A 99,867-nucleotide genomic window follows, 5' to 3' on the forward strand; every position below is an offset into this window, starting at 1 on the left:
TTGATACTCGCCGGTGCCGCGGGGGCCATCGCCGGGGACCAGATCGCCTACAGGCTCGGTCGGCGCATCGGGACCGAGCGTTTCGCTTGGATGCGCAGGGAACGGACCCGACGGCTCTTCGACTTTGCCGGCCGCGAACTGAACGTGCGCGGGGCGATGCTCATTTTCACGGCACGTTACGTTCCCATCGGGCGGGTCGTGGTGAACCTCAGCTCGGGGGCCACGGGCTTTTCCTACAGGCGCTTCACCCTGTTGGACATCGCCGGATCCCTGACCTGGGCCAGTTACTCGGTGGCGATAGGAGTGGCTGCCGGGGCATGGTTCCATGAGAACAAGCTGCTGGGAATCGCCATCTCGGTCTGCCTGGCCATCGTCATGGGCTACCTCATTGACAAGGTGTCCCACGCGGTGCTGGTGCGCCTGGGGCGCAGGGGCACCAATCAACCGGACCCGTTTGCCACCGATCCGGCGGCCATGGTGGGGCTCCGGCGCACGGTGCGTGTTCCAGCCGTAGCCCAGGAGGGCGGCGTAACGCCGACGGGTGGCAGCTGAACAGCGCCGGTGCGTTGGGTGAACAATTGCTTCGAAACCACGGCCACCGGCTGTTGCAACCGGACACGCACCGTTAGGCTGGGCGGGTGACTGACGAGATGATCCACATTGCCTATGACCCATCCTTCGACTTCCGGGCGCTGCCCAAGGTTTCGCTGCACGACCACCTCGATGGGGGATTGCGCCCGCAAACCATCATTGAGCTGGCCGCCGAAGCGAACCACAAGTTGCCGACAACCGACCCCGAGGAACTGGGCGCATGGTTCCGGGCCTCGGCCGACTCCGGTTCCCTCGAACGCTACCTTGAAACCTTTGACCACACCATCGCCGTGATGCAGACCCGCGAGGCACTGATCCGCGTAGCCAGCGAGTTCGTCGAGGACCTCGTGGACGACGGCGTGGTCTACGGCGAGGTGCGCTGGGCACCGGAGCAACACCTGCGTGAGGGATTGTCCCTGGATGACGCCGTGGAGGCGGTCCAGGAGGGACTTGAGGAAGCCAGCAACAGGCTGACCGAGGCCGGGACCCCGATCCAGGTCGGCCAGCTGGTCACCGCCATGCGCCACACGGACCGCGGCACGGAGATCGCCGCCCTCGCCCTGCGCCACCGCAGCCGAGGCGTCGTCGGTTTCGACATTGCCGGTGCGGAGGTCGGCTTCCCGCCCTCGCGCATGAAAGAGGCCTTCGACCTGCTGGCCGAGAACTTCTTCCCCACCACCATCCACGCAGGAGAGGCAGCTGGCCTCGATTCCATCCGGGATGCTTTGATCACCGGCCGCGCCCAGCGCCTCGGCCATGGCGTGCGCATTGCCGAGGACATCGAAATCCAGTTCGGCGGACTCGACGACGACGGCGAGGAAGTCAGCGAGGACACCGGCCTGGTCAACCTGGGACCGATGGCCAACTGGGTCCGTGACCGCGGCATCGCCCTGGAAATCTGCCCGTCATCGAACCTGCAGACCGGAGCCACCGCCGAATTCGGCGAAGGCATCGAATCCCACCCGGTCGATCTGTTGGTGCAGACCGGTTTCAACGTCACCATCTCACCGGATAACCGGTTGATGAGCGGCACCACCCTCTCGGACGAGTTCGAACTGCTCGTCGAGGCCTTCGACTACGACCTCGAGGACATCCTGGACCTCACGCTGAACGCGGCCGAGGCCGCGTTCCTTCCGCTGGAGGAACGCGAAGCCCTGGTCGATTTCATCAACGAGGCCTATGAGCAGCTTGCCGATGAACAAAACGATGGCGGAGATTTCGAATTCGAGTCCTTCGACGACGACGACGACGAAGACTAAGCGGTTTCAGCCCTTGTGCCCGTGGACCGGTCCAACCCGGTCCACGGACCGTTTGGTCCGCCAAGACAGGAAGAAGCATCAGTGAGTGAGCCGGTCAACAGGCTTGTCGAGATCATTGCCCAGCTGCGCGAGCACTGCGCGTGGACGGCAGCCTTGAGCCATGAATCCCTGGTGCAGTATCTCCTGGAGGAGTCCTACGAACTCACCGAGGCCATCGAAACACACGCCCCGGATGCCGAGCTGGGAGGCGAACTCGGAGACATCCTGTTGCAGGTGGTGCTGCACGCGGCCATCGGGGCCGAACGCCACGGATTCGACCTTGACTCGATCGCGGAGGGCCTGGGCGCAAAAATGATCCGGCGCAACACCCACGTCTTTTATGCCGACGGCACCCTCAAGGAAAGCTTCCCGGATTCCATCGCCGAGATCATCGAGTCCTGGGACAGGGCCAAACGCGCGGAGAAGCCGCTAAATGAATCCGCTGCAGCGGGCATGCCCAACAACCTGCCGGCCCTTTTGTATGCGCAAACCTTTCTTTCCCGCACCGAGCGCCACGCGGCGATCTCAGGAGGCGGCGAAACGCCCGACACCGCTCTTTCGCCATCGGGGAATGAACCGGTCGGCGGCGATCCGCTGTGCGACCAGAACCGGTGGGACGAGCGGGAGCTGGGGGAGCAACTGCTTGCCCTGTGCCGGATCGCCCAGGCACGGGGCCTGGACGCCGAAAGGGCCCTGCGCCTGGTGGTGGCCCAACGCGTTGCGCAAGCCTCCGCATAGTCGCGGCGAAACAACTTCGTGAACTTGATGTGCCCCAAGCTAGGCTAGGGAGCAGGCAACGGCGCCTGCATGATGCAGTTCACGTTCGACCAACATCCACACCCCTTGAAGGAGTACCTTCCCATGGCATTGATTGAAGCCATCCACGCCCGCGAGATCCTTGATTCGCGTGGCAACCCAACCGTTGAGGTTGAAGTCCTGCTCTCCGACGGCTCAATGGGCCGGGCAGCAGTTCCTTCCGGCGCCTCCACCGGCGCCTTCGAAGCAGCCGAGCGCCGCGACGAAGACCCCAAGCGTTACCAGGGCAAGGGTGTTCTTGGCGCAGTCGGCGCCGTCATCGATGACATCGGTATTGCCATCGAAGGGATGGACGCCACCGACCAGCGCGCCATCGACATCGCTATGATCGACCTGGACGGCACGCCGAACAAGGCCAAGCTGGGCGCCAACGCCATCTTGGGCGTATCACTGGCCGTGGCCAACGCCGCAGCCGAGTCCTCGAACCTGCCGTTGTACAAGTACCTGGGCGGCCCGAACGCCCATGTGCTGCCGGTTCCGCTGATGAACATCCTCAATGGTGGCTCGCACGCCGACTCGGATGTCGACATCCAGGAATTCATGATCGCACCGATCGGCGCCTCGACCTTCTCCGAGGGCCTGCGCTGGGGCGTTGAGGTCTACCACAACCTCAAGGCAGTGCTGCAGGAAAAGGGCTTGTCCACAGGACTGGGTGACGAGGGCGGCTTCGCGCCGAACCTGCCATCCAACCGTGCGGCCCTTGAACTGATCACCGAAGCCATCATCCGCGCCGGCTACACCCCGGGTTCGGACATCGCCCTGGCCCTGGATGTTGCCTCGTCCGAGTTCTTCGAAAACGGCACCTACCAGTTCGAAGGCAAGTCGATCAACGCCCAACAGATGAGCGATTACTACGCAGCCCTGGTTGCCGATTTCCCGTTGGTCTCCATCGAGGACCCGTTGGACGAAGATGACTGGGAAGGCTGGAAGACCCTCACCGACGCCATCGGGGCCAAGGTCCAGCTGGTGGGCGACGACCTGTTTGTCACTAATCCGGAGCGTCTCTCGCGGGGCATCGCCTCGGCAACGGCCAACTCGCTGCTGGTGAAGGTCAACCAGATCGGCACGCTGACCGAGACCCTGGACGCCGTGTCCATGGCCCAGCGCGCCGGCTACACCACCATCACCTCGCACCGCTCGGGTGAGACCGAAGACACCGCGATCGCCGACATCTGCGTTGCCACCAACGCCGGCCAGATCAAGACCGGTGCCCCGGCCCGCTCGGAGCGCGTTGCCAAGTACAACCAGTTGCTGCGCATTGAGGAAGAACTCGGCGACGCGGCGGTTTACGCCGGCGCTGGTGCCTTCCCGCGTTTCAGTGCATAAACAGCCGTAATTACACGTAGGCTCGTGGGGGAACTATTCTTGGTTCCCCCACGAGTTTTTGTTTTCCCAACCGAAAACCCGAACCCCAGGAACAACTTTCCCGGAGCCACGCGCGATGGCACCGGCCCAAGACGGCAAGGAGTGCGATGGCCACGCGACGTCCTCCCATGCCACGCTCGGGGGACTCGGCCGCGGGCACGAAGCGTCCGGCCGAGACCGCTGCGCCGCGCGTTGCCGGGCTTTCCAAGGGCGTACCCGGTCCCGGGCAGGAGCCCAAGGTCGTCCCCATGGGCCAGATAAACGACGAGGGCAAGCCCGAAACCGTCACTCCAAGGCTGACTGCCAAAAAGCCGGCACCCAAGCCCAAGGCGCCCGCCGAACACGCGCCCGCTGCGAAGCTCCAGCCGCAGCCCAAACCGAAGGCGACGGCATCGCAGCGCCGCATCGAGGACAGGAACCTGCTCTCCGGGGCGGTGCGCAAGGACGAGAGATCCGCGCAAAAACCCATCCGTAAGAAAGCGGCGGGACCCAAGAAGCCCATTCCCGCACGAAGCTTCTCTGGCCGGCTGCTGGCACTGAGTATCGCGCTGTCCGTCTTCGCCGTTTTGCTGGTTCCAAGCATTGGCACCTATGCACGCCAGCGCGACGAGGTCGCCACCATGCGCACCTCAATCGAGGCGAAGCAGGCAGAGCAGGAAGCGCTCAAGGAGCAAATAGCGCGCTGGGATGATCCGCTGTACATCAAGCAGCAGGCCCGTGACCGGATAAACCTGGTCATGCCCGGCGAACGCAACTACATGGTCGTCGGCAACAAGCCGGAGGAAGAGAACCCCGGGGAAGCAAACCAAAGCCCCAAGGAAGTGCGTACGGACCTTCCCTGGGTCGATGCACTCTTCGATTCGGTGCAGCGCGCAGCCACCGACTGAGCCTTCGAAAAACATAGACACGACTTGCCCGCACCAACACCAGGAGATGCTTCCAACCGTGGACGCCGCGAACCAAAACCATGAAGCACTCGATGCAGCAGCCCGAGTGCCCAGCGCCGAGGATTTGGAGACCTTGTCCCGCCAGCTGAACCGCCCGGTACGCGATGTCGTGGAAATCGGTGCCCGCTGCATCTGCGGAAACCCGTTGGTGGCCACCACCGCACCCCGGCTCTCGTCGGGAATCCCGTTCCCGACCACCTACTACCTGACCCACCCCGGGATCACCGCCGCGGTCTCGCGTCTGGAGGCCGCCGGGCTGATGAACCAGATGAACACGGAGCTGGGACAGGACGAAGCACTGGCCACCCACTACGCCAGGGCCCATGAACAATACCTGGCCGTGCGCGATGCCATCGGCGAACGTTCGGGCACCGGCCCCGTTGCCGAAATCGCCGGGGTCTCCGCCGGCGGCATGCCCACCCGCGTCAAGTGCCTGCATGTGCTCGTGGGACACTCGCTGGCTGCTGGCCCGGGCGTGAACCCGCTGGGCGACCGTGCACTGGAAGCCATTGCCGAGTGGTGGACCCCGGCGAAATGCACATGCGCAGGAGCCTGGGACACCGTTGGCCCGGCACCGAGCCAGGACCGCTCGCGCCACGTGAAGACCCAGGCAGTGGACCCGGCCGTGAAGAAGGCCGAGCGTGCCGCGGCACGGGCTGCCCGCGAAGCGGCAGCAACACAGGACACCCAGGCACCGACCGAGGGGGCCTCCGGGCACAACAACCGGGTTGCCGCCATCGATTGCGGTACGAACTCGATCCGCCTGCTCATCGCGGACACCGATCAAAGCGCTGCGGGTCCGGTGCTCACCGACGTGGTGCGCGAGGTGCGTCTGGTGCGACTGGGCCAGGGAGTCGATGCCACCGGCGAGTTCGCCGACGAGGCCCTGGAACGCACCTTCGCGGCCATTGACGAATTCGCCGTGATGATCCGCGAACACGGAGCCACCAATATTCGCTTTGTTGCGACCTCGGCCACCCGCGATGCAAGGAACCGGGATAAGTTCGTTGCCGGGGTGCGCAAGCGCCTCGGCGTGGATCCGGAGGTCGTGCCCGGGGAAACCGAAGCGGCGCTCTCCTTTGCAGGGGCCACCTCGGTGGTGGAAACAACTCCAGGAAGCCACATCCTGGTCATCGACTTGGGCGGGGGATCCACCGAATTTGTGCTGGGCGACGGGAACGGGCCGGTGGCATCGCGCAGCATGGACATGGGCAGCGTCAGGCTCACCGAGCGTTTCTGGGGCAACGAGATGCCGACCTCCGAGGGCATTGAGGCAGCACGGGCCCAGGTCAACGCCGTGATCGACGAAGCCCAGCAGAGCGTTGACTTCACCCTCGTGGAGAGGATCGTGGGCGTCGCCGGAACCATCACCACGATTACCGCCGCGGCACTGGGCCTGGATCACTACGATTCGCAGCGCATCCACGGTGCCGAGGTGAAGATCAAGGACCTTGAATCCTCCGTTGGTTTCCTGCTCGGTGCGGATCGTGAAACCCGGACCGCACTTGGCTACATGCACCCCGGGAGAGTGGACGTGATTGCCGCCGGAGCGCTGATCTTCGGATGCATCCTGGAACGGGTGGCCCAGGCCACTGAGGGAAGGATCACCACGGCAACCGCTTCGGAGCACGATATTCTTGATGGGATCGCCTTGCGGCTTGGCCGGATTCACTAGTCACTGCAGCCCCAACCCGAACGCACAACGCAAGGAGAACACTTGAGCCACCGAGTGCGCCGCTACACCGCCACGCTCCTGTCCTTTCTCCTCTGCCTGTCGTTTTCCTTCGCCGTGGTTCCCGCCGCACATGCCGATCCGGCACGGGACGGGGAATGGTGGCTGAAATCCTCGGGAATCAAGAAGGCCTGGGAAACCTCCAAGGGCAAGGGCGTCAAGATCGCGGTTATCGACACCGGCATCGACACCAGCCACCCCGATCTTCGCGGGGCCGTCATCGGCGGCAAGGACGTCTCCGGTGCCGGAGCGGCGGACGGATCCAGGCCCCTGGGCACGCTGCCGGAGCACGGGACGTTGGTGGCGACGCTGCTTGCCGGGCGCGGAAACAACTCCGCGGCGATCGCCGAAGCCAAGGCGGATGCCGAAGCGCAGAAAATCGCCTATGAGCGTGCCGTGAAGACCGCCGAAGAAGAAGAGGAAGATCCGCCCGAGAAACCCAAGAAGATCGAGATCCCGAAACCGGGTCCTGGTCCTAACGGCGTGATCGGGGTGGCCCCGGAATCCGAGCTGCTCTCGGTCTCGTTGTGGATGGGTACGGAGAACCCCGCGGGGATCTCCGTCGAGCAGCAGGTGCCGGCGGCCGTGAAATGGTCGGTTGATCACGGCGCGAAGGTTATCAACATCTCGCTGGGATCCACGCAGCCTGACTGGCCCACGAGCTGGGACACGGCTTTCAAATACGCAGAGGACCACGACGTGGTCATTGTTGCAGCTGCCGGCAACCGCGCCGGTGGGATGAAGCAGGTCGGGGCACCGGCAACGATCCCCGGGGTGCTGACCGTCGCCGGAATCGACCGCAAGGGCAAGGCAAGCGTGGATTCCTCGACCGAAGGCATCAGCATCGGCGTCGCGGCCCCCGCGGACCCGTTGGTAGGCGGGTTGCCCGGTGGCAAGTATGCCGATTGGTCCGGGACTTCCGGGGCCGCCCCGCTTGTTGCCGGTGTTGCCGCGATGATCCGCTCCAAATACCCCCAGATGAAAGCGCCCCAGGTCATCAACAGGATCTTGGCGACGGCACGCGAGGCAGGCGGGCCCGGAGTCGACAACCTCTATGGACACGGCATCCTCGATGCGCACGCGGCTCTGACCGCCGATGTCCCCGAGGTCGAGGCAAACCCGTTGAACACCATCACCGAATGGATCCGGGTCCACCGTCGCGGGCAGCAGACCGACCCCAGCAAGACCGATGATCCCGGGATCTCGACGGAGAAGTCCGACATAAAGACCATTGCTGCCCCGGAGCCGCTGCCGCCGGATGATTCCGATGCATTCCTGCCTCCGCTGCTGGTGATGGGCTTTGGCGGAATGATACTGCTCACCCTGGCGGGTGGGGGCCTTCACTTTGCCCGCGCACGCCGCCGCGCCGAGGTTGCCGAAACCGCCAACAGCACACCCCTGTCGGAGCTGAAACTCAGTGACCGAACGGGGGGCAAGGACATATTCGACGAACTTCCCGAGTCCGGCGAAGGGTCCTAGCAAGGCGGACTGAAGGGCACCTCTCGACCCCGGTAGACCATTAGTGAAGACTTTCACAAACGTTGTTCTTGGGGCTAGGATGGGGAACATGCCTATCACCAAACATTTTTCCGATCGCCCGCGCATCCTTGTTGTTGGCGGTGGCTACGTTGGACTTTACGTCGCGATGAAGCTGCAGAAGAAGGTCAAGGACCACGGCGGGATCGTTACCGTTGTCGACCCTCTGCCATACATGACCTACCAGCCGTTCCTCCCCGAGGTTGCCGGTGGCCAGATCGAACCGCGCCACGTTGTCGTCTCGCACCGCCAGCACCTCAAGCACGCCGAACTGATCACCGGCCGCGTCTCGGCCATCGACCACAAAAACAATAAGGCCGTTGTCGTGCCGGTTGTCGGTGCGCCGTTTGAGATCGGGTACACCGATGTCGTCATGGCTGCGGGCTCCATCACCCGCACCTTCCCTATCCCCGGCTTGGCTGACGAGGGCATCGGCCTGAAGTCCATCGAGGAGGCAGTTGCCCTGCGCAACAAGATCCTTGAGCGCATCGAGTCGGCCTCGCTGATGGCCAATGCCGAAGCGCGCAAGCGAGCCTTGACCTTCGTCGTTGTCGGTGGAGGCTTTGCCGGCATCGAAACCATCACCGAAATCGAGGACATGGCCCGCCACGAGGCAGCCTTGAACGGCCGCATCGGCAAGGACGAGATGCGCTTCGTGATGGTCGAGGCCATGGGCCGCATCATGCCCGAGGTGACCGAGGATCAGGCACTGTGGGTGGTCGACCACTTGCGCAGCCGCGGCATCGAGGTCCTGTTGAACACCTCACTGGACAACGCCGAGGGTGGCGTGCTCAAACTGATCAACATGCCCGAGAAGACCCCTGCAGACCAGTTCGAGACCGACACCTTGATCTGGACCGCCGGTGTCATGGCCAACCCGATGGTTCGCTCCACCGACTTCCCGATCGAGGCGCGCGGCCGTGTCATGACCGGCACGGACCTGCGTATCACCGGTGAAGACGGAATCGCCATCGAGGGTGCTTGGGCAGCCGGCGATGTTTCGGCAGTGCCGGACGTTACCGGCGGCTTGCCCGACGGAACCTGCGTGCCCAACGCACAGCACGCCGTACGCCAGGCCAAATTGCTGGCACACAACCTGTACTCCACCCGTTACGGCGTGGGACAGGTCAAGAACTACAAGCACAAGAACCTCGGTGCCGTTGCCGGCTTCGGCCGTAACAAGGGCGTAGCTAAGGTCATGGGCCTCAAGCTCAAAGGCTGGCCCGCCTGGATGGCGCACCGCGGCTACCACGGCATGGCCATGCCGACCTTCGAGCGAAAGTTCCGCGTCCTGGGTGACTGGATGGTTGCATTCTTCTTCACTCGCGACACCCTGCAGCTGAATAACCTCGAAACCCCGCGCGCAACCTTCGTGGAGGCCGCAACCCCGAAGCCGCGCTCCTAGCGTTCGAGCCAGCAGGGCGGTTTAGCAGCGCCGCGGAACCGGGGCCCAGGGTGATAGGCCAGGGCCCCGGGAGAGCCGAACGGCGTTCGCACCGTCCCCCTTTTTCGGCGACAGTGTATTGGCTGGTTTCACCAGCACGGAAACGATCTTGTACGCTTAGTCGGGTAGGCCCCCATGGTGGAATTGGTATACACGGCTGACTTAAAATCAGCTGCCGAAAGGATTGTGGGTTCGAGTCCCACTGGGGGTACAAACCAACGGGTGCCCGTTGTCCTTGGGGAGCGGGCGGCGTTTGCCGCATCGGGCCCGTAGCGCTGAATTTGGCTGCCGTTACGGGTGCTGGGCAACAAAGTCGGCAATTGATTGTATTGACGGACCGCTCTCCATCCCCACGATATCTGGTCTGTAAAGTACATCCGAGCCGTCGACCAGAACGCTGTAGTTCACGCTTGCCGCGGGTTTGGCGCGATTGGTGAGCTTTGAGAAGCCCCGTAGCGATTCGAGCATAACGTCCTCGGGGCTTCGGCCCCCTGCCTCAATGACTGTCTGGACCATGCCGCTGCGGCTCATTCCGGGAACTAAGGTGTCGTGTGATCGAGCACTAACCACACCTGGAATCTCCATCAAGGCTTCATTCCATCCCGCTGAAACCCTTTCTGCGCGGCTGCTTGCGCTACATCCGGTGCTAGTGAGTAGGAACGCTATAGCCAGCAGTATGGCAAATGCATTCTTGGCCATGTGATGCTCCAATGGGTTCGTTGAACGGATGATCTCGACGTGGTATTGCAGACTTCTTGGATTAGCGTCTGTGACAGGCCGCGCCACCAAACGCCGGATGGCGTTCCTAGCCGGGTCGTACGCCGGTGGACCCGGGAGCCGTCAACAATGGGTGCGTTCCATAAGCGCCTAGTCGTTTGACAGCTTGTGCAGGGACGAGGTCATCGTTGCAGATCGCGATCCCCAGGGCGGCATCTAGGTTGTCAGGGGTTCCCCAACATCCGGGCCATATGTGAGCAGAGTTGGCAGGGCGTCGCGAAGGCACAGCAGAAACCTCCAGTGCTTGACCGGATTTCTCGGGGTTGCTTTTTCCTGTTCTGATCGGGCGCGACCCCTGCTCCCGCGGTTGGGTTGGGACTTGGAATGCGCTTGTAGCCTATGAGCCAGCGGCGACCAAGGGCCAACCCCAGATCCACTGGTGGTCGAAGCCATACGCGCTCTGCGGTGGTTGACGTGGATGGATAGGAGTCGTTTTCGGGCGCGCTGTGCCGGGAAGGATGAAGGTTTCTTGGAACACTTGTAAAATCTAGTCAGAACGGGATTTATTAGTCAACGCCGAACGTTGAACCAACGTAGGCTATTTACTTACAACCCTACCGAGGAGAAACACCATGGCCCTGGGCGGAAACCCGGTCTTCAGATCCAAGAATTACCGCGAGCAGACCCGTGCGGGCGGCGCCACAGGTGCCGCGACAACCACCACTGCTCAGCCGATGAGCGCTCAAGCCCTGCAGGACCTGTACTCGCAGCCCTCTGCGTCGCCGCAGCAGACCGGCCGCATGACCTACGCCGATGTCATCAACAAGACCATGCTGAGCCTTGGCCTGGTCCTGATTGGTGCTGCCATTGGCTGGCAGCTGCCGATGTTGATGATCGTTGGTGCTTTGGTCGGGCTGGTTCTGGGCTTGGTCAACGCCTTCAAGCGCGAGCCATCCCCGATACTCATCATGCTTTACGCCGGCTTTGAGGGACTGTTCCTCGGCGGCCTCTCCGGGGTCTTTGAAGGCATGTACCCCGGGATTGCCCTCCAGGCGGTCTTGGCGACCTTCTCGGTCTTTGCCGTGACACTGGTGCTCTACCGCTCCGGCAAGTACCGCGCGACACCCAAGATGACCCGCATGTTCATGATTGCGATGATCGGCTACGGGCTGTTCTCACTGTTGAACTTCGGCCTGATGATGTTCGGCGCCATCGACGGAATGTTCGGTCTGCGTTCCGGCTGGATCGGTCTTGCCATCGGCGCCTTCGCCGTGCTGCTTGCCACCTACTCGCTCGTGCTGGACTTCACCAACATCTCCGAGGGAGTGCGCCGCGGAGCGCCGGTCAAGGCTGCCTGGTCCGCGGCCTTCGGCCTAACAGTCACCCTCATCTGGCTGTACGTGGAGATTCTGCGCATTCTGGCCATCCTGCGTGGCGACGACTAGTCAATCTGCTGTGTGACCGCGGGCTAGTACCCATGAATTGGGTACTAGCCCGCGGTTTTTCTGCAATATGAGCGTCATGTATGTCGCGCGGGCAACTTACAAGGGATAGCGTATGTTCATGGCATTGACAGGCAGTACGGGATCGACGGGGAAGCGGGCGCGAATCGGCGTGACGTTCCGGTCCGTGTGCCCGGGGGCGGGAGCATGAAACTCCCGCGTTCCTTCAAGCGCCTGGCCGCCGCCACCGAGAGGGTGCAACAAACAGCCCAGGCCACCAAGCAGCGCCTGGCCACTGATCCCGAAATCGAAGAAACCCCGGCCAAGACGTACGCGAAGCATGCAGAGGCGGAGGACCTGCCCTATGGCATCAGGATCGCCGCGTCGTGGTCATGGCGCCTGACACTCATAGTGCTTGCCGTTGGCATCGCCGTCTGGCTGCTTTCCCACGTCACGTTGCTCGTGGTGCCGTTGATGATTGCCGCGCTGCTGGCTGGATTGCTGACCCCGGTCGTGAACTTCCTGCACCGGGACCTGCGCTTGCCCAAGGGCCTCGCGGTGGGCGTGACAATGCTCGGATTCCTCGGCGTTACCGTCGGAGGGCTCTCCATCGTCGGCCAACGCTTGGCCACCGGGTTCGCCTCGCTGTGGTCCCAGGCATTGACAGGCCTGAGCCAGATCCAGTATTGGCTCTCCAACGGCCCGCTGGCGCTGAGCAACCAAGACCTTGACGTCCTGTTCCAGGATGCGCTGAACCAACTCAAGAGCAATTCATCAACCATCCTTTCCGGCGCCCTTTCTTGGGGCACGACCTTGGGACACTTGGTCACCGGTCTGTTGCTGGTGCTTTTCTCCCTGATCTTCCTGCTCCTCGACGGCCCGCGGATCGGTTTGTTCCTGATCAACCTCCTGCCGCGCCGTGCCCGGGCCGCGGCCCACGGGGCAGGGTTCCGTGGTTGGGCCTCGATGATCATCTACGTACGCGTCCAGCTTTTCGTCGCTTTCATCGATGCCTTGGGCATCGGGGTCGGCGCACTGATCCTTGGGGTGCCGTTGGCCTTGCCGTTGGGCGTGCTGGTCTTCATCGGTTCGTTCATCCCGGTGGTGGGCGCGCTGTTCACCGGCGTGGTTGCCATTTTGTTGGCCTTGGTGGCCAACGGCCCGGTGAACGCTTTGATCATGATGCTGGTGGTGCTCTTTGTTCAGCAGGCCGAATCGCACATCCTGCAACCGCTGGTCATGGGCAAGGCAGTGAGCCTGCACCCGTTGGCCGTCGTGTTGGCCGTTACCGGCGGTTTGCTCGTAGCCGGGATCCCCGGGGCACTGTTTGCAGTCCCGATCCTGGCCGTTGCGAACACCGTGGTGAAGTACATCGCCAACAGGAGCTGGGAACACGACCCGCTCTTCAGTCCCGGAACCGGCGTCATGGCCGTGGTGGCCGGTTCACGAATTAGCAAGCCGGACCGCACCGCGGATCCGGCTCCCGCCGACCTTGACGGAGAGGAACCCGACCCCGGTTCCTGAGCCGGAGCGCACCGGGAACCCGGTCCACGGTCCTGGCGTCCATAGACTTCCACACCTGATGACACTCGCGTGTTCACACGCCCAGAAGAAAGCCGCTTCCATGATGCAGAAGACCACACTCCCGGTGAGCCTGTCCGACATCGAAGATGCCCGTGCCCTGCTCGAGGGCGTCAGCGTCTGTACCCCGATGGAGCACTCACGTGCTCTGTCGCTGGATGTAGGCTCCGAGGTATACCTGAAATGCGAGAACCTGCAGCGCGCTGGCTCCTTCAAGGTCCGCGGCGCCTATGTGCGGATGGCCAAGCTGTCCATGGAGGAACGTGCCCGCGGCGTCGTGGCAGCCTCGGCTGGCAACCACGCCCAGGGCGTTGCCCAGGCGGCCCGCCGGCTGGGGATCAAGGCCCGCATCTACATGCCGCTGGGTGTCGCGCTTCCCAAGCTGACGGCAACCCGTGACCACGGTGCCGAGGTTATCTTGCACGGGCACAACGTGGACGAGGCACTGGCAGAGGCCGAACGCTACGCTACTGCCACCGGTGCGGTCTTTGTGCACCCCTTCGACAACGCCGACATCATTGCCGGGCAAGGGACCATCGGGCTGGAGATCCTGGAACAGCTGCCCGACGTTGACACCGTGCTGATGGGCGTGGGCGGGGGCGGACTGCTTGCAGGTGTCGCCGTGGCGATCAAGTCACGTGCCGCCGAACTCGGCCGGGACATCAAGATCATCGGGGTGCAGGCGGAGAACGCCGCGGCGTACCCTCCCTCGTTGGCCGCTGATGCGCTGGTGCCGTTGCATAATGTGCGCACCATCGCAGACGGCATCGCCGTGGGCCGGCCGGGACAGCTGCCCTTCCAGATCATCCGCGAGCTCGTTGACGACGTGGTCACCGTCTCCGAGGACGGCTTGGCCCGCGCCCTGGTGTTCCTGCTGGAGCGATCCAAGCTTGTGGTCGAGCCGGCTGGGGCGGTAGGCGTGGCTGCGCTGCTAGAGGGAAAGCTTGAGGAGCTGGGGCTGAATCCCAAGAAGACGGCCGTCGTGCTCTCGGGCGGAAACATCGACCCGTTGTTGATGCTTAAGGTCATCCAGCGTGGGCTTTCGGCCGCAGGACGCTACCTAACGGTACGGATGATGCTCGATGACCGTCCGGGCGAACTCGCAACCATCTCGCGGGTCATTGCCGAATCCGATGCCAACGTGACGCGGCTGGACCACACCCGCATTGGCGGTTCGCTCTCCATGGGTGACGTGGCGATCACCATCGACATAGAAACCAAGGGCCACGTGCACTCGGAAACGGTGCTGAACAACCTGCGGGCCGAAGGTTTCCAGCCCATGATCATGAACTAGGTTGTCGCGTTAATGACCGATGGCCGCCAATGCGCTCATCCCTGGTCTTGCCCGTACGGGCAAGGATCCAGCAGGTATGAGGCATAGGCGGCCATGAAACCGGCTTCCGCGCCCGCGGCGCTTGGCGGAGGCCCTTAGGTCGTGTACGGCTTGCAGGAAACGATCTTGACGGTGATTTCCTTGCCGTTGGGTGCGGCGTAGGAGATCGTGTCGCCGGACTTGGAGCCGTGGACTGCAGCTCCGATCGGGGACTGCTCCGAGTAGACTTCCAGGTCCGTGTCCCCGGCAACCTCGCGGCTGCCAAAGAGGAACGTTGTCTTGTCCCCGGCGATGATCGCCTCGACGAGCATGCCCGGTTCGACTATTCCGTCATCAGCAGGTGACTCGCCAACGTGGGCGCGGCGCAGCAGGTCTTTGAGGTAGGAGATGCGGGCCTCGGCCTTGCCCTGCTCTTCCTTGGCCGCGTGGTAGCCACCGTTTTCCTTGAGGTCGCCCTCGGAACGTGCCTGCTCAATGCGGTCTACGATTTCGGCGCGGCCGGGCCCCGAAAGGTGCTCGAGCTCGCCGGCCAGACGGTCGTAGGCCTCTTGGGTCAGCCAATCAACGGGTTCGTGGTTGGTCGTGGTCACGTGCGTACTCCTTGTGTAATCAGGGCCGTTACTCCCTGGGGGAACAACCTGCCGAGACGGTCCTGCCCGGTGCTATGAAAACATCGTGCAAGCAAAGACCCCGCGCAGCAGGTGAAGAACTTTGTCCGTCACGTTCTGTAAGCGGGGCATTAACGTATTACAAAGATATTAGCCGCCATTTGGCTAATTACCCAAGGGTTTGAGCTTTTGGCGTAGCGGCGCGTCGCGCGGACTTAACAGTCATAGGAAACGACACGACTAGGAGGTTTTCAGGATCCTGCATTCCTCGATGCCTGCGGTGGTTGCCAGGGACTCGGTGCGAAGCCGCACATCGAAGCGTTGGGTCGTGATGCCGTTGCCCTCGGTGGGACCGACAACCAGCGTCTTCCAGCCCACGATCGCGTAGGACTCGTTCATGGCGCGGACCTCGCACTGGACGGTATCGCCGGCCTCCTTGGAGATGTCGACGACGGCGGTGGTGCTGGTGGGGGAGAGGACCTCGAAGGAGTTGTCCTTGAACTGCACGGTCGAATGGGTGGAGATCGCCAAATACAGTGCGGCCAAGATGCCCAGGCCCAGGAATACCAGGATTAGCGTCGCGCGGGTTCGCTTGGAGAAACGCCGCTTGGGCGAACCGTACCTATTCGTTAAGCTGGACAATGGCGCCTCTTTCGATTCGTGGGCGTCGTGGCCGGGAAATCATCCCTACCAGTCTAAGCCTTGGCGCGGGGGAACCCTGCACCGAGCACAGGAAGTTGGAGTTACCTAGGTGGCAGAACAAAACGTGGAGCAGATCGTGGATTCATCGGGTCTGCGTTTATTAGCGGTCCATGCACACCCCGACGACGAGTCCTCCAAGGGGTCGGCCACGATGGCCGCCTACGTCGCGGCCGGAGCAGAAGTGATGGTTGCAACCTGCACTGGCGGGGAACGCGGAGACATCCTCAACGCGGCAGTGGGCGAGCTCGCCCACGCGCACCGCGACCTGACCGGGGTGCGGCGTGGGGAAATGGCGCAGGCCGCGGCGGTCATGGGCATTGAACAGCGTTGGCTGGGATTCACCGACTCGGGCCTGCCCGAAGGCGATCCGTTGCCGGAGCTCGACTACGGTTGCTTCGCGCTGCAGCCCTTGGACCGTGCGTCCGCGCCGCTGGTGAAGCTGATCCGTGAATTCAAGCCCCACGTGGTCATCGCGTACGACGAAAACGGGGGGTACCCCCACCCGGACCACATCATGGCGCACAAGGTCGCCGTCCATGCCTTTGAGGAGGCGGGAAACCCAGAGAGCTTCCCTGAGCTGGGCGAGCCGTGGGAGACCTCCAAGCTTTACTACGACCGCGCCTTTGACCCCGAGCGTTTCAAGACGCTGCACTACGCCATGCTTGATGCCGGCGTCGACTCGCCCTACGCAGAACGCGTCGCAGCGTGGGAAAAGCATCCAGACGAGCAACTCTTCGGGTGGGTTTCGCCGCACGAGACCACCACACAGGTGTACTGCGCGGGCTTCTTCAAGGTGCGCGACCAGGCATTGCTTGCCCACAGGACGCAGATCGATCCGACGGGATTCTTCTTCGGGGTGCCCGAGTCGATCTACGCCAAGGCGTGGCCGTGGGAGGACTTCACCTTAATCAAGTCCTCGGTTCCCACCACACTCCCAGAGACCGATCTGTTTGCCGGTCTAAGATAGCTAGTGTGCCGGTGAAACCGGCCGCCAACTTTTTCAGAAAGAGCCCCGCGCGTGTATTCGTTCCTGCTGTACGCAGCCTCAGTTAGTCCTTCCCCGGTCCCCGGCGCACCCGTCGGCGACGCAGCCCAGTCCATCGGCCCGGGTTTCGTGGGCTTCGTGGCCACCGCAGCGGTCGTCATCGTCACCATATTCCTGATTCGCGACATGACCCGTCGTATCCGTCGGGTTCGCTACCAAGGCGAGGCCGAGGCACGCCAGCAGGCCCTTGTCGAAAAGGGCAAGGGCGTCCAGCCCGACGAGCCCGGGGACACGCCGGCGCGCTAGATTCGTCAGGCTCTCGGGCAGGCGGCCCCGGTGGATCCCGATCCCCCGGGGCCGCTTGCCGTTAAGCGCTTCGTCCCGTGGAGTAGGGTGCGTTCATGGGACAACGAATAGCCTCAAGCGCCTCCGCATACTTGCGACAGCATTCACACCAGGCCGTTGATTGGTGGCCCTACGGGGACGAAGCATTCGCCGAAGCCGCCGCGCGCGACATCCCCGTATTTCTCTCCATTGGATACGCCGCGTGCCACTGGTGCCACGTGATGTCCAAGGAGTCCTTTGACGATCCCTCACTGGCGGCGTACCTCAACGAGCACTTCGTGCCGATCAAGGTCGACCGTGAGGAGCACCCCGCGGTTGACGCCGCCTGCATGGCCGTCACACAGACGCTGACAGGAGCCGGAGGGTGGCCCATGAGCGTGTTCTCGCTCCCTGACGGTCGGGCGATCCACGCAGGAACCTACTTCCCCGCGGTTCCGCGAGCGGGCAGCGCGTCTTTCAGGCAAGTGCTCGAAGCGGTCCAAGATGCCTGGGAGAATCGCCGCGACGGCCTCGAACTCCAGGCAGCGACACTGGCCGAGCACCTGTGTTCGATGGCCGGTGGGCAAGCCAAGATGTTCTCACGTGCCTTGCCGCTGCCCACCGGCTCGAATGGTTCGCAGCTGGGGCAGCTACTCTCCGCTGCGGTCCGGAAGTTGGTGGAGATCGCCGACCCCACCGGCGGATTCTCCCCCGCACCGAAGTTCCCTCCAAGTTCCGTCCTGGACTTCCTGCTGCGCGCCGGTCTCGGCCTGGGTCCGGCGGCGACCCAGGCGACCTTGCTGGCTTCGAAGACCTTGGAAACCATGGCCTGTGGAGCACTTGCGGACCATGTGGGCGGAGGATTTGCCCGGTACTGCGTGGACCCCGGATGGAAGATTCCCCACTTCGAAAAGATGCTCTACGACAATGCCCAATTGCTCGGCATCCATGCCCGGGCAGCGGTGCAGTTGCCTGAAGGGCAAATCGCTGAGCTTTGCAGGGTCTCGGCGGTGGGCATCCATCAATGGCTGGCCGATGAGATGCTGCTTCCCAGTGGTGGATTCGCCTCATCGCTGGATGCGGACACTGTGATGCCAGATGGCTCCCACCACGAGGGTGCCACCTATACCTTCACCCCGGCCGAGGCCGAGCGGATCCTGGGTGGTCCGGCGCCCGACTCCGGCTTGGCTTCGCCGGGGCCTGCGCAGCGGAAGGCCGGCGTTTTCTGGGATTTGTGGGACGGCGCCCCTCTTCCGGAAAAAGCCCCGGGCCAAGCGGCGCTTGCCACGGATAAGGTGCCCCTGACGGTTGCGCTCTCACGTACGCCGACGCTGCTTCAATGGCCGGATCTTTCCAGAACCTTTACCAGGTTGGCCGCCGAGCGCGCCAAACGCGTGCAGCCAGGACGCGACGACAAGGTGGTTGTCGGGTGGAACGGGCTGGCGATTGCCTCGCTCGCCGAGGCCTCCGTGCTGCTGCACGAACCGCGCATGCTGGAACTCGCCCTCACGGTTGCCAGCTACCTGCACCGCGTGCACTGGGAACCAGGCAACGACGGCTCCGGTGGGGTGCTCCATCGGATCAGTCACGATGGCGTCGTCAACGCATCCATCGACGCGGTGCTTGAGGACTACGCGGGAGTCGCGTTGGGATTCCAGGCCCTGGGAGTGGCCTCCGGGGACAAGACATGGTTCGAACGGGCCGACAAGATCCTCTCGACCGCGCTGGAACTCTTCATGGACGACGGAATGCCGCGTGACAACACGGCCAGCGACCCCCGGGTGCGAGCCATGCGTGGTGGCGCCAGCAGCGCTGAGGCCTTGGATGACGCAGTTCCCGCGGCGACCTCGTTGCTGGCAGCTGCACTGCTGAACCGGGCGGGACGCCGGGAACTGGACACCGAGGTACGCGACCCCGCAGCGACCGGTAGCCAAGACGATCTGGATTTGGTTCGCATGCTCTTGGGTTTCGTGCCGGCGATTGTGCAGCGGGCGCCGCAAGCCGCAGGGGCGGCCTTGGCTGTAGCTTCCAGGTTCCTCCACGGTTCGGGTACCGAGTTGGCCATCGCGGGCGGAACCGAGGCTGACCGCCGGGCCGCCGTAGGCCTTGGTGTGCTGGCCGGTGTCGCCCAGCTTGGCGACTCGGGAGAAACCGGTACGAGGGGAAGCACATATCCGGCCGGCCCGCAGGGGCAATTGCGGCTCTATGTCTGTCGGGCGGGGATCTGCCATGCGCCGGTCAGTGACCTTCCCTCGCTTGCAGCGCTCATTGTGCCGGGCTTGGACCGTGGAGGAGCCTCGAGCTAGGCGGTGCCGAGTACTGCCATGGTGATCGCAACAAAGTGGCAAGCGAAGCCAAAGAGGGTGAAGAGGTGGAAGAGTTCGTGGAATCCAAGGACTCCAGGAAAGGGATTCGGCGCCTTGAGCGCGTAGAACACCGCGCCGGCGATATAGAAGGCGCCACCGAGGCAAATGAGGATCGCGGCTGCCGGACTGGCAGTAAAGAATTCCCCGAGATACAGCAGCGACGCCAGTCCCAGCACCACATAGACCGGGGTGTAGAGCCAGCGCGGTGCATCGGTGAAGAAGACCCGGAAGGCGACACCCGCCAGGGCGCCGATCCAGATGGAAACCAACAAGATCGCTGCCGACCTCTGTGGGAGCAACGCCCATGCCAGTGGGGTATAGGAGCCGGCGATAAGCAGCATGATGTTGGTGTGATCGATCCGCCTGAGCAGCCGCGTGGTTGCCGGCGACCAGTTCCCGCGGTGGTAGAACGCCGACACGCCAAAGAGCAAGACTGCCGTGAACACGAAGATCGCACTGGTGGCCTTGCCCGCACCAGCAGGGGCCAAAACGAGAAGCACGATGCCCGCGGCGAGGGCAAACGGGGCTGTCACCGCATGGATCCAACCGCGCAGCACTGGTTTGCCGGCCGTTCCCGGGGCCGCAGGAGCAGGTGTGTGCCCAAGGGGTTGGTTCATGTTCCCAGCCTATACCTACTCGTTAGTAGGTTCGGTGGTGCTTGACCGTGGATGGCCAAGGACCTGAACAGTTGCCGTAAACTCCGTGTGGTGTATTCACCGTGGCAATGCCCGCGCCTCGAGCCATCGATACAGCTGGAACCCGGTAGCGTTAAGCCAAGTAAGCGGCCGCAAGGACCGCCCGCATCAAGCCGCCCAAAACCAGCAGGAGTATCGCCGTGGAATTACCGGGATTTGTCTACCGGCTCTATGAGCGGCAATTGCGTGGTGTTCTGGCCCCGGAGAAGCTGCCGGCCCATATCGGCGTGCTGGTGGACGGCAACAGGCGTTGGGCCAAGCTCTCTGGGCAAACCACTGCCAGCGGACACCAAGCCGGTGCGGACAAGATCCTGGAATTCCTGGGATGGTGCCAAGAACTGGATATCAACCTAGTCACGCTCTACATGCTTTCCACCGACAACATGAATCGCTCCAGCCAGGAGCTCGATGACCTGATGGGCATCATTGCCAACACCCTGGACAGGCTCGGCGAAACCAAGACGGTGCGCGTCAAACCGGTCGGGACACTTGGGCTGCTTCCCAATTACCTGGCGGAAAAGCTTCGGGAGCTGGAACTGTCCACGGCGCACGTGACAGGTATCCACGTCAATGTCGCGGTGGGGTACGGGGGCCGGCAGGAGATTGTCGATGCCGTAAAGGCATTGCTTCTCCAAGGCCACGCCGAGGGGTTGGGCGCGGCGGAGATTGCCGAGAACCTCGACCCGGAACAGCTGGCGACCCACCTGTACACCAAGGGCCAGCCCGACCCGGACCTGGTCATCCGGACTTCGGGGGAGCAAAGACTTTCGGGATTCCTGACCTGGCAAAGCGCTTACAGCGAGTTCTATTTCTGCGAAGCGTTATGGCCTGATTTCAGGCGCGTGGATTTCCTGCGGGCCCTGCGCGACTTCGCCGACAGGAAACGCCGCTTCGGTTCCTAGCCCACCTCCCGGTCTGTTTGCCACCGCCCGTTGGACCAGTCTTCATCCTTTCTTAATCAAGGCACGCACCCGGATCAAGGACAGTCTCTCGGTTTACGCGTAGGTTGGTGAATAACGGGTGATGAAGCCGTCATTGCCCGCTGAACGGGGGAGCAACTCCCCGCGAGGAGCGAGACATGGCAGCGAACACGGAACTCCCGGAAACCCCTTCCACCGAGCCGGCAACCAGCGCGGAACCAGCGACCGAGGTGGAGGAAAAACGCACCTTCGTCCTGGACACCTCGGTGTTGATTGCCGATCCGCATGCAATGCTGCGCTTTGCAGAACACCACGTGGTCTTGCCGGTTACCGTGATCATCGAACTTGAGCGCAAGCGCAACGACCCGACGCTGGGTTTCTTCGCCCGCGAAGCGCTGCGGACCCTGGAAGACCTAGGGGGAAAGCACGGCGGGCTGGCCAACGACATGGTGGTCGGGGAGCACGGCGGGACCCTGCGGGTGGAACTGAACCACATGACTGCGGATGTCTTGCCCGTGGGATTCCGCAATACCGATAATGACACTAGGATCCTGGCGGTTGCCAAATCACTGATGGATGAGGGCCAAAAGGTCACGTTAGTCTCCAAGGACATGCCGATGCGAATCAAGGCATCGGCTATGGGCCTGGACGCCGAGGAATACCGCAACGAACTCATTGCCTCCTCCGGATGGACCGGCGTCCATGAAATGGACGTTACCGAGGAGCACATGTCGGCACTGTATTCCGAACAGTCCCTCGAGCTGCCCGAAGCAGCCGGGCAGCCGGTGAACACAGGCCTCATTCTGCATTCACCGCGGGGCTCCGCGTTGGGCCGGGTGGATCGAAACCAGCTGGTGCACCTGGTGCGCGGTGACCGTGAGGCCTTTGGCCTGCGAGGCCGCTCGGCCGAGCAACGCCTGGCCCTGGACATGCTGCTGGACAAGGAAATCGGCATCGTCTCGCTCGGTGGCCGGGCCGGCACCGGCAAGTCTGCCCTCGCCCTGTGTGCGGGGCTGGAAGCGGTGATGGAACGCCGCGAACACCGCAAGATCATGGTGTTCCGGCCGCTGTATCCGGTCGGCGGGCAGGACCTGGGATACCTGCCCGGCGCCGAGTCGGACAAGATGAATCCGTGGGCCCAAGCGGTGTTCGATACCTTGGGCTCGGTGGTGTCAAAGAATGCGATTGACGAAGTGATGAGCAGGGGCATGCTCGAGGTGTTGCCGCTGACCCACATTCGCGGGCGCTCACTGCACGATGCCTATGTGATCGTTGACGAGGCGCAGTCACTGGAACGCAACGTGTTGCTCACTGTCCTTTCGAGGATAGGCCAGAACTCCAAGGTGGTCCTTACCCACGACGTCGCCCAGCGCGACAACCTGCGCGTTGGCAGGCACGACGGCATCGCTGCCGTCGTCGAGCAGCTCAAGGGACATCATCTCTTCGGGCACATCACGCTGACACGATCGGAGCGCTCCGAGATAGCCGCGCTGGTCACCGAACTTCTTGAGGATCGATTCCACTAGGAGACAGCTCGCCCGGTTCGTGACCCGCAATCGGCGCGTAGGGAACCTCAGTGCCTGCTTGGTCTACGCCCCGGGCCGCTGGACCGTTCCGGGGATCGGCCACAACGGTGGATGGCGCACATCGCTCAGGGACGGAGTCGGCTGTGTGAAGAGCCCGTCAATCATGTATTCGTCCACCGCGGAAATTTCCACACGGTGCTCCAAGCCTGCGTCCGGTCCATCAAGCACCTTGCGTCGGACGCAGATGCCCGTGGCCCGGTCCAAGCGGATCCGGGTGCGCCGTGGGCAAAGCAGAGGTGCCTCCTCCATGACAGGTGCATAGGAATGGCCCCGGGAAAGAACCGCTTCAAGGCATGGGCGGCCGCGATCGTCGGTGATCTCCTGCAAGGTGTGGATGGTGCTGGGATGGGGGAATGCAATGTCAGCGGGTCCCGGGGCAAACCCGGCGATTTCCACCGGATCCAGAAAGGCCGTCCACAGGCCCACGGGCATCAGGTCGTTGACATAGGCGGCCTCCGGGCGTCTCGAAACCAACCCGTCATCCCCGTAGACGGGGGCCAGAAGATGCGGGGGCAACAACCAGCTCTTGCGGGTCGATGCCACGAAACTTGCATCGCGCGAGGCGTTGATGTCATCGGTGCGAAAGAGCACCTCTCCGTTGTCGTCTTCAACCCGGATGGCGTTCGGGCGCCTGATCAACACCGTGAGGTGCTCGGGCAGGTTCGGGGCGGCAAACGCGAGGGGATGCGCCTGGGCGTTGGTGACACCGATGGTGATCTGCACGCTGTCCCACAACCATGGGGAAGATCGGGCGAGCCGGCGGAAATGCCCCATGAGTTCCTTGCTTGGGGCCCGGTCCGGATCGGGGAATACTGCAGTGCCATTGACCTGTTCCATATCTTCAGTCTAGCGAGGGGCAAGGCAGGGAAGACTGCTTGGGGATAAGGGGGCATGTCTGGCGGGGTCCGCTTCGATGCGCGTATGGTGTGGCCCATGCCCCAACTCCTCGTGCAATGGATCGCCGGCGCCGACGCGCGCTCCTTGGTTGCAGGGATCCTTCTCGCCCTGGCCCTAGGGCTGTACCTTTACAACGCCGGGCGCTTGGCGGTCATCGATGTCCGCTCTCACCTGTTGCCCAACCGCATCCTGGCTCCGTGGTCCGGTGCGGCACTGGTGCTTCTGGGCGCGGCAGCGCTGCTGGCAGGTGAACCCCGGGTGCTGTTGCGTGCAGTGACGGGATCGGCGATCCTGTTCGGCGCCTACCTGCTGCTTCACCTGCTCGCACCCTCGGGCATGGGGCTCGGTGACGTGAAACTCGCTGCGGTGCTCGGGCTTTACCTGGGTTTCGTGTCCTACATGCACTTGTTGTGGGCCTCGGTTCTGGCCTTCGTCATCGGGGCCCTCTGGACCGCGGTGTTGCTGATCGCCCGCAGGCTCACGCTGCGCTCGTCGGTGGCTTTTGGGCCGTTCATGCTCGTTGGTGCGGCCACTGCCCTGGCCATTCCCGGGTAGCCTGCTCATGGATAACCATGCCCCGACCGGAAAGTTGGCTACCGCCTATGCCCACCCCAGAATTCATTGTCCAGATGCGCGAAAAGATCGGCAATGACCCTTTGTGGCTGCCAGGGGTGAAAGCGGTGGTGATCCACGAGGGCAAGGTGCTGCTGGTGCGCCGGGCTGACAACGGGCGGTGGACGTTGCCGGCCGGGATCCTGGAACCCGGAGAAGAACCCGCCATCGCGGCGGTTCGAGAGGTGTTTGAGGAAACCGCGGTGCACTGCGCCATCACTCACCTCGTCGGGGTGGCCACCACGGACGAGGCACTGTACCCCAACGGGGACCGCGCCCAATACTTGGACATCATCATGGCGGGGGAGTACTTGGGCGGGAATGCTAAGGTCAACGACGACGAGAACCTCGAGGTCGGCTGGTTCGAACTGGAGGACACACCGGATGTGCCGCCTAAGCATGCCCGGGCCATCGCGTGGACCCTTGAACCCAAGGTCGAGGGGCACTTCCTCACCGTTGGCCAGGACCTGGCGTAGCCCGGGCCGTTCGGGTGAAGCGCCCCGACGCAGGCTTTTTGCCCTTGTACAGGTCGCTTGAGCCCGTCCGCGGAATCTGGCCTAACGGTCCGGGGAGGGATCCTCGTCGCCGGTCTCGGCTGCGCCATTGGTGGAGATCTTGGCGCCCTTGCGGGCGGCATCTTCCAAGGTCTTGGCTTCTTCCCCGCCAATGGCCTCGCCGCGGGCCACCATGCCTGCGGTGTCCGAGAGCTTGACTTGCTTGAGCAGCAGTGCCAGCACGAAGGCAATGAGGATGAACGGGATCAGGTACCAGAACACCGGCGCCAGCGAGTCGGCGTAGGCGTCGACGATGCCCTCGCGAATGGCCGCCGGGAGCTGAGCCATGGCCTGCGGGTCCAGTGTGGCGGCGGCGTCACCGGCATCCGCGGAGCTGGCCCCGGCACCGGTGAAGACATCGGTGAGCTGCTCGGAGAGCCGGTTGGTGAACATCGCCCCGAAGATGGCAACACCTAGGGCGGCACCCACCTCGCGGAAGTAGTTGTTGGTGGAGGTGGCGGTCCCCACCATGGCCGGATCCACCGCGTTCTGTACCACCAGCACGACAACTTGCATGATCAGGCCAAGGCCGGCGCCGAAGATGAAGAGGAAGATGCAGATCAGCCACAACGGAGTGGTCGCCGACAAGGTGGTGAAAGCCAGCATCGCGCACGCGGTGATAAGGGTCCCGGCGATCGGGTAGCCCTTGTACCTGCCGGTCTTGGTGATGGCGAGGCCGGAGTAGATGCTGGTGCCCATCAGGCCGACCATCATCGGGAGCATCAACAGGCCGGAGACCGCGGCGGAGGTGCCCGAGGACATCTGCAGGAACGTCGGGACGAAGGCGATGGCCGCGAACATCCCAAGGCCCAGGGTGAAGCCGATGGCGGTCGCGTTGACGAAGATCGGGTTCTTGAACAATGCCAGCGGGATGATCGGGTCCTCTGCCCGGGCCTCGGCAACCACGAAGAGAACGATTGCGGCCAGCATGCCCACGCCCCAGGCCCAGGTCTCGAGCGCTGCCCAGCCGTGGTTCCTTGATCCGCCGAAATCGGTGAAGAAGATCAGGGACGTAGTGGCGATCGAGAGCAGGAGAACACCTGGTATGTCGATCTTCTTGGTTGATTTCTTGTTCGGCAGGGTTAGCGCGAACCAGGCGATCAGGAAGGCGCCGATGCCGATGGGGATGTTGATGTAGAAGGCCCACTGCCAGGAAAGGTGGTCAACGAAGAAGCCGCCGAGCAGCGGGCCGGCTACGGCGGAGAGGCCAAAGATTGCACCCAGCGGGCCCATGTACTTGCCACGGTCGGAGGCGGGAACGATGTCGGCGATAATGGCCTGCGAGAGGATCATCAGGCCTCCGCCGCCCAGGCCCTGCATGGCGCGGAAGACCACGAACACCCAGAAGGTTCCGGCAAATGCGGCGCCGACGGAGGCCAGGGTGAACAAGGCGATGGCAAGAAGGAAGAGGTTGCGCCGCCCCAGGACGTCACCGAATTTGCCGTAGATCGGCATCACAATAGTCGTGGCCAACAGATAGGCGGTGGTGATCCAGGCCTGGTGCTCGACGCCTCCGAGCTGGCCCACGATGGTGGGCATGGCGGTGGAGACGATGGTCTGGTCGAGGGAGGAGAGCATCATTCCGGCGATGAGCGCCGAGAAGATGATCCAGATGCGCCGTTGGGTCAACAGCAACGGGGCCGGGGTCCCGGTGGGCTGGGAGGCGGTGGTTGCGGACATCATGAGGGAGCCTCCTGGTGGGGTGGGTCGCGTGGGAAGTACGGGGAAGGGCGCCGGCAAACTGGGAAGGCAGCCGTTACTCGGGCTGGATGCGCTGTTGGAAAAGATCTTGGGTCTGGGTCACGGCCAAGAGAAACTCCTCGGCCAGTGAAGGCCCGTCCGAAGCCTTCACGTAGCGTTCGATGGCTTGGTGCGTGGCGAATTGCAGGCAGTGAACCAGCATCGCGATGCCGGGGTGGCTGGGAGGCACGCCCTCGCGTGCGGCGACCTGGGCGATGAACGCGGCCTGTCGCTCCGGTCCCACCTGCATCATGCGCTGCAGGAGTTCGGGCTCGCGGTGCAAGATGGTGAAGAACCCGTGGGCGCCGCGGATCTCGGTTTCATCCAGGTGCAGCTGTTCGAGCACCAGCGTGACGAGGTCAGAGAGCAGTGTGGGGGAGATTCCCCGGATTCCCGCCGGTCGGGCGCTCATGAAGCGTTCAAGGGCCCCTGTCGGGAGCCCGTCCTCGGCGTGGCCGAAGACGGCGTCGAGCTTGGAAGCAAAGTAGTTGAAGAAAGTACGTCGGGAGATTCCGACCTTGGAGCAGAGTTCTTCGATGGTGAATCCGGCAAAGCCGTTTTCGGCCGTGAGCTCGCGTGCATTGCGCGTGATAGACAGACGGGTTTTGAGCATGCGTGCGCCGAGCGTCGGCGGGCTTGCCGAACCTTCTGTTGCACTTTGTTTCATGGAGTGCAGTTTTGCACTATCTTTGCTTGAGTGCAAATCCTGAGTTTCTGCTCACCGCGACGGACCCAAGCGCAGATGGCCAGGGGTGTCCGGAGACGCAAACGGCGGTTCGTTCCCCAAGCGCGAGGTACCGTGGGGAACGAACCGCCGTTGCCCATCCGAGTTGCGCCGGTCGGCCAGGGGGATCCGGTCAGTGCTTGCCGGTCATCGTGGTGACATCGAGCAACGTATCGAGCTGCGCCTCGGTCAGCTCCCCGCGTTCCACGAACCCCAGAGCCACAGTGGCTTCGCGCACCGTCAGCTTCTCCGCAATGGCCTTCTTGGCGATCTTGGCGGCGTTCTCGTACCCGATGAACTTGTTCAGCGGGGTGACGATAGAGGGGGAGGCCTCCGCAAGGAAGCGAGCGCGCTCGACGTTTGCGCTGATTCCCACGACCATCTTCTCGGCCATCACCCGCGTGATGTTGCCCAGCAGGCGAATGGACTCGAGCACGTTGGAGGCCATCACAGGAATACCCACGTTCAGCTCGAACGCCCCATTGGTGCCGGACCATGCAATCGCCGTGTCATTGCCGATCACCTGTGCTGCGACCATGATCGCAGCCTCGGAAATCACCGGGTTGACCTTGCCTGGCATGATCGAGGACCCCGGCTGCAGGTCGGGGAGGGAGATCTCGCCCAGACCGGTGTTCGGACCCGAACCCATCCAACGCAGGTCGTTGTTGATCTTCATCAGCGAGATGGCAATGTTTCGCAGCTGCGCCGAGGCCTCGATCAGCCCATCACGGTTGGCCTGGGCCTCAAAGTGGTTGCGCGCCTCGGTCAGGGGCAGGGAGGTGTCGGCTGCCAGCAGCTCGATGACGCGCTGGGGGAATCCCTCGGGGGTGTTGATGCCGGTGCCCACGGCGGTTCCGCCCAACGGGACCTCTGCCACGCGCGGCAGTGTCGCCATGATCCGCTCAACGCCGTAGCGCATCTGCGCTGCATACCCGCCGAATTCCTGGCCCAGGGTCACCGGGGTTGCATCCATGAGGTGGGTGCGGCCGGACTTCACCACATCCTTGAATTCCTTGGCCTTGGCTTCAAGGGATGCGGCAAGGACCTCGAGCCCCGGGATGACGTCCCCGAGCAGGCCCGCGGTCGTTGCCACATGCACCGAGGTGGGGAAGACATCATTGGAGGACTGCGAGGCGTTGACGTGATCGTTGGGGTGCACCGTGGTTTCCGAACCGGCTTCGCCCAGCGCCCGGGTGGCCAGCTCAGCCAGTACCTCGTTCATGTTCATGTTGCTCGAGGTGCCGGAGCCGGTCTGGAACACGTCTATAGGGAAATGCGCGTCGTACTTGTTGGATGCGACCTCGTCGGCCGCGGCCACGATGGCGTGCGCGCGCTCTTGATCGAGCACCCCTAGCTCGAGGTTGGCCTTGGCCGCAGCCTTCTTGACCTGGGCCAAGGCCCGGATGTGCGCGGGTTCGAGTTTCTTGCCCGAAATGGGGAAGTTCTCAACGGCGCGCTGGGTCTGCGCGGCATAGAGGGCCTCGGTGGGGACCCGTACTTCGCCCATGGTGTCGTGTTCGATGCGGAAGTCAGCAGAATTGTCCATGTCACCCACGGTACGCCGCCAACAGGAAGTTCGGCAGTAATCCATGGCACATCCAAGGACCGGGCGGCCCGTGGGGCCGCCTGATCACATCAATGTCGCTGCCTAGAGCACCCCGAAGCCCGAGACCATCTCGGCCTTGCCCTCGGCTAACCTGTACGTCACACCGATGACGGCCGTGCGGCCTTCGTCGATGGCCGTGGAAATGATGCGGGACTGCTCAACCAGGCGATGAGTCGTCTGCTGCACGTGCTCAACGACTGTGGTGTTCACATCGCGGATCCCGTTGCGGCGTGCAGTGATCACCGAGGGAGTGATGTGTTCGACGAGGTCGCGTATGAAGCCAGGTGGCATCTCGCCGCTTTCCACCGAGTTGATGGTGGCGGTGACGGCGCCGCACGAGTCATGGCCAAGGACCACGATCAGCGGGACGTTCAAGAGGTCAACCGAGTATTCCAGGGAGCCGAGGGCGGCCGAGTCGGTGACATGCCCGGCGGTACGCACCACGAAGACGTCGCCCAGGCCGAGGTCGAAGATGATTTCGGCAGCCAGGCGTGAGTCGGAGCAGCCAAAGATCACGGCAAACGGGTGCTGCTTGTCGACAAGGAACTGGCGCCGCAGGGCATCCTGGTTGGGGTGGTCGGTTTGCCCGGCCACGAAGCGGGAATTGCCTTCACGCAATTTCCGCCACGCCTGCGCGGGGGTCAGGGCCACATGGTCGACCGAGGCGTCGGATTCATTCATGTTTTTCAGCTTAGACCCACAGCTGGCCGCACCGTGCACCCGTTGGGTTTCATGAAGCACCGTGGCTTCATTGCTTTCGCGGCACACCCAAATGTGCGGTTGTGGTAGAGGTCTCATGACTTTCGATTCCCGGAACCAAGGAGCGGCCCGAGGGAAGCCCGGGCCGGAGGAAACCTAGTTGGCAGGGATCTCGCTCTGTGCCAGTCGTGCCAAGTCATCCAAGGTATCCATGCCGCTGTCGCTGCTGAGCACGAGGGTGGATTCGCCCCGCTCGCCGATCAGGATCTGGTTCTTGTCCTTCTTGCGCAGCTCCCACGCGGTTCCGTCAACCGTGTGGCTGCCAGCGGGAGTGGCGTTCTCGGTCACCGCGGCCAGCCACGAAAGGTTGGGGGTATTGGTCTGGCGGACCCAGACGAAGGTGTCGTCCTTGGTGACAACGCCGAATTCCCAGTACTTGATGCCGTCGACGTTCTTGGTGATCCAGCGTGCGAAGTTTACGTAGTCGCCTTCGGGCAGCGACGGCGCCCACGGGGTGAAATCGGCGTCGGGAGCCGCCTGGGCGGCCACGGCCGCGATGTCGATCTGGTCGCGATAGGTCTCGGCCTTGTTCGGCGGGTTGATCAGGATGACAGGGATCGCCACGGCGACGGTGAGCAACACGGAAATGATCATGCCCTTGAGCGTCTGGCTGGCTCGCTTGGCCTGCGACGGGGTAAGGACCGGTGTCACCTCCGGTTCCTGCTCCAGGTGCGAATCCGTTGCTTGGCCGGCGGTATCGGGCTGCGCGGCAGCGTACGCCGGCATCGGGGCATCGGTTGGTTCAGGGGTGTTTGCCGTTGCGGCAGGGACCTCGGGGTGTTCACTCACCCCTCCATTCTCGCCCATGCGGCGCACAGAATCTAAATGGATGTTCCCCGGCTCCGGAGTCAAGGCGGCACGTAACGCAAGCGTGGTCTGCGAGGGAGTAGTTGACCACCCGCGATAGGATGGAACGCGTTGGCCCCCGGCAAACGAACAGATCTCAACGACGAGGAAGACCGTGACTGAAGCCACGAATTTTGCCCACCTGTCCCCACGACTTTCGGTCAAGGACGCGGAACCAGACCGCAACTTGGCCCTTGAGCTGGTCCGAGCCACCGAGGCGGCTGCCATTGCATCGAGCCCTTGGGTCGGTTTCGGCGACAAGAACACCGCCGACGGCGCAGCAGTCGATGCCATGCGCTCACTGCTCTCCACGGTCTCCTTCAATGGTGTCGTAGTCATTGGCGAAGGCGAAAAGGACGAAGCCCCCATGCTGTTCAACGGCGAACGCGTGGGCGACGGAACCGGCGCCGAATGCGATGTCGCCGTTGATCCGATTGACGGAACCCGTCTCGCCGCCCTGGGCATCAACAATGCGCTCTCGGTGCTGGCCGTCGCTGACCGCGGTTCGATGTTCGACCCCTCTGCAGTGTTCTACATGGAGAAGCTGGTCACCGGCCCGGAAGCCGCGGAGCTCGTTGACCTTCGCCTGCCGGTGAAGCAGAACCTGCACCTGATCGCCAAGGCCAAGGGCAAGCGAATCAGCGAAATCACCGTGTGCATCCTTGACCGGCCGCGTCACTCCAAGTTGGTGGATGAAATCCGTGCAGCAGGTGCGCGCACCAAGTTCATCATGGACGGCGACGTCGCCGGAGCCATTGCCGCGACGCGCGAGGACACGGGGGTAGACGTGCTGATGGGAATCGGTGGAACTCCCGAGGGCATCGTCACCGCCTGCGCCATCAAATCGCTCGGCGGTATCATCCAAGGCCGCCTGTGGCCCATCGACGACGATGAGAAGCAGAAGGCCATCGACGCCGGCCACGACCTGGATCGTGTGTTGACCACCAACGACCTGGTTACCAGTGACAACTGCTACTTCTCCGCGACGGGCATCACCGATGGCGACCTGCTGCGCGGGGTGCGTTACAAGAACAACCGCATCCACACCCAGTCGATCGTGATGCGCTCGAAGTCCGGCACCATCCGGTTTGTCGAGGGTGAGCACCAGTCCGACAAGTGGGAAGCCTACACACGCTAGAACCCATCCCGGCCTTTCAAGTCAAATGCCTCGGGGCCAGCCAGGAACCACTTCCTGGCTGGCCCCGAGGCATTCTTGCGTCCTTTTCGGTGCTAGGAGATCGGCTGCGGTGTCACGGCAAAGGCGCGTCCGGTGGCATTGGCGCTGCGCCGTGCCATGGCGGGGACTTCGTTGGCGGGAATGAACACCGAGTCGCCGCGGTAGAGCAGCTCGTTCCCGCGCGGTGTGTCGATGAGTAGCTGGCCCTCGACGCAGAGCACGATCACCGGGCCGTTGGCGGCCACCGGAACATCCCCGCCGCCCATGCCCGAGGAGTCCGCGTCGGAACCCAACTCGATGTGCTGGAGCTGGAACTCTGCGTAGGGCGGGGTGAAGACCTGCTGTCCGTAGATGGTCTCGGCGGCATGGAGCTCGGGCACGCCGCGCGACTCGAAGCGCGTGATGGCCATCAGCTCGGGAACATCGATGTGCTTGGGAGTCAGCCCGCCACGGAGCACGTTGTCCGAGTTGGCCATGACTTCGATCCCCAGCCCACGCAGGTATGCATGCACGACCCCGGAGCCCAGGTAGATGACCTGACCGGGGGAGAGCACCACCAGGTTCAGCAGCAGAGATAGCAACACCCCGGCGTCGCCCGGATGGTGTTCATCGATCCGTGGAAGCTCCGCCAGCGCGGGGTCCGCAGCCAGTTCCGGCTTTCTCCCGAGGGCATCCAGGGCGGCTGAGCGCAGCTGGCCCACGTCGTTGCTTCCTCCAAGTAGGTACTCGAACGTCGAGCGCAACGCCTCGGCCTCGTCGGGTGTGGCCAGCAGGGAGATGATACGCGTGCAGGTCGCGGCGCCCGGGGCATCGAGCACGGCACCGAGCGCACCGAAGGAGGCAGAGGCCTGTGCCGGTGACCGGAAGCCGCTGAGCGCGACGAAATCGGTCAGTGCGTAGATCATTTCCGGTTTGTGCGATTCATCCCGATAATTCCGGGTCGGGGCATCGGCAGCCAATCCGGCCGCGTTTTCCATCCGGAAACCGGCTGCTGCCTGCTCGGCGGAAGGGTGGACCTGGATGGACAGGGGCTTGCCTGCGGCCAGCACTTTCATCAGGAACGGAAGCCCGGAGTAGGCCCCGGCGACCTCTGGGCCCAAGAAGGCCTCAGGATCCGCGGCGATCAGCTCGTCCAAGCCGACCTGCCAGCCTTCGTCGCCGGCCCAAGCGATGGAGGGCTCAGCGGGGTGGGCTCCGAGCCACATCTCGGCCTCTGGCTTGCCACTGGGATCGATTCCCAAAAGCCCGGAAATAGTGCCCTTGGACCCCCAGGCGTAGTCACGGATGGTGTTTGTCAGGCGATACATCGTTGTCCTTTGGACTGGGAAGGATTCTTACGCCCGGATCAGGGCACCGAGCATTCATTGTTGTTGGCGGCAATTTTTTCCAGCGTGCCGGTGGCGCCGATTTGTTCAAGGGTAACCAGGTACTTCTCGGTCAGTTCCGAGCCATCGGGCTGTTCAGTGGGTGCATCGGAGGCAACGGTGCCGATTTCCCCGGGCTCCGAATTGCGCTCGGGCGCCGAGTCGGTGCCCGGTGTTTCGTCCGCCGGGGACTTCTTAGCCGGTTTGCTGGCCTTGGGGGAGGAAGTCTCGGCGGGCTTGGTCGCGGACTGGGCAGCGATCAGGTCCTCGATGCGGGTGTGAATGGCATCGAAGTTGGGGTACGTGGAGAACTTGTCCCCGGCGGACCCGAAGTCAGGTGCGCCCAGCGTCAGGCGCTTGAACGGGGTCTTGCGGGCCTTGTCAGCAAGGTTCAGGAAGGAACCGAGCTGTTGCTGCGGGATATTGGTCTCCACCAGCTCCTCCCCGGCGTCCATGACCTCGGTGAAGCGGGTCAACAGGGTCTGCGGGCTGAACTGCTTGATCATGGCCTGCTGCAGGCACTGCTGGCGGGCAATCCGGTGGTAGTCGGTGGTGAAGTCGCGGGAGCGGGCAAACCAAAGGGCCTGCTTGCCGGTGAAGTGGTGCTCGCCGGGGGCGAACCAATGCGTGTTCACCGAGGAATTGGGCCAGTACTTGGCGTTATAGGGGACCCAACCACCGGAGACGACATCGACACCGCCCATGGCGTTAATGAATCCGGCGAACCCGCCCATGTCGATCATGACATAGGCCTGGACCTTCAGGCCCGTGGTGCCCTCGATGGCTTCCATCGTGGCCTGGGCGCCGGGGTTGGCCACTCCTGGGTAGAGGTCGGAGTGGTTGTCCGTGGCATCGCGGTAGATGGCGTTGAAGAGGCACTCGTCGCCGCAGTCGTACCCCTCCGGGTACACCTTACGCATGGGGGAATCCTTGGAGAACTGGGCGTTCTGCATGTTGCGCGGGATGGAAATCAGCAGCGATTTGCCGGTCTTGGCATCGACGCTGAGCAACGACATGGAGTCCGTGCGAACACCCTCGCGGTTTCCGGCCGCATCGGCACCAAGCACGGCGATGTTGTAGCGGCCGTCAACAGGCTTGAATGCGGGCCCGGGGGAGAACACCGTGGCAATGGTCTGCCTGCCCTTGTTCAATACGAACGCGCCGTATCCCATGGCACCGGTGATGCCCAGGGCAAGCACCAGCAGCGTGGCTATAAGCCCGATGCGTGCACCGGGTGCCAGGTACCGGGGCTTGATGATGGCCAGGGTGTTCAGGAACATCAACAGCCAGCCCACGGCAAGCGCCACGAGCAGCACCGAGACGGCGAACTGAACGGAGGTCCGGGCCAGCAGACCCAAGAGCCAATCGCGCTTGAAAAGCGCCAGGGCCAGCACCGCCAGCAGCAACACCCAGCACGCCATGGTGATGCGCATAACGAACCCGCCCAGTGCGCGTTTCCCCGAAACCCATTGTGCGCTGCCGGGGAAGATCGTTGTCAGCAGCAGCAGGAAGAGTGCGCGCTTGGTGCGCACCGGTGCCGGAGACGAGACGGGATCCGGAAGCAGGTCCGAAGAACGGGAGTTACGGCGGGTTGATGACATGGGGGTCCTTACGTGCCGGGGGCTTCGTTTGCCACGGCGGCGCGCAAGACGGCGCCCTTCTCGGAGGCCACCTGACGCAACGATTCGGCGAAGGTGATGAGCTTTTCCTGCAGCCCTGCGGCGAGGTCGTCGGCACCGATGGCGAGCATCCGCACGGCCAGCAGGCCGGCGTTGCGTGCCCCGCCGATGGACACGGTGGCCACAGGGACACCGGCGGGCATCTGCACGATCGAGAGCAGCGAGTCCATGCCGTCCAGTGTCTTCAACGGCACAGGCACACCGATCACGGGCAACGGGGTGACAGAGGCGAGCATGCCCGGAAGGTGCGCGGCACCTCCGGCACCGGCAATGATGACCCGGATGCCGCGGGTGTGCGCAGCCTTGCCGTAGGCGATCATGTCCTCGGGCATGCGGTGGGCCGAAACGACGTCGGCTTCAAACAGGATGCCGAATTCGTGCAGGGCCTCGGCGGCCAGCTTCATCACCGGCCAGTCCGAGTCCGAGCCCATGACCAAGGAAACCATCGGGGCCGTGGTGTTCATGATGCTTGTCCTTCAGCGGTGGCGGAATTGGTGGCGGGTACGCCGTCGCGGATCAGCGAGGCAACGGTGTTGGCCCGCGCACGCAGCGAATCGACCGATTCGCCTGGTTCGGAAACGACATTGACGTGCCCGATCTTGCGTCCCGGGCGCACGGACTTGCCGTAGGCGTGGACCTTGACCCGTGGTTCGGCGGCAAGTGCTGCCAGGAACGCGGTGAACAGTTCCTGGTTGGCGCCCCCGAGGTAGTTCTTCATCACGGTCGTTTCGGCCAGCGCATCGGTGGATCCCAGCGGCAGGTCAAGGACCGCGCGCAGGTGTTGCTCGAACTGGCTGGTGATTGAACCGTTCATGGTCCAGTGCCCGGTGTTGTGCGGGCGCATGGCCAGCTCGTTGATCACGAACCCGGCACCTTCGCCGGGGGTCTCAAAGAGCTCGGCAGCCATCACACCGGTGACGCCGAAGGCTTCGGCGATCTTCAGGGACGCCGCCGCGGCCGCACGTGAGACTTCCTCGGGAAGATCCTTGGCCGGGGCAATGACCTCGTCGCAGACACCATTGACCTGGATGGTGTGCACCACATCCCAGCCCTGTGCCTCACCGGAGGGGGTACGGGCCACCAAAGCGGAGAGCTCGCGGGAGAAGTCGACCTTGTCCTCGGCCAGCAGTGCGCCGTTGCCGAACCAGTCGGAGGCGGCGCGGGCTTGCCTCGCGTCATCGAGCATGCGCACGCCCTTGCCGTCGTAGCCGCCGCGCGGGGTCTTGAGCACGATCGGCCAGCCGATCCGGTCCCCGAAGGCAACCAGTTCATCAACGGTTTCCACGGCGGCCCAGGCAGGGTTGGGCAGACCGAGCTCGGCAATCGCGGCACGCATGACCAGTTTGTCCTGGGCATGGATCAGCGCAGCCGGCCGGGGCTGGACGTTCACGCCTTCGGCAATCAGGGTCTGCAGGTGCTCGTTGGGTACGTGCTCGTGGTCGAAAGTCATTACGTCGAGTCCGCGCGCAAACTCCCGCAACGTTGCCAAATCCTTGTAATCACCTACCGGTGCGTCGGCAACACAGCGCGCAGCTGAGACATCCGGGCCCTCAGCCAGGATGCGTAGTTCGAAGCCGAGGTTCAGAGCCTCGGGGGCCATCATTCGTGCGAGTTGGCCTCCGCCAACAACGCCAATCACTGGAAACGTCACTTCCCTAGCCTACCCAACCCACGTGCCCACAAGTGGTGCCCCAAGCGAGTTTGGACACCTTTGGCAGTGAACTTTCAGCGAATAACAGTAGAATAGGCTGGTTGACCGTCTCAAGAAGTCGCGGTTCAACTGCGTTGCGGCCATCGGAAACCAGCCATCTGGCAGCGAAATGCATTGACACGAACCATGGAGGATCATGCTGACGAAGATCTGGAGCAAACTCATGGGCCTTGTGTCCATGATGTGGCGGGAAGTTGCCAAATTTGGTGTGGTCGGGGGCGTCGCTTTCATCATTGACTCTGGCATCTACCTCTGGATGCTCCAAGGTCCCATGCATGACTCGGAGGTCAAGGCCAAGGTCGTGGCCGGCATTGTGGCCACGATGTTCTCCTGGGTGGCCAACCGCTTCTGGACCTTCCGCCATCGCCGTCAGGCCAACGTCGTGCGCGAGCTGGTGATGTTCCTCATCATGAACGCCATCGGGTTGGGAATCGCTGCGGCGTGCGTTTTCGTCACCAAATACTGGATCGGTCTCACCGACACCACGAGCTTGTTCGTTGCCGGCTCGGTAGTCGGTCTGGTGCTGGGCACGATCTTCCGTTTCTTCGCTTATCGCTTCTGGGTCTTCGGTGCCGAGATGGACGAAGAAGAGGAATTCGCCCACGACCGCGAGCTGCTCACGGTCGGAGCCGAGCCGTCCCCGGCCGAAGCCGTTTCCGAGCACCCTTGCCCGGCGCCCCAATCACCTAGCAGCGTTTAGGGCTTACCGGCACGCCCGGGATAGACATTGGCACCGGCCTTGGTCGGTGCCAATGTGCGTTAACCCGAAAATGGTCCTGCGCGGTCGTGCACAAAAACAGGTTCATGGCCACAGCAGGCGCAGGCGCGGGGGCACTTTCGACATGTAGCGCGTTGCCGGGTGCTGCGCCTCCGGGTCAGAACGGTCTAGGAGTCTTGGTCCAGGCGTGTGACGACGCGCTCCCCGCTGAGCAGAGATTCGGTGATCGCCACGCCGTCCTCCACGAGCACCACGGGATTCCCGTCGATCCACTGTCCCAGCATCGCCGGGAGCAGCTGCTCCAAGGGCCATGAGGAGCTCAGCAGGGCGACACCGGAAGCCTGGCCGTCCGTGGTTTGGGCAAAGAGCTGGGTGTAGGACAACGTGCCGGCATCGGAGACCAAAGCAACGGCGGAAGTGTCAATGGGCGAGGCGGAGAAAGAATCGGCGTAGGAGCGGACCTCCGAGGCGTAGTCCGTGGCACCGACTGGAAGCTGACCGGCAAAAGCCATGGCCAATGCGGGCAAGGGGACGGCCATGACCTCCACGGAGCCGTTGACCGCCAATGTGCGGGGATCGGCGGTAATGAAGACGTCGATGTCCCCCGGGTTGGTTCCAGGGGCCACGCAACGGAGCTCGGCCCCAAGGTGCCAGCAGGCCAGTGCCAACGCCACGGACTTCCAATGGCCGCTCATATCGGTGGCCACAATGCTGTCCGGGGCCAAATCGAATTCCTCGTGCAGGAGGTTCGCGCTTTTGGCTACCCAGTTGTCAAAGACCCGTCCGCTGAGCTCGACTCGTTCCCCGCTTCTCGAATACCAGGTGAGGTACGGGTGGGTTGAATGACGCATCGGTGCCAAGAGCGATTCGACGGGGGATAACGAGTTGGTATCAATGGGCATGTGAAGCTCCTTGTCAAGCCTGTGAATTCCCCCGGAATCGGCAGACCTGCGTATTCCTGCGCTGTCCCGGGGAAGCCTCGGGCGTGTCGTGGACGAAAAACGGGCACTTGTGTAGCTAAAATCATCGATCGAACTTGACGCGACCGGAGTTACACCAGTGTAATTAGATAGTGCACCGTCTGGGAGAGTGGATTTATCTCTCGGCGGCCCCTGTTCGGGGGCCGTCGCTACCGCTCATCCTACGGTCTTTTTTTGTTATCTAGTTCGTAACGGCGGAAGGTTGGTAAACCATGGGGAACGTGGATCGAAGCTTCAATGAAGTCGCAACGACGGCCGTTGCACCAAACTACGACAGGTCCAGGTCAGTACCTGCGGACTGGTTCGTGGACCCGGCGGAGCCCGGTCCGATGCCGGAGCAAAACGGTGCAAGGACCTTGACCCAGGCCGAGGAGACCACTGCCTTCCTGCTGGCCCACGAGGCTGCCAGCGAGCTTGTCGAGCCGACCCCGTCGTGGGCGCCAAGCCTCGATGCTGCGATGGACAGCAAGAACCCTGCCCAGGCAATCTGGATCGGATTGGGAGCCGAAGACGAGGAGGGCGAACTGGGATGGCAGTCCGAGGCACTGTGTGCCCAGACCGACCCCGAGGCTTTCTTCCCCGAAAAGGGCGGGTCGACCCGGGACGCCAAGCGGGTGTGCGGTGGATGCAACGTGCGCTCCGAGTGCCTGGAATACGCCTTGACCAACGATGAGCGCTTTGGAATCTGGGGCGGCCTATCGGAACGCGAACGTCGTCGTTTGCGGAAGCGGGCAGTCTAATTCTCTCTCCGATCCACGTCACCGCCATTGTGGCTGCCCACAATGGCGGAGCTTTTTTGCCCCGCACCTTGGCAGCGCTGCGCAACCAGACACGCCTGATCGACCGTTTTGTCGGTGTCGACGCGTCCTCCACCGACGGCTCGCAGGAGCTGCTGCGCCAGCACCTGCCCTCCGACGCCACGATCCTTCAGGTGCCCGAGCACAGCTTTGGGCACTCGGTGATGGCCGCGGTGCAGTCGCTGGGCCAGCCGCGGACCGGACGCACCGAGTGGCTTTGGCTGATCCACGACGACTCGGTACCCGAACACAATGCACTGGAGAAGCTGCTCACCGTTGTCGAAGCCACCGAATCGGTGACCATCGCCGGGTGCAAGCAACTTGACCTGGATTCCCCGCGCCGCCTGCTGGATGTGGGACTGGGCGTGAACAAGTACGCCGAACGACTGACATTGATCGAAATCGACGAGGTCGACCAGGGCCAATACGACGCTCGCACCGACTCCTTCGCGGTGACAAGCGCCGGAATGCTGATCCGCCGTGATGTCTTCGAAGCCCTGGACGGCTTCGACCCGGCACTTCCAGGCCTGGGCGATGACATGGACCTTTGCTGGCGAAACCGACACATGGGCAACCGCGTGGTCATCGTTCCCGCGGCCAAGATCCACCACAAAGCAGCCGTGGTCCGGGCACTGGCCGGACCGGCCGAAACCCGCCGCGCCGAGGTCTTCATGAGGCTGAAGCACGCACCGGCCTGGGCCCTCCCGTTCCTGGTCGTCGGCGCCGTGCTGGGAGGCTTCTACCGCTTCTTGTTCTCCGTGCTGGCCAAGGACCCGGCCTACGCCTTTGGCCAACTCGGGGCCACCTTCCGTGCCGTGGGCACACCCCTGAAACTCTCCCGCTCGCGTGCCGCAGCCGCGACGACCCGCAAGGTTCCGCGCAAATCGATATCCCGGTTGCTTACCGACCAATCACTGGTCCTTGAGCACCGAAAGCACATGCTCGATTCGTTGGACGGGGAGACGGTCTACGGCGACGGCACCGGAGCCACCGCTTCCCAAGACCCCAGCGGCGATGCCCGCAACGACTTCGCGGCCCTTGCCGCACCTAACCGCACTTCCGCCTTTGTCAGCACGGTGATTGCCGCCCTGGTGGCACTTGGTGTTTCCTTGGCGGGCCTGCGCGCGCTCTTTGGCGCCAAGGCCCTTGCCGGCGGCGCCATGCTGCCGCTGTCCACCCAGGCCGGCGAGATCTTCACCAATGCGACCTCGTGGTGGGCGAACCTCGGGGCGGGAAGCCCCGCCGGCGGGGATCCCATCGACTACTTCTACTGGCTGCTTGCCCTTCTCGGGGGCGGAAACGCCAATGCTGCCGCCGTGGTGCTGACCATGCTGGCGATGCCGCTGGCCGCGCTGAGCGCCTGGCTCGGGCTGGGTGCGGTCACCCGCTCGCGTGCCGCCCGCATGCTCGGCGCCCTGCTCTGGGGCCTTGCCCCGGTCATGCAGGTTTCCCTGGGCTCCGGTCGTGCAGGCAGCGTGCTGGTGCACGTGCTGGCACCCTTGCTGCTGCTGTCCCTGCTGCGTTCGGTGGGTGCCGGGGTCGACTTCAAGTCACGTCCTGGCACCACCGAACGCGTCGCTTCGCGCCCCGGTGCCGGTGGCATTGCCTCCTGGACCGCCGCCGCCGCGGCAGCGCTGCTGCTTCTTCCTGTCTCCGCCGGATCCCCGGCCGCAGGGCTCGCACTGCTCGTGCTGATCGTATTGGGGGCCATCACCTTGGGCTCACGGGCAAAGACCCTGTGGTGGGTGCCCCTGCCGATGCTTGTCTTCCACCTTCCACTGGTGGTTGGCGCGCTGAAGAACCCGCGCGTGCTGCTCACCGACCCGGGCCTCGCGCTGCCCTTCGACGCAGCACCGCTCTGGGCACAGGCGCTGGGTTTTCCCACGTCTTTCGAGCCACTGGGCATCCCGGCCGGTCTCGGGCTGCTGCCCGAAGGTCCGTGGGCACTGGTCCTAGTGCTGTTGGTGGGAGCCCCGCTGTTGGCATTCGCCGTCTTTGGCCTCTTTGCCGGCGGACGCAATGCCTCGGCGCCGTTGGCCCGTTCATTGTGGCTGATGGGCATGCTGATGCTCGCCGCAGGATACTTTTCGACGCTGGTTCCCTCGGCGGTGGCCGGGGATGTCTTCGTCAGCGCGTTCAACGGACCCTTCATCTCGTTCTTTATCCTGGCGTTGCTCTTTGCAGCGGGCCTGGGGATCTCGGTGTTGCGCGGCGAACGGCCTGCCGCCCGGATTTTCCCCGGCGACGGCACACCGCGTGTGGCAACCGGGGCGCTGGCGTGGGCCTCGGCACTGTTGGGGATTTCCGTCATCGTGGCCGGAGCCAACTGGATCGTGGCGCAGAACCCGCCCGCCGCCGGGGCCAAAGCCACAACCAGCCTCGGGGCCACGAGTATCCTGGCGCCGGTGTCACCACGTACGCTTCCGGCCACCGCCGCCGATCGCGGGCTGGGCGACTACGAGGACCGCACCTTGGTGCTGGCCCAGAACAGTGACGGCGCGGTGAGCGCGGCACTGATGAACGGGGCCGGAACCAGCGCCGACGGGCTGTCCCAAACGACTGCCGCCGAGCGGGTAGTGGGTAACTTGTTCGCTCCTGAGCTGCGAGAGTCCGACAATGCCGACCGCCTGATCGAGCAATCCGTTGCCACCTTGGTGTCGAACTCCGCACTTGACCCGCGCGAGGAGCTTTCGGCACTGGGCGCCGGGTTCGTGGTGCTGCAGGACCAGCGCCAGACAGCCTCATCCCTGGTAGCCCGCCTTGACGCGGTCCCAGGACTGGTCGCCGTGGGACAGACCGAGTCCGGCTGGCTCTGGCGGGTTGAACCCAAGGCCAAGATCCCCGGAGTGGACAATGCCACCGATTCGACGTCCCGGGTGCGCATCGCATCGGGTTCGGGCACCGTTGGCCTGTTGCCCTCGCACCGGGCACGCGTCTCGGGAGCCGAAGTCGCTGCCGGGGACGCAGACAGGCTTGTGGTGATGGCCGAGCGCGCCGATCCAGGCTGGAGTGCAACCTTGGACGGGCATGCACTGACACCTCTCAGCGTTGCCGCCGACGACACCAAGTCCGTCGATGCCAATGTCACGGGCGCCGAAGCCGCGCAGTGGGCACAGGGCTTCGAGCTCGGTGCCGCCGGCGGGGTGCTGGAAGTGAGCTACAACAGTCCTTACCGGGTCCCGGTAGCCATCGCGCAGAGCGTGGTGCTGTTGCTGGCGCTGCTGCTGGTCATACCGATCCCGCGCAGCAGACGCTTTTCCGCCAGGCGTCTGGACGAGTACCGCACCCGCGGCAAGGCTGAAAGCATTGACGAGCTCGATCGCGGACGCCGTGGTGCCGCTGTCAAGGAGAAGAAGTGAAAAACGATTCCCGCAGGGCACGACGCGAAGCCGAACGCGCGGCTGCTGCCGCCCGCGAAACCGCCGGGCTTGCCCCCGGGGCACCTACGCCCCTCGAAGCCGAACCGGCCAAGGAAGCAGCCCCGGCGGTAGTCGGTACCCCGGCCCCGGACCCGGAATATGCTGCGGAACAGGTGGCAGCCACGACTGCGGATACCTCCACGGAGGCCCCCAACGCGGCGAAACCGGCTGAGGGTAACCCCGTGGCGACGGATTCGAAGGATGCGGCTACTCCCGCCTCTGCCCTCGGGGCACGAGGCCAACGGCCAAAGAGCCGGACCCGCATTGCCGGTGTGCTGGGCTCCATCGGTGTGCTGTGCCTCGGAGCCGGTGCCATCACCGCCGGCTCCGTGTTTCCGCCGGCGGCCACCGGCCCGGGCGTCGAGGTCGCGATGACCTCTTTGCCGGCCGGGGACTCGCTGGCTTCCTGCCCGTCGACCATGAAGCTCTTTACCGGTGCCGGAACGGGTGTCGACCCGGAGTTCGAGCCGGCCTCCAAGGACGCAAAGACCTCGGTACGTGCTGCCGTGCTCTCCGATTCAGCGGGACGGATCCCTGGCACGGAAATGCTCAAGACCGACGGAAGCGTGGAAAAGACCATCGCACCGCGACTGAGCGCAAAGGACGCAGAGGAACGCCGGGGGGCCGGGGAGGACGGCACATCCGAGCGTAAGGGCGCAGTAAGCCCAGCCAGCGGCTACGCCGAGGCCCTGACCGCCCATGCCCAACCCTTGGGAGGGGTCAAGTCCCAGGTCGCGGCAGTTCGCTCCTACATGGCCACAGATGGGGACCTAGCCGGGCTGGCAATCGCCGGATGCCCGGCACCGGCAGCGGAAACCTGGCTGACCGGCGCGATGACCACTCCCGGGTCCACCGCGGTGCTGAACCTGGTGAACCCCTCGGCTTCCGTGGCACAGGTGCGCATCGACCTGCGGGGTGGCGAGGGCACCGTAGAGGCCGCGAACCTCCTCGGGCTCGCCGTGGCCCCGGGGGAATCGAAGTCCATCGTGCTGGCCGGGTATGCACCGGATGAAAAGGTTCTCTCGGCCAAGGTGACTTCCTCCGGCGGGCGGGTGAACGCGACAATCCAGCAAAGCACGTTGCGCGGGCTCGTCCCCGGCGGCGTCGACTACCTGGGGGCGACAGCGAGCGCAGAAAAAACCCAAGTGATCCCCGGTGTGGCGATCCTGGATCCGAAACTCGCAGCGGACCTTGCCAAGCCCGGCGCCAACGCGGACGCCGCGGCCGAATTGGTGTTCGCCGCGACCTCCTCCGAGGGAGCAACGGTGCAGGTCAGGGCACTGGGTCCCGGTGGCGAGGTCCCAATCCCCGGGGGAGGGGAAATTGTGCTGGCCTCCAACGCCACCGCAAGCATGCCGCTGGGCGGGCTTCCGGCCGGGAACTACACCTTCGTGATCGAGGCCGATTCGGCGGTGAGCGCGAGCGCGAAAATGGTCCGAGGCACCAAGGCCGATAAGCCCATCGACCAGGCCTGGGCAGGTGCGGCCAGCAGGCTGGGCAGCGAACACCTGATGGTACTGCCTTCGGAGGGCAACGCCAGCGTGGTGCTGACCGCCCCCGAGGATTCCGCGACCGTGAGCGTGCGCTCGTTGGGTTCGGACGGCAAGCTCTCGGCGGCCCGTGACGTCGAGCTCTCCGGTTCCAAGTCCGCGGTGCTCTCAAAGGCCGACTTCGGTGACGGGGCTGCCGCATTGGTGCTCTCGGCCACTGGTGCCCCTGCCTACGCGGCAGCGGTGGTCACCGACGGCGCCTATGGTATCGGGGCGCTTGGCCTCAGCGATGCACCGCTGGGCCGCGAGGGCGTCCGGGTCGTGTTGCGCGACTAGTCAGCGCAGCGGGCCCCAAATCCCATACTCGGGATCGATGGCTTGCGGGTCCATCGCCCACATATCGGCCAGCTGCTCGACGATCGAGATATGGATCAGTTCGGGCAGCAGGTCCGCTGAATGGACGCAGGCCTGCTCGATGGTCCTGCGGTAAAGGGTGATCCGTTCGGTGCGCTGCGGCCTTGCCGAACGGTTCGTCGCCCAAGGCACCCGGCTTCCGGCGTTTTGCGCTTGCTGCAGCACCTTGGTGCTGGGGACCATCATGATGCGGAAATCAATGGAGCTCACTCGAGCGCCCCAGCGGTCCGCTAGGCGCTCGGCGGATTCGATGAGCAGGTCCTCGAAGCGTTCGGCCCGGGTCTTGGCGCCGGGCAGAGGTGGCGGCATCAACACCCCGCGCCGGCCGCGTCCGTGCCGGTTGCGCTTGCGTTCGGCGAAAGTCCGGGTGCTCCCGCTGTGCAGCGAGGCAGGATCGCGCCCATCCAAATCGATCGACAGTTTTCCGGACATGCCTTTAGCCTAATCCACCGGTGGCCCTCGATGTTCGGTGGTTCGCACGGCGATGCGCCGCCTGCCGCGGGTTTGGCTGCGGTAGTCTGTGTGATCGTGGGATCATCCAGACTTTGTTCACGTTCGGCGTGCCGCCAGCCGGCTGTCGCCACCCTGACCTATGTGTATGCCGACTCGACGGCGGTGCTGGGACCCTTGGCGACCTATGCCGAACCGCATTGCTACGATTTGTGTGCTCCCCATGCCGAGCGGCTGACCGCTCCGCGGGGATGGGAGGTCCTGCGCCTAGCGCGCCCCGAGCAACAGCGGGTGGGCCACGACGATTTGTACGCGTTGGCCCACGCCGTGCGGGAAACGGAAGCCGAAAAGAGGGTTGCCCCGCCGATCGAAACCCCGGTGCCGCGCAGCGCACCGACGGCCATCGAGCCCGGTGATTCACGCACGATGACCCGGCGGCACCTGCGAGTGCTGCGCGAAGGGAAGCAGGAGCCCTAAACTGGGGTCCATGTCGAATCTCTCAGCCCAGCTCACTGCCCAGCTCCGTTGCCCCATCACCGGTTCCGTCCTTGAACAGCGCGGTCAGCAGCTGGTCTCTCTAGGTACCGGTCCCAACGGAGAAACCTACGGCTATTCGATCGTTGAGGGCATCCCCGTCATGCTGGCCAACGAGGCCACGTCGCTCGACGCCAAGAGCAAGGGCTAGGGGGAGTCCGTCATGGGTATCGATTACAAAATTGCCGACCTGGCCCTGCATGGGGCAGGACGCCACCAGATCCGCTTGGCGGAGCATGAGATGCCGGGCTTGATGTCGCTTCGCGAGGAGTTTTCCGCATCCAAGCCCTTGGCCGGGGCACGCATCGCCGGTTCGCTGCACATGACCGTGCAGACCGCCGTGCTGATTGAAACCCTGGTGGCCCTGGGCGCACAGGTCCGTTGGGCTTCGTGCAATATCTTCTCCACCCAGGACGAGGCCGCCGCCGCAGTCGTGGTGGGCACCGGCACCGAGGCGGAACCGGCCGGGGTCCCTGTCTTCGCCTGGAAGAACGAGTCCCTGGAGGAATACTGGTGGACAGCCGAGCAGATCCTCACCTGGCCTGGTGCCGCCGAGGATGCAGAACTCGGCCCGAACATGATCCTGGATGACGGTGGGGACGCCACCATGCTTGTCCACCTGGGCGCGGCCTACGAGGCGACGGGCACGGTTCCCGGTGCCGAAACCGCCGAAAGCCACGAACAAGGGATCGTGCTTGGGACCCTGCGCGCCTCATTGGCTGCGGACCCGGGCAAATTCACCGCCATAGCCGGGAAAATCCTGGGGGTCAGCGAAGAAACAACCACCGGGGTGATGCGGCTGAACCAGATGGCCGCCGCCGGGACGCTTCTCTTCCCCGCCATCAACGTCAACGACTCGGTGACCAAGTCCAAGTTCGATAACAAATACGGGATCCGCCATTCGTTGCCCGATGGCATCATGCGCGGAACTGACGTGTTGATCGGCGGCAAGGTCGTCGTGGTGTGCGGCTACGGGGATGTCGGCAAGGGCGCGGCGGAGGCCATGCGCGGCCAAGGTGCCAGGGTCATCGTCACCGAGATAGACCCGATCTGCGCGCTGCAGGCAGCCATGGACGGCTATCAGGTCGCGGCCCTGGAATCGGTGCTGGAACTCGGCGACATCTTTGTCACCACCACCGGCGGCAAAGACATCATCACCGCTACGCACATGCAGGGGATGAAGAACAAGGCCATCGTGGGTAACGTCGGGCACTTCGACAACGAAATCGATATGGCCGGGCTGGCTGCGATCCCGGGCGTCCAAAAGGTCGAGATCAAGCCCCAGGTCCACGAATGGATCTTTGGGACCGGCACCGAGGCGGCACGCTCCATCATCGTGCTCTCCGAGGGCCGCCTGCTGAACCTGGGCAATGCCACGGGCCACCCCTCCTTCGTCATGTCAAACTCCTTTGCCAACCAGGTGATCGCCCAGATCGAGCTGTACACCAAGGCCGGCAACGGGGAATACTCCAAGGCCGTCTACGTGCTGCCCAAGATCCTGGACGAGAAGGTCGCCCGGCTGCACCTGTCCGCCCTGGGGGTGGAGCTCACCGAGCTGTCGCCGGCGCAAGCCGGATACCTGGGCCTGGACGTCGCTGGACCGTACAAGGCGGAGAACTACCGCTACTAGGGTCGGGTGCTTGGAGCCAGGAGCCTTCGGTGGCTGCTCCGCCATGGGGCAGCCACCTGGCTTTCCTTTTCGCCGGTGCCTCCGCGCTGCCGACACGCGGGGCCCAAACAGGCTGGTGGGGCTCGAGGGAACGGTTCGATCGATAGTCTTGGACATGGTGCGTTTGGCAACGGGTGCTTGGTGCCCGCTGCGCTTCGCACCGTAAGCGCACCACATGTCAGAGTTTTGAGGGAGAAGCATGGCTGAGCAGGACGAACCGCAGACCGGCAAGCCGGATACGCCGCCATCCGCACCGGCAAGGCCCCCGTCAACACCCGATGCCGAGGCAAGGCCAAAGCCCGGCTCCGGCTCGCTGAGTGCTGCCGCAGAAGCCGCAGCAGCCAAGATCGAGGCCTCGATCCTGGCATCGCGCGCGGCGGAAGAGAAAAAAGAAGCAGAAGCAAAGCAGGCGCTCGAAGCCAAGAGGGCCGCGGCTGCCACAAAGGCCGCCGCCGAGAAAAAGACCGCCGAGGCCAAGCCCGTGGCGGCTCCTGCGACCAAGACTGTCCCCGCTTCCGAGGCAGCGCCGGCGAGCAAGTCCGCACAGGCCGGGAGCCCGGCCGCACCCGCGGTGAAACCTGCTGCAAAGCGTGCCGCGCAGGCCGGGAACCCGGCCGCACCCGCCGTGAAGCCCGCCGGTGAACCCGTGGCCAAGCCCAAGGCGCAGGAGCCCGAAGAAGTCGAGGACATCATTGCGATGATCCCTCTCGAGCCGCGTCCCGGGGCCGACACCGTCTCTATCTCCCCGGCGACCAATGCCCCTGCCCCGGGGAACGTCGAGAAGACCCAGGCACTGCCGCGTCCGGCCGCGGCGGCTCCCGGCGCCGGTTCGCCGCCGCAAACGGCCTCTGCCATCGCCGAGGCGCGCAGCCGGGTGTTCGGCGCCTACAACCCCGGTCCCGAGCCGACTCCGGCTGCTCGTGAGCGCCGGGCAGCGCGCCAGGCCGCACTGGAAGCGAAGCCGCCATTGGCGCGCACCTTGCAGGTACTCCTGGCCGTCTTCTATCCCTTGATCTTGCTGATCGCCGCCATCCGGCTGATTGCCAGCCCGATCTTCCTGTGGTTCGACTACCAGCGTCCCGGGTTCCCGGCCGACGGCTTCGGGTTCAGTACCGCCGACAGGATGACCTATGGGTCTTACGGCGTGGACTTCCTGAACAACATCGCGGACAACAGGTATCTGGGGGAGCTGCGGGATCCTGCCGGGAACCCGTTGTTCCTGGGCACCGAGGTCCAGCACATGGCCGACGTCAAGAACGTCATGTCCTTCACCTACCTTGCGTGGGCGATCATGGGTGTCATCGTCATCTTTTCGTTGGCCTACCTGGGCAAGCGGTATTCGGGCGGTATCCGCCGCGGGCTCTTCGCCGGATCGGTCGCAACGCTGATCCTGCTCGCCGGGCTGACCACCGCCGCGATCTTGGGCTGGGAGAAGTTCTTCACCACGTTCCACGAGATCTTCTTCTCCCAGGGAAACTGGACGTTCAACTATTCGGACACCCTGATCCGTCTCTATCCGTCGCAGTTCTGGGTGGATGCGGCCATCGCCATCGGTGCCCTCGTGGTCATCACGTCCTTGCTGACCCTGATCTTCACCTGGCCCACGGCCCGGCGCCGCGAGACATCTAGGTTGCGCCAGGACAGCCGGGTCTTCGGGCTTTAAGCGCAGCGGCGCCATGGCAGCACCGCGAACGACGGATCCCCGGTGGTGGCCCCGCAACACGCATGAAGCGGGCCCCCACCGGGGATCCTTGTTTCCCTCAGCGGGTCCTAGCGCTGGTAGAGCTCGTCTATCCGCGCCGAGAAGTCCTTGATGACATTTGCGCGCTTGAACTTCAGCGACGGTGTCAGGTGCCCTGATTCCTCGGTGAGCTCCGCATCGAGGAGAACGAACTTGCGGATGCCTTCGGCCTTGGACACCGTCGCGTTGGCGGCGTCAACGGCAAGCTGGACCTCTGCAAGCACCTGCGGGTGCACCGCGGCCTGTTCCAAGGAGAGCTCACCGAGCGAATTGGCGCGGCACCACGGTCCCAGTTCCTCCGGGTCCAGGGTCAGCAGCGCAGCAATGAACGGCCGGTTCTCGCCCACCACGATCGCCTGGTCGACCAAGCGTGAGGCACGAATGGTTTCCTCCAGAGGCCCGGGAGCCACGTTCTTGCCGCCGGCAGTCACCAAGATGTCCTTCTTGCGGCCGGTGATCTTCAGGAATCCCGAATCGTCCAGCGTCCCGGTGTCACCGGTCCTGAAGAAGCCCTCTTCGTCGAAGGCCTCCGCGGTGGCGTCCTCGTTGTTGTGGTATCCGGCAAAGACCCCGATTCCCTTGATGAGGATCTCCCCGTCCTCTGCGATGCGCACAATGGTCCCGGGGATCGGGACGCCCACGGTGCCAACACGCACGTTCTTTGCCATGTTCACGGTTGCCGGGGCGGTCGTTTCGGTCAGCCCGTAACCCTCGAGCAAACCCACTCCGGCGCCGCGGAAGAAATGCGTGAGGTCGGGGTTCAAGGCACTGGCACCGCAGATGGCGTAGCCGACGCGGCCGCCGAGCACCGAACGTAGTTTGGGGTAGAGCACCTTGTTGAACAGGGCATGCTTGGCAAGCAACACCAGGGAGCGGTGCGCCTTGAGCCCGCGGGCTCGGGCGTCGGCGATCCGGGAGTATTCGATGGCCACGGCCTCGGCCTGGGCAAAGAGCTTGCCCTTCCCGGACGCCTCTGCGGTGTTCGAGGCGGTGGTCCGGATCTTTTCGAAGATCCGGGGCACTGCCAGCAGGAACGCGGGCTTCACCTCGGCCAGGTCGGCCACAAGCGTGGAAGCTGAAGAGGTATGGGCAATGGTTGACCCGGCGTGTACGCAGATCTGCTGGACCGCCCGGGCCAGGACGTGGGCCAAGGGCAGGAACATCAGGGTTCTCTCCTCGGTGCCCAGTACCGGTGCCATGTGCGGAGCGATGTTCACGGCAATGAGTGAGAAGTTTGCATGGGTCATCATGCATCCCTTGGGGCGCCCGGTGGTGCCCGAGGTGTAGACCAGGGTTGCTGTGTCGTGCAGCCCGGCAGAGGCCCTGGCGGTTTCGACCTGGGCGTCGGTGAACGTGCTGCGCGCCCCGGCCTCGACGAGTTCTTTCAGCCCGGCGGCGGGGATCACCGCAGGGTCCGAGCCCTCATTCCCCTCGAAGGAAAAGACGGTGACTTCTTCGCCGAGGGATTCGGCGGCCTGCCGGACGATGCGGGCGCGACGAGGGTCCTCGGCGAAGACATGCCGGGTACCGGAGTCCTTCAGGATCCACTCGACCTGAAACGGTGAACTGGTCTCATAGATGGGCACCGAGATGCCGCCGGCGAACCAGATGGCCTGCTCGGCCATGGCCCACTCGTAACGGGTCGATGACATGACCCCGACGGTGTCACCCGGTGCTATCCCGCGCTCCAACAGCGTCTTGGCCAAGGACCGCACGTCGGATAGGAAATCAGCGGTTCCTACGTCGATCCACGATTCACCGCGCTTGACGCTGAACAGCGCTGCACCTTTGCCGCGGGCCTTCCGATCCAGGAGCAATTGGGTGGTATTGAAGTCCTGTGGCAGTTCCTTGATCACTGTGGTGCTAGCTTCGCGCATGGTGTGGAGGCCCCCCGTTGGTCGGCATGTGGTGTTGACCATAGTGTATGTTACTGAACAGTAGTAAGGCGACTATCCCCAGCTGGGCATCCAGATGTGGTTTCGCCAGCTGTCGTAGGTGATCATTTCCCCGGTCCACACCGGCAGGAAGTACGCCGAGACGAGCACCACCAGTGCCAGGAATATCCCGATGATCCACACCGCCTGTCGCCGATGCCACGGGGTGTGGCGGTCACGCGGCAGGAACCTGCCCATGACGTAACACAGCGCAAGGACCATGAACGGGGCGAAGGGCAGGGTGTAGAAGAAGAACATCGTGCGATCCGGGTACGCGAACCACGGCAGGAACCCGGCGGCCAACGCCGAAAGGATGGCTCCGGCGCGCCAGTCGCGGGCCCCGATCCAATAGAACAGCACCAACAGCAAGCTCAAGGTCGCCGCCCACCACATGATCGGGTTCGGCAAATCGGTGATGGCCTGGACGCAATTCTGGGAGGTGCATCCGTACTCGCCGTCACCACGTGATTCGTAGAAGAAGAGGACCGGGCGCCCGGCAAAGAGCCACGTCCACGGCGAGGATTCCCAGCCGTGCGAGGAACCAAGGCCCTGGTGGAAGGCATACGCCGCCCGGTGGTATTCACCCAGGGACCGAAAGACCCCCGGGATCCAGTCCCACGTCGCCGACGGGTTTTCCGCGGCCCATTGGCGGTAGCGCCCGTCCGCAGAAACCAGCCACCCGGTCCAGGTTGCCAGGTACACCGCGAACGTGGTGGGAATGATCAACAGGAAAGCCGGGATGCCGTCGCGAAAAAGACCTGCAACGATCCAGTGCCGGATGCCGGCTCGTCGCCGTGCCGAGAGATCCCACAGCACGGTCATCAGGGAAAAGACGGCGATGAAGGACAGTGCCGACCACTTGACCCCCGCGGCGCAGCCGAACATCACCCCGGCGACCAGGCGCCACGGGCGCCACCACAGCCACGGACCGTACCCCAGCAACCTCTCCGCAGGCCGGGAACCGTCCTTGGTGGCCAGCGCGCGGGCCAGCTTTCCACGTCCGTGGAAGCGGTCAAGGAGCAAGGCGAAGAAGCCGGCCAGCACGAAGAACATCAAGAAAATATCCAGCAACCCGGTGCGCGACATGACGATCTGGTGTCCGTCGACCGCGGCCAGCAGGCCCGCGATGCCTCCTAGCAGCACCGAGGAGAACAGCTTCTGGGCGACCAGGGCGCACAGCAACACCGCCAACGTGCCGAAAAGTGCGCCGGAGAAGCGCCAACCCAGGCCGTTGTCCGTGCCGAACAGCCACATCCCTGCGGCAATCAGCCACTTGCCCAGGGGCGGGTGGACGACGAAAGACGCCGAGTCCTTGGGCACCGGGTCCCCGGCAACGAACGCCTCGTTGGGGTTATCCCCCCACTCCAGCTCGTAGCCCGCCTCCATCATCGTGTAAGCGTCCTTGACGTAGTAGGTCTCGTCGAAGATCAACAGGTGCGGGTGTTGCAGATTGGTGAAACGCAGCACGGCCCCCACCAAGGTCACGGCCAGCGGAACGATCCAGCCCCACATGCCTGCGTTATACAAGGGGCCCACCAAGCGGTCCCTGAGGGCCTGGATTCCGAAGGCGCCGTCCGGGTCAATCACCCAGCGGCGAGTTCTCTGCGTGGTAGCGGTAGTCACTAGCAATACTCTACCGGCGCTTGGCGCCGGGACGCCGAAGCACGCTCGGGCAGTAGGCTTGGGGCGTGGAACTTCAAGATACCCCGGGACGGATCATCCTGGCGGCGACCCCCATTGGCAACCTGTCCGACGCGTCCCCCCGCCTGATCGAACTCATGCGGTCCGCCGATGTCGTCGCAGCCGAGGACACCCGGCGATTCCTGCACCTGGCACAGGGGCTCGGCGTTCGGGTTCCGGGCAGGCTGATCAGCTACCACGAACACAACGAAACCCACCGGCTCACTGAACTGCTGGAACTGGTCGCAGGCGGCGCCACGATCCTGGTGGTCTCGGACGCGGGAATGCCCGCTGTCTCGGATCCCGGGTTCAAGCTCGTCGAGGCCGCGGTGGCGGCCGGGGTCACCGTGAGCGCCGTCCCAGGGCCCTCGGCCGTACTCACCGCGCTCGCACTGTCCGGGCTGCCCACCGACAGGTTCACCTTCGAGGGGTTCCTGCCCCGCAAGGCCGGGGAGCGCACCAAGCGCCTCGAGGACCTGGCAACCGAGCAGCGCACCATGGTCTTCTTTGAGGCGCCGCATCGCCTTGACGCGATGGTCCGCGCGCTGCGCGACGTCTTTGGCCCCGAACGCCAAGGCGCCATCGCCAGGGAGCTGACCAAGATGTACGAAGAAGTGATCCGCGGCAGCCTCGATGAGCTGTTGGTCTGGGCCGAGGGCGAGGTCCGCGGGGAAATCGCCGTCGTCGTCGCCGGGGCCCCGGAAGGAGAACCTGCCCGCGCCACCGACCACGTCGGGCAGGTCCAGAGGCTTATCTCTGAAGGTTTGCGGCTGAAGGAAGCCGTGGCGGCGGTGGCCGAGACCGAACGCGTCTCCAAGCGCGAACTCTACGCGGCCGTGCTTGAAGCACGCGGCTAGCGCGAACGCTTCGAGTTCTTTGGGCTACCTGCACAACACCGGTGGCCCGTCATAGTGCAGTTTGAAATTTACAGGCCTTCCTCGCGGTACTAGCGTGGGACGGGAAGGGGAACAATGTTCTCCTAAGCCCCCCATTTTTAGCGATCAAGGGAGACCGCCGACATGAGTATTGCCCCCGCGCGTGAAACCGAACTACTTGCCTCCATCCCCACCGGCCTGCTGATCAATGGCCAGTGGCGAGATGCCTCCGACGGAGGAACCTTCGACGTACTTGACCCGGCCACCGGAGAAAAACTCGCAACCTTGGCCAGCGCCACCTCCGAGGACGCGATGGCCGCTCTAGATGCGGCAGACGCCGTCCAGGGATCCTGGGCACGGACCGCCCCGCGCGAACGCGCCGAGATCCTGCGCCGCGGCTTCGAGATGGTCACCGCCCGCGCCGAGGACTTTGCGCTGCTGATGAGCCTGGAAATGGGCAAGCCCCTTCCCGAGGCCCGCGGCGAGGTCACCTACGGCGCCGAGTTCCTTCGATGGTTCTCCGAGGAGACGGTGCGCGACTACGGCCGCTACCTCACCACGCCCGAGGGCAAGAACAAGATCCTGGTGCAGACCAAGCCCGTTGGCCCGTGCCTGCTGATCACCCCGTGGAACTTCCCGCTGGCCATGGCCACCCGCAAGGTCGCCCCGGCGATCGCCGCAGGTTGCACCATGGTGCTCAAGCCGGCGAAGCTCACACCCTTGACTTCCCAGCTCTTCGCCGCCGTCATGCTCGAGGCCGGCCTTCCGGCAGGCGTGCTCAACGTCGTCTCATCGGCCAGCGCCTCGAAGATCTCCGGTCCGTTGATGCAGGATGACCGGTTGCGCAAGGTTTCCTTCACCGGTTCCACCGCCGTGGGCAAGATGCTCATGAAGGCCGCAGCGGACAAGGTCCTGCGCACTTCCATGGAACTGGGCGGCAACGCACCGTTCCTGGTCTTCGAGGACGCCGATCTGGATGCGGCCGTCGAGGGTGCCATGGCTGCGAAGATGCGCAACATGGGCGAAGCCTGCACCGCGGCCAACCGCTTCCTGGTCCACGAGTCCGTGGCCGAGGAATTCACCACCAAGTTTGCCGCTGCAATGGGCGCGCTGAAGACCGGACGCGGCACCGACCCCGAAACCAACGTCGGTCCGCTAATTGATTCCGTTGCGCGCGACGATGTCCACGCATTGGTGGCCGCGGCCATTGAGGCAGGTGCCACCGCAGTGACCGGCGGCGCCCCCATCGAGGGCCCCGGTTACTTCTACGCACCGACGGTGCTGGCCAACGTCGCCAACGACGCAGCGATCCTGGGCGAGGAAATCTTCGGGCCCGTCGCCCCGGTCACCACGTTCCGCGACGAGGCCCACGCCATCGAGCTGGCCAACGCCAGCGAATACGGCTTGGCGTCCTACATCTACACCCGCGACCACAACCGCCTCTTCCGCGTGGCGGAGCAGATCGAGTTCGGCCTGGTCGGCTTCAACGCCGGTGTCATCTCCAACGCCGCAGCACCATTCGGCGGAGTGAAGCAGTCCGGGCTGGGCCGCGAAGGCGGCGCAGAGGGCCTGTCCGAGTACACCACCACGCAGTACATCGGCATCGCCGACCCATACGCGGCACTCTAGGTAACTGGCCAGAGGGCCACTTCCGCACCAAGACAGCGGCGCTTCCTTCCCCTCGATCCGATGAGGGGAAGGAAGCGCCGCTGTTCTCTTGGGGCATAGAGTCCCCACGCATGGTTTAGTGGTAAGGATCCTCGAACTTCTGGGCAACCAAAGTGCGCAAGTAGTCTCCGTAGCCGCTCTTGCCCAGCTTCGCCGCGCAGGCCTCCATGGCTTCGTCATCGATCAGGCCCCGGCGCCAGGCGACTTCCTCGGGAACGCCGATCTTCAGGCCCTGGCGAGCTTCGATGGTCCGGATGAAGTTCGAGGCGTCGTTGAGTGAATCGAAGGTTCCGGTATCCAGCCACGCCGTGCCTCGGGCCAGCACGTTCACCCGCAATGACCCCTCTTCGAGGTATTGGCGGTTGATGTCAGTGATCTCCAGTTCGCCACGCGCTGAAGGCTGTAGGTCCCTAGCCCGTTCGATCACGGAGTTGTCATAGAAGTACAAACCGGGCACCGCGTAGTTGCTGCGTGGTTTCGCCGGCTTTTCCTCCAGAGACACCGCCTTGCCCTCTCCATCGAACTCCACGACACCGTAGGCGCCCGGATCCTTGACCCAGTATCCAAAGATCGAAGCGCCTCCGTCAGCGTGGAAGTCGGCAAGCTGCGAACCAAAGCCGGGCCCGTAGAAAATATTATCGCCCAGCACCAAGGCCACCGGACCGTCCCCAATATGTTCCCGGCCAATGATGAATGCCTGGGCCAGTCCGTCCGGCGATGGTTGGATGGCGTAGTCAATGCTGATTCCGAACTGCGTTCCGTCACCCAGCAACCCGCGGAACTGGTGCGCGTCCGCCGGAGTGGTGATGATCAGCACCTCGGTGATGCCCGCCAGCATCAGCGTGCTGAGCGGGTAATAGATCATGGGTTTGTCGTAAACAGGTACGAGCTGTTTTGAAATCCCACGTGTGATTGGATGCAAACGCGATCCTGTGCCCCCGGCAAGTATGATCCCCTTCATGGCACCATCCTAGACATACCTAGTCAGGCTTGGGGAGGGGGCGATAGCCTTATGACCATGGAAAGAATCCTGGTAACCGGGGGTGCGGGATTCATTGGGGCAAACTTTGTGCACTACCTGATCCGGCACTCCGACACGAAAATTACTGTTCTCGACTCGCTGACTTATGCGGGAAACCTTGAGTCATTGAGGGACGTCCCGGAATCGCGGCTGAAGGTGGTCATCGGGGACGTCGTTGATGCGCCCCTGGTTGACGAGCTGGTGGGCACTACTGATGCCGTCGTGCATTTCGCCGCAGAATCACATAACGATAATTCATTGCACGATCCGAAACCGTTCCTGGACACCAACGTGGTCGGAACCTACACGCTGCTCGAAGCCGTGCGCCGACATGATGTCCGCTTCCACCACATTTCCACCGACGAGGTCTACGGGGACCTTGAACTCGATGACCCAAACAGGTTCACCGACACCACGCCCTACAATCCTTCCAGCCCGTACTCGGCAACCAAGGCAGCCTCGGACCTTCTGGTCCGTGCCTGGGTGCGTTCGTTCGGGGTCCGTGCCACCATCAGCAACTGCTCGAACAACTACGGTCCCTACCAACACGTGGAGAAGTTCATTCCACGACAGATCACCAACATCTTGCAGGGGACGCGGCCGAAGCTTTACGGGACCGGACACAACGTGCGCGACTGGATCCACGTCGATGACCATTCCTCGGCGGTATGGGAAATCATGCGCAGGGGCACCGTGGGAAAGACCTACCTGATTGGTGCGGATGGTGAGAAGAACAATCGTGAGGTCCTTGAAATGATCCTGGGCCTCATGGGCCAAGCCACGGACGCCTTCGACACCGTCACCGACCGCGCGGGCCATGACCTGCGCTATGCCATCGACGCCAGCGTCCTGCGCGAGGAACTTGGCTGGCGTCCCGAGCACCGGGACATGGAGGCCGGACTGACCGAGACTATTTCCTGGTACCGCGAGAACGCCTGGTGGTGGGAAGACTCCAAATCCGGAACAGAGGGACGCTACCTGATGCAGGAAGTCGCGCAAACCTCCCGAACAGCCGTGCCGGCAAACGGCGTGGCGGGGAAGTGAGTGCACTGAGCGTGCAGGAAACCGGAATACCAGGGTTGCTGCTGGTGCAACTTCCCGTGCACGAGGATTCCCGCGGCTGGTTCAAGGAAAACTGGCAGCGTACCAAGATGGTGGCTGCGGGGCTTCCCGATTTCCGTCCCGTGCAAAACAACGTTTCGTTCAACAGCACCCCCGGTACAACGCGAGGCATCCACGCCGAGCCCTGGGATAAATATGTTGCCGTCATCGGCGGTGCGGTCTTCGGTGCCTGGGTGGATCTGCGCGCGGGGGAGAGCTTCGGGAAAAGTTTCAGCACCAAGTTGGGTCCCGGGCAAGCCGTTTTCGTGCCGCGAGGAGTCGGAAATGGCTTCCAGACCCTGGAACCCGACACCGGTTACAGCTACCTGGTCACGGAGCACTGGTCAGAGAAAGCCAAATCAGGGTACACCTTCCTGAATCTTGCTGATTCGTCTGTGAAAATCCCCTGGCCTATCGCGCTGGAGCTCGCGACGGTCTCCGAAGCGGACAAAACCCACCCGCAACTCGAGGAAGTCACACCTGTCCAACCTCGCAAGACCCTGGTGCTCGGCGCCAACGGCCAACTGGGTCGGGCGCTGGTAGCCGCGGCACCGTCCGATGGAACCTTCGAATTCGTGAGTCGGTCGCAACTGGACATCACTGATCAGTCGCAACTGGGCGCCGTGGATTTTTCCGGGTACAAGACAGTCATCAACGCCGCTGCATACACTTCTGTGGACGAGGCGGAAACCGCTGTGGGGCGACGCGAAGCATGGGCAACCAACGTTACCGCACTGGGGCACCTGGCCGCGGTCTGCACCGCCCATGACCTAACACTCGTCCATCTCTCAAGCGACTATGTCTTCGATGGTGAACAGGAGGTCTATACAGAGGAGGATTCCTTGTGTCCGCTGGGGGTCTACGGACAGTCCAAGGCCGCCGGCGATGCAGTGGTGTCGCAGGTTACCAAACACTATGTTGTGCGAACCAGCTGGGTGGTGGGGGACGGAAAGAACTTCGTAGCCACCATGGCCCAGCTGGCCCGCGATGGGGTGGACCCAGCGGTCATCAACGACCAGCACGGGCGCCTGAGTTTCGCCTCGGATTTGGCGCGTGGAATCCTGCACCTACTTGATTCACCGGCACCATATGGCACCTATAACCTGAGTAACGACGGTGAACCTGTTTCCTGGGAACTTGTTGCCAGGAAAGTGTTCGCGTTGCTGGGCCATGACGCGAACCGGGTGACACCGACAAGCTCCGTCGAATACCAAAAAGGCCGTATCGGAATGGCTCCTCGCCCCGCCAACAGCACGTTGGACCTCGAGAAGATCCGGGGTGCGGGATTCACCCCGCGGGACCAATTCGAGGCCTTGTCCGAGTACTTGGCGAAGGAGTCCACGGGAGTCTAATCGCTGGAGACATAGCCGACCGCCTTCAACGGACGCGGGGCAAAGAGCGAACGTGGCCATAGTGCGCGCCCTAAACGCTCCTCAGGACCGAATCCTACGGTGAAGCGGTTCTTGACCTCATCCAGGGCAGCTGCCAAGGACTCGGGGTCGGCGTGTGGCCGGCCGGGGGAATAACGCATCCGTTCATAGGCCCCTGCTAGTACCAGCAACGGCTCGCGGGTCAGGGGCCGGGTCCTGGACACACGGCGTGCGTAGTCGCCGGCTGATTCGTTGTGGCGCATGGGGCAAGAGTTATCGATGCCCAGAGCGATGAGTTCGGCCCACGCCGCGGCGGCACCGGATTCCGGGCCGGCCGATTGGCGCATGCGTGTGAGCCTGTTGGCGCGTTGGATGCGGCGGAAGGTCCAGGGCAAGGCACCGGCCACCAGCAGAACCAGCAGGATGCGTAGCAGGCCGGGCGCCGGGGAGTTTGCATCGGGCCCTGAACCGGGCGCAGCGGCTGCGGTGCTGGAAGAAGTATCGGAAGGAGAGGAATCCTTCGAGGAGTTACGTGGGTTGTCCAGCCGAGGATCCTCCAGCGCGGTGGCGGTGGGGGCGGGCAGTGCGGGGGCATATACCGGCGGGACGCCGCGTCCCGGGGTTGGTTCGAATCCTACCCAGCCGACGGAGGGGAAATATAGTTCCGGCCAGGCATGGGCGTTGCGCGAACCGACGGTGAATTCCGTCAGCTTGGCGCCTTCCTGCCCGGTGATCTCCACTCCCGTGGGAGTACCGGGGGCATACCCGGTGACCAGCCTGCTGGGGATCTCCAGCTCACGGGCCATCAGCGCCATGGTGGAGGCGAAGTGCACGCAGTAACCAGCCTTTTCCTCCAGGAAGGCGTCAATGACATGCATTCCGCTACCGTCATAGCCGTCTTCGACGGGAGTCTTTTCCGAATATGTGAACACCGTGGAGCGCAGGTAGTCCTGGATCGCGACAGCCTGCTCATAATGATCGTTCCCGGCCTTGGACACCGCATCCTTGGTGGCCTGGCGCAGCGAGTCTGGAGTGTCTTCGGGCAGTGCCAAGTATTGCTCGTCAACTTGGGCGAAGTAACCGCTCGGGATACGTGCGGAGAGATCCTTGAGCGTGGCGGAAGTGATGTCCGGCTTTACGCTCAAGACGGTGTAGTCCTCGGCTGTTGGTGTCGCATTCTCCGCTGCCCGCAATGTTCCGGTGTCCGGACTCCATCGCCAGGAATCATCGAGCCCGTTCAGCCAGATCGAATTTTCCGGCAGGGGCATCCACACACCGCGGTACTTGTCGGTGACCACCCGGGTGAACACCTGCGGGTTGGATTCAACGACGGTCGGGAACGATAGCGTCGCTAGGTTCTCGGTGACTGGGAACCTGAAAATCTCCGGATCCGGTTCCCAACGTGCGGAGGCAAGCCCCCCGATGACAGAAGTGCGAAGGTAGGTGGGGGTCTTTGAATCGGTGAAGTAGCGCAGGACGGTTCCCCGGGATCGGCTGCGCAGGTCGTTGCCCAACGCGATCATCGGGTCGATGTTGGTGGCCAATTGGCCCCAGGCCGGGCGCTTGCCCTCGGGGAGCATGCCCTTGGTGAAGCCCGGGATTGCAGCCGGGAGGACCAGCAGCGCGGCCAGCGCCCCGGCAACCAGCACCGTGCCCTGCAGCAGTGCCCTGCTTGCTTGCCGTTTGCCCGGCAGAGGTGTGCCCGGGTCCCGGCCTGCCTCGCCTAGTTCAAGGGCGCGGCGCTTGGGACCACGGGATCCATTGGCTTGCAGGCGGGATGCGGCAAGGACCAAGAGGTAGCCCACCGCGGTGATCGAGAGGGTAGCGGGTCCCGCGCCGTGCGCCTTGAACAGGGCGGCGATGGACAGCAGCATGGCCAATGGAAGTCCCGCCAAAGCAGCAGCACGGAGCTCGAAGGCCAGGGTATCGACAGCCAGTGCCACTGCGGCTGCCCAGATACACACGGAAAAGATGATCACCCCGGTGGTCTGCACCGGTGGGACCTGTGACCCCATTTGGTCGTTGGCCAGCGCCCAGACGCGTAGCAGGGCATCATAGGTCGAGGTCGTGGGGAACACGCCTAGCCAGGCTGTGGCGGAAAAGAAGAGGGTGGTCAGCAACAGCACCGCGACGATTGCCCCGGCCATCGTGGCCAGGTAGCGGCGTGCCGAAAAGACCCGCACCACGTTCGTGGACAGCACGATGCCTGCGACCACGACGCTCGCCTGGAACATCCAATCCCAGCCGCTGATGACCCCGTGCAATGAGGCCACGGAACCCAGCACCGCCACCAACGTGGCCAACACGGCGAATCCTGCGGGTTTTAAGGGCAGCGTTTTTCCGGAGCGTGCCGGGGGTGCCTGTTCCGGGTCCGGGTCTCGAGGTTTTGACAGGGTTGGCGCGCTCATGTTTGCTTCCCCAGTTCCGCCCAGGCTTCCGCCAGCGAGGAATGCGGGGTCACGGCAACGGCCGACCAACCCGCCTGTCGAAGATGCGCGATGGCGCCATGGCCCTGGTCGTGTCGGGACACCACGCAGAGCACCGTGACCCTGCTGCGCGTACCGACGACTTCGAGCCACGAATCCGCTTGGGCCCGGGTGGTTTCGCCCAGGATCAGCACCAGCCGGTCGCCGCGTTCACGCAGCCTCTCCTTCAGCGCGGCACCAAGTGTGGCGCTGGCCGGATCCCGGCGCACGGGGGCGGCGTCCTCAAGCCCCAAGGCAGCCAGGGACTGTGCCATGCGTGTGGAGGCATATGTTCCGGCGAAGAGCTCGTAGGGGTCCTCGGTGCCAGAGGCAGAGACTTCGTTGATGGAGTCCCCGCGGTGGTCGATCAAATCGATGCCGAACCCTGTGTCGGCAAGAAACGCCCCGATGTCCAACGCTGCGTGGAGCCCCCATTCGAAGCGTTTGCTTGAGTCCTTAGGCGGGGAGGTGAACTGGGGAATCGAAACCACGGGATCGGCGCCCACCCCTTGGCTCAGGAAGGCGGCCCGAGAACGATCGAGCATCAGCACGGCCCGTGGCGTGGCCCGGTAGTCCTCCTGGCGCACCATCAGTGCTCCTCTTCTTGCGGTGGCGGGCCAGTGGATGCGCCGGACCGTGTCCCCGGGCCGGTATTCGCGGGTCATCACCTCGAACGAGTCCGGGGTCAGCCGGCGGTTGGAGGAAGCCTGTCCGTGGGATCCGTGTTCACCGGGTATGCCGGTCGGTTCCAGTGCGTTGCACTGCGGCAGCGCAAGCAGTGCACTGGGCGCATCAAGGGTGGCGGGTCGTGCTGACAAACCAAAGACGTCGGCGACCTGTGCCTGGACTGGCCCGATGGAGTAGATGCCGCGGGTTGCCAGACGCAACCGGTATTCATACCAACTCCCGGAGCCTGCTGGGCCATGGCCAGAGGTGCGGGAGGGATAGCTAAAGCCGGGTCCCGCCCCGAAATCCGTCGGCAGCGTCTCGCGCAGTTGCATGATCCCGGCATCACGTCCCTCGTGCATGATATGAAGGCGCACGCGCACCCCGGAATCGGTGATCGCTTGCTGCGGGTTGAAGGTCCTGGTGACCTTAAGGTCGGCCTTTCCAAAGCGCAGCAGGAACGCGGCGAGGAGGGGAACCAGCAACAGGAAAAGGGATACCGCAAGCAATTCGCGCCGTCCCAGAAGAAACGCCCCGAGCAGTGCGATCGTCCCGGTGGCGAAGAGCCCCCAGCCACGCGCCGTCAGGAATCCCAGGTGGAGTTTGGCACGCAGCGTCACCGGCTGCTCGGTCGCTATCCGTCGGGAGCGAGAGGGGGATTCGCGGAACTCTGTGGGTTCGGCGGACTGGGTGCTCATGATCGGTGCCTGGCCAGCGGGATCCGCCGGCCCTAGCCGCGGGCCCCGGCGCGCACCGGGATAGCGTTGAGGACCGAGACGAGAACCGACTCCGCGTTGAGGCCCGCGGCCTCGGCGCGCCTGTGCAGGATCAACCGGTGCCCCAACACCTTTGTGGCGATGTTGCGCACGTCCTCGGGCAGGACGTAATCCCGGGCGTTCAGTGCGGCCTCAGCCTTTGCTGCCCGCAACAACTGCAGCAGCGAACGCGGTGAGGCGCCCAATCGGATATCGGAGTGTTCGCGCGTTGCCCGTCCCAGCGCGACGATGTATTCCTTCACCGGTTCAGAGACATACACGGCAGCCACCGTATTGATCAAGGTGTGAAGCGAGGTTAGGTCAAGGACGGGGCGCAGGTCATCGAGCGGCGAGGTCGACTGGTGGGATTCGAGCATTGCCATCTCGGCGGCGGCATCCGGATAGCCCATGGAGATCTTTGCCATGAACCGATCACGCTGTGCCTCAGGCAGCGGGAAGGTACCCTCGAGCTCGATGGGGTTCTGCGTGGCGATGACCATGAACGGGCTTTCGAGCTTGTACGTGGTTCCGTCGACGGTGACTTGGCCTTCTTCCATGCACTCCAGCAATGCCGACTGCGTCTTGGCGTTTGCCCTGTTGATCTCGTCGCCGATCACGATGTGTGCGAAGACGGGCCCCTGGCGGAACTGGAACTCGTGGGTGTTCTGGTTGAAGATCGACACCCCGGTCACATCCGAGGGCAAAAGGTCGGGGGTGAACTGGATGCGGTGCACCGTGCAGTCAACGGACTTGGCCAGCGTCTTGGCGAGCATGGTCTTACCGACCCCCGGTACATCCTCGAGCAGGAGGTGGCCTCGGGCCAGAAGGACGATCAATGCGGTGCGCGCCACCTCTGCCTTGCCGTCGATCACCGTGGCGATCCCGTCGAGCACTTGTTCGCAGACCCTGCCGAATTCGTCGGCCGGCAGGATCGGGGACTCGGTGGAAAGCGACATGCAATGTCCTCCTGGAACACTTCAGTAGGGTGGGAAGCCGGGCAAACCCCACTGACAACGATACCGCCATAGCCGTGTGCTGCGTCACGCCGCAGCGAGCCGGTTAGTTGGCGGACGTACGCTGGATGGGCGAATACGACCGCCCTGCAGGCCGCAGGGACTACCGAAAAGGACGCCGAACCCATGCCAACGTCAAATGAGCACCAGCGGGTCGGACAAACAATGGGTGTGCCGCAGGCCTACTCCCAGGCCCGCCAGAGGCAGGATGAGGAGGCGTTGCGTCGCAGCAGCACAGACGACTCCGGGCGCAAGCGCAACCTCTCCTACCCTCCGGCACCCGAGCCGTTGCCCTTCGGTGTGCCGGATAACCACACCCACATGGATTTCCGAGACGGCTCCGTGCACGTCAGCGTTGGGCAGGCTCTCGATGCGGCCAACGCAGTGGGCGTTCCTGGGGTCATCCAGGTCGGGTGCGACGTGGAATCCTCCGAATTCGCCGTGCGCGCCGCCAACGAAGATGCCCGCGTGCTGGCCGCCGTGGCAATCCATCCCAACGATGCGGCGCGCCTGGCAGAATCAGGGGACCTGGAGGCCGCGATCGAACGGATTGAGCAGCTGGCTTCCGAAGAGCGGGTGCGTGCGATCGGTGAAACCGGACTCGACTATTACCGCACCAAGGAGCCGGGCCGTCCAGCCCAGGAACACTCCTTCCGTGAGCACATCCGGATCGCCCGCACGCACGCCAAAGCCCTCCAAATCCACGATCGTGACGCACATCTCGATGTCGTTCGGGTCCTTGAGGATGAAGAGCTCCCCGATCTGGTGGTCTTCCACTGCTTCTCAGGCGATGCGCGGCTGGCGGAAATCTGCAACGAAAACGGCTGGTACATCTCCTTCTCCGGGACCGTGACATTCAAGAACTCGCTCGACCTGCGCGAAGCATTGCAGGTGGCCAGACCCGAATTAGTCCTTGTTGAGACCGATGCCCCGTTCCTCACCCCGCACCCATATCGCGGCAGGCCCAATGCCAGCTACCTGATCCCGGCGACCGTGCGGTTCATGGCCCAAACAATGGGTGCGGATCTTGAGGAATACTGCCGCACGCTGGCCGCAAACACGCGCAGGGTCTACGGGGATTTCCAACCAAGCTCGTGACCCCACCAGGAACGGAGCGCTTGCGGGCGTATTACGATTCGGTTACGGTTGATTTCTAGTAGCCGGGATCGGGGAAGGTTCCCGGGTGCATTCGCTTCTGCCTGTGACGCTGGTTCAATCCGCGCACTGCGCCTTCGACAGATGAAAAGAATCGGATCGTGCTCGCACCAATCAATGGGCACACGGAGGGCTGGGCTTGGTTCCAATCGGGATCTGCAGCCCAAAGCCGTGTCGCACTTGTTCCCCCGTGCCCGGGTTTTGAATCTTAAGTTTGGAATCCTGTGCAGAATGCCTTGAAGAGTCGCTGGGTAAAAGTCGGCGCGCAAGCAGCCGTTTTAACCGCGTTGATCCTCGGCCTGGTGATGTTCGTCGCTGGCGGTAAGACAATTGCCGTGGCCGTTGACGGTCAAAACCAGTCCGTCTCCACCCGCGCGGCCACCGTGGCCGAAGCACTGGAGGACGCATCGATCCCCGTGGGCGACCGCGACAAGATCACCCCGGCACTGGATACGCAGATCGCCGATGGCGAAGCCATCGACATCAAGCGACACAAGGAAGTCAACGTGAGCATCGACGGCGTTGACCGCGTGGTCCACACCACCGGGATGACCGTTGCCGATGTGCTGGAGCAGTTGGAGCTTTCGGACAAGGCACAGATCGAGCAGGGGCCGGCCCTGACGCTGGCTGCGCTGTCCACCCCGATCGATATTTCCACTCCCAAGAACGTATCGATCAAGGTTGACGGCAAGACGGAGAAGCTGGACACCACCGTGGATACGGTCGGCGCGGTGTTGAAGGAAGCCAAGCTCACGGTGGGCAAGGACGACGAACTCAATGCCAAGGCCTCGGATGCAATCACCGATGACATGTTGCTGAAGATCGTCCGTGTCGAGACCAAGACCGAAACCGAGACCAAGGTCGTCGCCCATGGCACCGAAACCGTCAAGGATTCCAAGGAACTGGTCGGCAAGAAGAAGACCGTGACCAAGGGCAAGAACGGGGAACGCACCCTCATCTACACCGTGACGCTGCGCGACGGCAAGGAAACCAAGCGGGAACTGGCCAGCAACAAGATCACCACCAAGGCAGTCGAGGCCGAGGTCTCCGTGGGTACCAAGGCCAAACCGAAGCCCAAGGCAGCACCGGAGAACACCTCGAAGGCCAAGTCGAAATCCGACTCGAAGTCCAAGACCACCAAGACCCCGACGAACGTTTCGGGCGCCTGGGCCGCACTGGCCAAGTGCGAATCCGGCGGCAACTGGTCGATCAACTCGGGCAACGGCTACTACGGCGGCCTGCAGTTCTCCGCCAGCAGTTGGCGCGGTGCCGGCGGCACCAAGTACGCCGCATTGCCTCACCAGGCAACACCCGGCGAGCAGATTGCCACGGCCGAGGTGCTGCGCGGCGGCGGCGGCTGGGGCCACTGGCCGGCGTGCTCCCGGAAGCTCGGCCTGCGCTAGGCCGAGGGCTCCGGGCCAGCAGGCCAGATACCCGGATGCACATGACTTCACGATGAACGGTGGGTTTCGCCAACGCGGCGGGACCCATCTTTCGTTATCCGGCGCTTGGCTCCGCGCCATGAGCACAGCGATGGCCTACGGTTCGTGGGCCACGGGCACTGAACTAAGATTGGAACGTGACTTCCGTAGAATCGACTCCGCCACCGCTGCTTGGTGCCACCGAAATTCGCCGCCTTGCCGGTGAGCTTGACGTGCGCCCCACCAAGACCCTGGGGCAGAACTTCGTCATCGACGGAAACACTATCCGGCGCATCGTGGCCTCGGCCAAGCTGGATCCGGCCGAGACAGTGCTCGAGGTCGGGCCGGGCCTCGGCTCACTGACCCTCGGCCTGCTCGACGCCGCTGCAAGGGTCGTCGCCGTGGAAATCGATCCGAAGCTCGCTGCCCGCCTGCCGCAGACCGTTGCCCAGTTCCGCCCCGGGAAGGCGCCAAACCTTACGGTGCTCCTTTCCGATGCGCTGAAGGTCACCGAGCTTGAGCACCAGCCCACCGCGCTGGTGGCCAACCTGCCCTACAACGTCGCAGTGCCCGTAGTGCTGCACCTGCTCGAGCATTTTCCCTCGCTGCAGCACGGCCTGGTCATGGTCCAGGACGAAGTTGCGGACCGCATGGTCGCGGGCCCGGGCAACAAGACCTATGGCGTCCCTTCGGTGAAGGGCGCCTGGTACGGGTCCATGCGCAAGGCCGGGGTCATCGGCATGAACGTTTTCTGGCCCGCCCCCAAGATCAACTCCGGGTTGGTGCGCTTCGAACGAGGCAACCCGCCCGAAACCACCGCAACTCGCCAAGAGGTCTTCGCCGTCATCGACGCCGCGTTCGCCCAGCGACGCAAGACGCTGCGAGCCGCCTTGGCAGGTTGGGCCGGATCCCCTGTACTGGCCGAGGCGGCTCTGCGCGGTGCAGGCATCGACCCGCAGACCCGCGGGGAGAAGCTCGACATCGCGCAGTTCGCCGCAATCGCCGAGGCCAAGGTTGATACGGAACCCGGAACACCATGACCCAATCCGTTGTTGCCCGCGCCCCGGGGAAAATCAACTGCTATTTCAAGGTCGGACCGCCACGGGCGGACGGGTACCACTCGGTGGCCAGCCTGTACATGGCGGTCTCGCTCTACGAGGACGTCTCGGCCACCGCACGCACCGATCAGGAAATCCATGTTTCGTTGCACCCGGATTCCACCGCGGTGTCTGATCCCGAGTCTTTCCCTCTGGGACCGGAAAACCTGGTGGTCAAGGCCGCAACCATGCTGCGCGAGTACACCGGGCACTACGCGGGTGTCGATTTGTGCATCACCAAGCGGGTGCCGATCGCCGGCGGAATGGGCGGGGGGTCGGCAGATGCAGCCGCCACTCTGGTGGCCTGCAACGCGCTCTGGGGCACAGGGCTGACCCGCGAGGAGCTCTCCCGCCTCGGCGCACGCCTGGGGGCGGACGTTCCCTTTGCAATGCACGGAGGCGCGGCCGTGGGCCTGGGTGTCGGAGACGAGCTTGCCCCCTTGTTGCTGCGCACCCGCACCGACTGGGTGCTGGTGCCCGCCTCCTACGGGCTGTCCACTCCTCGGGTCTATGGCATGCTCGATAGGTTGCGCGCCAATGAGGAAGTTTCCACTCCCACCGAAGTCGACCCGGCCATGATCGGGGCGCTGCTTGACGGTGAACTGGAGACACTGGCACCGTTGCTGGTCAACGACATGACCCGGGCAGCACTGGCGCTGGCTCCGGAACTCGGGGTGGTGCGCGACCTCGGCGAAGCAGCTGGGGCACTGCATGCCCTGGTCTCAGGATCCGGGCCCACCCTGGCGCTACTTGCACGCAACCAGGACCACAGCGCACAAATCATCACCCAGCTTTCCGACGAGGCGGGCGTGGCGACCTTGCCCGTCCATGGCCCGGTCCCCGGCGCCAGTATCCTGCCCGCCGTCATCATTTCCCCTCAACTCTAAGGAGCAACCCACCGTGGCCCACCTGCTCGGCGCCGAGACCGTTTCCATGTCCTTCGGCACCCGTACCGTCCTTGACTCGCTCTCCCTGGGACTCGAGGACGGAGACCGCATCGGCATGGTCGGACGCAATGGCGACGGTAAATCGACGCTCATGCGGTTGCTGGCCGGGCGCATCACCCCCGATGAGGGACGGGTGACCAAGCGAGGAGACGTCCGGGTGGCCTACCTTGACCAGAGTGACGTGCTCGACGGGCAACTCACCGTCGGCGAAGCCATTGTCGGCGAGGCAGCCGACCACGAGTGGGCCGCCAACCCGCTGGTCCGCGAGGTCATGGGTGGATTGGTCGGAGAGGTCGACTGGCACGCAGAGGTCTCATCGCTCTCCGGCGGCCAGAAGCGACGCGTCGCCCTGGCCAAGCTGCTGATCGGCGACCATGAGGTGATCATGCTCGATGAGCCCACCAACCACCTGGACGTGGAAGGGGTCGCATGGCTTGCCAAGCACCTGAAGAACCGCTGGCGCGCCAACGCCAACGGCCTGCTCGTGGTCACCCACGACCGGTGGTTCCTGGACGAGATTTGTACCAGCACCTGGGAGATCCACGACGGGACCGTCGACGCGTTCGAGGGCGGCTACGCCGCGTACGTTCTCGCCCGCGCGGAGCGCGACAAAACGGCATCCGTGGTGGAAAACAAGCGCCAGCAGCTGGTGAAGAAGGAACTTGCGTGGCTGCGTCGCGGTGCTCCGGCCCGTACCGCCAAGCCCAAGTTCCGCATCGAGGCAGCCAACACGCTGATTGCCGATGTACCTGTAGCCCGCGACACCGTGGAACTGAACAAGATGGCGACCGCCCGCCAGGGCAAGGACGTCCTTGACCTGGAGCATGTATCCCTGGACTTCGGCACGGACAAGCCACTGTTCAACAACATCACCCTGCGGCTGGCCCCGGGAGAACGCGTGGGCATCGTGGGTGTCAACGGCTCGGGCAAATCCACCCTGCTGCGCCTTCTCAACGGCGATATAGAGCCCTCCAGCGGCGTGATCAAGCGGGGCAAGACGGTGAAGACCGCGATCCTCACCCAGGAAGTTACCGAGCTCGAGGAAGTCTCCGAGATGAGACTTCTGGAGGTCATCAAGTCCGAGCGCATGTCCTTCGACGTCGGCGGCAAGGAAGTCTCCGCCGGGCAGCTGGCGGAGCAGCTTGGATTCGGCACCGACAAACAGTGGACCCCGGTGAAAGAACTCTCCGGTGGTGAGCGCCGCCGGCTGCAGCTGCTGCGCCTGCTCATTGGCGAACCCAACGTCCTGATGCTCGATGAGCCCACAAACGACCTTGATACCGATACCCTCGCCGCCATCGAAGACATGCTGGATGGATGGCCAGGAACCCTGGTGGTGGTGTCGCACGACCGCTATCTGCTCGAACGCGTCACCGACCACCAGATCGCCCTGCTGGGCGACGGCAAGATCCGTGGACTGCCCGGCGGCGTGGACCAGTACCTGGAGTTACGCTCGGGGGTGGACCCGAGCGGGAACACCGGTGCACCCACGGACAAGTCCGGCCCAGCAGGAACGCCGCAGGCTGATGGCCCCAGCGCGGCGGAAAAGCGAGAGGCCAAGAAAGAGCTGAACCGCGTTGAGCGCCAGGTGGGCAAGCTGGAAACCAAGATTGCCAAGCTACATATCCAGATCGCCGAGGCATCCGAAAAGATGGAAATCGACGCCGTCGCCAAGTTCAACGCGACTTTGCAAGATGCTGAAAGCCAAAAGGAAGAACTAGAAATGAACTGGATGGAAGCCGCGGAGATCATGGGGCAGTAGCAGGGGCCACTGACACCCCACGGCAAAGCTGGGTGAGGTCCAGGTGACTTGGATGATCCACGCCGGGCGACTGCTGAGGAGTGTTCTTGGCAGACCGTGCGTTAGGTTCCATGACACGCTTCGCGACCTTGTTGGCCCCCGTCGGGGCGCGGTCTCTAGCCCCGGATTCATATGACGACCAACCAGGTAGTGATGTTTGTCATTTTCAGAAATCGAAGGTATCGGGCTTCCAAGATTCGGGGAAGGACTCATCGGACTGCGGATGCCTTGTCTGGCGGCGCCATCTGCAATACGAACAAAAGGCGTATGCGCGGCCAGCTTTTGCAAATGCGAGCCGCCTCCTCGTACTCGAGAGCTGAGCCTTTTCGATGCCCGTGGAAGACTGCCACGGCCAGCATTTCGATGAGCTCGCAGCGGTGTGGAGAACCTTCATAGCGCACCCCCATGCCTTGCTCATCGTTTAAACGCCGGGTCGGAAGAAGGCGGGCTGTAGGGCGCCCACCTGCATCGCGAGGTAAACCTGGCAAACTAGGTCGGAATTTGCGGCGCCTGGCAAATGCCAAGCGATGTCACTTAACGAGGCGGCGGAGTCAGTTCAAGGTCCGGGCCGGCGGTGGTGATGCCGTCGACACCACCACCGCGTCGGGCAAGCACGCCTCGGGATGCTAACGGCCCCGGCGGAGCCCGAGCGTGCTTCGATCTCCGCGTTTACCATCGTTGGCCATGGACACCGCGGCGCAGGAAAGACGATCGCCAGCGTACTGTGCGCCGAGCGGGGCCTTAGTCGCCAAACCCTCTACCGCGGTGTCTCGCCGACCAATGACTTGAGAGTCGACGGGCTGAATCTACTCAGGCCGATACTGCCTGACCCCCGGCTTTAGCTCCCCATCCGGCGATACGGGCTGGAGCGAACGACCCTTTCTGAATTCCTTCACCTGATGGCCTACTGGATAGAGGGGTGCGGGAGCCACCGCTTCAGCAGCCGCTTGTGCTGGTAAGCCTGACAGGCAATGGTGCACCTGTGCAGGAACGTCGCCACGTGAATATCGGGAGAAGGTATTGAGTGCACGTGGTTCCAGTCAGAGTGAAAGCCTGCACCTCCGATATTTGGCATGCTCTTCCGCAGCGCCTACAACCAGAGCGAATAGGCACCAATGCACAGACTTGAATTCACCCGTGGTGACTTCGGGTAACCAGTCAAGAGAATTCGTGAAAAGAAAGACTGCAACGTTTTTCGTGAGCGAAATACCGGATTCTCGGGAGAGAAACGTCGGAACATGAGTAGTTCTCGAGACCATTAGGTACTGGCTACTCGTGCTTGCACTGTCTAGGTGCCTCTAGAGTACAGATTGGGGACAACAATAGATTCTGGGGGATCACTCGTGTCGTTAGCATCACAGCGTCAACTGCGGAGGAGCACTCCGACGGCGGAGCGCCATAGCGATGAAGCCCGCACGGTCACTCATAAACTTGCCCATTCCCGGGAACGATCTGGAAAAGTCTCCGGATCGGGAATGATATGGGCGCTACAAGCGGAGCCGGCGGCATGCCAGTCGCGCACTACTACGGCTAGCCCCCCAGCTGTCGCCGGCTCCTTTCTCCGCAAATTGGCTAAGCCAACAACTCGATGGTGCGCACTTCTTGGGATAGCGCTTTTGGGCTTGACTGCTTGTTCCGAGCCGTCAGGAACGCCTGGAGAGTCGACGCTCAGCGGCGAACAGCAAGCCTCGAACAGCGAATTACTGATCGCCCCGACGATGCCGACAGAATCGCCTTCCGAAGCGCAGATGCAGGAGAAAGACACCACAGAGGCTCCAGCCGTAGCCACTAAAGCACCGAAAGACGCGGCCGAGCAGCCTGCGGTAAGCGTCGCACCTACTGAAGGCCCGTCTTATGAGCCTAGTGAATCCCCTTCCTATGGAGGAGTAGCCTACGAGGCGGGCAAGAACGGTGTTGAGCAGATAGAGCGTCCTGGTCAGAGTGTGCCAGCCGATGGACGGATCGCTAGCAAACTGGCGAAGGACCGCGCTGCAGGTGCTTACGACGATGGACTGACTGTTTCCGCAAAGGTAAGTTCACAGGGCGTTGTGAAAAGCGAGGGACCCGGGTTTTTCACCGGGGCTAGTTACGCTGCGTTCGCCATCAAAGTGAACAATCAGAGCAATGCCGAGGTAGACCTGTCCAATGTAGTAATCACTGTCTTGACCGGTAAGGACGAGGAAGTCGCCCTTCCGCTTTACGGTGAAGTTGAAGCCTACGACTTCACTGGGATACTGGCGCCAGGAAAATCGACGAGCACGACATACGCCTTCCTCGTTCCTGACAGTGCCAAGGAAGCTGCCTTGCACGTTGACCTTGATTCTCGCCATGAAGCCATGGTGTTGTCCGCAAAGATCGAAGCACAATGAGTGCGAAACGGAAACTCCTCGGCCGATTGGCTGGAGTTGGATCAGCATCGGTGGCTCAAGCCACGCAGTCCGCCACTACGCTAATCGTATCCATGTTGGCGGCGCGCCTACTGGGCATCGAAGCACTAGGTCTTTTTTCGATCCTCTACGGAGCCTTCGTGCTGGCCGCCGGAATCACCACAGGATTCATCGGGGATTCGCTGATGGTGCTGGACAGGCACAATCCTTCGATTCGAGCGGGCCTTGCCGCTTGGTTTGTTATTCTGTCCTTGATTATCGGTCTGGCTGGGTTCGCAATGACCTGGATCGGCTTCAAGTTCACCATAGGTGGCGCCATGCTCTACGCACTGGCGGCCATCACTTTTGTGGGCGAAGACTTAGTGCGCCGCAACCACATGGCGCTGCTGGGCTTCTACAGGATAATTGTAATGGACCTGGTGGTGATGGTTGCGACTTGCGGTGTGATTGCCGCTGTCATTCTAGCCGGCAACGCCAGTATTGAATCGTTCCTTTTCGCCATCATCTGTGGCCAGTCCTGCGGAATGTTTTTGGGTTGGTTCATCCTCCCGATATCAGAACGGCTTCCGGTATCTGGATCAATCGCTTGGAAACCGGTCGCTTCATACGGATTCTGGAGGGCGGCCTTGCAAGGGCTTCGCCCTGGCTTTTTGACGCTGACCCGCGTCATCGTGATCGGCGCGGTTTCTCTTGCTGCGGCGGGTTCTCTCGAGGCAGCACGGATCTACGCGGCACCGGCCATGTTGCTGGTCGCTGGCACTTGCTCATACTTGTTTGCCCACATGGCCCGTGGCACGCAATCTGGGATCGCGGATCAGTTGAGGTCCACCGACAAGGCGGTACGGCGGCTGATGCTCGCCACCGCCGGATGCATGGCCATCGGTCTCCTGCTCCTTCCCTGGGGTGGCCCAATCGTAACTGGAATGATGCCCTCGGCCTTGGCAGTCAGCGGATGGCTGGTCTACTCCATGGCAGTTGCTCTATCCACACCGTACGGGTTGCTGGCGGCTGTGCGTGACCGTGCGCGTGGCGTCTTTGTAGTCCGGATTCTGGACTGCAGTGTTTCTCTCGCCCTGGTAGTTGGGGTGATGCTGATCAGCGGTGACTATCGCTGGGTGCCATGGGCCGCTGCACTAGGTGCACTGGCTGGTGGCTACGCGATTCGGCGCTTCGTCGTCGGCGCTTTGCTAAATCAAGAAGAATCCGCGCTGGATACCGTCGAGGGGTCGACGGAACTCGGCAGGGGGACGGCCAACGTCCCAAACTCGCTAAAGGAACACGATCACTCATGAAATCCAGCAATCCTCCAAACAGCAATCGTCGAACGCTCGGTTGGAAGACCGTGTTAAGTCCTATTGCTGCGTTGTCAATGATCGCGACCGGCCTGTTGTTTGTACCTGCGGCGGCTGCCGATGAGATCCCTACCGATCTTCCTCAGACAGTCAGCGCTGACAGCATTCCCACTCCACAAATCAACGGAGTGGCTTGGGATTTGCGTGTTAAGGGAAATGTTGCCTACGTGGTCGGGTCCTTCACCCGCGCTAGGCCTAGCGGAGTAGCTGCTGGCGGTGCCGGAGAAGTCGTGCGTAACAACGGCATGTCATTCAACATCGCCACTGGTCAGATTCTGCCCTGGAACCCGAACTTTAATGCCCCGGTCCTCGACATCGAATTTAGCCCGGATGAAAGCGCCTTCTACACTGCGGGGCAATTTACTGGGGTCGGTGGTCAAGCGCGCAGCAAGGTCGCGTCCTTCAACGCCAGCAACGGGGCGTTGACTGGATTCGCAACGAGCGTGGGTGGGCACGTGGAAACTCTTGCTGTGACGAACGAAGCGGTCTATATCGGAGGATCCTTCAACTCGATCGGTAGTGAAACCAGGCGCAACCTAGCCAAATTCGACCGCTCAACGGCAGACTTGCAGGGCTGGAACCCAATCGTCGACGACATCGTCCACGGGATTATTGCCACTAATAACAGCGACCGGGTAGTCATCGGTGGTCGATTCCAGCGAATCAACGGGGAAACCAAAGTCGGCGTTGGGGCCGTGGACAAGGATAGCGGCGACCAAGTGACTTGGTCTTCAACCCCGATACCGGCAAGGATCTCGGACGGACAGCGTGCCTGGGTAGTAGATTTGAAGTTGGAAAACGGAGTGATTTACGCGGCCAATAATGGCATGGGCTGGCACTGGTTCGATGGCCGTTGGGCTGCGGACTACGAAACCGGGGATCTAGTCTGGCTGGACAACTGCTACGGTTCGACCTCGTCCGTGTCTGTCATGGGCGAAGTACTCTACTCCACTCCACATGCCCATGATTGTTCTCCTGTCAATGGCTTCCCAGAGGAAAACCCGATGATTTGGAAGCGTGCGCTCGCCGAGACCACGTTTGCCACCGGTATCGACCAGACTAGTCCATCGAACAATTCCCTGGTGCGAAACCAGCCAATCCCGACATTGCTGCACTGGTACCCATCGGTTAATACCGGCTTCTACACCGGCCAATACCAAGGCGGCTGGGCGATGGACAACAATGGTGACTATTTGGTGATGGGCGGGGAATTCACTCGTATAAACAATGTCAACCAACAAGGCTTGGCAGTGTTCCCGAAACGCGAGATATCTCCGAACAAGCAACGTCCGGAGTACACCCCTGACCTCAAACCGACAGCGATATCGCAAGGGTCCAACACTGCTCGTATTGCCTGGCCCACAACTTGGGACTACGACGATGAGACGCTGACTTACGAAGTGCTACGCGATAATTCGCTCACAGCACTTGATTCGCAAGATGCCGCCTCGATCTGGTGGAAACCACAGTCGCTGGGTTTCAGGGACACCACTGTCGCGGCGGGCTCCACTCACACTTATCGCATCCGGGTTAGTGATCCCTGGGGCAATAACTACATCGGTCCACGCTCGGATCCGATTACTGTCAGCAATACTCCGGTTAGCCCCTTCAAGCAGGCGCTACAAGAAGCCGGCGCGAAGATATACTATCCCCTGAATGAGCCCGATGGCAGGGTTGTATTCGACAACCTTGGGTTCGTTGATGCCGATGCCTCAGCAAATCTTGATCGTTCCGTGTCGGGAGCCATCGAGGGAGACGACGCATCCGGCTTCAATGGTCAAAACCTGGCATCCCGAACAACCATCAGCGGCCCAAATACATTCGCACTGCAGGCATGGTTTAAGACTGACACATCCAGTGGAGGCAAGCTGATCGGATTCGGCAATGCCCGGACTGGTAATTCGTCGAGTTATGACCGCCACGTATGGATGGACAATTCAGGCAAGCTGCACTTCGGCACGTGGATCGGATCCGCCGCGACCGTGAGTTCATCGAACAGCTACAACGACAATGAATGGCACCAAGTAGTTGTCTCACTTAGTCCGGGTGGCATGAATCTCTACGTTGACGGGCTGAAGGTCGCTGAGCGCGCCGATGTCTCCAGCGGCCAGGACTATTCAGGGGTCTGGCGTATCGGCGGAGACAACATGAACGGCTGGCCAAATCAGCCGAGCAGCACGTCCTTCAATGGGACGCTCGATGAGGTCGCGATCTTCGATGAACCGCTCGGTGACCAAAAGGTCCTTGAACTGTTCCAAGCCTCGGGGAGGACCGCTGACATCCCGTTGCCTCCAGCTGATGCCTACGGTATGAGTGTTTACGAGGATCAGCCTCAGTTCTACTGGCGTTTCGACGAGGAATCCGGGCAAGTAGCCAAGGATCAAACCATCGCCAAGAACGATGGGACCATCCACGGGCAGGTGGCATTGGACAAGGATCCAGCCATCACCCAAGGTCGCTCCTTTGGTTTCGGAAATGCCGACGCGGTTGTTGTCGCCAACGGGGCCCAAAACAATCCCAGTGTCTTCTCAACTGAAGCGTGGTTCAAAACCACCTCCGGAAGTGGGGGTAAGATTGTTGGTTTCGGAAACGCAGCAAGTGGCCAATCGTCCAGCTATGACCGACATGTTTTCATGCGCGATGACGGTACTTTGGTCTTCGGCACATACACCGGTGTAGAGAACATCGCGGACACCGATTCCAGCTACAACGACGGTGATTGGCACCATGTCGTGGCTTCACTCTCCGCTGACGGCATGAAATTGTACGTCGACGGATCATTGCAGGCCAGTAACCCGCAAACATCGGCCGAACCGTACACCGGATTCTGGCGCGTTGGCGGAGACAGGGTTTGGGGTGGGGCCAGTTCAGCGTGGTTCGACGGCGAAATCGACGAAGTGGCGGTCTACCCTAGGGCATTGAGCCAGAGCGAAGTCAATGACCACTATTCGGTCGTGGGTAGCGCCAACCAAGACCCGGTCGCGGAATTCACCAGTGCCGGCGATGGGCTGGATGTTGCCTTCGACGCCAGTGCTTCGACAGATCCCGATGGGAGCATTCTCGAGTACTCTTGGGACTTCGGTGACGGTTCCTCACAAGACACGAGTACCGAAGGTACAACGCACTTGTACGCCGAGGCTGGTACCTTCACTGTGACTCTGACGGTTACGGACGACCGAGGGTCCAGCAGCCAGGTCTCCAATCAAATCACCGTGCAGACAACGAACGAAGCACCTACTGCGGCGATGAGCACTTCTCAGACCGGTCTGTTGCTTGAAGTGGATGGCACCGAATCCACAGATGCCGACGGGCAGATCGCTTCCTACGAATGGGACTTCGGTGACGGAACACCAACTGTCAGCGGCGACACGGCGACGCACGTTTTCGCCCGGGATGGAGAGTTTACGGTGACTCTGACGGTTACCGATGACCACGGAGACACGGGAGAGGCCCAAGCCCAGGTCACCGTGGCCAATGCAGCGCCGCAAGCTGCCATGCAGATATCCACCGACGGGCTCAACGTAAGCGTCGATGGAAGCGATTCAAGTGACCCTGAAGGTGAGGATCTTGAATACGCGTGGGAATTCGGAGACGGAACCACTGCCAATGGAGTGACCGCAAACCACGTGTACGCGGGGGCCGGGGAATACACCATCAGTTTGGTCGTAACCGATGCACACGGCGCTGAGCATACCGCTACCGGCAAAGTCACCGTCCAGATTGCAAACACGGTTCCGGTTGCAGCCTTTGGCAGCGTTGTTTCAGGGCTGCAGGTTAGCTTCGATGCCGGTGCGTCGAGCGACATCGACGGTGAGATCGTTTCCTACGAGTGGGACTTTGGTGACGAAACTCAAGATAGCGGGGTAAGGCCCACTCATGCTTATGCCGCCAGCGGTAGCTTCGAAGTTACGCTCACCGTAACCGATGATGCCGGGGCGAACCATTCAGTGAGCGCGGAAATCCAGGTACAGGATCCTGCGGAGCTGGATCCCACGGCAGCCTTCACCGCCTCGGTTCAAGCTGAGGAGGTGACCGTTGACGCTTCGGGATCGATACCTCCTGAGGCTGGCGGTGATATCACCGGGTACGCCTGGGACTTCGGGGACGGGACTACTGGCGAGGGCATGAACGCAAGCCACACCTATACTGCGCCGGGAACCTATTCGATCACCTTGACAGTCAGTGCTGGGACCAACACCAATTCGGTTACCCAGAATGTCTCGATTAGTCAGGCGGATGGCCCGACGCCGCGGGTCAGTACTGAACTGTCCGGATGGAGCTTAGCCGTGGACGCTAGTTCCAGCACCGCCGGAGACGCTCCGATCACGAGCTACGCATGGGATTTCGGAGATGACGCAACAGGTAGCGGTGCTCAAGCTGAGCACCGTTATGACGCAGACGGAGACTACACGGTGACTTTGACGGTGACGGACGGCAACTCTCTTTCAAGCAGCACGAGTGTTCAGCTGACCGTTGTCAACGATCTGCCCGTGGCCGCCTTCACGGTCGACGTTGATGCCCTGGATATCGTGGTGGACGCTTCGGCTTCCAATGATGCCAACGGTGAGATCGCCAGCTACAGCTGGGATTTCGGAGACGGCACCGAGGACAGCGGGGTGACTGCGAATCACAGCTATGCCGGACCGGGCAACTTCCAGGTACGATTGACCGTCACCGACATTGACGGAGGCAGTGCCAGCTTCGAACAATCGGTCCAAGTCACAGAGGTACCATTACCTCAGGTGCTGGTCAGGGATGACTTCGCCCGTAGCGTCAGCAATGCGTGGGGTGCCGCTGACGAAGGCGGGACCTGGAACACCTTGGGAAGCGCGGCAAACTTCACTGTTTCCGATGGCCAAGGGCTGATCCGAATGGCCACCTCTGGCAGTGGCCCGAGGTTGAACCTGCCAGTGGAGATTCGTGAAGCCGACCTCAGTATCAAGCTGGAGCTGGACAAACCTACTACCGGAGGCGGGGTGTACCAGTACGTCGCCATTCGGGATATCCCGAATGTTGGTAGCTACCGGCTGAAAGTCCGTACCCTGTCCAACGGTGCGGTGGCTGCGACCTTCGAACGGATCGTCGGCGGGAGCGTCGTCGGGTTAACGCCCGAAACGACTATAGGCCAGGTCCAGGGCGGTCCAGACGACCCCATTATGGTCCGTTTGCAGGTGATCGGTACCGACACGAGCGAATTGTCTGCGAAGGTATACCCAGCAGGAAGCGCCGAACCCGCCACTTGGCAATTGACGGCCGGAGACAGTACCGCTGCGCTCCAGCAGTCGGGCCGCATTGGCCTGGCCGTATACCTTTCAGGATCAGCAACGAACGCCCCGATAATGGGTGGATTTGGCGAACTACTGGTCACGGAGGTCCCATAGCCAATGGTCAAGACACGCAAAAAGCTGCTGATTATCCATTCCTCCGACGAGCTCTACGGAAGTGATCGGATCCTTTTGGAAGTTGCGGAGGCGCTCAAAGACGACTGGAATCTCGAAGTCTGGCTTCCTGTGGATCACCAAGACGGAGAACAACGGTTGTTCAACGAACTGAGACGTAGGCAGGTCGCGGTGATTCACATAGACATGCCGATCTTGCGCCGCAGCCTAATGAATCCGAAAGGACTGACCCGCTTTGCGGGTCTGTTTCCTGGGATGGTGCGAAGAATGCGAGCAGCCCACGCGGATCACGTATACCTAATGACCGCTGCCTGCCTGCTTTTTGCACCGCTGGCCAGACTGGCCGGCGTTCCACACGTGACGGCGCACCTCCAAGAGCCGTGGGGGACGCGGGAAGCCTTCATTCTTCGCAAACTATCCTTCTTTGCCGACCATCGATTGGCTATCTCTCAAACGGTTGCATCCTCCACGGGGCTCCGTTCGGACAGCGTGAGTATTGTGCACAATGCAGTCCCGCGTCTGGCTGGGAGTCCAAACCCTGAAGCGGCTTTGATCGAGGGTTTTGAACAACCGCTGTACCTGATTGCCAGCCGCTGGAACGGGCACAAGGGCCATGAGACGCTGCTGCGTGCGTGGGAGACGGCCGGGCATCCCGGAAAGTTGTTCATTCTCGGCTCCGCGCCCCAGGGCAACGACAGTGTCGACGTGCCGGATCTGGTCAGAAGACACGTATCGGATCCAAACAGTGTTCAGATCGTGGGCCAAGTTGAATCGCCCGAAGCTTGGTTCGATGCGGTTGACTGTATGATCCTTCCCACCGATACGATTGAAGGATGTGGTTTGGTCGTCATAGAAGCTTTCCGCCATGGTAAGGCTGCCATCGTCTCTGATTCAGGCGGTCCGGCCGAAGTTGTGAGCCACAAAGAAAATGGTTTGATTTTTACCCCCAAAGATGTTGCTGGATTGGCTAGACTCATGAAGACAACGACCAAAGCTGAACTGCAGGCGATGGGGGCACAAGGCCGCAGATGCTACGAAAGAAACTACACACCGGAGCGCTTCCATCAGGCGATTCGGGCTGAAGTATCTCGATTGGACCCGGTGGTCTGAGAAAGAGACAAGTGTAGTGAGGTTCCATGGGGGGATTGGATGTTAACAAATACTGGGGGATACGGATGGGCCGTATTGGAGCTGCAAAGTCGTCAAAAAACAAGTAAAGGAGCGCCAGCGTACTCGCGGTTCGTGAACAGACCCCTAGGCCGGCGGATGGCTGCTATAGCCTTCGTTCTAGGAACGACACCGAACAAGGTAACTGGGGTCAGTGCAGCGTTTACCTTCTCCGGCATCATCCTGATCGCGTCGTTCGAACCAGTGTGGTGGTTGAGCATGCTTGCGGCGTTGCTGCTGGCGCTGGGCTATGCACTGGATTCAGCGGACGGACAGTTGGCGCGACTACAAGGAAAAGGATCCGCCGCTGGCGAATGGCTTGACCATGTGGTCGATGCAATCAAAACTGCTGTGCTCCACTTGGCGGTGCTGATCTGTTGGTATAGGTTCTACGATTTAGATGAACGCATGTACCTACTGCCGATTGCCTTCCAAGTTGTGGCCTCCGTCCTGTTCTTTGCCATGATTCTCACCGACCAGCTGCGACGTTTGAATCGGGGCAAATCCGAGCACTTCCTGGAAGGACAGGGTTCGTCGTCAACTGCGTACTCGTTGGCGGTACTCCCCACCGACTACGGCCTTATGTGTGTGGTCTTCGCGCTGCTGTTTTGGCACGAAGGTTTTATCGTGCTCTACGCGCTGCTGTTGGCCGCGAATTCTGGATTCCTGGCGCTTGCTCTAGTCAAGTGGTTCCGCGAGGTGAGCCGTCATGTCTAAAGGGCTGGAATATCGTGATCCGCGAGTGTTGCCAAACACCGATTACTCCACGCGTTCGGCCGTGGGCGGACCTAAATCCGAGGGAGTTCGGATAAGAACCATGGATTTGAGAGAGTATCTCAATCTTCTGCGCGACCGGAAGATCTGGATCATCGTGGCGACGATTCTCGGGGTTGCAACCAGTGCCTGGATCACTCTGAACATGACGCCGGTATATCGAGCAGAAGCCACGCTCTTTATAACTGTACAATCCTCACAAGACACTGCGTATGCCCGCAGCCAGTACGCCATGCAGCGTGTCGGTTCATACCCAAGGCTCATTAGCGATCCGAAGATCCTAGACGAGGTGATCCAAAAACTGGATCTAGATATTGGCTTTCAGGAGCTGACGAGTTCATTGAAAGCTTCGAATCCTGCCGACACCGTTTTGGTAGTAGTCAGTGCATCGGCGTCGACGGCAAAGGAAGCAGCGGATATCGCCAACACCGCGGCACCGTTGCTGGCCGATCAGATCAGCGGGTTGGAGAACTCGGAACCAAAGAAACTACTTGTAAGTGCGGAACTCTCTGTACCCGCCATCGAACCGATCGACCCAATCTCCCCACGTAAAACCGTCAATCTGGCTTTGGGTTTTATTGCCGGTCTTTCTTGGGGGCTTATCCTTGCCCTCGTGGTGGACAAGATCGACCCGCGCGTGTTAAGAGCTCGTGATGCCGAACGCCAGACCAAGCTGCGGGTGCTAGGGACTGTGCACGGAAAGAACGACAAGCGACGTAATGCGAAGCGTGGAAACGGGTATCGGCAGTTAGTTTCCAACTTGCTTCTGGCCAACGACGGGCACCTCCCGCAACGAATCCTCGTGTTGTCCGAAAAGGAGACCACGATTGATCCGACAGAACTTGCCGGAACCTTCGCGGCGATTGGAAAGAAGGCTGTCGTCATCGAAGGTGACAAGCACTTGGAAGGGCTAGATCAGGAAGCGATCATTGGTCCCGGGCTCAGCCAGGTGTTAGACGGTCAAGCAACACTTCAAGAGGCGGTACGAGACATGAATCACGTCCCCATGGGCTATTTGCCAGTCGGGGCGTCTGACACTGGTCTGCGTCGATATGACGTTTTCCGTAAGTTAGAACCGTTGATCGCTGAGCTGGAAGTCGGATACGACGTGGTGGTTATTCTGACAACCATGGAAACCGATCCCGTCGATGGTGCCGCCGTAGCGATGCATTGTGATTGTGTTCTGCTGACTTGCCGTGAACGTCGTACCACTTTCCATCATTTGCGCAGAATTGTCGATGATCTTTCTGCCGTCAGAGTGGGAGCCACTGGGTTGGTTATTCTTCACAAACCGCACCGACTCGTGCAACCGCTGAAGGAGTGAGCGTGCGCGGAGCAATCACTGCCCGCTGGGCTCCTGCTGGGGACTTCGTCGATTCCGGTCGCCAACGATTTGAGCCGCACCCTCTCCACATGTACGGAATATGGATTGTGACGGTTTCCTGCGTTGTGGCCTGGCGGCAGGGGGCATTTTATACCGGCGGCTTGGACCCGGTGGTGATAATCAAAGCCCTGCTCCAGGCCGGAGCTATGTGCTGGGCATTGACAATCTGTCTCGTCTACAAGAACAAGTACCCCGTAGGAGCAAAATCCCTCGGATCTCTCTTGGCCATCTTGGCGGTGAGCGTCGTTGGTGCGCTGGCGGAAGGAAATCTAAGTGCATCGGCCGTCATCGCTGTTCGCGTAATGATGATGGCACTGACGGCTATGCTCCTAATGAGCCGTTATTCTGCCCAACGGGTCCTTTTGGGACTATGCACGGCCTTGGCTTTGGTGGGAATTTTTAGTGCCGTGACCGGTTTAGCACTTGGCGGAGAAGGTCGCCTCGCAGGAGGAATTCCGCCACTGAGCCCTAACGAGATTGCATTGCTGACTGGTGTACCAGCGTTGGTCCTCTTGCACGAAGCGCTGCGGGCCAGGGTGCACTGGTGGCATATTATTGCTCTGATCGTGCTCGCAGGCGGGCTGCTTCTCTCCGAATCTCGGACCGCACTAATCGGCGCTGCTTGTGCTGCAGGTTTGATGGTATTACTTATGCGGCGTCTACCCATCCAGACGGTTTCTGCCGCACTGTTGCTGGCTCCCGGGCTTTTCTTCGTGGTGTTCTTTACCCCCGTAGTTCAATCAATAGTCACTCGGGAAGACAGTGCATCGTTCTTGACGTTGAATTCACGCACCATTAGTTGGTCGGTCGTCTTGAATCTTCCTATGGACAGCTGGCAGCGTTGGATCGGCGAGGGGTTGAGTATGAAGACTATCGCAGTGGAAGGGCAGTACTGGGACGAGCAGGTCTTCGATTCTTCGTGGATATCACTGCTCGCTCAGACGGGGGTGATTGGGGCGGCTATTGCGCTGTTCTGGGTTCTTTCTTGTGTATTTGCAGCCTTGAAGTCCAAGAAGCTGCGGTCGCTGTTCATCCCGTTGTTGGCGTTCGTTCTCGTTCGGAGCACCATGGAAAATGGTTTGATTGACGCGGGCGTGACGTTCTTGGTGTTTTTTACGCTCTCACTCAGTTTGGAACCACCGAGCCGAAGTGTGGGGTGTGACTGGGATCGCGATGGTCATTTCGGTGTCTGGCCTACTCGCACTTAGCTCAGACATCAAGAAGCGGCGACCCGAAGTCCGATAGGACTTGGCGTCGCCGCCACTCAAACATCATTTTTGGGATTAGCGCTTACTGGCACCCAACAGCTTGCTGCCGCTAGCTAGACCAGTCAGTGACGCGATATTGGCAGGCAAGGCGGTGGCCTTGCGATTCTTGCCGGTCACGCTCGTTGTGGTGTTGTTATTCCCGTCGACTATCGACGTGGCAGTGATTTCGAAGGACGAGCCTTCAGTCGGTTTTGCCTTCTGGAAGGCTGCCAAGGTGGTATATACCGACGGGTTGCCGGCACCCTTGGACCAGACTACCGACCATTTCGGGCTTTTCGCTGAAGTTCGGTGGTACGCGTTGGCGTTCAGGGAGATCTTCATGTCCTCGGCCGTAAGCTTCTTGGAGAAGTCCTCTACAGCGAGGATGGCGTTTCCCCCACCGGTATTGGAGAGAACATTGTTCTTTACCGTCACGTTCTTGATAACCCAGGGCATGGTGGCGTCGGGGAAGGACTGGCGCGGATCGTGCCCCGCATCTCCATTGTTGGCACCGCGGCGCTTGTCCTGAACAATGTTGATCGCGCGGTTGGGTCCGCTGATGGTGTTGTTCCAGATCGCCACGTCGCTGGTGTTGTTCAACTTGATTCCGTTGCCGCCGTTGCCGATGATGCGGTTATTGGCCACGGTGGCTTTGGCCGAGATTTCCAACGATAATCCATGGGTCTTGTTCCTGATCATGTCGTTATTCACGACTTTGGTGTCATAGACCGATTCGTCGATCCACAATCCCGGACCGTAGTTGTTCAGGAACTGCGAGTTTTTCACGTCTATACCGCGGGATCGGGTGATCTTCAGACCGCCGGACACCGGGGAAGAATTGAAACGCCCCAGGTTGTTGTCACTGGAATTCAGGTGATTGACCTGCAGACCATCCGCATAGACAGCATTGACGCCGAGCATACCGGAACGGCGGATGGTGACATTTGAGATCTTGTTGTTTACGGCGCTGACATTGATGCCGGTGGTTGAGGAATCTTCCACGGTCATGTTCTTCAGGACGATGCCCGGCTTTTCGGCCGTGATTGCACCCATGTCCGGCACCGAGGGTGCGAATCGACGAACATTGATGCCGTCAATAGATGATTTAGCTCCGCGGATGCTAAGCGCCTTAACCAGGGTTGTGGCCTCGACATTCTTTCCGCTTGGGTTCGTACCGAGATAGAGCTTGTTGGCCTTCCCATCGACGTAGAAGGAGCCAGGTTTCAGCGCAGTGAGCTTCTTGACCTGAACCTGGCGCTTTTCGTCGACCCAAACTTGCTCAGGATGAGCAGCCATCGGGTGCTGGGAGTTTACGAAGCCCCATGCTTCCTCCTTGCTGTCCTTGGCCCCTCGTGTGAATGTAGGAGATGAATCGAAATCGTGCTTCCACGCGGTTGCATAGCCACCCGATGAAGCGCTGAAACCGCTTAACGTCGATGAACCATCCATCCACACATGTTCTCCAGGATAGCTGCGCAGGTGGAGAGTCTTTCCCGTTGGGATGGTTACCGATTCATGGTATGTGCCTCCACGCACGACAATGGTCTGTCCATTGGAAGCCTTGGATACCGCTTGAGAGAGCGACTTCATCGGAGCCTTGGATGTGCCGGATGCCGAGCTGCGGCCGCTGGTCGCAACGTACAATGCATTGGAGGGGAGCCTGGTCTCCGAATCTGGTTGCTGTGGCTGCTCCGGTGGGGGCTTGATTGGTTCGTTTGCAACGGGGGGTGTTGCCACCGGTGGTAACCCTACCTTCGGCTGGTCGCTGGACTGTGTTGCTCGCAGGTTGTCGACGTGGATTCCGGAGGCTTTCTTCGCCGATGCTGACTGGTAGCCGCCGATACGTAGATTGCCGGCGGTTGTGATCTGAGCCGACCCTGAATCGGTGTGCTCAATTTGCCAATCCTTGCCCGCTGAACCTTGAGAGGCCCGAGCCTTCAATCTGGTTTGCCCTTTTCCACCCACTTCGAAGTCCAAGTGGTAAGTCTTGCCAGGAATGACGTTCGACGCGATTTTCGTAGACTTGATGATGGTCTTGGTTCCGGAAATATGCTTGGAGACTTCGAGGCGCAGTGCGCCGTCGGAGGTTAAGCGTAGCGAGCCCTCGTAGTGAGAAGCACCCGAATGACGCAAGGCAATGTTGGCGTAGAGCGAGCCGGAAGTCGGCAGGGAATCGAATGAAACATCGACGCCAGCGGCAACATCGCGTTGCTCAAGTGCCGCGGTAGCGGTGGAGTTCTTGCCAGGAAGAACCTTGAAGGCTCCGATTTCGCGAGCCATCGAGAACCGCGAAGCCTCGTTCAGCGTGTAGCTGGGTCCCATATTGGGTGTTCCCCAACCCGAAGAAAGCGTTCGATCCATGGAGTCGGAAAGAAAGGTCGATGCCGCATTTGCCTTGGTAGACGTGGCGTCCAAGGGAATAGCCTGCATACTGGCAGCCAGAACGAAACCGGCCGCGACGATGGCTAGGGCAGACCGGAACTTTCTCAATTGAGGAGCGGTCGCCCGTGGTGGTTTGTGATCAATAGCGAAGTTCTTTTGGGGATGTAGCAAGAGAATCCTTGATGGGTCGTATCTTGCTCCCCAGCAAAAGGATACGAAGTTGGGTAGGTGTCGAAAGTGAACATGGACTCGCGCCAGTCCACCCAGCAATGGTGGCATGTGCGCTTTTGTTATGCAAACGAGACGTTGGGTCCAATGATGTTGGGTAATTGTTATATTTATGAAAATAACGCGCAAAAATACCAAGAAATGAGTGTTCTCTCCGAGTGTTTTTTCAACGCACTAAGTAGCGGGGTACTCGTGCTGACGGCACCTTTTGGGCATATATTTCTTGATATAAATGTTGGCTTTACGAACAACTAGAAACGGCTCGAGTGTGGGGATGCTCAGGCCGAAACTAATCACCGCTTGGCGGGACGTGAACCAGTTGTACGGGCTTTTGGGGGAGGGAAACAGCATGCAACGTGGCGAAAAGGTGCCGCTCAAAATTGCACTGGTTGGAACACGTGGAGTACCTGCTCGGTACGGTGGTTTCGAAACTGCTATTGAGGAGGTCGGGCGCAGGCTCGCTGCGAAAGGTCACCAGGTTACTGTGTACTGCCGCGGCACGTCTGCAAGCGAGCGCGAAAATGAGTACTTGGGAATGAAACTCGTGCATCTGCCCGCGCTTAGAAAACGAAGCCTCGAGACGTTAAGTCACACCACGTTGTCAGTTTGGCACGCTGTCTTCAACCGCCCTGATGCTGCCATCGTGTTTAACGCCGCAAACTCACCCCTTTTGCCGGTGCTTGGGCTTGGACGTATTCCGACCGCTACCCACGTCGATGGCTTGGAGTGGAAACGATCTAAGTGGGGTCCGCTTGGCAAGAGGTACTACCTCGCTTGCGAAAGGCTAGCAGTTTGGTGGTCCAAGGCACTCATTTCCGATGCTCAAGGTATTGCGGATTACTACTCAAACAAGTTTGGCGTAGGTTCTCGCTTGATCGCTTACGGCGCTCCGAGCCTGGATGGGAAGGTATGCACCAGGATCCAAGAGTTAGAACTTGAAACAGGCAAGTTCCACTTACTCGTTGCACGGTTCGAGCCGGAGAACCATGTGGAGATGATCGTTCGAGGATACGCGCGGTCGGGAGCCGTGTTGCCGTTGGTGGTCGTTGGATCGGCACCGTATGCCGAAAGGTATACCCAGCAAATTATCGCCGCGGCCACTGACTCGGTGAAGCTCTTGGGTGCCGTTTGGGATCAAGAGCTGTTGGATGAGCTCTACGAAAACGCCCTTGTCTACTGGCATGGTCATTCGGTGGGGGGCACCAACCCGTCGTTGCTTCGCGCCATGGGTGCCGGAACCGCTGTCACCGCCTTCGATGTGAACTTCAACCGTGAAGTCCTGCTGGACGCCGGCGAGTATTTTGACGACGCGGATCAAGCGGCACAGCTTTTTCGCAAGGCCGAATCGGATCCGGACTTGTTGGCCAAGCGTGCCCGTCGATCTAGACAACGAGCTGAGGACTACGACTGGGACGTTGTAGCTGACGCCTACGAAGAATTGTGCCGTGATCTGGCGGACGGGTCGGCAAACAAATCGGACATCCGCAGCAGTGGTCTTGGACCAGCGCGGGCCGCTCGGTAGTCGAATTGGGCTGCATGTAAAACATTTTGGTGGCTTGGTGCGTGTGGGGATGCGCACAACAACTTGGAACGTCTTGGATCGGGGAGAAGCAGAATGATCATAGGATACGCGGCTGGGGCATTTGATCTTTTTCATGTCGGACATCTGAACGTATTGCGGCAGGCGAAATTGCGCTGTGACTATCTTGTCGCCGGAGTCGTTTGTGATGATTTGGTGGAAGCGAACAAAGGCTTCCGTCCGGTTATCCCCACAAACGAACGGGCCGAAATTGTTGCCAACATCTCCTTCGTCGATGATGTCTACGTGGAAACAAAGCTGGACCGCTTGGAAACGTGGGCAGACGTCAAATTTGATGTGTTCTTCAAGGGTGACGACTGGAAAGGGAGCAGGAAAGGTCTTGAGCTTGAGCGACGTTTCGCTGGCGTGGGAGTTCGAGTCGAATACTTCCCGTATACGGTGCATACCTCCAGCAGCAAATTGCGGCGTGCGCTTGACGCCCTGTTGACCACTGCGTCAACTGCATAGCGGACGCAGGAACTACGATGAATGAAATACGCACGAGTCGGCACCCCCTTTACCGAGAGGGTATAGGAAAGAAGCGCCTTCGTATTATCAGCGTAGTTGCAGGGGCGTGCCTTGCCTTTGGTTTCTCCGCCGTTGTCTCGGGGTGCACCAGTGCTGTCTCCAGTGAGTCGACAGCGCCGGAGAAATCCGCAATCGCCACGCCCACGACCGAGGTTGACGATGCTGACCTCGAGAAACTTTCTGCAGTGGCCTCTGAGACCCCAAGACAGGATAGTCCCGGGAAGCCTAGCGACGACGCCGCGATGAGCTTGGCTTGGCCCGATGATGAGGCTGCGAGTGTTAGGGATTCTCCGTCCGCGTGGAAAAAAGTTTCGGACGGAGAAAAAATAGCCCCGGATGCAAGATCGGCTGAGAAGCTTCCTCCCAAGATGCGACCAGTCGCACTCGATGAGTCTGTGCCTGCTGGATCAAGCGCCACAATGAAACTTGACGCTATCGAGTTAACCAACGGCACTGCTGATGGTATCGGCGAGGTGTCGGGTCCATCTGTGCTGGTAACGATATCCATACACAACGAGCACACTGATTCACTCGATCTGTCAAGAGCGGAGCTGAATGTGCTGTTCGGCAAAGACCGGCAACCAATGGTTCCGCTAAGTGATCCACGCGCATCGAAGCTGGCATCTGGCGTCGAAGCAGGGGAAAGCACGAAGACGACTTTCGTTTTCGCGGTTCCCTCGACTAAATCCAATGAACTCACAGTTGAGTTCAACTCGGGAAATGATGCCGAGATTCAACAACTCGTGGGCGAAGTCCAACGATGAGAGGCACTACGATGCACAAGGGTATTTCGTCGGCGCTCGCGAGCTTGAGTGCTACAGCCATGGTCATGGCATTGCTCGTGTTAGTTTCCGCTCCGGCTTATGGGGATGCGCATCCCAGTGATCCGGCAACGCCTTCGACGGTTACGGCAGATGCGCTACCGACCGTACAGATTAATGGAGTCGTTTGGTCCCAGGTCGTCATCGGAAATGTTGTCTACGCGGGTGGGAGCTTTAGCACTGCGCGTCCAGCGGGTGCGCCTGCCGGCACACAAACCGTTGTACGCAACAATATTTTGGCTTATGACATCGCTACCGGGGAACTGATAAACAGCTTCTCCCCTTCATTCAACGGACAAGTTCTTTCTTTGGCAGCTTCGCCCGATGGCAGCCGTCTTTATGCTGGCGGCGACTTCACCACTATGAACGGAGAAAGCGCCCTTCGCATGGTCGCGCTGGAACCAGATACCGGACAACGGATTGCCGATTTCGACCCGCAGCCTTCGAATTCAGTAAGGACAATGGTGGCTACCGAATCCACCGTCTACTTCGGGGGGTCGTTCTTCCGGGTTGGAAGCGCGTGGCGGGAACAGCTCGCAGCGGTTCGAGCCAGCGACGCCACATTGCTCGCTCTCCGTCCAGTAGTTACCGGGGGCCGGGTTGATACGCTGTCGCTGTCACCGGACGGGTCGAAGCTGGCCGTGGGCGGTCAGTTTGATACCGTGAACGGCACCAAGGGCAATTCGAGTGCCCTGGCCGTGGTCCGGGCCGACACCGGGGAAAAAATGGCCTATCCGGCTTCAGCGTATGTGCGCAACGGCGTCGGAGGGGATGGTTCAATCACCTCAATCGCCAGTGATGATTCAACTTTTTACGCCAGCGGCTTCACCTTCGGGAGGCAATCAACTCTAGAGGGTATCGTCGCAATTAATTGGTCCGACTTGGACACTCGTTGGCTTGAAGACTGCCACGGAGATACCTACTCCGTGTACGCCACCGATGACTTGGTCTATTTAGCCGGACACCCGCACTACTGTGGAAATATCGGCGGGTTCGCACAGGAATCCCCCTGGGAGTACAACCGTGCCATGGCTTTTGGGAAGGATGCCGCAGGAATCATTACTCGTGAAATCCACGGCTACACGAACTTCGAAGGATTGCCACATCCCAAGCTGCAGACTTGGTTTCCTGCGTTGAGCGCTGGTCGCTATACGGGCCAGAACCAAGGCCCTTGGAACGTGGCCGGGAACGGGGACTTTGTCGTATACGGTGGAGAATTCCTGAGAGTCAACTACCAGGACCAGCAGGGTCTGGTTCGCTTCGCTGCAAGCTCGCAGGCTCCGAATCTACGTGGTCCTGAACCACAAGGTGATGCCTTCGTTCCGTCGCTGTCGTCGACGACGGCCGGAGAAGTCCGCGTCCGTTGGCAAGCGGCCCATGACCAAGACGATACGAAGTTAGCCTACAAGGTGATCCGTGACGGAAAGAACAGTGCTCCGATTCATACCGTGGAAGCAGATTCCACATTCTGGGATCGCCCGGGGCACTCCTTCACGGACGCCGGTTTGGCCCTTGGCAGCACTCATACCTATCGCGTTTTCGCTTCCGACCCCAGTGGACGGGAATCTCGAAGCCAGACGGTGAGCATCACTGTGGCGACGAACGACGAACCGTCGAGCCACTACGCGCAAGTAATCGAAGGCGACAAACCCGCGAACCACTGGCCGATCAAGGCAAGCGATGAAGCCACGCTCGTCGATGAGAGTGGCGATGACGATTTGAAGCTGAATGGCAACGCTGGAATTGACCCGGGATCCACCCTCACAGGTGCCTCAGGGACGAGCCTGAGATTGAACAGTGGCATCGCAGCTGATGCGGTGCGCGCCCATCGGCCGAACGAGTTCGCTACCGAGTTGTGGTTTAAGGCAAGCTCAAACCAACAGGGTCGGCTGATCGGTTATGGAAACGCGATCACTGGCAACTCCTCCAACCACGACAGACTGACTTACATCAACAGTCTAGGCAAACTCAGTTTTGGAGTCTATGAGCGGGGTGCGCGGCGAACAATAACTTCAAGTGACTCGTACACCGATGGAAAATGGCATCATGTGGTTTCGACCTTGGGTGCAAACGGGATGCGGCTTTATGTAGATGGCCAGGAAGTTGCTTCTCGTGCTTCAACCACCACCGCTCTGGAATTGGACGGTTTTTGGCGATTGGGCTCTGACAGAATGTCGGGATGGCCTTCGGCGCCTTCCTCTGGATTCTCCGGCCTCCTGGATGAAGTTGCGATTTATGACAGGCAGCTCTCAGCAGCAAGCATCGCCAACCATTATCAGGCTGGCCAGGGACAAATGGTCAACGTTTCACCTGTGGCCGCACTGATGGCAGAAGTCGATGGCATGGCAGTTGAAGTCGATGGGACCGGTTCGAGTGATCCGGACGGAACTGTCACTCACTATGCCTGGGATCGGAGACGGGTCCACTGCACAAGGGGCTCTCGCAACCCACGACTACCAAGATGAGGGGCAGTACACGGTCTCATTGACCGTAACTGACAATGACGGCGCAACCGACAGCGCCAGCAAAGAGGTGGACGTGTCCGCTCCACCTCCGCCGAACCGTGCACCGCAGGCTGCCCTTTCCGTAGTAACTGATGGGCTGGGTGTCGAAGCAGACGGGACAACAAGTACCGACCCCGATGATGGCGCGTTGGAGTACTCGTGGGACTTTGGCGATGGGGAGGGCGACCAAACAGGCTCTACCGCCCAGCACAACTACGCGATTGCCGGCGAGTACACGATTGGGCTAACTGTCACGGATCCAGAGGGGCTGGTGGATACGGCCACACAGGTGGTCAATGTAACGGCTCCAGCCGGTCCGCTAGCCCACGATAGCTTCAGCCGGACGGTCTCAGGCAACTGGGGTAATCCTGAGACCGGGGGGACTTGGACGCGAACCAGCAGCGCAGCTTCGACCATGGTCAGCGAAGGAACTGGAAAACTGCTGGGAACAGTTGCGGGAGCGGGCCCGGGGGCGTACTTGCCTGCCTTGGGAGCCTTGGATGTGGTGGCTACGGTTACTGTCGCCCTGGACAAACAGCCAACCGGGGGAGGTACTTATCTTTACTTTTCGCCGAGATACGTCAATTCCGCGAATCAGTACCAGCTGAAGTTGCGGATTACGAGCTCTGGCGATGGAGTCCTCCAACTTTGCTCGATCAGTGGCGGCGTCGTGTCTGTGTTGGACACAGCGAACCTGCCCTCGCTGGAATATAACGCTAATGAGAAACTCCAGTTGAAGGTGTCTGCGTCAGGAGCAGGCTTCACCTCATTAGGCGCTAAGGTCTGGAAGACCGGAACGTCGGAACCGGAAACCTGGGCAGTGACGGCGTCTGATTCTGCAGCCGGGCTACAAGAGGCCGCCGGAATAGGAGTGAGAATGTATCTTTCGGGTAGTTCTACCAACACTCCATCGACTTCTTCTTTCGACGATCTACTGGTGGAAGGTCCATAACTTCATCACAACAGCGATTGACACGAACCGGGGGCGGTCAATGATAGAGCAACGAGACAAGGCAAAGCTGTACACACGGCGGAGCATGCTCGGAATACTAGGTACGGCCGTTCTGGCTGGGTGCTCCTCGCCGCTGCAGCAAACGCCAATCAAGAATAAGACCGTTCGGGATTTCGTTGCCACTGAGCTGTTTTATATAGCCCATCGAGGTTCGGGAGACAATTGGACCGAGCATACGATGACTGCGTACCGCAACGCGGTGAAAGCCGGCGCTCAGGCCATCGAGGTGTCTGTGCATCGCACAAGTGATGACGTATTCGTCTGTCATCACGACGCAAACCTGAAGCGGCTGACTGGAATAGATCTGGATATCGCGCAAGCCACGGCTCTGGAGCTGGAAGGAATTTCCAACGATGCTCGTGAATGGTTGGGTCCACACTCGGGACTGGAGCCGATCCCTACCTTGCAGGAGGTCCTAGATGAGATGCCCCAAGAGTGTTTTCTGTTTATCGAGGACAAGACTGGGGCGCATGCCGAGGAACTTCTGTCTGTGCTCGATATGGTGCCTCAAGGCCGTGACCGCATCGTTTGGAAGCAAAACAGCACCGCAGCTGGATACGAATTGGCCTCAGCGCGCGGATACCTGACGTGGGGATACTTTGCGCCGGACACTGTCATGCGCATCGCCGAACTGGCAGGACGCTTCGATTTGCTTGGAATCCACGACTCGGCCACGGAGAGCGTTCTTCTGGAACTGACAAACATCGGCAAACCGATCATCTGCTGGGAGATCCACACTAGGTGGCAACGCGATCATTTTCTTTCATGGGGCGTACGGGGCATGATGTGCTCCAACTACCCCTACGTCACCGGATTCCCGGCGCGAGGGGAGAATCTGCAAGATTCCTTTGGTACCGGGCTGCGGGGTATCGGTGATCTTCCGGATGCCATTTCCTGGGCGGCGCAACCGTTGATTATTGCTGACCAGGAAGCCCTGCGGATTTCCGGAGAGAAGAAGTCTAGTTACACTCTAGGGTCGATTTCCCCCGGGAAAATAGTGTTCTCGGAACTGTGTTTCTCCGTGCGCTGGCCGCAGCTGGTAGCGAAGAACCATATCGCAGGGGTCTCGTTCGCGGTTCCCACGGATGCACCGTACCGGGCCTTTGAAGACTCACAAGAGCGGGGAATGCACATACAGATCGAAACTCGCGGCGAGATATCGGTCTGGCTCGCCACGGAAACAGGCCCCCAGCGGTTGGGACGTTCTGCTATTCCACAGGGAGTGCCAGGTGAATGGGCGGACCTCACTCTACGTAGTTGGAAATCTGAACTGCAAGTTTCAGTTGATGGATGGCAGATGGACCCCGTAGAAGTCCAGGAGAATCCGCTTCATGGATACGTTAGCTTGCTGTGCCTTGTACCGCAGGGACAACCTGTAGATTTCCGCCACGTCGCACTCACTGCATGAAGGAGACCATTTGTTTGAGGGATTGCACGGGGTTGTCCTACGTTAGAAAAGCATAGCGAGCACGAGTCGCAGGTCCAATGCTATGCAATGATGGATTTTCCGGCTGCAAGACGATATCGTAGAGGTGTACACGGAAGTTGCACGTTTTCTGGGGAAACGTCTAGTCAACTCGGTGTAAAGAGGCCCTTGGGGGGAGCTATGAGTACTGAATCATTTTTTGGTGAATTGAGCAGTCAACAAAGTGATGGGCTTGAGTGCGTCACTTCTGTGGGTGGACCAGAGTCGGTGTTTGTTCGCAGAATCGCCAGCCAGTTCGCCCAATTGCTAGCGGAGCCGAGCATTCGTGGAGTTTTTGTTGCCACGGGCGGCAGCCAATTCTACATAGACTTGATCGAACAAGGCCTGCCCCTTTTTGTTAATCCAAGCCAAACGGTAACAGTGGCGTGCAGCAGGTATTCGCAGCAAATCGAACTAGGGGCTCTGCTGTTCTTGTTGGCGGGCGCACCGCCACTGGATATCAAGTCCGACTTGGCGGTTTTTGGCGCGCTGAGAGCAATTTTTAATTCGAAAAGGACTGAGCGCCCGGTGCTGGTTGTGGTGGACAACGCCACGATGCTCGATTCGCGAAGCGAGACGGTTCTCTCGCAACTGCTCAGCGCCGGAAGTATCCGCCTAATCCTCTTGGCGAATCGAACGGAGCACTTGGGCTCGACCCTGCGGTCCCTGGTGCGACACAGGGCGCTAGATATGATTTCTCAACCCACCCTTTCACGCCAAGAAGTGAACTTGTATCTTGAGGCACTGTTGACCGGGACACGGTCTCCCGGAGTGCACGCATACTACTGGGCGAAGAGCCGTGGCAATATGCAGTCTTTGCAAGGATCCGTTCGCGAGGACTTGGACGTTGGACGATTGGTCGATATCGGAGGGGTATGGGTCATCCACGACGCAATTTCGCTGCCGGGCACAGATTCCGCCCCACCTGATGCATGTCTTGGCGTTCTAGGCGAAGAAGAGCGAAGGCTATTGACGAGGATTATTTCGCGGGGGTCTATAGGCATGGCGGAGCTGGCCCGAAGCGAAACTGATCTATCGGTCCTTGACGGGTTACTTGATAGGGGGCTGGTGCGGAGAGAAGGCCCTGGAGCAATTGTGAGCACCGCGAACAATATTGGGAGCATGCTTTCTGATATCTCTAAAGCTGCGGGTGAGTCGAATTTCCTATTGCAACCACATGCCGAATTGCTGGTCGCTGTTGACGAGATCGCTGCCGGTTGCTATATTTCTGCCCGCGGTCGACTTGAGTCAGTGGAGCTCCAAAAGGAAACAAGCCCGCTAGACAAGGAACAGCTTTTGGTGTTTGAGCTGGCCAAGTGGTCGGCCAGTCTCGGTACCAACAATTTCGAAGCCGCAAGCGCGCAATGGGCGACGAACGGCAGCTCACATCATTTTCTCTCGAGGGATGGGGCCCGAGCAGAACAAATCAGGGTGTTGGGGTGGTATTGCACGATTCGCCGAGGCGAGCTGGCTGCAATTCCCTTTTCTGCTGATTCAGAGGATGGCATCTGGGCCTGTGTCCGTGACTTCGGCTGGACCGATAGTCTCAACCGTGTACTGGGCGTGCTTTGTGTTGCCCACACTTGGGTCCTCGAAGGGCACGCTGACAAGGGCCAAAAACTGCTGAAGTGGGCTTTGCAGGAAGTCCGCCGCGTTGGTGCACTGTCCTTGGATCATCGATATCAATTGCTCCTGCCTTCGATCGCGTTCCTCGCCCATACTGTAGCGTTCCAGCTCAACGACTGGAACGCAGCAAGTGAAGTTGATGCCATCGTCTTGGATGGGGCCCATTCCGACGCTGCCGCCGAGAAGTATGTCGCGTACTTCGCCTGCCTGCGTGCGCTCACTTTGGGTGACATGGACATCGCAGCACACCTAGTAAACGTGTTGAAGGTCGAAGAGCATCTTGCTGGCGCTCAAGTAATTGACGGGATGACACGGTGTATTGACTGGGCGATTGGTGCCAGCCAAGGGAGTCACGTCGAGTCGGAAGGCTTGCGTCAGCTATCCAGCCCAGAGATTCTGACGACGAACAGCTGGTGCGTGGCCCAGCTCGCGCTGCTTGTTCGCGCGGGTATTGACCCCAATGAACAGCTACTCAACGATCTGTATTCCATGGTCAGACGCGCGTTGGCTCAAGGGCTGCGATACGCCGCGGCTGAAACCCTGTCTGTGATGTTGGCCTTGGGGCATCCGGTGGACGAAGGGCTCCTAGCTGAAATCGATGCCAATACAAATAGTCAGTTAGTCGGGCTGATGGAGGAGCTAAATCGAGCACTGATGGGACAGAACCGAGACGAAGAACTCCGTGTGCGGTTCGAATTGGCAGCCCTCGGACAGCGCGAGCATGTCGCGTTGCTACTGCGCTCGCAAGAGAACACAAATGTTGTGGTTCGCAGACGTGCGCAGAGGGCCCTGGTACAAGGAAACGGCCACCTTGGACGTTTCGATCCATCAGGACGAAACGCGCGCAACGAGCGAGGAGAACGTGAGACAAGCAACTGGGTCGAACTTCTTACCTCCCGGGAACAAACTATTGCTGGAATGGCTGCCAAAGGAATGCGGAATCTTGAAATAGCCAAGAAATGCAGTATTTCGGTGCGGACAGTTGAAGGACATCTTTACCAAGTACATTCTAAATTGAATGTTCGCAATCGCCATGGGCTGAAAAGGCTTTTGCAGCCTGCAACTGGAGGTGGTGAGGGATGAAGGCAAAGAATGGCTGTTCTAACTTGCGAACCACCAATGCCATCGAGGCGCTGTCAGTGCTAAGCGATTCTGGAGCTCACCGCCTCGCTGTTCTGTGCCACTTCGGCTCGGGACAGGCATCGTTCGTGACCGAGGTGCTGCGCATTCTCAACGAGGGGCCCAGGACAAGGAAGTACCTAAGGATTCGCTGCCAGACGCATCAAGTATCGAATCCATTCTTCGGATTCGTTGGCTTCCTTGATGAGTGGATAGAAACCGCAGACTTTGCCGCTGTCGTTCGTGCTGTCGACGACTATGTTGGCGCACTCATGGAACCTAGCGGCCAGCGAATCCTTGTCCTGGTTGAGGATGGCCAGTACTTGGACCCTGAATCTGCCTATGTCTTAACCCAGATGGTCCAAGCTCAGCGGGTCGAACTGATGTTGTGCAACTCACGACCACTGAACGAACTTGCCAACCTCGAACCCTTAGCTGCACTCGGACCTATGCCGACTGTAGTGCTTGGTCCGCTTTCTCCAGCCCAGACCGCTCAGGAGTTGGGTAAGGCCCTCGGGAAGACACCAACGGCTGGTAGCGTCGCAGCAGTTCAGTCGCTGACAGGCGGGATCTATGAGTTGCTGCTTTTGCTCATGCGCAGGATCGACGAGACTGAAAGTTGGGAGCACATTGCCGACTACGCACTGATCCGGACCGATCATCTGCTCGAGGACAATGCGATCCACGAGCTGATTTGGTTCTACCTGCGAAGGCTTGACGACCAAGAATTAGATGCTGTGGTGGGTACGGTTCTTGCGGGCGGCTACCCCGGTGCCGGATGGAAAGAGCTCTGCCCGGAGGGTGGAAGAAGCCTTATTCGTAGCGGCCTAGTCTCTGAGGGTATTGACAAATCATTTTTCGTTTCTTCCCGGTTGATACAACGGACAATTCTCAGTTCCACACCACCGTCAAGTTCGCTCAGGATCTTCAATGTATGGCAAGAATTCGCTGGCCCCGCATGGGTGAAGGACTGGCACGCGATCTGGTGGGCACTCTCCGTAGGTTCGATTGTTACGGAAGGTGAATTAGCTTTGGCCGCGCGTCAGGCCAATGATCAGAACGAATTCACCATGGGGCTCGCTTTGGCAAGTGTTGACTTGCGTGGTGTGGTTTCGGTGTCCAGGGATATCCAGCGCATAAGAGCAGCTGAAGGGCAAGGGCTCAGAGTTGAAGCCAGAAACGAGCTTGAATCCCTAGCGACCTCAGAGCTAACCGCAGAAGATGCCGAAGAACTTACCAAAGCATGGATGATAATGCTGGGGTCCTGTTATGGAGACTTGGGACCGTATCGCCAGGCTGCCCGAGCATGGGCGCACATAGCCCAGACTGCTGCAGGAACGCACAATACGAAATTAGCTAAGAGAATCGAACTGGCTGAGGTCTTGTCTGAGCACATGGAACCGACAGAGAGGTCCCGGATACTGGATAGCGTCTTCACTGGATCGGTCCCCGGAGACGTGCAATTGATCGGAGTTTTGGCTGGCCTCGAGAGTCTCTCTTGGTCTTTCTGCAATGAACACGTGCAGTATTTGCTGGAGCATCTACACCTCGTTGATTCACTGGGTCTGCGCATGCACTTGTATACAGCGATGGCAACGGCGGAGGCTCTAGGCGACGTAAGCTCACTGGGGCAGATTCCCTGGACGGTTGTGTTTCCGGGCCATGGCGGAATGCCGCGAGCGGAAGCAGCACTAGTTAGCCTACGTCAAGCCTGGCAGGAAGATTTCGAATACGACAACAAACTCAGTACCTCAAAATTCGTTCAGGCAGCAGCAGATTTTTCCACCGTTGGTATGCATCAACTAGGGCATTACTGTGCGACGAATGCAGCATTGCGGGAGCCTGCGCTGGATGACGCAACAGGGTTTGCAACACTTGCGGACGGACTTATGGATGATCTTGGCGTGGAACCTGAAATGTTCAAGCAAGTCTCAATGCTGGGAAAACTGGCGACTCTTCACGCCGATCCTGCGACTTTGGGACAGTACGTGTCTTGGCTGCTGGACTCGCTGGACGCAAGGATTGCGATTCAAGGTGCTTGGCATGTCTACAGGGACTTTGAGGACTCCTCACGCGTTGTCATCACGTCACAAACTGGAAGGATTGCAGGTCTAGTGGGTCAACTGAGTTCACCTAGGCTCCGCGCGATTGGTATGCTTCTGGCTTCTGCAGGGAGAAATGACCTGACGGGTATCCAGAACATCCTCATGGGCGAGGCCAATGGACTCGCGGGTATTGAAAGTGTTGCATGGGCGACGGTGTTGCTTTCCGCTCATGCTCAAGAGCGAGAACGAATAGTGGCTCGCAAAGGCCTTTACTCGAGAAGCGGGAACGGGCCACGTGCAGCGATCATTGATTCCGCGTTGCAAAGACACGGTCTCTCAACGCGGGAATTCGAAATTGCGTCTTACGCCGCAATTGGCATGAGCAACAAGCAGATCTCCACGGAAGTGAACCTCTCGGTCCGGACGGTCGAAGGGCACCTCTATCGGTCCTTCCAGAAACTGGGAATACAGGACAGGGAAGAGCTCGGCGGCATAGAGGGCCTTCGCCCTCCGTACTGAGTGGCTGACGTGCACGTTGACTCATCTATGTCTGTCAAGAGTAGCGGTACTTGTCAAATCAAATGAGCCATAGCGGTCGATGCTAATGAACCGATGACTCAGCTCTTTTTGCTGGGTCGTTGATCGCGGCCATGACCTGCAACGGAGGTGCGACAGGCCGCTGTGCGAACCGTTCAGGATGCGCACTATGAACACGGTCCAAGGTCGCTTGGCGTTGCTCACGCGCCGTTGAGTATTCGACGCTTTGGGGACCACCCATTATTGCCGTTGGGGACCAGTGATATTGCCGTTGCGGGCCAGTTCGGGCAGGACGATGCCGGCTGCCTCGGTGCCCGAGACCACCACGGTTTGGGCAGCCAAGGCCGCGGTGTCAGCGGAAGTTCTAAAGTGACCATAGGCGGCGATCCCCGCTGACCACCAGCGGCAATTGGACTGACCACCAGCGGCAACGGTTTTGACCACGGACGGCAACGTCTTCCGGCCCGTTTCCT

Annotated in this window: 76 protein-coding genes and 1 tRNA gene (1 of these 77 cut by a window edge); 53 read left to right on the forward strand and 24 right to left on the reverse strand. The window is 61.5% G+C overall.

Annotated elements, in window-relative coordinates:
* The 9 genes from ABEA12_RS11095 to ABEA12_RS11140 form a co-directional block, all read left to right on the forward strand.
* Positions 1-552, forward strand: the 3' portion of a protein-coding gene (locus ABEA12_RS11095; protein WP_345468170.1) for a DedA family protein. Its footprint begins 147 nt before the window's first position; only the last 552 of its 699 coding nucleotides appear in the window; its start codon lies beyond the left edge, outside the window; the stop codon is at positions 550-552.
* Positions 553-650: 98 nt separating this feature from the next.
* On the forward strand, positions 651-1,850 hold the full coding sequence (locus ABEA12_RS11100) for an adenosine deaminase (RefSeq protein ID WP_210102651.1): 1,200 nt from the start codon (positions 651-653) through the stop codon (positions 1,848-1,850).
* Between the two features lie 81 nt (positions 1,851-1,931).
* On the forward strand, positions 1,932-2,627 hold the full coding sequence (locus ABEA12_RS11105) for a MazG nucleotide pyrophosphohydrolase domain-containing protein (protein ID WP_210101748.1): 696 nt from the start codon (positions 1,932-1,934) through the stop codon (positions 2,625-2,627).
* A gap of 123 nt (positions 2,628-2,750) precedes the next feature.
* Positions 2,751-4,031, forward strand: a complete 1,281-nt coding sequence (gene eno / locus ABEA12_RS11110; protein WP_210101747.1) for a phosphopyruvate hydratase — start codon at positions 2,751-2,753, stop codon at positions 4,029-4,031.
* 146 nt (positions 4,032-4,177) lie between these two features.
* Entirely contained in the window at positions 4,178-4,957 is a 780-nt protein-coding gene (locus ABEA12_RS11115; RefSeq protein WP_345468174.1) for an FtsB family cell division protein, read from the forward strand.
* A gap of 58 nt (positions 4,958-5,015) precedes the next feature.
* Positions 5,016-6,692 carry a DUF501 domain-containing protein gene (locus ABEA12_RS18695; protein WP_425571772.1) on the forward strand — a complete coding sequence of 559 codons (1,677 nt, stop codon included), beginning with the start codon at positions 5,016-5,018 and terminating at the stop codon, positions 6,690-6,692.
* A 42-nt stretch (positions 6,693-6,734) separates the two neighbouring features.
* Positions 6,735-8,228 (forward strand): S8 family serine peptidase, encoded by a 1,494-nt coding sequence (locus ABEA12_RS11130; protein WP_210101745.1) that lies wholly within the window; start codon positions 6,735-6,737, stop codon positions 8,226-8,228.
* Between the two features lie 88 nt (positions 8,229-8,316).
* Positions 8,317-9,690, forward strand: a complete 1,374-nt coding sequence (locus tag ABEA12_RS11135) for an NAD(P)/FAD-dependent oxidoreductase (protein ID WP_210101744.1) — start codon at positions 8,317-8,319, stop codon at positions 9,688-9,690.
* 168 nt (positions 9,691-9,858) lie between these two features.
* Positions 9,859-9,940 (forward strand) — tRNA-Leu (locus tag ABEA12_RS11140).
* Positions 9,941-10,020: 80 nt separating this feature from the next.
* Here the strand turns inward: ABEA12_RS11140 and ABEA12_RS11145 are convergent.
* On the reverse strand, positions 10,021-10,428 hold the full coding sequence (locus tag ABEA12_RS11145; RefSeq protein ID WP_210101743.1) for a hypothetical protein: 408 nt from the start codon (positions 10,426-10,428) through the stop codon (positions 10,021-10,023).
* 650 nt (positions 10,429-11,078) lie between these two features.
* Between ABEA12_RS11145 and ABEA12_RS11150 the strand changes: the two genes are divergently transcribed.
* The 3 genes from ABEA12_RS11150 to ilvA all read left to right on the forward strand — a co-directional run bounded on the left by ABEA12_RS11150 (position 11,079) and on the right by ilvA (position 14,763).
* Positions 11,079-11,891, forward strand: a complete 813-nt coding sequence (locus ABEA12_RS11150) for a Bax inhibitor-1/YccA family protein (RefSeq protein WP_210101742.1) — start codon at positions 11,079-11,081, stop codon at positions 11,889-11,891.
* A 204-nt stretch (positions 11,892-12,095) separates the two neighbouring features.
* Positions 12,096-13,412 (forward strand): AI-2E family transporter, encoded by a 1,317-nt coding sequence (locus ABEA12_RS11155; protein WP_210101741.1) that lies wholly within the window; start codon positions 12,096-12,098, stop codon positions 13,410-13,412.
* A gap of 100 nt (positions 13,413-13,512) precedes the next feature.
* Positions 13,513-14,763, forward strand: coding sequence for a threonine ammonia-lyase (ilvA, locus tag ABEA12_RS11160; RefSeq protein ID WP_210101740.1), 1,251 nt, complete (start codon positions 13,513-13,515; stop codon positions 14,761-14,763).
* A 134-nt stretch (positions 14,764-14,897) separates the two neighbouring features.
* Here ilvA and greA read toward each other — a convergent pair whose 3' ends face one another.
* Together greA and ABEA12_RS11170 are read right to left on the reverse strand one after the other, a co-directional pair.
* Positions 14,898-15,392 carry a transcription elongation factor GreA gene (greA, locus tag ABEA12_RS11165; RefSeq protein ID WP_210101739.1) on the reverse strand — a complete coding sequence of 165 codons (495 nt, stop codon included), beginning with the start codon at positions 15,390-15,392 and terminating at the stop codon, positions 14,898-14,900.
* 258 nt (positions 15,393-15,650) lie between these two features.
* Positions 15,651-16,052: a DUF4307 domain-containing protein gene (locus ABEA12_RS11170; protein WP_210101738.1), complete on the reverse strand. Its 402-nt coding sequence runs from the start codon at positions 16,050-16,052 to the stop codon at positions 15,651-15,653.
* A 109-nt stretch (positions 16,053-16,161) separates the two neighbouring features.
* Here ABEA12_RS11170 and mca point away from each other — a divergent pair, with 109 nt between their 5' ends.
* The 3 genes from mca (at position 16,162) to ABEA12_RS11185 (ending at position 19,727) form a co-directional block, all read left to right on the forward strand.
* On the forward strand, positions 16,162-17,079 hold the full coding sequence (mca, locus tag ABEA12_RS11175; protein WP_345468185.1) for a mycothiol conjugate amidase Mca: 918 nt from the start codon (positions 16,162-16,164) through the stop codon (positions 17,077-17,079).
* Positions 17,080-17,130: 51 nt separating this feature from the next.
* Positions 17,131-17,403, forward strand: a complete 273-nt coding sequence (locus ABEA12_RS11180; RefSeq protein ID WP_210101737.1) for a hypothetical protein — start codon at positions 17,131-17,133, stop codon at positions 17,401-17,403.
* A 95-nt stretch (positions 17,404-17,498) separates the two neighbouring features.
* On the forward strand, positions 17,499-19,727 hold the full coding sequence (locus ABEA12_RS11185) for a thioredoxin domain-containing protein (RefSeq protein WP_210101736.1): 2,229 nt from the start codon (positions 17,499-17,501) through the stop codon (positions 19,725-19,727).
* Here ABEA12_RS11185 and trhA read toward each other — a convergent pair.
* Positions 19,724-20,404 carry a PAQR family membrane homeostasis protein TrhA gene (gene trhA / locus ABEA12_RS11190; RefSeq protein WP_210101735.1) on the reverse strand — a complete coding sequence of 227 codons (681 nt, stop codon included), beginning with the start codon at positions 20,402-20,404 and terminating at the stop codon, positions 19,724-19,726. The genes ABEA12_RS11185 and trhA overlap by 4 nt on opposite strands.
* 218 nt (positions 20,405-20,622) lie before the next feature.
* Here trhA and ABEA12_RS11195 point away from each other — a divergent pair, with 218 nt between their 5' ends.
* Positions 20,623-21,384: an isoprenyl transferase gene (locus ABEA12_RS11195; protein WP_210101734.1), complete on the forward strand. Its 762-nt coding sequence runs from the start codon at positions 20,623-20,625 to the stop codon at positions 21,382-21,384.
* A 176-nt stretch (positions 21,385-21,560) separates the two neighbouring features.
* Positions 21,561-22,928: an RNA 5'-3' helicase PhoH2 gene (gene phoH2, locus ABEA12_RS11200; protein ID WP_345468191.1), complete on the forward strand. Its 1,368-nt coding sequence runs from the start codon at positions 21,561-21,563 to the stop codon at positions 22,926-22,928.
* A 63-nt stretch (positions 22,929-22,991) separates the two neighbouring features.
* On the opposite strand, the gene ABEA12_RS11205 is transcribed toward phoH2, so the two are convergent.
* A complete protein-coding gene (locus ABEA12_RS11205) occupies positions 22,992-23,825 on the reverse strand; it encodes a hypothetical protein (RefSeq protein ID WP_210101733.1) in 834 nt (277 codons plus the stop codon).
* A 96-nt stretch (positions 23,826-23,921) separates the two neighbouring features.
* Here ABEA12_RS11205 and ABEA12_RS11210 point away from each other — a divergent pair, with 96 nt between their 5' ends.
* Positions 23,922-24,440 (forward strand): prepilin peptidase, encoded by a 519-nt coding sequence (locus ABEA12_RS11210; RefSeq protein WP_210101732.1) that lies wholly within the window; start codon positions 23,922-23,924, stop codon positions 24,438-24,440.
* Positions 24,441-24,487: 47 nt separating this feature from the next.
* Entirely contained in the window at positions 24,488-24,973 is a 486-nt protein-coding gene (locus tag ABEA12_RS11215; RefSeq protein ID WP_210101731.1) for an NUDIX hydrolase, read from the forward strand.
* An 81-nt stretch (positions 24,974-25,054) separates the two neighbouring features.
* Here ABEA12_RS11215 and ABEA12_RS11220 read toward each other — a convergent pair whose 3' ends face one another.
* From ABEA12_RS11220 to ABEA12_RS11240, 5 genes are all read right to left on the reverse strand, one after another.
* Positions 25,055-26,731 carry an MDR family MFS transporter gene (locus tag ABEA12_RS11220; RefSeq protein WP_210102647.1) on the reverse strand — a complete coding sequence of 559 codons (1,677 nt, stop codon included), beginning with the start codon at positions 26,729-26,731 and terminating at the stop codon, positions 25,055-25,057.
* Positions 26,732-26,807: 76 nt separating this feature from the next.
* A complete protein-coding gene (locus tag ABEA12_RS11225; RefSeq protein WP_210101730.1) occupies positions 26,808-27,458 on the reverse strand; it encodes a TetR/AcrR family transcriptional regulator in 651 nt (216 codons plus the stop codon).
* A 190-nt stretch (positions 27,459-27,648) separates the two neighbouring features.
* Positions 27,649-29,061: a class II fumarate hydratase gene (locus tag ABEA12_RS11230; RefSeq protein ID WP_210101729.1), complete on the reverse strand. Its 1,413-nt coding sequence runs from the start codon at positions 29,059-29,061 to the stop codon at positions 27,649-27,651.
* A 102-nt stretch (positions 29,062-29,163) separates the two neighbouring features.
* Positions 29,164-29,802, reverse strand: coding sequence for a carbonic anhydrase (locus ABEA12_RS11235; protein ID WP_210101728.1), 639 nt, complete (start codon positions 29,800-29,802; stop codon positions 29,164-29,166).
* A 174-nt stretch (positions 29,803-29,976) separates the two neighbouring features.
* The gene (locus ABEA12_RS11240) at positions 29,977-30,669 is read right to left on the reverse strand and encodes a DUF4245 family protein (protein WP_210101727.1); all 693 of its coding nucleotides are present in this window, start codon (positions 30,667-30,669) and stop codon (positions 29,977-29,979) included.
* A 172-nt stretch (positions 30,670-30,841) separates the two neighbouring features.
* Between ABEA12_RS11240 and glpX the strand changes: the two genes are divergently transcribed.
* A complete protein-coding gene (gene glpX, locus ABEA12_RS11245) occupies positions 30,842-31,864 on the forward strand; it encodes a class II fructose-bisphosphatase (RefSeq protein ID WP_210101726.1) in 1,023 nt (340 codons plus the stop codon).
* A gap of 92 nt (positions 31,865-31,956) precedes the next feature.
* Here glpX and manA read toward each other — a convergent pair whose 3' ends face one another.
* Genes manA through ABEA12_RS11265 form a run of 4 tightly spaced genes read right to left on the reverse strand, consistent with a single transcriptional unit; the run spans position 31,957 to position 36,597 of the window.
* Positions 31,957-33,210: a mannose-6-phosphate isomerase, class I gene (gene manA, locus ABEA12_RS11250; RefSeq protein ID WP_210101725.1), complete on the reverse strand. Its 1,254-nt coding sequence runs from the start codon at positions 33,208-33,210 to the stop codon at positions 31,957-31,959.
* 38 nt (positions 33,211-33,248) lie between these two features.
* The gene (locus ABEA12_RS11255) at positions 33,249-34,868 is read right to left on the reverse strand and encodes an LCP family protein (RefSeq protein ID WP_345468199.1); all 1,620 of its coding nucleotides are present in this window, start codon (positions 34,866-34,868) and stop codon (positions 33,249-33,251) included.
* 8 nt (positions 34,869-34,876) lie between these two features.
* Positions 34,877-35,410: a 5-(carboxyamino)imidazole ribonucleotide mutase gene (purE, locus tag ABEA12_RS11260; protein WP_210101724.1), complete on the reverse strand. Its 534-nt coding sequence runs from the start codon at positions 35,408-35,410 to the stop codon at positions 34,877-34,879.
* Entirely contained in the window at positions 35,407-36,597 is a 1,191-nt protein-coding gene (locus ABEA12_RS11265; protein ID WP_210101723.1) for a 5-(carboxyamino)imidazole ribonucleotide synthase, read from the reverse strand. Before ABEA12_RS11265 ends, purE begins: the two co-directional genes overlap by 4 nt.
* 196 nt (positions 36,598-36,793) lie before the next feature.
* Between ABEA12_RS11265 and ABEA12_RS11270 the strand changes: the two genes are divergently transcribed.
* Positions 36,794-37,357, forward strand: a complete 564-nt coding sequence (locus tag ABEA12_RS11270) for a GtrA family protein (RefSeq protein WP_210101722.1) — start codon at positions 36,794-36,796, stop codon at positions 37,355-37,357.
* A 185-nt stretch (positions 37,358-37,542) separates the two neighbouring features.
* On the opposite strand, the gene ABEA12_RS11275 is transcribed toward ABEA12_RS11270, so the two are convergent.
* Complete coding sequence (locus ABEA12_RS11275; RefSeq protein ID WP_210101721.1) at positions 37,543-38,277, reverse strand: TIGR03089 family protein; 735 nt, start codon at positions 38,275-38,277, stop codon at positions 37,543-37,545.
* Positions 38,278-38,567: 290 nt separating this feature from the next.
* Between ABEA12_RS11275 and ABEA12_RS11280 the strand changes: the two genes are divergently transcribed.
* Genes ABEA12_RS11280 through ABEA12_RS11290 form a run of 3 tightly spaced genes read left to right on the forward strand, consistent with a single transcriptional unit; the run spans position 38,568 to position 44,397 of the window.
* Positions 38,568-39,095: a WhiB family transcriptional regulator gene (locus tag ABEA12_RS11280; protein ID WP_345468204.1), complete on the forward strand. Its 528-nt coding sequence runs from the start codon at positions 38,568-38,570 to the stop codon at positions 39,093-39,095.
* Positions 39,096-39,124: 29 nt separating this feature from the next.
* Positions 39,125-42,511: a glycosyltransferase gene (locus tag ABEA12_RS11285; RefSeq protein WP_210101720.1), complete on the forward strand. Its 3,387-nt coding sequence runs from the start codon at positions 39,125-39,127 to the stop codon at positions 42,509-42,511.
* Positions 42,508-44,397, forward strand: a complete 1,890-nt coding sequence (locus tag ABEA12_RS11290; RefSeq protein ID WP_210101719.1) for a DUF5719 family protein — start codon at positions 42,508-42,510, stop codon at positions 44,395-44,397. Before ABEA12_RS11285 ends, ABEA12_RS11290 begins: the two co-directional genes overlap by 4 nt.
* Here ABEA12_RS11290 and ABEA12_RS11295 read toward each other — a convergent pair whose 3' ends face one another.
* On the reverse strand, positions 44,398-44,907 hold the full coding sequence (locus ABEA12_RS11295) for a metallopeptidase family protein (RefSeq protein WP_210101718.1): 510 nt from the start codon (positions 44,905-44,907) through the stop codon (positions 44,398-44,400). It abuts the gene before it with no gap.
* 96 nt (positions 44,908-45,003) lie between these two features.
* Here ABEA12_RS11295 and ABEA12_RS11300 point away from each other — a divergent pair, with 96 nt between their 5' ends.
* The 4 genes from ABEA12_RS11300 to ABEA12_RS11315 all read left to right on the forward strand — a co-directional run bounded on the left by ABEA12_RS11300 (position 45,004) and on the right by ABEA12_RS11315 (position 48,791).
* Entirely contained in the window at positions 45,004-45,402 is a 399-nt protein-coding gene (locus ABEA12_RS11300) for a DUF3499 domain-containing protein (protein ID WP_345468208.1), read from the forward strand.
* 10 nt (positions 45,403-45,412) lie between these two features.
* Positions 45,413-45,610, forward strand: a complete 198-nt coding sequence (locus ABEA12_RS11305; protein ID WP_210101716.1) for a Trm112 family protein — start codon at positions 45,413-45,415, stop codon at positions 45,608-45,610.
* A gap of 12 nt (positions 45,611-45,622) precedes the next feature.
* Positions 45,623-47,089: an adenosylhomocysteinase gene (ahcY, locus tag ABEA12_RS11310; protein WP_210101715.1), complete on the forward strand. Its 1,467-nt coding sequence runs from the start codon at positions 45,623-45,625 to the stop codon at positions 47,087-47,089.
* 238 nt (positions 47,090-47,327) lie between these two features.
* Positions 47,328-48,791, forward strand: a complete 1,464-nt coding sequence (locus tag ABEA12_RS11315; RefSeq protein WP_210101714.1) for a TIGR01906 family membrane protein — start codon at positions 47,328-47,330, stop codon at positions 48,789-48,791.
* Between the two features lie 107 nt (positions 48,792-48,898).
* Here the strand turns inward: ABEA12_RS11315 and ABEA12_RS11320 are convergent, their stop codons facing one another.
* Both ABEA12_RS11320 and ABEA12_RS11325 read right to left on the reverse strand, forming a co-directional pair.
* Complete coding sequence (locus ABEA12_RS11320) at positions 48,899-50,746, reverse strand: AMP-dependent synthetase/ligase (protein ID WP_210101713.1); 1,848 nt, start codon at positions 50,744-50,746, stop codon at positions 48,899-48,901.
* Positions 50,747-50,818: 72 nt separating this feature from the next.
* Positions 50,819-52,426, reverse strand: coding sequence for a dolichyl-phosphate-mannose--protein mannosyltransferase (locus tag ABEA12_RS11325; protein WP_210101712.1), 1,608 nt, complete (start codon positions 52,424-52,426; stop codon positions 50,819-50,821).
* A 65-nt stretch (positions 52,427-52,491) separates the two neighbouring features.
* Between ABEA12_RS11325 and rsmI the strand changes: the two genes are divergently transcribed.
* Both rsmI and ABEA12_RS11335 read left to right on the forward strand, forming a co-directional pair.
* Positions 52,492-53,340 carry a 16S rRNA (cytidine(1402)-2'-O)-methyltransferase gene (gene rsmI, locus ABEA12_RS11330; RefSeq protein ID WP_210101711.1) on the forward strand — a complete coding sequence of 283 codons (849 nt, stop codon included), beginning with the start codon at positions 52,492-52,494 and terminating at the stop codon, positions 53,338-53,340.
* Positions 53,341-53,502: 162 nt separating this feature from the next.
* On the forward strand, positions 53,503-54,987 hold the full coding sequence (locus ABEA12_RS11335) for an NAD-dependent succinate-semialdehyde dehydrogenase (protein WP_210101710.1): 1,485 nt from the start codon (positions 53,503-53,505) through the stop codon (positions 54,985-54,987).
* Between the two features lie 115 nt (positions 54,988-55,102).
* Here the strand turns inward: ABEA12_RS11335 and rfbA are convergent, their stop codons facing one another.
* Complete coding sequence (rfbA, locus tag ABEA12_RS11340; RefSeq protein WP_210101709.1) at positions 55,103-55,987, reverse strand: glucose-1-phosphate thymidylyltransferase RfbA; 885 nt, start codon at positions 55,985-55,987, stop codon at positions 55,103-55,105.
* A 57-nt stretch (positions 55,988-56,044) separates the two neighbouring features.
* Between rfbA and rfbB the strand changes: the two genes are divergently transcribed.
* Positions 56,045-57,091, forward strand: coding sequence for a dTDP-glucose 4,6-dehydratase (gene rfbB / locus ABEA12_RS11345; protein WP_210102644.1), 1,047 nt, complete (start codon positions 56,045-56,047; stop codon positions 57,089-57,091).
* Positions 57,088-58,500 (forward strand): sugar nucleotide-binding protein, encoded by a 1,413-nt coding sequence (locus ABEA12_RS11350; RefSeq protein WP_210101708.1) that lies wholly within the window; start codon positions 57,088-57,090, stop codon positions 58,498-58,500. Before rfbB ends, ABEA12_RS11350 begins: the two co-directional genes overlap by 4 nt.
* On the opposite strand, the gene ABEA12_RS11355 is transcribed toward ABEA12_RS11350, so the two are convergent.
* From ABEA12_RS11355 to ABEA12_RS11365, 3 genes are read right to left on the reverse strand one after another with little or no spacing between them, the layout of a single operon-like run.
* A complete protein-coding gene (locus tag ABEA12_RS11355) occupies positions 58,497-60,926 on the reverse strand; it encodes a transglutaminase TgpA family protein (protein ID WP_210101707.1) in 2,430 nt (809 codons plus the stop codon). The two genes, ABEA12_RS11350 and ABEA12_RS11355, sit on opposite strands and share 4 nt — an antisense overlap.
* A complete protein-coding gene (locus tag ABEA12_RS11360) occupies positions 60,923-62,347 on the reverse strand; it encodes a DUF58 domain-containing protein (RefSeq protein WP_210101706.1) in 1,425 nt (474 codons plus the stop codon). The genes ABEA12_RS11355 and ABEA12_RS11360 overlap by 4 nt, the downstream gene beginning before the upstream one ends.
* A gap of 32 nt (positions 62,348-62,379) precedes the next feature.
* Positions 62,380-63,360 (reverse strand): AAA family ATPase, encoded by a 981-nt coding sequence (locus ABEA12_RS11365; RefSeq protein ID WP_210101705.1) that lies wholly within the window; start codon positions 63,358-63,360, stop codon positions 62,380-62,382.
* Between the two features lie 183 nt (positions 63,361-63,543).
* On the opposite strand from ABEA12_RS11365, the gene ABEA12_RS11370 reads away from it, so the two are divergent.
* From ABEA12_RS11370 to ABEA12_RS11425, 12 genes are all read left to right on the forward strand, one after another.
* Complete coding sequence (locus tag ABEA12_RS11370) at positions 63,544-64,515, forward strand: TatD family hydrolase (protein WP_210101704.1); 972 nt, start codon at positions 63,544-63,546, stop codon at positions 64,513-64,515.
* 281 nt (positions 64,516-64,796) lie between these two features.
* Positions 64,797-65,975: a resuscitation-promoting factor gene (locus tag ABEA12_RS11375; RefSeq protein WP_345468222.1), complete on the forward strand. Its 1,179-nt coding sequence runs from the start codon at positions 64,797-64,799 to the stop codon at positions 65,973-65,975.
* A gap of 176 nt (positions 65,976-66,151) precedes the next feature.
* Positions 66,152-67,033, forward strand: coding sequence for a 16S rRNA (adenine(1518)-N(6)/adenine(1519)-N(6))-dimethyltransferase RsmA (rsmA, locus tag ABEA12_RS11380; RefSeq protein WP_210101703.1), 882 nt, complete (start codon positions 66,152-66,154; stop codon positions 67,031-67,033).
* A complete protein-coding gene (locus ABEA12_RS11385; protein ID WP_210101702.1) occupies positions 67,030-67,977 on the forward strand; it encodes a 4-(cytidine 5'-diphospho)-2-C-methyl-D-erythritol kinase in 948 nt (315 codons plus the stop codon). Before rsmA ends, ABEA12_RS11385 begins: the two co-directional genes overlap by 4 nt.
* A gap of 13 nt (positions 67,978-67,990) precedes the next feature.
* Complete coding sequence (locus ABEA12_RS11390) at positions 67,991-69,799, forward strand: ABC-F family ATP-binding cassette domain-containing protein (RefSeq protein WP_210101701.1); 1,809 nt, start codon at positions 67,991-67,993, stop codon at positions 69,797-69,799.
* Between the two features lie 1,661 nt (positions 69,800-71,460).
* A complete protein-coding gene (locus tag ABEA12_RS11395) occupies positions 71,461-72,207 on the forward strand; it encodes a hypothetical protein (protein WP_345468227.1) in 747 nt (248 codons plus the stop codon).
* Positions 72,208-72,257: 50 nt separating this feature from the next.
* Positions 72,258-73,517: a polysaccharide biosynthesis protein gene (locus tag ABEA12_RS11400; RefSeq protein ID WP_210101699.1), complete on the forward strand. Its 1,260-nt coding sequence runs from the start codon at positions 72,258-72,260 to the stop codon at positions 73,515-73,517.
* Positions 73,514-78,958, forward strand: a complete 5,445-nt coding sequence (locus ABEA12_RS11405; RefSeq protein ID WP_210101698.1) for a LamG domain-containing protein — start codon at positions 73,514-73,516, stop codon at positions 78,956-78,958. Before ABEA12_RS11400 ends, ABEA12_RS11405 begins: the two co-directional genes overlap by 4 nt.
* 3 nt (positions 78,959-78,961) lie before the next feature.
* On the forward strand, positions 78,962-80,086 hold the full coding sequence (locus tag ABEA12_RS11410; RefSeq protein ID WP_210101697.1) for a glycosyltransferase family 4 protein: 1,125 nt from the start codon (positions 78,962-78,964) through the stop codon (positions 80,084-80,086).
* Positions 80,087-80,242: 156 nt separating this feature from the next.
* The gene (locus ABEA12_RS11415) at positions 80,243-80,860 is read left to right on the forward strand and encodes a CDP-alcohol phosphatidyltransferase family protein (protein WP_345468232.1); all 618 of its coding nucleotides are present in this window, start codon (positions 80,243-80,245) and stop codon (positions 80,858-80,860) included.
* Positions 80,853-82,241 carry a Wzz/FepE/Etk N-terminal domain-containing protein gene (locus ABEA12_RS11420; protein ID WP_210101695.1) on the forward strand — a complete coding sequence of 463 codons (1,389 nt, stop codon included), beginning with the start codon at positions 80,853-80,855 and terminating at the stop codon, positions 82,239-82,241. Before ABEA12_RS11415 ends, ABEA12_RS11420 begins: the two co-directional genes overlap by 8 nt.
* 2 nt (positions 82,242-82,243) lie before the next feature.
* The gene (locus tag ABEA12_RS11425; protein ID WP_210101694.1) at positions 82,244-83,509 is read left to right on the forward strand and encodes an O-antigen ligase family protein; all 1,266 of its coding nucleotides are present in this window, start codon (positions 82,244-82,246) and stop codon (positions 83,507-83,509) included.
* A gap of 75 nt (positions 83,510-83,584) precedes the next feature.
* Here the strand turns inward: ABEA12_RS11425 and ABEA12_RS11430 are convergent, their stop codons facing one another.
* Positions 83,585-86,101 (reverse strand): right-handed parallel beta-helix repeat-containing protein, encoded by a 2,517-nt coding sequence (locus tag ABEA12_RS11430; RefSeq protein WP_210101693.1) that lies wholly within the window; start codon positions 86,099-86,101, stop codon positions 83,585-83,587.
* 66 nt (positions 86,102-86,167) lie between these two features.
* On the opposite strand from ABEA12_RS11430, the gene ABEA12_RS11435 reads away from it, so the two are divergent.
* The 9 genes from ABEA12_RS11435 to ABEA12_RS11470 all read left to right on the forward strand — a co-directional run bounded on the left by ABEA12_RS11435 (position 86,168) and on the right by ABEA12_RS11470 (position 99,376).
* On the forward strand, positions 86,168-86,413 hold the full coding sequence (locus tag ABEA12_RS11435; RefSeq protein ID WP_210101692.1) for a hypothetical protein: 246 nt from the start codon (positions 86,168-86,170) through the stop codon (positions 86,411-86,413).
* Between the two features lie 55 nt (positions 86,414-86,468).
* Positions 86,469-87,680, forward strand: coding sequence for a DUF1972 domain-containing protein (locus ABEA12_RS11440; protein ID WP_425571773.1), 1,212 nt, complete (start codon positions 86,469-86,471; stop codon positions 87,678-87,680).
* 93 nt (positions 87,681-87,773) lie between these two features.
* The gene (locus ABEA12_RS11445; RefSeq protein ID WP_210101691.1) at positions 87,774-88,205 is read left to right on the forward strand and encodes an FAD synthase family protein; all 432 of its coding nucleotides are present in this window, start codon (positions 87,774-87,776) and stop codon (positions 88,203-88,205) included.
* A gap of 17 nt (positions 88,206-88,222) precedes the next feature.
* Positions 88,223-89,029: a hypothetical protein gene (locus ABEA12_RS11450; protein WP_210101690.1), complete on the forward strand. Its 807-nt coding sequence runs from the start codon at positions 88,223-88,225 to the stop codon at positions 89,027-89,029.
* Between the two features lie 11 nt (positions 89,030-89,040).
* Positions 89,041-91,551, forward strand: a complete 2,511-nt coding sequence (locus ABEA12_RS11455; protein WP_210101689.1) for a LamG-like jellyroll fold domain-containing protein — start codon at positions 89,041-89,043, stop codon at positions 91,549-91,551.
* Complete coding sequence (locus tag ABEA12_RS18700; RefSeq protein WP_425571774.1) at positions 91,487-92,542, forward strand: PKD domain-containing protein; 1,056 nt, start codon at positions 91,487-91,489, stop codon at positions 92,540-92,542. The genes ABEA12_RS11455 and ABEA12_RS18700 overlap by 65 nt, the downstream gene beginning before the upstream one ends.
* A gap of 85 nt (positions 92,543-92,627) precedes the next feature.
* On the forward strand, positions 92,628-94,010 hold the full coding sequence (locus ABEA12_RS11460; RefSeq protein ID WP_345468256.1) for a glycerophosphodiester phosphodiesterase: 1,383 nt from the start codon (positions 92,628-92,630) through the stop codon (positions 94,008-94,010).
* Between the two features lie 198 nt (positions 94,011-94,208).
* Entirely contained in the window at positions 94,209-96,776 is a 2,568-nt protein-coding gene (locus tag ABEA12_RS11465; protein ID WP_210101686.1) for a helix-turn-helix transcriptional regulator, read from the forward strand.
* Positions 96,773-99,376: a helix-turn-helix transcriptional regulator gene (locus ABEA12_RS11470; RefSeq protein ID WP_210101685.1), complete on the forward strand. Its 2,604-nt coding sequence runs from the start codon at positions 96,773-96,775 to the stop codon at positions 99,374-99,376. Before ABEA12_RS11465 ends, ABEA12_RS11470 begins: the two co-directional genes overlap by 4 nt.
* A gap of 258 nt (positions 99,377-99,634) precedes the next feature.
* Here ABEA12_RS11470 and ABEA12_RS11475 read toward each other — a convergent pair.
* A partial coding sequence (locus tag ABEA12_RS11475) for a hypothetical protein (protein ID WP_345468242.1) occupies positions 99,635-99,867 on the reverse strand: 233 nt, incomplete at its 5' end.

Source organism: Paeniglutamicibacter antarcticus (genome assembly GCF_039544305.1).
Taxonomy (GTDB): Bacteria; Actinomycetota; Actinomycetes; order Actinomycetales; family Micrococcaceae; genus Paeniglutamicibacter; species Paeniglutamicibacter antarcticus_C.

Bases quoted from the DNA above. Each gene is read 5' to 3' on its own strand.
- ABEA12_RS11100 (WP_210102651.1), top strand. From the start codon at position 651: ATGATCCACATTGCCTATGACCCATCCTTCGACTTCCGGGCGCTGCCC.
- eno (WP_210101747.1), top strand. From the start codon at position 2,751: ATGGCATTGATTGAAGCCATCCACGCCCGCGAGATCCTTGATTCGCGT.
- ABEA12_RS11115 (WP_345468174.1), top strand. From the start codon at position 4,178: ATGGCCACGCGACGTCCTCCCATGCCACGCTCGGGGGACTCGGCCGCG.
- ABEA12_RS11135 (WP_210101744.1), top strand. From the start codon at position 8,317: ATGCCTATCACCAAACATTTTTCCGATCGCCCGCGCATCCTTGTTGTT.
- ABEA12_RS11145 (WP_210101743.1), bottom strand. From the start codon at position 10,428: ATGGCCAAGAATGCATTTGCCATACTGCTGGCTATAGCGTTCCTACTC.
- ABEA12_RS11150 (WP_210101742.1), top strand. From the start codon at position 11,079: ATGGCCCTGGGCGGAAACCCGGTCTTCAGATCCAAGAATTACCGCGAG.
- ABEA12_RS11155 (WP_210101741.1), top strand. From the start codon at position 12,096: ATGAAACTCCCGCGTTCCTTCAAGCGCCTGGCCGCCGCCACCGAGAGG.
- ilvA (WP_210101740.1), top strand. From the start codon at position 13,513: ATGATGCAGAAGACCACACTCCCGGTGAGCCTGTCCGACATCGAAGAT.
- ABEA12_RS11185 (WP_210101736.1), top strand. From the start codon at position 17,499: ATGGGACAACGAATAGCCTCAAGCGCCTCCGCATACTTGCGACAGCAT.
- trhA (WP_210101735.1), bottom strand. From the start codon at position 20,404: ATGAACCAACCCCTTGGGCACACACCTGCTCCTGCGGCCCCGGGAACG.
- phoH2 (WP_345468191.1), top strand. From the start codon at position 21,561: ATGGCAGCGAACACGGAACTCCCGGAAACCCCTTCCACCGAGCCGGCA.
- ABEA12_RS11205 (WP_210101733.1), bottom strand. From the start codon at position 23,825: ATGGAACAGGTCAATGGCACTGCAGTATTCCCCGATCCGGACCGGGCC.
- ABEA12_RS11210 (WP_210101732.1), top strand. From the start codon at position 23,922: ATGCCCCAACTCCTCGTGCAATGGATCGCCGGCGCCGACGCGCGCTCC.
- ABEA12_RS11215 (WP_210101731.1), top strand. From the start codon at position 24,488: ATGCCCACCCCAGAATTCATTGTCCAGATGCGCGAAAAGATCGGCAAT.
- ABEA12_RS11220 (WP_210102647.1), bottom strand. From the start codon at position 26,731: ATGTCCGCAACCACCGCCTCCCAGCCCACCGGGACCCCGGCCCCGTTG.
- ABEA12_RS11225 (WP_210101730.1), bottom strand. From the start codon at position 27,458: ATGAAACAAAGTGCAACAGAAGGTTCGGCAAGCCCGCCGACGCTCGGC.
- ABEA12_RS11230 (WP_210101729.1), bottom strand. From the start codon at position 29,061: ATGGACAATTCTGCTGACTTCCGCATCGAACACGACACCATGGGCGAA.
- ABEA12_RS11235 (WP_210101728.1), bottom strand. From the start codon at position 29,802: ATGAATGAATCCGACGCCTCGGTCGACCATGTGGCCCTGACCCCCGCG.
- manA (WP_210101725.1), bottom strand. From the start codon at position 33,210: ATGTATCGCCTGACAAACACCATCCGTGACTACGCCTGGGGGTCCAAG.
- ABEA12_RS11255 (WP_345468199.1), bottom strand. From the start codon at position 34,868: ATGTCATCAACCCGCCGTAACTCCCGTTCTTCGGACCTGCTTCCGGAT.
- purE (WP_210101724.1), bottom strand. From the start codon at position 35,410: ATGAACACCACGGCCCCGATGGTTTCCTTGGTCATGGGCTCGGACTCG.
- ABEA12_RS11270 (WP_210101722.1), top strand. From the start codon at position 36,794: ATGCTGACGAAGATCTGGAGCAAACTCATGGGCCTTGTGTCCATGATG.
- ABEA12_RS11275 (WP_210101721.1), bottom strand. From the start codon at position 38,277: ATGCCCATTGATACCAACTCGTTATCCCCCGTCGAATCGCTCTTGGCA.
- ABEA12_RS11280 (WP_345468204.1), top strand. From the start codon at position 38,568: ATGGGGAACGTGGATCGAAGCTTCAATGAAGTCGCAACGACGGCCGTT.
- ABEA12_RS11295 (WP_210101718.1), bottom strand. From the start codon at position 44,907: ATGTCCGGAAAACTGTCGATCGATTTGGATGGGCGCGATCCTGCCTCG.
- ABEA12_RS11305 (WP_210101716.1), top strand. From the start codon at position 45,413: ATGTCGAATCTCTCAGCCCAGCTCACTGCCCAGCTCCGTTGCCCCATC.
- ahcY (WP_210101715.1), top strand. From the start codon at position 45,623: ATGGGTATCGATTACAAAATTGCCGACCTGGCCCTGCATGGGGCAGGA.
- ABEA12_RS11315 (WP_210101714.1), top strand. From the start codon at position 47,328: ATGGCTGAGCAGGACGAACCGCAGACCGGCAAGCCGGATACGCCGCCA.
- ABEA12_RS11320 (WP_210101713.1), bottom strand. From the start codon at position 50,746: ATGCGCGAAGCTAGCACCACAGTGATCAAGGAACTGCCACAGGACTTC.
- ABEA12_RS11335 (WP_210101710.1), top strand. From the start codon at position 53,503: ATGAGTATTGCCCCCGCGCGTGAAACCGAACTACTTGCCTCCATCCCC.
- rfbA (WP_210101709.1), bottom strand. From the start codon at position 55,987: ATGAAGGGGATCATACTTGCCGGGGGCACAGGATCGCGTTTGCATCCA.
- rfbB (WP_210102644.1), top strand. From the start codon at position 56,045: ATGGAAAGAATCCTGGTAACCGGGGGTGCGGGATTCATTGGGGCAAAC.
- ABEA12_RS11355 (WP_210101707.1), bottom strand. From the start codon at position 60,926: ATGAGCGCGCCAACCCTGTCAAAACCTCGAGACCCGGACCCGGAACAG.
- ABEA12_RS11360 (WP_210101706.1), bottom strand. From the start codon at position 62,347: ATGAGCACCCAGTCCGCCGAACCCACAGAGTTCCGCGAATCCCCCTCT.
- ABEA12_RS11365 (WP_210101705.1), bottom strand. From the start codon at position 63,360: ATGTCGCTTTCCACCGAGTCCCCGATCCTGCCGGCCGACGAATTCGGC.
- ABEA12_RS11370 (WP_210101704.1), top strand. From the start codon at position 63,544: ATGCCAACGTCAAATGAGCACCAGCGGGTCGGACAAACAATGGGTGTG.
- ABEA12_RS11385 (WP_210101702.1), top strand. From the start codon at position 67,030: ATGACCCAATCCGTTGTTGCCCGCGCCCCGGGGAAAATCAACTGCTAT.
- ABEA12_RS11405 (WP_210101698.1), top strand. From the start codon at position 73,514: ATGAAATCCAGCAATCCTCCAAACAGCAATCGTCGAACGCTCGGTTGG.
- ABEA12_RS11410 (WP_210101697.1), top strand. From the start codon at position 78,962: ATGGTCAAGACACGCAAAAAGCTGCTGATTATCCATTCCTCCGACGAG.
- ABEA12_RS11415 (WP_345468232.1), top strand. From the start codon at position 80,243: ATGGCTGCTATAGCCTTCGTTCTAGGAACGACACCGAACAAGGTAACT.
- ABEA12_RS11420 (WP_210101695.1), top strand. From the start codon at position 80,853: ATGTCTAAAGGGCTGGAATATCGTGATCCGCGAGTGTTGCCAAACACC.
- ABEA12_RS11445 (WP_210101691.1), top strand. From the start codon at position 87,774: ATGATCATAGGATACGCGGCTGGGGCATTTGATCTTTTTCATGTCGGA.
- ABEA12_RS11450 (WP_210101690.1), top strand. From the start codon at position 88,223: ATGAATGAAATACGCACGAGTCGGCACCCCCTTTACCGAGAGGGTATA.
- ABEA12_RS11455 (WP_210101689.1), top strand. From the start codon at position 89,041: ATGCACAAGGGTATTTCGTCGGCGCTCGCGAGCTTGAGTGCTACAGCC.
- ABEA12_RS18700 (WP_425571774.1), top strand. From the start codon at position 91,487: ATGCCTGGGATCGGAGACGGGTCCACTGCACAAGGGGCTCTCGCAACC.
- ABEA12_RS11460 (WP_345468256.1), top strand. From the start codon at position 92,628: ATGCTCGGAATACTAGGTACGGCCGTTCTGGCTGGGTGCTCCTCGCCG.
- ABEA12_RS11465 (WP_210101686.1), top strand. From the start codon at position 94,209: ATGAGTACTGAATCATTTTTTGGTGAATTGAGCAGTCAACAAAGTGAT.
- ABEA12_RS11470 (WP_210101685.1), top strand. From the start codon at position 96,773: ATGAAGGCAAAGAATGGCTGTTCTAACTTGCGAACCACCAATGCCATC.